Annotated in this window: 115 protein-coding genes, 1 other RNA gene, 2 pseudogenes, 1 riboswitch and 3 other annotated features (2 of these 122 only partly in view); of the genes and pseudogenes, 8 read left to right on the top strand and 110 right to left on the bottom strand. The window is 32.3% G+C overall.

All coding sequences use genetic code 11. From position 1 onward, the window contains the following. From hrcA to lepA, 3 genes are all read right to left on the bottom strand, one after another. Nucleotides 1-655 carry the 5' portion of a heat-inducible transcriptional repressor HrcA gene (hrcA, locus tag ACY191_RS08500; RefSeq protein WP_042738551.1) on the bottom strand. It extends 326 nt beyond the left edge of the window, so the window shows 655 of its 981 coding nt (coding positions 1-655); its start codon is at nucleotides 653-655; its stop codon lies beyond the left edge, outside the window. An 89-nt stretch (nucleotides 656-744) separates the two neighbouring features. Then, nucleotides 745-1869, bottom strand: coding sequence for a radical SAM family heme chaperone HemW (hemW, locus tag ACY191_RS08495; protein WP_042738550.1), 1125 nt, complete (start codon nucleotides 1867-1869; stop codon nucleotides 745-747). 96 nt (nucleotides 1870-1965) lie between these two features. Next, complete coding sequence (gene lepA / locus ACY191_RS08490; protein WP_042738549.1) at nucleotides 1966-3789, bottom strand: translation elongation factor 4; 1824 nt, start codon at nucleotides 3787-3789, stop codon at nucleotides 1966-1968. 323 nt (nucleotides 3790-4112) lie between these two features. On the opposite strand from lepA, the gene rpsT reads away from it, so the two are divergent. Then, complete coding sequence (gene rpsT / locus ACY191_RS08485; protein WP_042738548.1) at nucleotides 4113-4364, top strand: 30S ribosomal protein S20; 252 nt, start codon at nucleotides 4113-4115, stop codon at nucleotides 4362-4364. A 91-nt stretch (nucleotides 4365-4455) separates the two neighbouring features. Here rpsT and holA read toward each other — a convergent pair whose 3' ends face one another. The 34 genes from holA to sal(D) all read right to left on the bottom strand — a co-directional run bounded on the left by holA (nucleotide 4456) and on the right by sal(D) (nucleotide 37861). Further along, nucleotides 4456-5430, bottom strand: a complete 975-nt coding sequence (holA, locus tag ACY191_RS08480) for a DNA polymerase III subunit delta (protein WP_042738547.1) — start codon at nucleotides 5428-5430, stop codon at nucleotides 4456-4458. 72 nt (nucleotides 5431-5502) lie between these two features. Beyond that, complete coding sequence (locus ACY191_RS08475) at nucleotides 5503-7512, bottom strand: DNA internalization-related competence protein ComEC/Rec2 (protein ID WP_232165201.1); 2010 nt, start codon at nucleotides 7510-7512, stop codon at nucleotides 5503-5505. Nucleotides 7513-7720: 208 nt separating this feature from the next. Continuing rightward, complete coding sequence (locus tag ACY191_RS08470) at nucleotides 7721-8185, bottom strand: ComE operon protein 2 (RefSeq protein ID WP_042738545.1); 465 nt, start codon at nucleotides 8183-8185, stop codon at nucleotides 7721-7723. Between the two features lie 65 nt (nucleotides 8186-8250). Further along, entirely contained in the window at nucleotides 8251-8931 is a 681-nt protein-coding gene (locus ACY191_RS08465; RefSeq protein ID WP_229367247.1) for a helix-hairpin-helix domain-containing protein, read from the bottom strand. Nucleotides 8932-8979: 48 nt separating this feature from the next. Then, nucleotides 8980-9699, bottom strand: coding sequence for a class I SAM-dependent DNA methyltransferase (locus ACY191_RS08460; RefSeq protein WP_229367248.1), 720 nt, complete (start codon nucleotides 9697-9699; stop codon nucleotides 8980-8982). A 2-nt stretch (nucleotides 9700-9701) separates the two neighbouring features. After that, the gene (gene rsfS, locus ACY191_RS08455; protein WP_042738542.1) at nucleotides 9702-10055 is read right to left on the bottom strand and encodes a ribosome silencing factor; all 354 of its coding nucleotides are present in this window, start codon (nucleotides 10053-10055) and stop codon (nucleotides 9702-9704) included. Further along, nucleotides 10056-10640, bottom strand: a complete 585-nt coding sequence (yqeK, locus tag ACY191_RS08450) for a bis(5'-nucleosyl)-tetraphosphatase (symmetrical) YqeK (RefSeq protein ID WP_229367249.1) — start codon at nucleotides 10638-10640, stop codon at nucleotides 10056-10058. Next, complete coding sequence (gene nadD, locus ACY191_RS08445) at nucleotides 10630-11202, bottom strand: nicotinate (nicotinamide) nucleotide adenylyltransferase (protein WP_107512985.1); 573 nt, start codon at nucleotides 11200-11202, stop codon at nucleotides 10630-10632. Before nadD ends, yqeK begins: the two co-directional genes overlap by 11 nt. Continuing rightward, a complete protein-coding gene (gene yhbY / locus ACY191_RS08440) occupies nucleotides 11202-11492 on the bottom strand; it encodes a ribosome assembly RNA-binding protein YhbY (protein WP_042738539.1) in 291 nt (96 codons plus the stop codon). Before yhbY ends, nadD begins: the two co-directional genes overlap by 1 nt. Before the next feature lie 13 nt (nucleotides 11493-11505). After that, entirely contained in the window at nucleotides 11506-12306 is an 801-nt protein-coding gene (aroE, locus tag ACY191_RS08435; RefSeq protein WP_042738538.1) for a shikimate dehydrogenase, read from the bottom strand. A gap of 11 nt (nucleotides 12307-12317) precedes the next feature. Then, complete coding sequence (gene yqeH / locus ACY191_RS08430) at nucleotides 12318-13424, bottom strand: ribosome biogenesis GTPase YqeH (protein WP_042738537.1); 1107 nt, start codon at nucleotides 13422-13424, stop codon at nucleotides 12318-12320. Then, nucleotides 13425-13952: a YqeG family HAD IIIA-type phosphatase gene (locus ACY191_RS08425; RefSeq protein WP_042738536.1), complete on the bottom strand. Its 528-nt coding sequence runs from the start codon at nucleotides 13950-13952 to the stop codon at nucleotides 13425-13427. A gap of 15 nt (nucleotides 13953-13967) precedes the next feature. Further along, the gene (gene mtnN, locus ACY191_RS08420) at nucleotides 13968-14654 is read right to left on the bottom strand and encodes a 5'-methylthioadenosine/S-adenosylhomocysteine nucleosidase (protein ID WP_042738535.1); all 687 of its coding nucleotides are present in this window, start codon (nucleotides 14652-14654) and stop codon (nucleotides 13968-13970) included. 285 nt (nucleotides 14655-14939) lie between these two features. Beyond that, entirely contained in the window at nucleotides 14940-15104 is a 165-nt protein-coding gene (locus tag ACY191_RS08415) for a hypothetical protein (RefSeq protein WP_157946391.1), read from the bottom strand. Nucleotides 15105-15403: 299 nt separating this feature from the next. Then, nucleotides 15404-16636 (bottom strand): NRAMP family divalent metal transporter, encoded by a 1233-nt coding sequence (locus ACY191_RS08410; protein ID WP_229367250.1) that lies wholly within the window; start codon nucleotides 16634-16636, stop codon nucleotides 15404-15406. A 5-nt stretch (nucleotides 16637-16641) separates the two neighbouring features. After that, nucleotides 16642-17400 (bottom strand): 5-oxoprolinase subunit PxpA, encoded by a 759-nt coding sequence (gene pxpA, locus ACY191_RS08405; RefSeq protein ID WP_042738533.1) that lies wholly within the window; start codon nucleotides 17398-17400, stop codon nucleotides 16642-16644. Then, a complete protein-coding gene (locus tag ACY191_RS08400; RefSeq protein ID WP_229367251.1) occupies nucleotides 17400-18758 on the bottom strand; it encodes an acetyl-CoA carboxylase biotin carboxylase subunit in 1359 nt (452 codons plus the stop codon). Before ACY191_RS08400 ends, pxpA begins: the two co-directional genes overlap by 1 nt. A 22-nt stretch (nucleotides 18759-18780) precedes the next feature. Continuing rightward, the gene (locus tag ACY191_RS08395; RefSeq protein WP_042738531.1) at nucleotides 18781-19224 is read right to left on the bottom strand and encodes an acetyl-CoA carboxylase biotin carboxyl carrier protein; all 444 of its coding nucleotides are present in this window, start codon (nucleotides 19222-19224) and stop codon (nucleotides 18781-18783) included. A 2-nt stretch (nucleotides 19225-19226) separates the two neighbouring features. After that, entirely contained in the window at nucleotides 19227-20231 is a 1005-nt protein-coding gene (locus ACY191_RS08390) for a 5-oxoprolinase subunit C family protein (RefSeq protein ID WP_229367252.1), read from the bottom strand. Further along, nucleotides 20221-20955, bottom strand: a complete 735-nt coding sequence (pxpB, locus tag ACY191_RS08385; RefSeq protein WP_107528070.1) for a 5-oxoprolinase subunit PxpB — start codon at nucleotides 20953-20955, stop codon at nucleotides 20221-20223. The genes ACY191_RS08390 and pxpB overlap by 11 nt, the downstream gene beginning before the upstream one ends. 1095 nt (nucleotides 20956-22050) lie before the next feature. After that, nucleotides 22051-22527, bottom strand: coding sequence for a transcription elongation factor GreA (gene greA, locus ACY191_RS08380; RefSeq protein ID WP_042738529.1), 477 nt, complete (start codon nucleotides 22525-22527; stop codon nucleotides 22051-22053). 27 nt (nucleotides 22528-22554) lie between these two features. Beyond that, complete coding sequence (gene udk, locus ACY191_RS08375; RefSeq protein ID WP_042738528.1) at nucleotides 22555-23178, bottom strand: uridine kinase; 624 nt, start codon at nucleotides 23176-23178, stop codon at nucleotides 22555-22557. Further along, nucleotides 23178-24449, bottom strand: coding sequence for a peptidase U32 family protein (locus ACY191_RS08370; RefSeq protein ID WP_042738527.1), 1272 nt, complete (start codon nucleotides 24447-24449; stop codon nucleotides 23178-23180). Before ACY191_RS08370 ends, udk begins: the two co-directional genes overlap by 1 nt. Nucleotides 24450-24462: 13 nt before the next feature. Then, complete coding sequence (locus ACY191_RS08365) at nucleotides 24463-25386, bottom strand: peptidase U32 family protein (RefSeq protein ID WP_107580188.1); 924 nt, start codon at nucleotides 25384-25386, stop codon at nucleotides 24463-24465. Beyond that, nucleotides 25383-26024, bottom strand: a complete 642-nt coding sequence (locus ACY191_RS08360; RefSeq protein ID WP_229367253.1) for an O-methyltransferase — start codon at nucleotides 26022-26024, stop codon at nucleotides 25383-25385. The genes ACY191_RS08365 and ACY191_RS08360 overlap by 4 nt, the downstream gene beginning before the upstream one ends. 585 nt (nucleotides 26025-26609) lie before the next feature. Then, entirely contained in the window at nucleotides 26610-26939 is a 330-nt protein-coding gene (locus tag ACY191_RS08355; protein WP_042738524.1) for a DUF1292 domain-containing protein, read from the bottom strand. Nucleotides 26940-26956: 17 nt separating this feature from the next. Further along, nucleotides 26957-27385 (bottom strand): Holliday junction resolvase RuvX, encoded by a 429-nt coding sequence (ruvX, locus tag ACY191_RS08350; RefSeq protein WP_042738523.1) that lies wholly within the window; start codon nucleotides 27383-27385, stop codon nucleotides 26957-26959. A gap of 3 nt (nucleotides 27386-27388) precedes the next feature. Then, nucleotides 27389-27649: an IreB family regulatory phosphoprotein gene (locus ACY191_RS08345; RefSeq protein ID WP_107527555.1), complete on the bottom strand. Its 261-nt coding sequence runs from the start codon at nucleotides 27647-27649 to the stop codon at nucleotides 27389-27391. Nucleotides 27650-27721: 72 nt separating this feature from the next. Continuing rightward, the gene (gene alaS / locus ACY191_RS08340; protein ID WP_229367254.1) at nucleotides 27722-30352 is read right to left on the bottom strand and encodes an alanine--tRNA ligase; all 2631 of its coding nucleotides are present in this window, start codon (nucleotides 30350-30352) and stop codon (nucleotides 27722-27724) included. A gap of 361 nt (nucleotides 30353-30713) precedes the next feature. Then, nucleotides 30714-33104 carry an SF1B family DNA helicase RecD2 gene (gene recD2 / locus ACY191_RS08335; protein WP_229367255.1) on the bottom strand — a complete coding sequence of 797 codons (2391 nt, stop codon included), beginning with the start codon at nucleotides 33102-33104 and terminating at the stop codon, nucleotides 30714-30716. Between the two features lie 2 nt (nucleotides 33105-33106). Further along, entirely contained in the window at nucleotides 33107-33772 is a 666-nt protein-coding gene (locus tag ACY191_RS08330; protein WP_042738519.1) for a tetratricopeptide repeat protein, read from the bottom strand. A gap of 138 nt (nucleotides 33773-33910) precedes the next feature. Continuing rightward, complete coding sequence (gene mnmA, locus ACY191_RS08325) at nucleotides 33911-35023, bottom strand: tRNA 2-thiouridine(34) synthase MnmA (protein ID WP_042738518.1); 1113 nt, start codon at nucleotides 35021-35023, stop codon at nucleotides 33911-33913. Further along, nucleotides 35024-36166: a cysteine desulfurase family protein gene (locus tag ACY191_RS08320; protein WP_107511914.1), complete on the bottom strand. Its 1143-nt coding sequence runs from the start codon at nucleotides 36164-36166 to the stop codon at nucleotides 35024-35026. A 60-nt stretch (nucleotides 36167-36226) separates the two neighbouring features. Further along, on the bottom strand, nucleotides 36227-37861 hold the full coding sequence (sal(D), locus tag ACY191_RS08315) for an ABC-F type ribosomal protection protein Sal(D) (RefSeq protein ID WP_229367256.1): 1635 nt from the start codon (nucleotides 37859-37861) through the stop codon (nucleotides 36227-36229). A gap of 283 nt (nucleotides 37862-38144) precedes the next feature. Between sal(D) and ACY191_RS08310 the strand changes: the two genes are divergently transcribed. Further along, the gene (locus tag ACY191_RS08310; protein WP_042738516.1) at nucleotides 38145-39158 is read left to right on the top strand and encodes an LLM class flavin-dependent oxidoreductase; all 1014 of its coding nucleotides are present in this window, start codon (nucleotides 38145-38147) and stop codon (nucleotides 39156-39158) included. A gap of 137 nt (nucleotides 39159-39295) precedes the next feature. Here the strand turns inward: ACY191_RS08310 and ACY191_RS08305 are convergent, their stop codons facing one another. From ACY191_RS08305 to cymR, 3 genes are all read right to left on the bottom strand, one after another. After that, complete coding sequence (locus ACY191_RS08305) at nucleotides 39296-39454, bottom strand: hypothetical protein (RefSeq protein ID WP_162846333.1); 159 nt, start codon at nucleotides 39452-39454, stop codon at nucleotides 39296-39298. Nucleotides 39455-39497: 43 nt separating this feature from the next. Next, nucleotides 39498-39680, bottom strand: coding sequence for a CsbD family protein (locus tag ACY191_RS08300; protein ID WP_042738515.1), 183 nt, complete (start codon nucleotides 39678-39680; stop codon nucleotides 39498-39500). Nucleotides 39681-39853: 173 nt separating this feature from the next. Then, entirely contained in the window at nucleotides 39854-40273 is a 420-nt protein-coding gene (gene cymR / locus ACY191_RS08295) for a cysteine metabolism transcriptional regulator CymR (protein WP_042738514.1), read from the bottom strand. 86 nt (nucleotides 40274-40359) lie between these two features. Here cymR and ACY191_RS08290 point away from each other — a divergent pair, with 86 nt between their 5' ends. After that, the gene (locus ACY191_RS08290) at nucleotides 40360-41643 is read left to right on the top strand and encodes a replication-associated recombination protein A (RefSeq protein WP_042738513.1); all 1284 of its coding nucleotides are present in this window, start codon (nucleotides 40360-40362) and stop codon (nucleotides 41641-41643) included. Between the two features lie 86 nt (nucleotides 41644-41729). Here the strand turns inward: ACY191_RS08290 and ACY191_RS08285 are convergent, their stop codons facing one another. The 24 genes from ACY191_RS08285 to ACY191_RS08170 form a co-directional block, all read right to left on the bottom strand. After that, entirely contained in the window at nucleotides 41730-42503 is a 774-nt protein-coding gene (locus ACY191_RS08285; protein ID WP_042738512.1) for a tRNA threonylcarbamoyladenosine dehydratase, read from the bottom strand. A gap of 155 nt (nucleotides 42504-42658) precedes the next feature. Further along, nucleotides 42659-42849, bottom strand: a non-coding RNA gene (ssrS, locus tag ACY191_RS08280) — 6S RNA. A 71-nt stretch (nucleotides 42850-42920) separates the two neighbouring features. Continuing rightward, nucleotides 42921-44687 (bottom strand): aspartate--tRNA ligase, encoded by a 1767-nt coding sequence (gene aspS / locus ACY191_RS08275; protein ID WP_229367257.1) that lies wholly within the window; start codon nucleotides 44685-44687, stop codon nucleotides 42921-42923. A 12-nt stretch (nucleotides 44688-44699) separates the two neighbouring features. Further along, nucleotides 44700-45962 (bottom strand): histidine--tRNA ligase, encoded by a 1263-nt coding sequence (gene hisS, locus ACY191_RS08270; protein ID WP_042738510.1) that lies wholly within the window; start codon nucleotides 45960-45962, stop codon nucleotides 44700-44702. Nucleotides 45963-46297: 335 nt separating this feature from the next. After that, entirely contained in the window at nucleotides 46298-47173 is an 876-nt protein-coding gene (locus ACY191_RS08265; RefSeq protein ID WP_229367258.1) for an N-acetylmuramoyl-L-alanine amidase, read from the bottom strand. Continuing rightward, nucleotides 47170-47622 carry a D-aminoacyl-tRNA deacylase gene (gene dtd / locus ACY191_RS08260; RefSeq protein ID WP_042738508.1) on the bottom strand — a complete coding sequence of 151 codons (453 nt, stop codon included), beginning with the start codon at nucleotides 47620-47622 and terminating at the stop codon, nucleotides 47170-47172. Before dtd ends, ACY191_RS08265 begins: the two co-directional genes overlap by 4 nt. Nucleotides 47623-47635: 13 nt before the next feature. Then, nucleotides 47636-49825 (bottom strand): RelA/SpoT family protein, encoded by a 2190-nt coding sequence (locus ACY191_RS08255; protein ID WP_042738507.1) that lies wholly within the window; start codon nucleotides 49823-49825, stop codon nucleotides 47636-47638. A gap of 346 nt (nucleotides 49826-50171) precedes the next feature. Further along, complete coding sequence (locus tag ACY191_RS08250; protein WP_042738506.1) at nucleotides 50172-50690, bottom strand: adenine phosphoribosyltransferase; 519 nt, start codon at nucleotides 50688-50690, stop codon at nucleotides 50172-50174. Nucleotides 50691-50702: 12 nt separating this feature from the next. Beyond that, a complete protein-coding gene (recJ, locus tag ACY191_RS08245; RefSeq protein ID WP_229367259.1) occupies nucleotides 50703-52982 on the bottom strand; it encodes a single-stranded-DNA-specific exonuclease RecJ in 2280 nt (759 codons plus the stop codon). Nucleotides 52983-53456: 474 nt separating this feature from the next. Next, nucleotides 53457-55733, bottom strand: coding sequence for a protein translocase subunit SecDF (secDF, locus tag ACY191_RS08240; RefSeq protein ID WP_229367260.1), 2277 nt, complete (start codon nucleotides 55731-55733; stop codon nucleotides 53457-53459). A gap of 284 nt (nucleotides 55734-56017) precedes the next feature. Beyond that, nucleotides 56018-56278, bottom strand: a complete 261-nt coding sequence (gene yajC / locus ACY191_RS08235; protein ID WP_042738503.1) for a preprotein translocase subunit YajC — start codon at nucleotides 56276-56278, stop codon at nucleotides 56018-56020. A gap of 16 nt (nucleotides 56279-56294) precedes the next feature. Further along, nucleotides 56295-57434: a tRNA guanosine(34) transglycosylase Tgt gene (gene tgt, locus ACY191_RS08230; protein WP_229367261.1), complete on the bottom strand. Its 1140-nt coding sequence runs from the start codon at nucleotides 57432-57434 to the stop codon at nucleotides 56295-56297. A gap of 21 nt (nucleotides 57435-57455) precedes the next feature. Then, nucleotides 57456-58481: a tRNA preQ1(34) S-adenosylmethionine ribosyltransferase-isomerase QueA gene (gene queA / locus ACY191_RS08225; RefSeq protein ID WP_042738501.1), complete on the bottom strand. Its 1026-nt coding sequence runs from the start codon at nucleotides 58479-58481 to the stop codon at nucleotides 57456-57458. A gap of 1 nt (nucleotide 58482) precedes the next feature. After that, nucleotides 58483-59484: a Holliday junction branch migration DNA helicase RuvB gene (gene ruvB / locus ACY191_RS08220; protein WP_042738500.1), complete on the bottom strand. Its 1002-nt coding sequence runs from the start codon at nucleotides 59482-59484 to the stop codon at nucleotides 58483-58485. A 33-nt stretch (nucleotides 59485-59517) separates the two neighbouring features. Further along, nucleotides 59518-60120, bottom strand: coding sequence for a Holliday junction branch migration protein RuvA (gene ruvA, locus ACY191_RS08215; RefSeq protein WP_042738499.1), 603 nt, complete (start codon nucleotides 60118-60120; stop codon nucleotides 59518-59520). Nucleotides 60121-60132: 12 nt separating this feature from the next. Further along, nucleotides 60133-60588, bottom strand: a complete 456-nt coding sequence (locus ACY191_RS08210) for an ACT domain-containing protein (protein WP_042738498.1) — start codon at nucleotides 60586-60588, stop codon at nucleotides 60133-60135. An 11-nt stretch (nucleotides 60589-60599) separates the two neighbouring features. After that, nucleotides 60600-61892: a GTPase ObgE gene (gene obgE, locus ACY191_RS08205; RefSeq protein ID WP_042738497.1), complete on the bottom strand. Its 1293-nt coding sequence runs from the start codon at nucleotides 61890-61892 to the stop codon at nucleotides 60600-60602. Nucleotides 61893-62022: 130 nt separating this feature from the next. After that, nucleotides 62023-62307, bottom strand: a complete 285-nt coding sequence (rpmA, locus tag ACY191_RS08200) for a 50S ribosomal protein L27 (protein WP_042738496.1) — start codon at nucleotides 62305-62307, stop codon at nucleotides 62023-62025. 11 nt (nucleotides 62308-62318) lie between these two features. Next, complete coding sequence (locus ACY191_RS08195) at nucleotides 62319-62639, bottom strand: ribosomal-processing cysteine protease Prp (RefSeq protein ID WP_042738495.1); 321 nt, start codon at nucleotides 62637-62639, stop codon at nucleotides 62319-62321. A 2-nt stretch (nucleotides 62640-62641) separates the two neighbouring features. After that, nucleotides 62642-62950, bottom strand: coding sequence for a 50S ribosomal protein L21 (rplU, locus tag ACY191_RS08190; protein WP_042738494.1), 309 nt, complete (start codon nucleotides 62948-62950; stop codon nucleotides 62642-62644). A gap of 12 nt (nucleotides 62951-62962) precedes the next feature. Next, nucleotides 62963-63036 (bottom strand) — a sequence feature (ribosomal protein L21 leader region). Nucleotides 63037-63071: 35 nt separating this feature from the next. Next, nucleotides 63072-63590: a rod shape-determining protein MreD gene (mreD, locus tag ACY191_RS08185; RefSeq protein WP_229367263.1), complete on the bottom strand. Its 519-nt coding sequence runs from the start codon at nucleotides 63588-63590 to the stop codon at nucleotides 63072-63074. Continuing rightward, the gene (gene mreC, locus ACY191_RS08180) at nucleotides 63590-64432 is read right to left on the bottom strand and encodes a rod shape-determining protein MreC (RefSeq protein WP_229367264.1); all 843 of its coding nucleotides are present in this window, start codon (nucleotides 64430-64432) and stop codon (nucleotides 63590-63592) included. Before mreC ends, mreD begins: the two co-directional genes overlap by 1 nt. Nucleotides 64433-64713: 281 nt before the next feature. Next, nucleotides 64714-64866, bottom strand: a complete 153-nt coding sequence (locus ACY191_RS08175; RefSeq protein ID WP_107527229.1) for a hypothetical protein — start codon at nucleotides 64864-64866, stop codon at nucleotides 64714-64716. Between the two features lie 69 nt (nucleotides 64867-64935). Continuing rightward, nucleotides 64936-65397: a DUF4930 family protein gene (locus ACY191_RS08170; protein WP_042738491.1), complete on the bottom strand. Its 462-nt coding sequence runs from the start codon at nucleotides 65395-65397 to the stop codon at nucleotides 64936-64938. A 150-nt stretch (nucleotides 65398-65547) separates the two neighbouring features. On the opposite strand from ACY191_RS08170, the gene ACY191_RS08165 reads away from it, so the two are divergent. Further along, on the top strand, nucleotides 65548-65727 hold the full coding sequence (locus ACY191_RS08165; protein ID WP_082039180.1) for a hypothetical protein: 180 nt from the start codon (nucleotides 65548-65550) through the stop codon (nucleotides 65725-65727). Nucleotides 65728-65933: 206 nt separating this feature from the next. Here the strand turns inward: ACY191_RS08165 and ACY191_RS08160 are convergent, their stop codons facing one another. Continuing rightward, entirely contained in the window at nucleotides 65934-66215 is a 282-nt protein-coding gene (locus ACY191_RS08160; protein ID WP_229367265.1) for a hypothetical protein, read from the bottom strand. A 204-nt stretch (nucleotides 66216-66419) separates the two neighbouring features. Then, nucleotides 66420-67097, bottom strand: a complete 678-nt coding sequence (gene radC, locus ACY191_RS08155; RefSeq protein WP_042738489.1) for a RadC family protein — start codon at nucleotides 67095-67097, stop codon at nucleotides 66420-66422. Between the two features lie 464 nt (nucleotides 67098-67561). Between radC and ACY191_RS08150 the strand changes: the two genes are divergently transcribed. Continuing rightward, entirely contained in the window at nucleotides 67562-68011 is a 450-nt protein-coding gene (locus tag ACY191_RS08150) for a 2-thiouracil desulfurase family protein (RefSeq protein WP_107513446.1), read from the top strand. 430 nt (nucleotides 68012-68441) lie between these two features. Here ACY191_RS08150 and ACY191_RS08145 read toward each other — a convergent pair. From ACY191_RS08145 to ACY191_RS08100, 10 genes and pseudogenes are all read right to left on the bottom strand, one after another. Further along, nucleotides 68442-68702, bottom strand: a pseudogene (locus tag ACY191_RS08145) (VOC family protein); the annotation flags it as partial. Between the two features lie 79 nt (nucleotides 68703-68781). Next, nucleotides 68782-68970 (bottom strand): hypothetical protein, encoded by a 189-nt coding sequence (locus tag ACY191_RS08140; RefSeq protein WP_229367266.1) that lies wholly within the window; start codon nucleotides 68968-68970, stop codon nucleotides 68782-68784. Nucleotides 68971-68985: 15 nt separating this feature from the next. Beyond that, a complete protein-coding gene (locus tag ACY191_RS08135; RefSeq protein ID WP_229367267.1) occupies nucleotides 68986-69498 on the bottom strand; it encodes a hypothetical protein in 513 nt (170 codons plus the stop codon). 80 nt (nucleotides 69499-69578) lie between these two features. Further along, a complete protein-coding gene (locus tag ACY191_RS08130; RefSeq protein WP_232165198.1) occupies nucleotides 69579-69830 on the bottom strand; it encodes a hypothetical protein in 252 nt (83 codons plus the stop codon). Between the two features lie 608 nt (nucleotides 69831-70438). Beyond that, nucleotides 70439-70666, bottom strand: coding sequence for a DUF2089 domain-containing protein (locus ACY191_RS08125; protein ID WP_229367270.1), 228 nt, complete (start codon nucleotides 70664-70666; stop codon nucleotides 70439-70441). A gap of 278 nt (nucleotides 70667-70944) precedes the next feature. After that, a complete protein-coding gene (locus ACY191_RS08120; RefSeq protein WP_229367271.1) occupies nucleotides 70945-71109 on the bottom strand; it encodes a hypothetical protein in 165 nt (54 codons plus the stop codon). A gap of 601 nt (nucleotides 71110-71710) precedes the next feature. Then, nucleotides 71711-71959: a hypothetical protein gene (locus ACY191_RS08115; protein WP_229367272.1), complete on the bottom strand. Its 249-nt coding sequence runs from the start codon at nucleotides 71957-71959 to the stop codon at nucleotides 71711-71713. Nucleotides 71960-73141: 1182 nt separating this feature from the next. Then, nucleotides 73142-73369, bottom strand: a pseudogene (gene elxI1 / locus ACY191_RS08110) (epilancin biosynthesis-related protein ElxI1); the annotation flags it as partial. A 5-nt stretch (nucleotides 73370-73374) separates the two neighbouring features. After that, the gene (locus ACY191_RS08105; protein WP_042738486.1) at nucleotides 73375-73596 is read right to left on the bottom strand and encodes a VraH family peptide resistance protein; all 222 of its coding nucleotides are present in this window, start codon (nucleotides 73594-73596) and stop codon (nucleotides 73375-73377) included. Nucleotides 73597-74002: 406 nt separating this feature from the next. Beyond that, on the bottom strand, nucleotides 74003-74512 hold the full coding sequence (locus ACY191_RS08100; RefSeq protein ID WP_229367273.1) for a MepB family protein: 510 nt from the start codon (nucleotides 74510-74512) through the stop codon (nucleotides 74003-74005). A gap of 314 nt (nucleotides 74513-74826) precedes the next feature. On the opposite strand from ACY191_RS08100, the gene ACY191_RS08095 reads away from it, so the two are divergent. After that, nucleotides 74827-75306, top strand: coding sequence for a GNAT family N-acetyltransferase (locus ACY191_RS08095; RefSeq protein WP_042738484.1), 480 nt, complete (start codon nucleotides 74827-74829; stop codon nucleotides 75304-75306). A gap of 40 nt (nucleotides 75307-75346) precedes the next feature. Here the strand turns inward: ACY191_RS08095 and ACY191_RS08090 are convergent, their stop codons facing one another. The 9 genes from ACY191_RS08090 to ACY191_RS08050 form a co-directional block, all read right to left on the bottom strand. Then, nucleotides 75347-76045 (bottom strand): prepilin peptidase, encoded by a 699-nt coding sequence (locus tag ACY191_RS08090; RefSeq protein WP_415843829.1) that lies wholly within the window; start codon nucleotides 76043-76045, stop codon nucleotides 75347-75349. 123 nt (nucleotides 76046-76168) lie between these two features. Then, on the bottom strand, nucleotides 76169-76525 hold the full coding sequence (locus ACY191_RS08085; protein WP_042738483.1) for an MmcQ/YjbR family DNA-binding protein: 357 nt from the start codon (nucleotides 76523-76525) through the stop codon (nucleotides 76169-76171). A 29-nt stretch (nucleotides 76526-76554) separates the two neighbouring features. After that, nucleotides 76555-77040: a DinB family protein gene (locus ACY191_RS08080; RefSeq protein ID WP_042738482.1), complete on the bottom strand. Its 486-nt coding sequence runs from the start codon at nucleotides 77038-77040 to the stop codon at nucleotides 76555-76557. 87 nt (nucleotides 77041-77127) lie between these two features. After that, nucleotides 77128-77538 carry a GNAT family N-acetyltransferase gene (locus tag ACY191_RS08075; protein ID WP_042738481.1) on the bottom strand — a complete coding sequence of 137 codons (411 nt, stop codon included), beginning with the start codon at nucleotides 77536-77538 and terminating at the stop codon, nucleotides 77128-77130. Between the two features lie 14 nt (nucleotides 77539-77552). Beyond that, nucleotides 77553-77693, bottom strand: coding sequence for a hypothetical protein (locus ACY191_RS08070; protein ID WP_158001719.1), 141 nt, complete (start codon nucleotides 77691-77693; stop codon nucleotides 77553-77555). A gap of 769 nt (nucleotides 77694-78462) precedes the next feature. Then, nucleotides 78463-78969, bottom strand: coding sequence for a GNAT family N-acetyltransferase (locus tag ACY191_RS08065; protein ID WP_042738480.1), 507 nt, complete (start codon nucleotides 78967-78969; stop codon nucleotides 78463-78465). Nucleotides 78970-79048: 79 nt separating this feature from the next. After that, entirely contained in the window at nucleotides 79049-80011 is a 963-nt protein-coding gene (locus ACY191_RS08060) for an XcbB/CpsF family capsular polysaccharide biosynthesis protein (protein WP_042738479.1), read from the bottom strand. A gap of 6 nt (nucleotides 80012-80017) precedes the next feature. After that, entirely contained in the window at nucleotides 80018-82360 is a 2343-nt protein-coding gene (locus tag ACY191_RS08055) for a CDP-glycerol glycerophosphotransferase family protein (RefSeq protein WP_042738478.1), read from the bottom strand. Between the two features lie 400 nt (nucleotides 82361-82760). After that, on the bottom strand, nucleotides 82761-83741 hold the full coding sequence (locus ACY191_RS08050; RefSeq protein WP_042738477.1) for a ketoacyl-ACP synthase III: 981 nt from the start codon (nucleotides 83739-83741) through the stop codon (nucleotides 82761-82763). 174 nt (nucleotides 83742-83915) lie between these two features. Here ACY191_RS08050 and ACY191_RS08045 point away from each other — a divergent pair, with 174 nt between their 5' ends. Further along, the gene (locus tag ACY191_RS08045; RefSeq protein WP_042738476.1) at nucleotides 83916-84734 is read left to right on the top strand and encodes an alpha/beta fold hydrolase; all 819 of its coding nucleotides are present in this window, start codon (nucleotides 83916-83918) and stop codon (nucleotides 84732-84734) included. A 594-nt stretch (nucleotides 84735-85328) separates the two neighbouring features. Here ACY191_RS08045 and ACY191_RS08040 read toward each other — a convergent pair. Further along, nucleotides 85329-86519 carry a bifunctional folylpolyglutamate synthase/dihydrofolate synthase gene (locus ACY191_RS08040; RefSeq protein ID WP_371664061.1) on the bottom strand — a complete coding sequence of 397 codons (1191 nt, stop codon included), beginning with the start codon at nucleotides 86517-86519 and terminating at the stop codon, nucleotides 85329-85331. 83 nt (nucleotides 86520-86602) lie between these two features. Next, nucleotides 86603-89233: a valine--tRNA ligase gene (locus tag ACY191_RS08035; protein WP_042738474.1), complete on the bottom strand. Its 2631-nt coding sequence runs from the start codon at nucleotides 89231-89233 to the stop codon at nucleotides 86603-86605. A gap of 42 nt (nucleotides 89234-89275) precedes the next feature. After that, nucleotides 89276-89516: a binding site (T-box leader), on the bottom strand. A gap of 59 nt (nucleotides 89517-89575) precedes the next feature. Between ACY191_RS08035 and ACY191_RS08030 the strand changes: the two genes are divergently transcribed. Next, entirely contained in the window at nucleotides 89576-90136 is a 561-nt protein-coding gene (locus ACY191_RS08030; protein ID WP_042738473.1) for a DNA-3-methyladenine glycosylase I, read from the top strand. Between the two features lie 130 nt (nucleotides 90137-90266). Here the strand turns inward: ACY191_RS08030 and ACY191_RS08025 are convergent, their stop codons facing one another. The 23 genes from ACY191_RS08025 to coaE all read right to left on the bottom strand — a co-directional run. Continuing rightward, nucleotides 90267-91661, bottom strand: coding sequence for an MFS transporter (locus ACY191_RS08025; RefSeq protein WP_042738472.1), 1395 nt, complete (start codon nucleotides 91659-91661; stop codon nucleotides 90267-90269). Between the two features lie 351 nt (nucleotides 91662-92012). Then, complete coding sequence (locus ACY191_RS08020) at nucleotides 92013-93089, bottom strand: AbrB family transcriptional regulator (protein ID WP_042738471.1); 1077 nt, start codon at nucleotides 93087-93089, stop codon at nucleotides 92013-92015. A 90-nt stretch (nucleotides 93090-93179) separates the two neighbouring features. Further along, nucleotides 93180-94463 carry a glutamate-1-semialdehyde 2,1-aminomutase gene (gene hemL / locus ACY191_RS08015; protein ID WP_042738470.1) on the bottom strand — a complete coding sequence of 428 codons (1284 nt, stop codon included), beginning with the start codon at nucleotides 94461-94463 and terminating at the stop codon, nucleotides 93180-93182. 13 nt (nucleotides 94464-94476) lie between these two features. Continuing rightward, nucleotides 94477-95454: a porphobilinogen synthase gene (gene hemB / locus ACY191_RS08010; RefSeq protein ID WP_463269999.1), complete on the bottom strand. Its 978-nt coding sequence runs from the start codon at nucleotides 95452-95454 to the stop codon at nucleotides 94477-94479. Continuing rightward, nucleotides 95444-96130, bottom strand: a complete 687-nt coding sequence (locus ACY191_RS08005; protein ID WP_042738468.1) for a uroporphyrinogen-III synthase — start codon at nucleotides 96128-96130, stop codon at nucleotides 95444-95446. The genes hemB and ACY191_RS08005 overlap by 11 nt, the downstream gene beginning before the upstream one ends. 19 nt (nucleotides 96131-96149) lie before the next feature. Further along, complete coding sequence (gene hemC / locus ACY191_RS08000) at nucleotides 96150-97076, bottom strand: hydroxymethylbilane synthase (RefSeq protein ID WP_042738467.1); 927 nt, start codon at nucleotides 97074-97076, stop codon at nucleotides 96150-96152. Between the two features lie 65 nt (nucleotides 97077-97141). Then, a complete protein-coding gene (locus ACY191_RS07995) occupies nucleotides 97142-97963 on the bottom strand; it encodes a cytochrome C assembly family protein (protein ID WP_042738466.1) in 822 nt (273 codons plus the stop codon). Nucleotides 97964-97984: 21 nt separating this feature from the next. Next, complete coding sequence (gene hemA, locus ACY191_RS07990) at nucleotides 97985-99316, bottom strand: glutamyl-tRNA reductase (protein WP_042738465.1); 1332 nt, start codon at nucleotides 99314-99316, stop codon at nucleotides 97985-97987. 171 nt (nucleotides 99317-99487) lie between these two features. Then, a complete protein-coding gene (gene yihA / locus ACY191_RS07985) occupies nucleotides 99488-100075 on the bottom strand; it encodes a ribosome biogenesis GTP-binding protein YihA/YsxC (protein ID WP_042738464.1) in 588 nt (195 codons plus the stop codon). Between the two features lie 210 nt (nucleotides 100076-100285). After that, nucleotides 100286-101548, bottom strand: a complete 1263-nt coding sequence (gene clpX / locus ACY191_RS07980) for an ATP-dependent Clp protease ATP-binding subunit ClpX (RefSeq protein ID WP_042738463.1) — start codon at nucleotides 101546-101548, stop codon at nucleotides 100286-100288. A 184-nt stretch (nucleotides 101549-101732) separates the two neighbouring features. After that, nucleotides 101733-103043: a trigger factor gene (gene tig / locus ACY191_RS07975; protein ID WP_229367274.1), complete on the bottom strand. Its 1311-nt coding sequence runs from the start codon at nucleotides 103041-103043 to the stop codon at nucleotides 101733-101735. Nucleotides 103044-103219: 176 nt separating this feature from the next. After that, the gene (locus ACY191_RS07970; protein ID WP_042738461.1) at nucleotides 103220-104143 is read right to left on the bottom strand and encodes a hypothetical protein; all 924 of its coding nucleotides are present in this window, start codon (nucleotides 104141-104143) and stop codon (nucleotides 103220-103222) included. A 12-nt stretch (nucleotides 104144-104155) separates the two neighbouring features. Next, nucleotides 104156-104767 (bottom strand): NUDIX domain-containing protein, encoded by a 612-nt coding sequence (locus ACY191_RS07965; protein ID WP_042738460.1) that lies wholly within the window; start codon nucleotides 104765-104767, stop codon nucleotides 104156-104158. Between the two features lie 156 nt (nucleotides 104768-104923). Then, nucleotides 104924-105280, bottom strand: a complete 357-nt coding sequence (rplT, locus tag ACY191_RS07960) for a 50S ribosomal protein L20 (protein ID WP_042738459.1) — start codon at nucleotides 105278-105280, stop codon at nucleotides 104924-104926. Nucleotides 105281-105340: 60 nt separating this feature from the next. After that, complete coding sequence (gene rpmI / locus ACY191_RS07955) at nucleotides 105341-105541, bottom strand: 50S ribosomal protein L35 (RefSeq protein ID WP_042738458.1); 201 nt, start codon at nucleotides 105539-105541, stop codon at nucleotides 105341-105343. Between the two features lie 27 nt (nucleotides 105542-105568). Then, nucleotides 105569-106096, bottom strand: a complete 528-nt coding sequence (gene infC, locus ACY191_RS07950; protein ID WP_042739018.1) for a translation initiation factor IF-3 — start codon at nucleotides 106094-106096, stop codon at nucleotides 105569-105571. A 23-nt stretch (nucleotides 106097-106119) separates the two neighbouring features. Then, nucleotides 106120-106247: a sequence feature (ribosomal protein L20 leader region), on the bottom strand. Nucleotides 106248-106309: 62 nt separating this feature from the next. Continuing rightward, on the bottom strand, nucleotides 106310-107797 hold the full coding sequence (locus ACY191_RS07945) for an amino acid permease (RefSeq protein WP_042738457.1): 1488 nt from the start codon (nucleotides 107795-107797) through the stop codon (nucleotides 106310-106312). A 209-nt stretch (nucleotides 107798-108006) separates the two neighbouring features. Beyond that, nucleotides 108007-108178: riboswitch (Lysine riboswitch) on the bottom strand. A 62-nt stretch (nucleotides 108179-108240) separates the two neighbouring features. Next, nucleotides 108241-110178 carry a threonine--tRNA ligase gene (gene thrS, locus ACY191_RS07940; protein ID WP_463269998.1) on the bottom strand — a complete coding sequence of 646 codons (1938 nt, stop codon included), beginning with the start codon at nucleotides 110176-110178 and terminating at the stop codon, nucleotides 108241-108243. Between the two features lie 344 nt (nucleotides 110179-110522). Beyond that, nucleotides 110523-111446: a primosomal protein DnaI gene (gene dnaI, locus ACY191_RS07935; RefSeq protein WP_042738455.1), complete on the bottom strand. Its 924-nt coding sequence runs from the start codon at nucleotides 111444-111446 to the stop codon at nucleotides 110523-110525. 3 nt (nucleotides 111447-111449) lie between these two features. Next, on the bottom strand, nucleotides 111450-112847 hold the full coding sequence (locus ACY191_RS07930) for a replication initiation and membrane attachment family protein (protein WP_229367275.1): 1398 nt from the start codon (nucleotides 112845-112847) through the stop codon (nucleotides 111450-111452). After that, the gene (gene nrdR / locus ACY191_RS07925) at nucleotides 112848-113318 is read right to left on the bottom strand and encodes a transcriptional regulator NrdR (protein ID WP_042738453.1); all 471 of its coding nucleotides are present in this window, start codon (nucleotides 113316-113318) and stop codon (nucleotides 112848-112850) included. It lies immediately after the preceding gene. A 423-nt stretch (nucleotides 113319-113741) separates the two neighbouring features. Beyond that, nucleotides 113742-114770, bottom strand: coding sequence for a type I glyceraldehyde-3-phosphate dehydrogenase (gap, locus tag ACY191_RS07920; RefSeq protein ID WP_229367276.1), 1029 nt, complete (start codon nucleotides 114768-114770; stop codon nucleotides 113742-113744). Between the two features lie 452 nt (nucleotides 114771-115222). Then, nucleotides 115223-115343 carry the end of a dephospho-CoA kinase gene (gene coaE, locus ACY191_RS07915; protein WP_229367277.1) on the bottom strand. The gene runs 500 nt beyond the window's last position, so 121 of the gene's 621 nt are visible here — the last part of the coding sequence; its start codon lies beyond the right edge, outside the window; it ends in the stop codon at nucleotides 115223-115225.

Below are 115343 nucleotides of genomic sequence, written 5' to 3'. Positions count from 1 at the left end.
CTATTGTATTTAGCATATCCTTAATAAATTCTTTTTCTAGCGTTGTCTTAACAAAACTATTTAATTCATTTTCAAATTCAGTCTTGTTCCATTCTTGATACTTCTCACTCACAAAATTAGAAATTTTAGTTAACTCATCATTTGTTAATGGAACTTGAGATGCTAAATGTAGATGTTCAACATGGCCTGATGTAAACACAACAACCATAATAATCAAATAGTCATTGGCACGAATCAAGTGAATATTATTAATAATATCTTTTTTATGATTTGGACGCATTACCAACGTTGTATATTGTGATGCAACTGACAATTCATCTGCAAATGCGCTTAACGCTGATGAAATATCATAATGATTGCTAACTAATAATTCGTTTAAACGTTGGATTTTTGTTTGTTGTTGATGAGATGTTTGTTGCAATAATTGATTCACATAATACCTTATCCCAACCTCAGATGGTGAACGACCAGACGAACTGTGCGTCTTTTCTATTAACTGTAAGTCTTCTAGATATTTCATCTCATTTCTAATCGTAGCAGGACTTACATTTAACTTGTGTCGTTCTATCAAAGTCTTTGAACCAATTGGATGTCCTAAATCAACATAATCTTCAACAATTGCATTAAGAATGCTTAATTGTCTATCACTAATCATGCTTTCACCTCATTAGCACTCTTTTGTTTCAAGTGCTAATTATAATTTATCAAATTGGTCAAAGTAAGTCAATGTTAAAGCATTATTTTTTATACATTTAATAAAAAAGACTCAAAAACGGTATTGCCAATGACCTTACCTCGCTCTGTCATGGCTATATATCCATCCTTTTCAAATAGTAAATCTTTTGAAATTAAATCTTTAATCGTTTGACCATAGACTTGTTCTATAGGTTGGTCAAATTTTTCATTAAATCTTTGTTTGCTAACACCTTTATTCATTCTTAAACCTAAAAACATTTCCTCTTCCATCTGTTCAGTTTGAGTTGGAAAAGTAGAATCTAATAAAGGACGCTCATTATTTTCTATTTTTTTTATATAATGATTCACAGGATTCACATTGTTATAGCGTTCGCCATTGACATAACCACTTGCCCCTGCACCAAATCCATAGTATCCCTCGTTTTTCCAATAAACTTTATTGTGTTCAGATTCATGATTACGTTTCCCAAAGTTAGAAATCTCATATTGATGCATCTCTGATTTCGACATTCTTTCTAATAGATACTCATACATTTCTTCGCCTATATCTTCATTAGGAACCTGTAATTGACCTTTTCGATACATGTTATAAAACTGGGTTTTCGGCTCTAAAATCAATCCATAACTAGAAATATGATCAATATCCATAGCAAGTGCACGTTCTAAGCTATCTTTAAAATCTTCTAAAGTTTGCTTTGGTAGATGATACATTAAATCTAAACTTATTGATTCAATACCAACTGACCTTGCATTTTCTACAGATTGATAGATATCCTCTGTCTTATGAGTACGACCTAAAATGTCTAGCAGTTCTGGCTTGAACGTTTGAACCCCCATCGACAACCTATTAACGCCGTAATCTTTTAGCAATTGCACCTTTTCTAAAGTTAGTTCATCCGGATTTGCTTCAAAGCTAAATTCCCCTTTTATTGTAAAAATAGAAGTTATTGCTTTTAACAGTCTATCTAATTGTTGCATATTTAGTGCCGTTGGCGTTCCACCACCAACAAAAACAGTTTCTAATTCCCGCACTTCACTGTTTTCCATTTCTTTGATTAAACAATCAATATACGTATCAACGGGTTGATTTTGAATATAATACTTATTGAAATCACAATATGTACATATTCTCACACAAAAAGGAATGTGAATATATGCACTTTTAACGTCCATAACGCGCTCACCTTCTTTCATTTATCAAGCTTATGTGAAGAACACAAAAAACTGGGGCATAAATCGTCTGGATTTAAGGCCCCAATCTATCTATTATTAATCTTCGTCCATCTTCAGAACAGCTAAAAATGCGTCTTGAGGTATTTCTACGTTACCTACTGCTTTCATTTTTGCTTTACCGGCTTTTTGCTTTTCTAATAATTTTCTCTTACGACTGATGTCGCCGCCGTAACATTTTGAGAGTACATTTTTACCCATTGATTTAATATTAGTTCTTGCAACAATTTTTTGACCTACTGCAGCTTGAACAGGAACTTCAAACTGTTGTCGTGGAATTAGTGTTTTTAATTTTTCAACTAATGCCTTACCTCTTTCATAGGCAAAGTCTTTGTGAACAATAAAGCTTAAAGCATCAACTTTATCACCGTTTAATAAAATATCCATTTTCACTAAATTACTCTCTTTGTTATCAATAAATTCATAATCAAAAGAAGCATACCCTTTTGTATTAGATTTAAGTTGGTCAAAGAAATCAAAAACCACTTCAGATAATGGTATTTCATAAATAATATTCACACGAATATCATCCATATATTCCATATTTACAAATTGTCCTCGTTTACGTTGGCATAATTCCATAACAGCACCAACATAATCATTTGGAACCATCATTGTAGCTCTAACAAATGGTTCATAAATTTTATCTATTTTATCTCTTTCAGGCATATGCGCAGGATTATCAACTGCCACCTCTTCACCAGATTTCATTATACATTGATAAATAACAGATGGTGCTGTCGCAATTAACTCAATTCCAAATTCACGTTCTATTCGTTCTTGGATAATTTCCATGTGTAACATACCTAAAAATCCTGTTCGATAACCAAAACCTAATGCTTGTGAAGATTCAGGTTCGAATTCTAATGAAGCATCATTAAGCTGTAATTTTTCTAAAGCTTCACGTAAATCATTGTAATCTTTGTTATCGATAGGGAATAGTCCGCAGAATACCATTGGATTCATTTTCTTATAACCTTGTAAGGCATTAGCGGCTGGTCTTTCTGCATGTGTAATCGTATCACCTACACGAGAATCGTCTACATTTTTAATGCTTGCAATAATATAACCAACATCTCCAACTGTCAATTCTTCAACCGGCAGTTGTTTAGGTGTATTAATACCTACTTCTGTTACTTCAAACTCTTTACCAGTAGCCATCATCTTAATGCGGTCACCAGCTTTTACAACACCCTCCATAACTCGGATAGAAGATATCACGCCTCTATATGGGTCATATTCCGAATCAAAAATCAATGCTTTCAACGGCGCTTCAGGGTCACCTTCAGGCGGTGGAATGACCTCGACAATTTTTTCTAAAATATCCTCAATGCCAATATTTGATTTTGCACTTGCTAGTACGACTTCATCTTTATCAATACCAATGACATCTTCTAATTCTTGTTTAACTCTTTCAGGCTCAGCTGCAGGCAAATCAATTTTATTGATTACAGGTAGTAATTCCAAATCATTATCTAATGCTAAATACACGTTAGCAAGTGTTTGAGCTTCGATACCTTGTGCCGAATCAACTACTAAAATAGCCCCTTCACAAGCAGCTAATGACCTTGACACTTCATATGTGAAATCGACGTGTCCTGGTGTGTCAATCAGATGAAAGGTATAAGTTTCGCCATCTTTAGCCTCATACTTTAACCTAACTGCATTTAATTTTATTGTGATTCCACGTTCTCTTTCTAAATCCATTGAATCAAGCAATTGATCTTGCATTTCTCTTGTTTCAACCGATTTAGTATTTTCTAAAATCCTATCAGCTAACGTAGATTTACCATGGTCGATATGTGCGATAATAGAAAAGTTTCTTATATTTTTACGTCTATCTAAACGTTCTTGTTTATCCATGTATTATCCTTCTCACTTTCATAATTCTAGCCCGTAAATATGTATGACATTCTTTGATATAATAACGTTTTTAGCTTACAATTGCAAACTTCATATAGGTATAGAGCTTATTCTTTAATTTGTAGTACGTCTTGCGTCACTTACTTATAGCATATATTATATGACTTACAAAGTATATATTTGTAGCTAACTTATTTATAAACAGGGATTTTATGCACTTTGCTAAATAAATGATTGCAGAAACTGCGTCATTTTGATAAAATATTTCTTGTTGTAATCAAATTAAATTTGATAGCGAAGATCACTTTTAGGAGGTGACACACATGCCAAACATTAAATCTGCAATTAAACGTGTTAAAACAACTCACACTGCTGAGGAGCGTAACATTTCTCAAAAAAATGAAATGCGTACAGCAGTTAAGAGAGCTAAATCAGCTACAGAAGCTAACGCTGATAACAAAGCTGACTTAGTAAGTTTCGCTTTGAAAAAAGTAGATAAAGCTGCACAAAGCAACTTAATCCACAAAAACAAAGCTGCTCGTATCAAATCATCATTAATGACAGCTGGTAAATAATAAAAAGTTCAAGCCTCGGCTTGAACTTTTTTTATATTCTATTTTAAACAAGATTATTTTCGTATTTAAATGATTACTGATTTAATCGTCACTACAAAGATAAGATAAATAATTCTAATATTAGTTGTTTATCCATATAAGATGACTTTAATTTGTAATCTGTTTCAGCACAACTATCCATAATATTTAATAAACTTTCAAGCTGATAATGTCTAGCTTGATTCAATGCAAGTTTCACTCTATATGGATGCACAGATATCGTTTTAGCAATTTGCTGTCCACTATAGCCTTTTTGACTTAAAATCTTACTTTGGTAAAACAACCTATAATTGCTAGTAATTAATGCTAACAATTTTATTGGTTCTTCTTTCATAGCGATTAAATCTTTTACTAATTGTATCGCTTTGGCTTTATTATTCTTCTGGATATATTCAGTTAATAAAAATACATTTTGTTCCAAACTTCTATTTACTATTTGATCTACATCTTGTTTATTAATTGTCGGCCTATCTTCTAAAAACAGCACTAATTTTCCAATTTCTTGTTTAACAATATTAAATTGAATACCTGTTAGCTCGATAAATAAATCTAAAGCATCTTGCTTTATGTCTTTATAATTTTCATGCAATTCATTTTTTATCCATTGCTTAATTTCATCTTCTGACATTTGCTCTATCTTTTTTATTTGTGCACTTTTCTTTAACGTTTTCACTAATTTTTTTCGTTCATCTAATTTCCCTTGATATACCTCAAAAATGATTAATGTTTCACCGTCATATTTTTCAATAAATTCGATTAATTGCTCAATATTCGGACTCATATCTTTAGGTGGTTTTTCACCAGTAAAAACGTAAGCATTTTGTACAAGAACTACTTTTTTATCTGAAAAGAAAGGCATTGTTAATGATTCTTCAATAATGGCTGATAAATCAGTCTCATATAAGTTGAATTTCACGAAATTAAAATCATCTTTAGGTTGCTGTAAATACTGGTCAATTAACTCGGCAGATTTCTTTTCTATTAATTCTGATACTTCACCATATATCGTTACGATATTTTCACTCATTTATAGCTTCCTTTCTTATCCATTACACATTTCAATATTATATCATGTCAATTTTCTACTAACTAGTGATATTTATTTGATTACATCAGTATAAATTTTCAATTCATCATGTAACGTTATTGTGACATTACCTGATTCACTGGTCTGAAATAAATTTGTATGTATGGCATTCAATCTATCAACCACCTCTTTGTTAGGTAAATGATACATATTATTTTTACCTGCTGAAATCAAGCTCACTTTAGGATGTATCTTGTCAATAAAAGCAGCGGTCGAACTTGTCTTACTTCCATGATGACCTATCTTCAAAATATCGACATTTGAAATATTATAGTTTTGCAAAAATATACTTTCGTTATTTGACGTTGCATCACCCATTAGCAATATACTATGTCCATTAACGCGTATGTAAGTAATAATTGAGTGCTCATTTAAATCAACTGAATTTTCTATAATTGTATCTATCAGATTAATAGATACATCTCCAAAAAATAATTGTGGGTGTTGACGAAAATCTAAAAGCTGAATTTTATACTGATGACATTGCATTTCCAACTTCGAGAGCTGCTGACGCGTAAAACTTTTTTTATCTATAATTATATGCTTTATTTTAATTGTCTCTATCAAATAAGGTAACTCGCCCATATGGTCTAAATGTGGGTGTGTAATAATAACATAATCCAATTGTGATATTCCTCTTTTTTTAAATATTGGAAGTACTTTATATTTTGATATTTGATAATTATATTCTGAATGAGCTTGATTAATATTCCCCCCTGTATCAATTAATATATTTTTATTCTTAGATGTTTCAAAAAGGATCGCATCACCTTGACCAACATCTAACATAGTTAATTGGTCTGTTTTTTGGAATGGAATAGTCGATAATATAAAACAAAGTAAAGATAGTGTAATGATAATATATTTAAACCGTTTATTGACCAACAGGATTATAGTCATCAAAACTAGTATAATAACTATTAATTTAGTAATTTCATTTAAATCAGCTACATACCATTTGAATCGATTTAACTTATAAAATATGTCTAACATAACATCATGGACTATTACTATTGCATTGAATACAGTGGATATAAAATTAAATTGGAAAGGCAAATGAAGTGTTATAAATATGAGTATTATAGAGGGAAAGAAAATAAAACTATAGAAAGGAACAAAAATTAAGTTCGAAATTAAACCAATCCATTGAATTTGGTTAAAGTTAAATATACTGATGATCATTCCACCAAGTTGAGCAATGGTGGTCAAGGTGAATAGTGAAGTTAAAAAAGATAATTTTTTTAAAAGAGGGAGTGAAAATAAAATTAAAAATGAGATAAAAAATGAAAACTGAAAGCCAATATTATAAATATAAGAAGGATTGACCGTTGATAATAAGATAAAAGCAAGCCCTAATATGTCCATTGAGTTGTCAATAACACGCTTAGGAAGGCTAATTACAATGATTGCTGTCAGTATTGCTCTCGTCGCACTTGGAATAAAATTTGTATAAAATAAATAGCCAGTCAAGACAACAATCAATGTAACTTTAATTAATATTATTGGTATTTTCAATCGATTTAACATAAAACTTATGACAAATATCAAAATAGCAATATGTGTACCACTAACAGCAGATAAATGATAAATACCAGTTTCTTTCAATTTCTCTAAATAATGTTCATTAATAATGGTAGTATCACCAGCAATTAATGCTAAAATACGATCTGTATTTTTAAAGTGTAATGTAGATAACCTCTGTTCTAAAAATAATTTATGGTTATCTAGCAAACTGGTCACAACATTGTTCTTTGAAGTATAACAACTTGCTAAGTCGATTTTTTTAATAAGCATATGCGCTTTATTATTAAAGTGATGCTTGAATGGCTTTATTTCTGCATTAATACGACAAGTCTTGTTCACAATGCTATTTGATTTTATCGGATTTATTTCACTGTTATTAAAATATGAAAATTTAAATTCTTTGTTGTCATAGCGTAACTTACCAGTCACTTTTTTATTATCAAGTGACAAATGTCCAAGAAAAGTGACTTGGTCATGTTCTAGTTTTTTATTGGACATTTGGTAATGTTCGGCTTTGCTATGTACATAATGATTGTAAAATAAAATAAAGCTAGCAAATGGTATCAATATAAGTATAACTATTTTAAAAATGCTGAACTTCTTATTAATAGCAATAAACAATAAAATTAAAAATAGAAATACCGAGATCAACTTAACATGTAGCCATAATACGCCAACTAAATACGCTATAGCATAATATATCAAATTATGATTTATTGACTAAATATTGAGCTACATGATGCTGATTAAACGGAATTTTTTTATAAATAATACCAGATTGATCTAATAGCTTTAATGCATATTCATGGTTGTGATAGTCTTCCGCATAGTAAATAGTCTTAATTCCTGCTTGGATTATTGATTTTGTGCAATTCAAACAAGGGAAATGAGTAACATATATTGTTGCATCTTCAGTAGAAACGCCCTGCTTCGCACATTGAAGTAAAGCGTTCATTTCTGCATGTATTGTTCTAATACAATGTCCGTCTTGAATAAGACAACCTTCATCTATACAATGTACTTCTCCTGACACTGATCCATTATACCCACCTGCTATTATACGATTATCCTTTACAATTGTTGCCCCAACCGATAAACGTTCACATGTTGACCTTAAAGCTAACAAATGACTTTGTGCCATAAAATATTCTTCCCATTTTATGCGATCCATGATGTTTCCTCCAATGTCGATTTTATTATAGATTTATTTCTATTATGACAGATTTCAACAAAAATCTATACGATAAAATATTCTCGTAACTTTTCAAATGTTTTTACGCCAATCCCATTTACTTTCTTTAAATCTTCAACTGTAGTAAATGCACCATTTTCATTTCTATACTCAATAATAGCCTTAGCTTTACTTGAACCGATTCCAGGGACGTTTTGTAATTCAGATTCCGTAGCAAGATTTAAGTTAATCTTTGTATTGTCAGTTTTTGTTGACTTTTTTACATTATTTTCATTTAGTGATTTCGATAAATTAGGTTGTGAGACTTCACCTTTTTTGGGAATATAAATCAACTTTTGATCTACTAATTTTTCTGAAAGGTTAATTTGACTTAAATCAGCATCACGTTGAACACCTGCTTTTTCTAATAGTTGCTTAACCCGATCCGTGCTTTTCATTTCATATAAATCCGGTCTTTTAACAGCACCCTTTAAATCTACAAAAACAGTCGTAGTTTGTTTAGCATCAGTTGATTTGTCTTTATTTGAACTTTTAGTTTGATTGCTATGAAGATTATTTGTTGCAAAATGTTCAATGTTATCTCCTTTATGTTGAACAATATCTTGTTGATTATTAAAGTTACTCAATAATAAAAATATAATGATTACGCACAATACACAAATACAAATTAAGAAATAGCGGTATTTTAATACAAACGATTTAATGTTTTCTATTATTGGTAGCATAAAAAATCACTCCTCAATACATTACACGTATCAAGGAGTGTTTTTACTTTATTTTTTTACAATAAAAAACAAGCGGTGCCCGTTTTCATCATCTTTATTATTTATATCAAAGTCTACAAATGTTTTTATCTTAGTAAATCCAGTTTGCTTTAGCATATCAATGTATTCATTTTTAGAATAGGTTCTTTGATAATGTGATTCATTAAAGCGTTCGTATTGTCCATTCTCTTTTTTAATAAAGAATGACATATCATGCCATACGCTATGTTTTTCCTCACCTTGTACAGCTTCCCATCCTAAATAAATATCTTCTGACTCATCAATGTAACTCTGATTATTAAAAAGTGTATCCATTTTGTGAGTCGTATGAACATCAAACATTAACACGCCATCAGCCATTAAATGCTTATTCACATGTTGAAATGTAGCAATAACATCATCTTGGTCTTGTAAATAATTTAATGAATCACAAAAAATAGTAATCACGTCAAATTGTCTGTTGAAATCAAAATCTGTCATATCTCCTTCAAGCCAATTCACATGTGTTGATTTTTGTGAAGCCATCGCTAACATATCAACGCTTAAATCCATGCCCGTGACATCATTATAAGTTGATAATAGTGATGTAAAACTGCCTGTTCCACAACCAATATCTAATATAGATGCGTTATCTTTAGCATGCGTTTGAACAATATCTAACCATGCATCATAGGGTTGATCTAATGTAAGTTGATCATAGAACAAACTCATTTCTTCATATTGAACCATAATTAATAAACAGCCTGTCCATATGTTTCTAACGGTGCATCTTGATATAATTTCTCAATATTGTAATAGTCTCTTTCATCTTTATGGAATACATGGATTACAACATCAGCTAAATCAATTAGAATCCATCTCGCTTCATTAAAACCTTCCATACGTTTCACTTCGATGTCTGCCTCGTTTGCCGCTTCTTTGACAGCACGTGCAATTGATTGAACTTGTCGTTCATTATTACCATGGCATATTACAAAGTAATCTGTCATATCACTAATACCTTGCATTTTTAACGAAATTATATCTTCTGCTTTTTTACTCTCTGTTGCTTCGACAGCAATGTTTAATAATTGATCTGAATTCATTTAATCATCCTTTACTCTTTCGTCACTATAATTGTAATAATTCAAGCATGCAATCGTCGCGTCAAATACATTGATATCTTTACCAATCAAATACATAACAGTGCGCTTAGATATTTCATATATTGTTTTATCTAAGCTACCTTGATTGTATGCTAAATCACGAATTTCTTCAACGCCTGGGGTCTTACGTCCAGGTTCAATGTAATCTGCAACAAAAACAAGCTTTTCCGTTTTTGTCATTTGTGCTCTACCCGTCGTATGATATTCAATCGCACTTAATACTTCATCATCGTATACACCATATTTTTCCTTCATAATAACAGCGCATACTGGTCCGTGTAAAATTTCCGAACCGTAGCTTAATAATTTACTATCTAGATTATGTTTTGTAACAATTTGATACATTTCACCTAAATCATCATATTTTGAATAATCATGTAAAATACCTGCTAATTCTGCTTTACCTTTATCTCCGTCATATATATCCGCTAGTTTCACAGCAGTTTCTGCAACTCTCAGTGAATGCTCAAATCGCTTTTGCGGCAATTTTTCCTTTACAATGTCTATTGCTTGATCAATTTTCATATAACCCTTCCTCTCGTATATAATGTTCTACACTTGAGGGTACAAGTACTTGAATATTGTTCTTGCGTTTCACATTCTCCCTAATTAATGTTGAACTTATATCTATGCGTGGAATATTAATTGCTACCATACCATCTTCAACATCCTGTGTTGATTGGCCTCTATTAACAATTACAAAAGTGATTTTGGCTTTTAGTTCATCAATCCTATACCATTTATCAAGTTGATCATACTGATCCGTGCCTATTACAAAATATAATTTTGCTGTTGGATATCGTTCCAACATTTGCAAAATCGTATCGAATGTATAGCTTTGACCTTTACGTTCTATTTCATCTAAACATATTTCACCGAAACCGAGTTCATCGATTGTACGCTTAATCATTTCAACTCGAAATTTCGCATCTAAATATTCATCTTGTACTTTTAATGGCGACATATAACTTGGTAAAAATATAAATTTATCTGGCTTTATCGCATGATTAACTTCGCTAGCTACAACCATGTGAGCTATATGAATCGGGTTAAATTGCCCACCGTAGATTACAATAGATTTTGTCATTATGGTAATTGAATTTGTTTATTGTCCGTTGATTCTTTGTATAATACAATCATTGACCCGATTACTTGTACAATTTCACTTTTAGTTGCATCACTTAAACTCTGCGCCAAATCATTTTTATCTTCAAAATTATTTTGTAACACATGTATTTTAATCAATTCTCTATTTTCAAGTGTATCCTTTATTTGCGTTACCATATTGTCACTAATTCCAGATTTTCCTATTTGGAAAGTTGGATCCACATTATGAGCTTTACTTCTTAAAAATCTTTTTTGTTTACCTGTTAACATTGTAAATTCTCCTCTATAACCTTTTTAATACTGCTTCTTTCATAACTTTAATATTAGGCATTTTTCCTGTCCAAATCTTGAAACTTTCAGCACCTTGGTAAACAAACATATCTAAACCATTATGGATTGGATTGCCATTTTCTTCTGCTTTTTCTAATATCGGTGTTTTAAATGGAATATAAACAATATCACTTACTAATGTGTGTTCTGCTAAATTATCAAGATTTATTGGAATTTCTTTGTTACTTTTCATACCCGCTGGGGTCGTATTTATAATAATGTCAAATTCAGATAATGCAGATTCCGCATCAGTCAGTGAAATTTTATTTATATCTAAATTCCAATTATCAAATCGAGACATCGTTCTATTAGCAACCGTTAGTTTTGGTTGAACATATTTAGTTAGTTCATTTGCAATTCCTTTACTCGCACCACCAGCACCAAGCATTAATATATAAGCATGCTCTAAATCGGGATACACTTGCTTTAATCCAGTTACATACCCAATTCCATCAGTGTTATAACCAATCCATTTATCATTCACTATTTTGACTGTATTAACTGCACCTACAGTTTCAGATTGACTATCAATTTCATCAAGATATGGAATGATATTTTCTTTATGTGGAATTGTAACATTAAATGCTTCTATACCCTTTTCAGTTATTATTTCTTTAATTAAATGAAATTTTTCTTGGGGTATATCAATTGCTTCATAAGATGCATCTTCATCATGTAGTGCTTCAAAATTCGCATTATGCATAGCAGGTGATAATGAATGATCTATTGGATTTCCGATAACCGCGTATTTCATAATTTACCCCCTTACATAATTGAATTTCTTAAAATAACATCAACATTCTTAGGTACACGGACAATAACCTTTGCACCTTTATCAATTGTGATAAAGCCAAGTCCAGAAATCATCACATCACGCTTTTCTTTACCCGTTTCGAGACGTACAGCTTTAATATTTTGTAAATCAAACTGCTTTGGATCATTCGGCGGTGCTAATAATGAACCAATTTGATTTTTCCATAGCTCATTTGCTTTTTCAGTCTTGGTTCTGTGTATATTTAACTCATTTGAAAAATAACAAACTAACGGACGTTTGCCACCACTTACATAGTCAATACGTGCTAAACCACCAAAGAATAACGTTTGATCTTCATTTAGTTGATAAACACGCTGCTTAATTTCATTTTTCGGCATAATCGTTTTAAGCTCTTTGTCACTCACAAAGTGTGTCATTTGATGCGCTTGAATAATACCAGGTGTATCAAACATGAACGATGTTTCATCTAATGGAATATCTATCATATCTAAAGTTGTACCAGGGAAACGTGATGTTGTTACGACATCTTTTTCTCCTACACTACGTTCAATTAATTTATTAATCAAAGTTGATTTCCCAACATTTGTCGTTCCAACGATATAAACGTCATCATTTTTACGAACACTATTGATTGATTCTAACAATTCTTCAATTCCTTCATTCTTCATCGCTGAAATAAGGACAACATCATCAGCTTCCAAGCCGTATTTTCTTGCGGTTTTTTTCAACCATTCTTTAACACGACGCTTATTAATTTGCTTTGGTAATAAATCTAATTTATTAGCTGCTAAAATAATCTTCTTATTGCCTACGATTCTTTTCAAAGCATTGATAAATGATCCTTCAAAGTCAAATACATCTACCACATTGACAATTATGCCATTTTTATCAGCTAAACCATTTAATAAATTTAAAAAGTCCTCACTGTCTAAACCCACGTCTTGTACTTCATTGTAATTTTTCAATCTAAAGCAACGTTTACATATAACATCCTCGCGAAATAGATTATGTTCTGGTACATATCCAGGTGCGTCAGGATCTTCTGATTGTAATGGTGCACCACAACCGATACATTTTAATAATTCAGTCTCAGTCAATCAATTTTCCTCCCATGTGATATAGCCTTTTTTTCTAAAATGTTGTAATAAACGACGTTCGACAAGTCTGTTGAATTTAGTAATAAAACCATCTGTATGTTTTACCGGAACTACCATAATAGTAAATAATCCTCGACGATTTCCTCCAAAGACATCAGTCATCATTTGATCTCCAATAACAACAATTTCAGCAGGATCAAGTTGCATTGATTGTGCCGCTTGGTTAAAAGCACGACCTCTAGGTTTTCTAGCTTTAAAGATATAATCAACTTCTAATGATTTTGAAAAGCTTGCTACTCTACGTTCGTTATTATTTGATACTATTGTAATCGTCATACCAGCTTCATTAACATCTTTAAACCATTTTTTAACTGCATCTGTTGGTTCAGCTTCATCCCAACCAACGAGTGTGTTATCTAAATCAGTAATGATACCTTTCATACCTGAGTCAGCAAGTTTTTGTATATCTATTTGGAATATTGATTGTACATATTCATTTGGCATAAAATATTTTTTTATCATACCCATTTTCTTTTCACCTTTTTATATAGATTTAATTAAACGTTCGACAATTTCACTTGATGAAATTGCTGCTTTTTCTAAAAATGCATCAAAAGTAATACCTGCATCTCCATCAGCTAAATCAGAAATCGCTCGCGTGATAATAAATGGTAAATTAAACTGGTAACATGTTTGTGCTATTGCAGTCGCTTCCATTTCTGCAGCCAATGCATCTTTAAAGTTCTCCTTAATAGTCGCACGTTGTTCAAATGTACCAATAAAACTATCACCACTGACAATAAGTCCAATCTTAGCAGTTAATTGCTGTTCTTTAATAGCCTCAGTTGCCTTCTGTAATAAATTACTATCACTATCGAAACTTGCTGGCATTTGTGGAATTTGTCCCAATTCATATCCAAATGCTCTAGCATCTGCATCATGATACATTACACGATCACTTACAACGACATCTCCAACATTTAACGCTTTGTCTAATGCACCTGCAGAACCAGTATTAATGATTAAATCGGGTTTAAACTGTTCGATTAATAACGTTGTAGAAATCGCAACATTAACTTTACCAATTCCACTTTGCGTTAAAACGATATCTTTACCTTCTAATTGTCCTTTATAAAAAATAACATGCGCTATTTTTATTTCTTCTAATGCATTAATTTTATTTTTTAAGATTGCTACTTCCTCTTCCATAGCACCTATGATACCTATCATTATAATTCACCTCATCTTAAAATCCTAGCCTTTGCTATTCTACCATATTTATATTCATAGCTCGATCTTAGATACAATATTTCCGCTGATTTCATGCAATTTCAGTCACATTCATCTCCATACAGTATTAATATAATCGAATTTATTTTTTACAGTAAAAAACAGATAAAAACAATTTTTTATCTGCCTCGAAAAATTTATTAATTTAAAAAGTATAGACCATCTTTGCAAACTGGTCAAATATTCATTCAAATTACATTACTTAACATTAAAAGTTCCCTAACATTAGTAGTATCTTCGAGGAAACTCATAAGACATTCTCGGTGTTTCATATACACTGTGCCATGTCATTCGTAATAATGGCATCACACTTGCCATTGCCATACAAACTAATGATATGAGTACAATACCAATAATAAGTACAATTACAAAATCTATAATTCTTTCCATCTCAAACATCCCTTACTATTGAAAACATAGCTATAAAATATAATACATTCTATTTTAGCAATACATTTTATAATATACTACATTAAATAAAATAGTTAAATGTTTGAGCTAATTATAAATGTAATTAAACAGTCGATTTTTTGCACAATCTAAATATTCAATAATAAAAAAACTGTCAACATAGGTTTTATGTCGACAGTCTATAAGTTCTAAATTTAAATCTTATTTCAAAATAATAGTATCACGAGTGTATCACGGGGACATTTTTGAACAACATTAACTATTGCATTATAGAAATCTTAAGATCCCCATAATTCTGTTAAACCTTGCAGTGAGAACACCCCTGTTACAATCGTAACAACGACTGCAATAATACCAAATACGAGCATCCATGTCGGGTGTTTATAGTCACCAACGATAGATTTACGTTTACTTGCGATAAGGATTGTTCCTAATGTTATTGGTAAGATTAAACCATTTAACGCACCTGCTACAATTAATAATGTAACGGGCTTACCTAAGAACAAGAATACGAGTGTAGATACAACAATAAACGTGATAACAATAATATTTGTTTTATTATTTATAGATTTGTGTAAAGTTTTCAAGAATGTTGCACTTGTATAAGCAGAGCCAATCACTGATGACATAGCGGCAGCAAATAATACAATACCGAATATGTTTCTACCAATCGGACCTAACACATGTTCAAATACTGATGCTGGTGGGTTCTCAGAGTTTAAAGTTACACCTGTTACCACAACACCTAATACCGCTAAGAATAATAGTGTTCTTAATACACCAGTTGTTAAAATCCCTGCTACTGCAGCTTTATTAACAAACGGCAAAAATGATTTTCCTTCTACACCTGAATCTAAGATTCTGTGTGCACCAGCAAAGGTAATGTATCCACCTACAGTACCACCAACTAAGGTAATAATTGGTAACACTAATGCAAGTGGTTGCTCTGGCATTACCATATGTGTTGCTGCTTCTAAATATGGTGGGTTTGCTTTAAACATAACAAACGCTACTACAGCAATCATTAATACACCTAAGAACATTGTTACAACATCCATTATTTTTTGTCCACTTTTACTAATGAAAATCGCAATTGATAGTACTGCTGTGATTGCCGCACCAATTTTAACGTCTATTCCAAAAATTGCATTTAATCCTAAACCAGCTCCAGCAATATTCCCAATATTAAAGGCAAGTCCTCCAATACCAATTAATATTGAAATGAAAGTGCCAAGGCCTCCTAAAATTTCGTTGGCAACTTCTTGACCACGTTTTCCAGTAACAACTAATATTCTCCAAATATTAATTTGAGCACCAATATCAATTAGTATTGATAATAAAATGGCGAATGCAAAACTTGCAGTGAATTGTGCTGTAAAAACTGCAGTTTGAGTTAAGAAAGCGGGCCCTATTGCAGATGTCGCCATTAAAAATACGGATCCTAACAGTAACCTTTTATGATTTTTTGTGAAACTTTCCTCTGTTGCTTTCGGCTTTAATTTATCTCCCATTTTGTTTATCCCCCTATTTTGGTAATAGAAATACCTTCTTTCGTTAAACGCTCTCTGATTTGAGATACGAATTCCAATGCATGTGCGCCATCCCCATGGACACAAATTGTATCTGCTTGTATGTCTATTTCATTTTTGTTCTTTGTAATTACTTTTTGCTCAGTTACCATTCTCAATACTTGATTGATAGCCTCTTCAGTATCTGTTATCAATGCGTCATTATCTTTCCTACTTACTAACTGACCATCATCTTCATAACGTCTGTCAGCAAATACTTCAGAAGCCGTTTTCAATCCAACTGCTTGTGCTTCTGAAATCAATAAAGTATTGGACAAACCTACATAAATCAATGTTTTATCAAAGTCATACACTGCTTGGGCAATCGCATTAGCAATTTCTTTGTTTCTAGCACCCATCTGATATAATGCGCCATGTGGTTTAACATGATTTAATTGCACATCATGAATTTTACAGAACCCATTTAATGCACCAAGTTGATACACTACGACGTCATAAACTTCATCTGGTGTTAAATCCATATTTCTTCTGCCAAAGCCTTGTAAGTCAGGTAAACCTGGATGAGCACCTATACCAATATGATTTGCTTTAGCTAGTTTAATCGTTTCATTCATTACGTGTTGATCACCTGCATGAAATCCACAAGCGATGTTAGCAGAAGTAATTAACGGTATAATATCTGTATCTCCACCGAATGAGTAATTACCAAATGCCTCTCCTAAATCACAATTTAAGTCGATTTGCATTATGATTCCCCCTTGATAATTTGATGTCTATCTAAGAATTTTATATCAACATCTCTTGCATCACCTTCAGCATATAACGGATATGAAAGTACTCCATATAAAAAGTCAGCTGTAGTTGTAAATCCATCAATAACCATTTCATCTAATGTTACTTTCAATTTATGAATTGCTAAGTCACGATTGTCAGCCTTTACAATTACCTTCGCGACCAATGAATCATAATTTGGTGACACAGTATAGCCTGGGTATAACAGACTATCTACTCTTACGTTAAACCCTTGTGGTAAATGTAATGCATTTACTTTACCTGGTGAAGGTTGGAATTGCTTTTCTGGGTTCTCTGCATTAATACGCGCTTCAATAACGTGCCCATCAAATTGCACTTCAGACTGATTAAATGGCAACTCATTATGTTGCATCAGGTAAAGTTGTGCTTGCAACAAGTCTCTATTTGCACGCATTTCTGTAACGGTATGTTCTACTTGAATACGTGCGTTCATTTCAATGAAATAATAACTATCTTCGGTCACTAAAAATTCTATTGTTCCCGCACTACGATAGTTTGATGCTTTGGCAACTTTTACTGCATCATTACAGATTGCAGTTCTTTTTTCTTCAGTTAATGCTGCACAAGGCGATTCTTCAATTAACTTTTGATTTTTTCGCTGAACAGAACAATCGCGTTCTCCTAGATGTATATAGTTAAATTGACCATCACCTAGCACTTGTACTTCAACATGTTTCGCAACAGGTATAAATGCCTCTACATAGATACGATCGTCATCAAAGTATTTTTTTCCTTCACTTTTAGCTTCTTTAAACAGTTTTGGTAGTTCAGGTGCTTCTTTTACTATGCGAATACCTTTACCACCACCACCACTCGCTGCCTTAAGCACAAGTGGATAACCAATTTCTTCAGCTATATGTTTTACTTCTTCAACAGTTTTCACATCATCTGTTGAACCAGGAATGATAGGTACTCCAGCTTGATCAACGGTTTGTCTTGCGGTGATTTTATCACCCATTAATTCCATTGTTTTATATGTTGGTCCGATAAAATAGATATCATTTTCTTCAACTTTTTTAGCGAAAGACGGACTTTCTGATAAAAATCCATAACCTGGATGAATTGCATTTGCGCCGGTTATTTCTGCAGCGCTAATAATTCGATCTTGATTTAAATAACTATCTAACGGATTTGCTTCTCCAATACAAATTGCTTGATCAGCTAAGCTGACATGTAGACTGGATTCATCCCCTTTGGCATAAATAGCAACTGTCTCGATTCCTAATTCTCTACATGCACGGATGATGCGTACAGCAATTTCACCTCTGTTTGCAATTAAACAACGATACAATGCAAACGCCCCTTTCAGAAATTTATTTTACTTTGATAATGGCTTGATCATATTCGACATTAGTTCCGTGTGATACTAGAATTTCATCAACCACACCTTCTACATCGCTAGTCACTTCATTTAGGACTTTCATTGCTTCAATATAACCAATTGTATCGCCTTTCTTGATTTTATCTCCTACATTGACTAAAGGATTTGTAAGTTCCTTTTCATCTTGTAAGAAAAATGTACCGACCATCGGTGCTTTCACATAGTCAACGCTTTCATCTGATGCTGCTTGCTGTTGATTTGTACTTTGTTGTGAATCTGAATTCTGCGGTTGAGTGGCCGCATTTCCCACACTTTGATTAATCTGATTGTCTGTAAAATCAAATTCAATTTCTTGCTCATAATCTTTATATTTAAATTTCTTCATGTCATTATCTTTAACAAGTTTTATTAATTGCTCTATTTTTTCAAAATTCATCATTATTCCCCTTTTAATAAATTTTTAATTCTTGAAGCTGTAGGTCTTAATTGCTTCAAATCATATATTGGTTTTTGCTCTATGTTTGTTAACTCTTGAAGAAATTTATGTTCTTTCTCTTTTAATTGTTCAGTTGCTTGTTCAACAGATATCCATTCAAATTGAATTTCAGATCCAGGTTGTTTTTGTGCAAGAACTTGTAAATCCATGGCACAAACTGTTGCAATTTTTGTATATCCACCTACTGTTTGTTTATCATTAAGTAAAATAATTGGATTACCATCATTTGGCACTTGGATACTTCCCAGTGCTACAGGTTCAGAAATAATATCGGCCGACGCTATTGGTGGAATACTATCACCTTGTAGTCTATAACCCATACGATCTGATTGCTCTGATATTTTAAATACAGATGATGTAAGCGCATTTATTGATGTTTCTGAAAATGCATCGATCTGAGGCCCTTCAACGATATGGATAATCTGTTGGTCGAATATCTCTTCATTGTAATTTGCACTTAGACCAATGCGCGTTGTATAATTCTTCACTTTTTCTGTTGTTAATACGTCATCTTTTTTTAACGTTCTACCTTGATAACCACCAATTTGACTTCTTGTGTGTGTCGAATAGCTACCTGCGATTTTAGGTAATTGTAATGGATTAGCAAAATTTAAATAGCCTCGAGCACCTTTCGTTACTTGACCGATTTCTAAAACATCACCTTTTTTCACGTTAATGACTGTATTCTGATCAATATTGTCGCTATTTAAGGTAACGTTAAAACGGGCTCCCGTCATAACAATAGCATTATCTGCTAAAAATTCTATGGTAGGTCCAATTACTGTATATTCAATTGCTGGTCCTTCATGGTTCAATAACGCTTGACCTAATCGAAGTGCATTATCATCTAATGCACCCGCAGACGAAAATCCTTGATCCTGATAACCTACTCGACCTTTATCTTGGATGGTACTAAATAATCCTGGTTTTAATATTTTAATGCTCATAATCAAACTTCACCCACTTTTCAATATTAAAATCATCTTGTGTTTGTTCCTGTTCAATTTGTTGATAAGTGTCTTTATCAATTGAATAAAATTGAATCGAATCTCCTGCTTCGTACAAACACATCGGTTCACGATTAATATCAAATACATTGATAGGTGTTCGACCAATAATTTGCCAACCTCCAGGTGATTGCTTCGGATATAATCCAGTCTGATTATTTGCGATACCTACCGAACCAGCTTCTATCTTTGTCCTTGGCTCTTTGCGTCTAGGTGTATGCAAATTAGCATCTAAGCCTCCTAAAAATGGGAACCCTGGCATGAAACCTAGCATATAAATTAAATATTTATTGCTGCTATGTATTTTGACAACCTCTTCTGTTGTTAAATCATTGTAAGTTGCAACTTCTTCAATATCCTGACCATATTCCCCTCCATATAGTACAGGTAAATGAATCGTCTTATTTCTTAATTGTTTCTCATTTATTGAACTTATATCCAATTGTTCCAAATCCAAGTCATTTAATACTTCGTTCAACGTTGAAATATTAGTATCAACATATAACATAATTGCTCTATAAGAAGGTATTATCTCAGTTATCGACTGAAGTTGTTTATCCTTAATATATTGAGACACATGTTGTACCTTTGCGAACGTTTTAGGATCAATTTGATTTTCAAAGTAAATCATAATTGTTTGCTCGTTAATTAATTTAAATTCCAAAAACATTCTCCCCTTTATGTTATTAACAATTCGTTTTTGTAAAATATTTAATTGTACGCTTAACATTTTAATTATATCATCAATTTAAGTTATATGTTTAATTACAAAAAATTATAATTGTTAATAACCTATCCTAATCATATAACTTAAACCTGTAATAATCTTTACTTTTAGAAAATTTAGAAAATAAAGTTTATTATTAGTAATAATTTACCAAATCGCACAGCTGTCGTATAGATATTTCTTGCTAAAGTGTAAAATCCCACCTTAAACAACCTATTCATATTTGCTAAAATTCAATTTTGTAATTTATAGCACTTTAGTCATATGAGAATACTTCAATATGTAACTATAAATATAATTATTATTTAGTCATGTCATCATGCTCAATTGAGTTCACTTTAAAAGGATTAATTGTTCTATAAACAGGAGTTTGTTTTTGTGCTAACCATTAACATTCGAATGCGATCAGTTAAAGCACTTTCGATTTTGCATCTAGAGAAAATCGCTTGGATTTATATATATGTAAAAGGGATGATTTTTAACATCATTTTAGGATAATAAGAAGAAACACCATAGGAATAGTTCACTTCGTCGACTTCACTGTCTGAAATAATTTCTACTAAATGCTCTTTACAATGTGTGCGCTATCGTTTTTAATGATAAGCCTTTCTGTTTCCATAGGTGAGTGAATTGAGACATATTCTAATTTTTATACATAAGACACCTCGTCAATTTAGTTTAGTGGAATGTATTTAATTATAAGTATATGTCTTACTTTTTTAGTAATAACATATTAGAACTTCATATTGTTTGCGAATGACTGTGAGCGTAGTATACGTGTCGAGACCAATTTCGATCGAGTACCTTGGTAAGTGAGCAATAAAATTACAGATTATTGAAATAAATAATAAGCCCATCAAAGATTTTAGACCTTTGATGGGCTTAATGCTACGTATTTAAGTTCCAGATTCATTATAAACATGTTAGAGTCGTTCTTGTTCTGAAACTATATGTTATACAATCAAATAGTGACCGGTTATGCTCATACTTTTATCAACATGAGTAATAGTTTAGACAGTATTTTGATTATAATTATTTGATATTGACAATCTTAACGTTAATTTCTCCACCATTTGGTAATGGTACACGTACTTCGTCTTCTAATTTTTTACCAATTAAACTTTTAGCCATTGGTGATTCATTAGAGATTTTACCTTTAAATGCATCTGCCTCTGCAGATCCAACGATTTGATAACTTTCTTCTTCATCACCTGGTAATTCAATAAATGTAACTGTTTTACCAAGTTGTACTTGATTATTGTCACCAGTATCTTCGATGATTAACGCATTTCTTAACATATGTTCAACACGTTGGATATCTTGTTCGATAAAACCTTGCTCGTCTTTCGCAGCATCATACTCAGAGTTCTCAGATAAATCACCGAAAGAACGCGCTACTTTAATTTTTTCAACGACTTCAGGACGTTTTACTGTTTTTAATTCTTCAAGTTCACGTTCTAATTTCTCAAATCCTTCTTGAGTCATTGGATATTGTTTTTGATTTTCCATAGTGTCATCTTCCTTTACATATACATACTATTGTTTACTTACTAATGTTTGAATCTTTGTTGTCATTATATCGATAGCTACTTTATTACTTCCACCTTCTGGAATAATAATATCTGCATATCTCTTTGTCGGTTCAATAAATTGATTATGCATTGGTCGAACCACATTTAAATATTGATTAATTACAGACTCCATCGTACGACCTCTTTCTTCTGTATCACGTAAAAGTCTTCTTAAAATACGTAAGTCTGCATCTGTATCGACATAAATCTTAACATCCATTAAGTCTCTTAATGTTTTATTTTCCAATGCAAAGATACCTTCTACGATAATAACATCTTTTGGCTCAAATGCAATCGTTTCATCGCTTCTCGTATGATTTGTGTAATCATACGTAGGTACTTCAATTTGTTTACCATTACGCAAGTCATTTAAATTTTCGATTAGCAAATCGTTATCGAAAGCAAATGGATGGTCGTAATTTGTTTCCAAACGTTCTTCAAATGTTAAATGCGATTGGTCTTTATAGTAATAGTCTTGCGCTAATAATGCAACACTATGACCTTCTAAATTTTTCATAATTTCATTTGTTACAGATGTTTTACCTGAACCTGAGCCACCAGCAATACCAATAATTGTCGTACTTTTCATTATCCAATTTCCTTTCTCATCATGTTGTTCGGATAAATTGGATGATCTACTTTAATTTGCACGATTTGCAATGGATGACGTGCAGCATCAAGTTCATTACCCTCTTCATCGTATATCTTATCAACAACTTGTCTAAATGTTTCGATTTCTGGACCAAAGAATTCAATTTCTTGGCCCGGTTTAAAATTATTGCGTTGTTGAACCGTAGCAATATGTGTTGTTTCATCATAATCTAATACTAAACCACAAAAATCAAATGGCGATTTCTTTGAACCTTGCTCACCAAACATTTGTTCTTCAAAGCCAGGTGTCCCTTCAATAAAGGCTGAAGCAGTGTCTCTATTGGCACATTTATCTAATTCAATTAACCATTCAGGTTTAATTTTAAAGTTTTGTGGATCTGCGGCATATGCGTCAATAACCTTTCTATATACTGACACAACTGTCGCAATATAATGAATTGATTTCATTCTACCTTCAATTTTTAAAGAGTCAACACCAATATCCATCATATTAGGTATAGATTCAATTAACTTTAAATCTTTAGGACTCATAGCAAATGGTGTAACTTCACCCTCACCGTCATAGTAAAGATCTAATTCTCCATCTTCATCAACCTCTAACAAGTCATAATCCCAACGACAACTTTGACAACAACCACCACGGTTAGAATCACGTGCTGTCATATGGTTACTTAATGTACAACGACCTGAATAAGCTATACACATTGCACCATGTATAAATGACTCAATTTCAATGTCAACTTTATCTTTCATTTCTTGCATTTCCATGGCACCTGTTTCACGAGCCAACACAACACGGTCCAATCCTTCTTCTTTCCAAAATTCAACCGCTTTATAGTTCGAAAGTGATTGTTGTGTCGATAAATGAATTTCTAATTTTGGAGCAACGCGTTTACACGTTTCAATAATTAATGGATCTGCCACGATAATACCAGTTGCGCCTGTTTTTTCAAGTGCTCTGAGGTATTCATCTAACCCCTCAATATTTTCATCATGTGCAATGATATTGGTCGTAACATAGATTTTTGCTCCATAACGATTCGCGAATTCAACACCCTCTTTGATTTCTTCCATCGTAAAGTTATCAGCATTTGATCTCAAGCCATATTCTTGTCCACCAAGAAACACCGCATCCGCACCATAATGAACCGCAATTTTTAATTTTTCTAAATTTCCAGCCGGGGCAAGAAGTTCAGGCTTTTTTATTTTAGGTAGTTGTTGTGCATTTTCTTTTTCTAAAACTTTCATTCTTAAGCCCTCCTTAGTAAACCGTTTGTTTAAATAAGAATCCTTCGTCAAATGGACGATGTTCCGGTTGAATTGCCTCAATAGGATCAACTAGCATAAACTTCTCATCTTCATATGCTTCAGGATCTTCATGATATAAATCGATTGCTTCTCTATATTGTTCAGTACACACGTTAATATATGCTTCAGTTTGTAAAACACCATCAATTTTCAACGAGTCAATTCCTGCTTCTAACAGTGAATCTAATTCTTCAATCAAGCAAATATCATTTGGCGACATAATATGTGTACCATTGTAATCTTCATATACAGGATATTTGTTATCTCGTTCTTCATCATATAATAAGAGTTCATTCGCCTCTTTATTTCTCTGAATTTTCATTTGACGCTCTTGAAATGTATAATAATTGCCTAATAACATACGTTTAGATTGGAACATGCACGTCATACCATGAACTTGTACTTCAACCTCAACGTTAGTATTTGCTTTAATATTTAAAATTTCTTCTAAGCTTAATTCTCTCGCAAGCTGTGCACGTTTAGCACCCTTTTGTCCCCAATAATTACATTGGAAATGGTTCGTTACAAGTGCTTCTGCGTCCCAGTTTAGCGGAATCGGATTCTGTTGCGCTTTAACATACATAACTACTGCTGGATCACCAAAGATAATTCTATCAACTTGAATTTCATGTAAAAATGCTATGTATGATTCTAATGCGTTTAAGTGGTAATTGTGAAAGATACCATTTACTGCGGCATATGCTTTTTTTCCATGTTTATGGATTAACTTTACAGCTTCTTCCATATCTGTTCTATTAAATTCACCTGCAAGTCTTAATCCAAATTTCTGTTCACCAATAACAAAGGCATCTGCACCCTTATCAATTAGCGTACTTATATGTGCTACAGATTTTGGAGTAACTAATAATTCAGTCATTTTGAAGCTCCTTTAATTGATATTGCTAAACCATCATCGATATTTAAAAAGTTTGTAGTGTAATTTTCATTATTCATCAACCATTCATTGTAAGACTGGACTTTCTTAACCATTTGACGTACATTGCGATTTCTAACTATGTCAATATCTGCAACGAAACCATGATATAACACATTATCTGTTATAACCATACCGCCTTCTTTTAGTAATGGTGTATAAAGTTCGAAGAATTTTTGTGATTGTGCTTTAGCTGCATCGATAAAAATCATATCGTAAACTCTATCATTTACCTGTTCAAATTGTTCCAATGCATTACCCACAATTTGTCTTATTTGCGTATTAAAACCAAATGTCGTTCTGTTGTTCTTTGCTTGTGACAACATAGCTTCATCTCGTTCTATTGTTGTAACATGAATATCAGATGAGACTGATGCAAATTGCATTGAGCTATAACCAATTGCTGTGCCAATTTCCAATATCTGTTGTGGTTGATGTATTCTAATTAATTGTTTGATCATATCTAATGTTAAACGATCAACGATTGGAACATTATTCTGTTCAGCATAAGATCTTAATGATTCTATTCTTGAATCAGTTTGTTTGTGTAATTCTAATAAATACAACTGATTTTTATCCATTGTAATAACTTCCTTTATGGCAAAATGATTCCCTTTAATTCTCAATAAAATAAATCAGTCCTCTAAACTGACTGATTACTTTAAGATATCAAAATTAACATGTTTGTTTTTAATAACAATTAAACTGATTTCATCATTTAATATTCAATTACAATCATGCATATATCATTTCCCACTTAAATTTAACTTTATATATTTTACCATAAAGTAACGAATATTATAAGTGTAAATTGTTTGAATGACTGTTGATTAACTGACTTTTAATAGATTATTTGTGTTACCACTTTGAGTTAATGCAAACCTTGTTTTTCATCTTGCGTTTTAAAGTTCTTGAAAAATAAAGAATTAAACTATATTAGCTATATTTTGACATAACATAACCGCCTTAATCTAAATGCTTCCCACCCAATGTTACACTTAACAACCAGTTATAGGAAAATGTATAACACATTATGTTTCTACAATTAAAAAGCGAGTCAACCCAATTAAGGATTGACTCGCTTGCTTTCGAGAGTAGGAAGATGATTTCCAATCTCATACTAATTTAATTATCATCGTTCAGACTAAAATAAATCAGATTATCATTTAGTGTTCATGATCGTGGTCATGATCATCCATTTCTGTATTGACGATTTCTTCAATCATATCCCATTCTTCATCTGTTTCTACTGGTAAGAATTTACCACCGTCACCATTTTCATCAGCTTCATTAATCATTGGGATTAATTCTACTAAATCATCGTCATCAGATTCTGCGCCTTCTTCTGCAAGAATCACATACTCTTTCTTAAATTCTGGATGATAGAATTCTAAAACTTTACGGTATAAGACTTCATTACCTTCTTCATCGTATAAAGTTAATAATTCCTCTTCGTTGTTAATTTGTAATTCTGCATCATGATTATGTTCTGTCATTGTATAACGCTCCTTTATTATTGAATAGAATCTAAATAACCTTGCAAGATGAATACTGCTGCCATTTTGTCTATTACTTTTTTTCTTTTCTGTCTTGAAACATCTGCCTCTAGTAAAGAACGTTCAGCGGCCATCGTACTCAATCGTTCATCCCACATAATAATCTCTAATGATGGCAATGCTTCTTGTAGTTGCTCCTTGTATTGTAACGAAGCCTCGCCTCGAAATCCAATAGAATTATTCATATTCTTTGGCAATCCAATTACAACAGAGCCTACTTTTTCTTTTTCTATTATTTTCACTAATGCTGCTATACCTAAATCGCCATTTGCTTCATCTATTTGGAGTGTATCTAACCCTTGGGCTGTCCAACCCATTAAATCACTTATTGCTATACCAACAGTTTTACTTCCTACATCTAATCCTATTATTTTATGCTTTAGCATTGCTTACTTATCATTCTCAGTTAAATAATTTGAAACTAATTCTTCCATAATATCATCACGATCTATACGACGGATTTGATTTCTAGCTTCATTGTGACGCGGAATATAGGCAGGATCTCCAGATAAGAGATAACCTACAATTTGATTTACAGGATTATAGTTTTTTTCTTCTAACGTTTTGTAGACATTTTGCAATACTGTTTTGACATCTTCTTTAGGAATTTCATCATAATTGAATTTCATTGTTTTATCAAAGTTTTCCATTGTTAAACACTCCTTAAATCGCGCAAATAATTTCTATACTTTAGTTACATTCTACATGACAATGGTTTTAAGTTATAGTGATTTAATATAATTTTTAATGAAACGTAATGATTCTGTGATGTTTTCAGGTTCAGTTCCGCCACCTTGAGCCATATCTGGACGACCGCCACCTTTACCACCAACTTGTGGAGCCATATTCTTAATAATATCACCAGCTTTGATTTTTCCTGTAAGTTCTTTAGGTACAGTGGCGATAAGAGAAACCTTTCCATCAACGTTACTAATTAAGATAATTACTGTATCTTGTAACTTCGATTTGAAATCATCCATCGTTTCACGAATAGCTTTTGCATTTGCAACTTCAACTTCTGTAGCTAATACCTTAAGTCCATTAATTTCTTCAACTTGATCTGTGATATCACCCATTTTTAGTGACGTAATTTCTTTATTACGTTGTTCTAATTGCTTCGTTAGTTCTTTTTCGTCTACTTGCATTTGCTGCACTTTATCAACCACTTGATCGTCAGATTTCACTTTTACAAGATCTTTAACAGCATTGAATTTTTCTTGAACTGCTTCTAAATATTGGAACGCACCTTTACCAGTCAACGCTTCAATACGTCTAACTCCAGCACCAGTACCTGACTCACTAACAATTTTAAACAACCCAATTTCTGATGTATTGTTAACATGTGTTCCTCCACATAATTCGATAGAATACGGTGACATATCGACTACACGAACAACGTCTCCATATTTTTCTCCGAATAAAGCCATTGCACCCATTGCTTTTGCATCTGAAATTGACATTTCTTTAATGTTTACATTGATGCTATTCCAAATTTCTTCGTTAACTCGACGTTCAACTTCAGCAATTTCATTATCATTCATTGGTCCAAAATGTGAAAAGTCAAAGCGTAGTCGATCACTTTCTACTAATGAACCTGCTTGGTTAACATGATCTCCCAATACTTCTTTCAAAGCAGCATGTAATAAATGCGTTGCGCTATGGTTTTTCTCAATAGCTAAACGTGCTTTTTGATTTACTTTAGCTTCTACAGTACTACCTTTTGTAACTTGACCAAATTGAACTTCACCTTTGTGGAGATTTTGACCATTTGGCGTTTTTGTTACTTCGTTTACAGCTATTTCAAAGTGTTCGTTACCAACTGTACCTTTATCAGCAACTTGACCACCACTTACCGCATAAAACGGTGTTTCCTCTAAAATAAAGTGAATGCTTTGACCTGCTTCTACAGATTCAACTAATGCACCGTCAAATAGTATATCAGTTATTGTTGTAGCTTGCTCCATTACATCATAACCGACAAAGTTACTTTGTGTTGTAATATTTTTCAATACTTCACTTTGTACTTGCATAGATTGCGTATTTTGACGTGCTTGTCTTGCTCTATCTCTTTGTTGTTGCATTTCTGCATCAAATGTTTCCATATCTACTGACAATTGTTCTTGTAGTGCAATTTCTTCAGTTAGTTCAATAGGGAAACCATAAGTATCATATAATTTAAATGCATCTTTACCGCTTATCTGATGGTTGCCTTCTTTTGCATTTGCAACTAAATTATTTAAAATTGCTAAACCTTCTTCTAATGTTTCATGGAAACGCTCTTCCTCAGATTTAATTACACGTTTAATAAAATCAGCTTTTTCAAGAACATTTGGATAATACGGTTCCATAATTTCAGCCACAATATCCACTAAACGATACATGAATGGTTCATTGATATTTAAAGTTTGACTGAATCTCACTGCACGACGTAATAGACGTCGTAATACATATCCACGACCTTCATTTGCTGGCAAAGCACCATCTGCAATGGCAAAGGCAATCGTTCTAATATGGTCAGCGATAACTTTAAATGCTACATCGTTGGCTTCAACTTCTAAATATTTTTTTCCTGAAATCTGTTCAACTTCATTAATAATTGGCATAAATAAATCTGTTTCATAATTCGTGCGAACATTTTGAGCTATTGATGCCATACGTTCTAATCCCATACCCGTATCAATATTTTTATTTGGTAACGGCGTATATGAGTGATCTTTGTTATGATTGAACTCACTAAATACTAAATTCCATACTTCAAGATAACGCTCATTTTCTCCACCTGGATACATTTCCTCTGCTGGGTCATTAGCACCAAATTGCTCTCCTCTATCATAAAAAATCTCAGTATTAGGACCTGAAGGACCTTCACCAATATCCCAGAAATTTCCTTCAATACGAATGATTCGACTTTCCTCTAAACCAATCTCTTCATTCCAAATTTCATAAGCTTCCGTATCTTCAGGATGAATCGTGACATATAGTTTTTCTGGCTCCATTGCCATCCATTTATCACTTGTTAAAAATTCCCAAGCAAATGTAATTGCTTCACGTTTAAAGTAGTCCCCAATTGAAAAATTACCAAGCATTTCAAAGAATGTATGGTGTCTTGCAGTGAAACCTACATTTTCAATATCATTTGTTCGAATTGCTTTTTGAGAATTTACAATCCTTGGTTTTTTAGGTGTTTCACGGCCATCGAAATATTTTTTTAAAGTCGCTACTCCTGAATTAATCCATAATAGCGAATCATCATCAATTGGTACTAAAGGTGCTGATGGTTCAACCATATGTCCTTTTTCAACAAAATAATCTATAAAACTTTGTCTAATTTCACTTGCTTTTAGATTTTTCATCCTTAAATATCCTCCATCTCATCTCATGTTCTGCACAATTCCAGTAATACTATAAATCAGCAAATAAAAAACGCCCATCCTCATAAAAGGGACGAACGTTTCGCGGTACCACCCTAGTTATAAGTAATTAGTAAATTAATAATATTTAGTCATGTTATCAATCGGACTACATGGCATCACATCATCAAAATCCACCAATTCTCACTTATCACTCAATTAGTTCTTATGTTTACTGACATAAAGTAGCGTTCAATTATGTTAACTGTACTTCTCAGCGACCAGTACATCTCTATAGGGTTTAACATAATTTACTCATCTTTATGCAACGTTAGTTATATTGTATTTATTTTCCGCCTTATTGTCAATCTTCTATAAAATCATAAGGCGAAATTTGGCCCATATTAATCATTGGGTCAATTTTAAACATTGTTGTTTCAGTTAAAACCGTATCGGCATCTACATATTCATTTATTTGTTGTGCTTCTGTATCCGCTTCTTCATTATTGAAATAATCCTTTAAAAATGAACAAAGTTGAGTCAAACGCACTTGTCCATGTGTGTTCAATCCTATTTCAAAGGCTTGTGGATCTCCTAAAAATACAAGAGACTGTTTAGCTCTCGTTAATCCAGTATATAATATAGGCTTTTGTAACATTCTAAAGTATTGTTTGACCATAGGCATAATGACGATTGGAAATTCAGACCCTTGTGACTTATGAATAGAAGTACAATAAGCATGTGTTAACTCCATTAAATCTTGTCTTGAAAATGTAATTTCATTTCCTTCAAAATCAACGACTAAGACGTCTTTATTCAAGGCATTTTCCTTTGCCCAAAATATACCTACAACAACACCAATATCACCATTAAAAATATTATCGCTAGGTCTATTCACAAGTTGCAATACTTTATCTCCTTTACGAAATATCACATCACCAAATTCTATTTCTCTAGAATCTTTTTGTTTAGGATTAAGTATAGATTGCAACACTGTATTGAGCTTTTTAATACCGGCTGACCCTTTATACATAGGCGCTAATACTTGAATATCACTCATGTCATAGCCTTTCTTCACTGCACTGCCCACAACCTTTTCGACTACAGTGGGAATTTGTTCAGTACTACAATTAATAAAGTTACGATCGTGATAACGTTGGCTTATATCAATAGGTTCGTTTAATTTCATACGATGTGCTAATTCAATGATACTTGAACCATCTTGCTGGCGATAAACTTCAGTTAAATTCACACGTGGCACCACTTTTGAGTCAATTAAATCCTTAAATACTTGTCCTGGTCCTACTGATGGCAATTGGTCTTCATCGCCTACGAGTACAATTTGTGCATCTATTGGTACAGCATTCATAAATTGGTGAAATAGCCACGTATCAACCATTGACATTTCATCTATAATGATTAATTTGGCTGATATCTCGTTATCCAAGATATCTTCAGGTTGGGTATCTTGATTCCAACCTATCAAACGATGAATCGTCATAGCTTCAAGTCCTGTTGCATCTGCTAGACGTTTCGATGCCCTTCCAGTTGGCGCACCTAATACAACTGGATAATCATCATTTTTATAGTCGTCATAATCTAGAGATAACCCATGTATTTCAGCATATAATTCTACAATACCTTTAATTACTGTAGTCTTACCTGTACCTGGACCACCTGTTAACAGCATTACCTTTGAATTAATTGCAGTTTGTAACGCTTCTCGTTGTGACTCAGCATAATTAACATCATTTCTCGTTTCAATTTCACCTATCTCTAACAATAGATCTGACTGTTCAATTTCCTTTAATTTGTTAGTATAAGTAAAATTACGATACAAGTTTTGGACACTTTTTAATTCAGAATAATACAAACTTGGTATTGCAACTTCAGTGTCTTGACGTATTAACTTATCTGCATCTACAAGTTGTTGCATGACTTCTTCTAATTGTTCGTGGTTAATTATTTCTTGTGGTTGATTCGACAACATGTCACTGGTCATATCTAACACAGTTTGTGTTGGCAAGTATGTATGTCCTTGTTTGATACATTCTTCCTCTAGAACATAAAGCACACCAGCTTTCAATCGTTCAGGATCATTGAATTGTATTCCAACGTTTCTTGCTAAAGTATCCGCCTTATTAAAACCTATTCCTTTAACATCGTAAACGAGTTGATAAGGTTTTTGTTCAACTATCGTCAATGTTTCACCAAGATAAGCTTGATAAATAGACATCGCTAATTTGGGACCAAAGCCTAAATCATGTAGCCTGATAATGATTTGCTCTGTTTCCTGATTACTCGCAATTTGTTCAGCTATTTGCTTTTGTTTCTTTTTTGGTAAACCAGGCACATTTTCTAGAATAGTTGGATCATTCAATATATCATTGATTGCATTTTCGCCTAGTTTATTAACAATACTTTGCGCTGTCTTTTTTCCGATACCTTTAAATAAATCACTCGACAAGTAACTAATTATCGCTTCTTTCGTTTGTGGTAATTCCTTTTCAAATGTTTCTGCTTTTAATTGCTTACCATACTTTGCGTGCGTCACTATTTGACCTTTAAAGGTATATACGTCTCCTTCAGCAATATCTGGAAAGAACCCTACAATTGTAGGCATCGAATCAAAATTTTCATTTGTTTCAATCGTATCGACCTTTAAGACGGTGTAGAAATTTTCTTTATTTTGAAAAAGTATAGCATCTACTGTGCCTTTAATCATTGATTGATTAAATAATGTAGGGTCCTCCATAATTACTCCTCCTCTGCAATAGCTTTAAATGTCTTTATTGCATGTTGACTCATTAAATGTTCTGGATTTACGGCAACTGCTTGTTCAAAATAAGCAATAGCCTTTGATGTATCTTCCGTTTGCATATATGTCGCCAAACCTAAATTGTATAACGCATCCGTATGTGTAGGTTCTACAGAAACAACATGCTCTAATTGTTTGATTGCAGCATCAAACATTTCTAAATGGCACAACACTAACCCATACTGAAATTGAACCTCAACATCTTGACGTTCATCTAATTCTGCAGCTGTCATTAAGAATGGCATTGCTTCTTTAAAAGCTTCTAAATGATTGAAAGACATGCCAATCATATAATTTGTATCTACCTTATCGATGTTATATTTTAACGCTTGCTGATAAAGCTTGATTGCTTCTTTAAATCTACTTTCATTGTAGTATACATTACCTAAATTGTAGTAGATAGCTCCATTTTCAGGATCAATTGTAATCGCCTTTTGGAAGAATTTTTCTGCTTTTTCAACTTCCCCTGCTTCAGCAATTAATATGCCTGCGTTAATATAATTTTCAACTTGTTGTGGATCTTGCTCAATATTGTTAAATAACGCAGCTAAGGCCTCTTCAATTTTTCCTTCTTTAATTAATTCATAAATTTGTTCTTGCTCCATTGTAACCCTCATTTCTGAGATTTTATTATAACATTGCGGCATCATAAATATATTTACATTGCCAAAAAGAAATCGCTAGAAACTATCTTCTACATAGTATACTAGCGATATTAAATCATTGCCAATCTATTTGATATATTAAACTACATAACTTAACTGACCTGATTCTTTAAATACATCATCAATAGTAGCGCCGCCTAAACATACATCACCATCATAAAAGACAACGGCTTGTCCAGGTGTAATGGCTCTTACTGGTTCATCAAAGGTCACACGAATAGCATTTTCACTTTCTTTTCTTACAAAGACCTGTGTATCCTTTTGACGATATCTGAATTTTGCAGTACAAGCAAATCCTTTTTCTAAATCAACCGCATTGATAAATGATGCATCTGAAGCAATAAGATAATCACTGTATAATGCATCATGATGGAATCCTTGTTCAACATATAAAATATTGTCGTCTAAATTTTTGCCCACAACAAACCATGGATCTCCATCTCCACCAATACCTAAGCCATGACGTTGACCAATCGTATAATACATTAATCCAGCATGCATACCAACCTTTTCACCTGATAGCGTACGCATTTCGCCAGCTTGTGCAGGTAAATATTGCGATAAAAATTCTTTGAAATTACGTTCACCAATAAAACAAATTCCAGTAGAATCTTTTTTCTTAGCTGTTGCAAGCCCCGCTTCTTCAGCAATTTTACGTACTTCTTTTTTATCAATATCTCCAATAGGGAACATGACATGTGACAATTGTTCTTGAGATAATTGATTTAAGAAGTAAGTTTGATCTTTGTTGTTATCAACACCGCGAAGCATTTCTACATGTCCATCTTCGTGACGGCGAATTCTAGCATAATGACCTGTAGCTACATAATCGGCACCTAATTTCAATGCATGTTCTAAAAATGCTTTGAATTTGATTTCTTTATTACACATAACATCTGGATTGGGTGTACGTCCTTTTTTATATTCATCTAAAAAGTATGTGAATACTTTATCCCAATATTCCTGTTCAAAATTCACCGCGTAATACGGTATACCAATTTGATTACATACAGCTATAACATCATTATAATCTTCTGTAGCAGTACAATAACCATTTTCGTCTGTATCGTCCCAATTCTTCATAAAAATGCCGATGACATCATAACCTTGTTCTTTTAATATGTGAGCAGTAACGGAACTATCCACGCCACCTGACATGCCGACTACAACTCGTGTATCTTTATTTGACAACTAAATTTCCTCCTTGAATTTATGGTATATTTTATGGATTTCTGTAGCTATATATTTAACTTCTTGCTCTGTAGTTAATTCATTAAAACTAAATCTCACTGAATGTTTCGCTCGTTCATCTGTATCAAACATCGCTACTAGTACATGCGATGGCGTAGTAGTTCCAGCAGTACATGCGGAACCAGAAGATACATATATATTCGATAAATCTAATAATGTAAGTAATGTTTCTACATCAATAAAAGGGAAGTATAAATTAACAATATGACCTGTCGAGTCAGTCATTGATCCATTAAATTCAAATGGTATTGACCGCTCTTGCAATGATACTAAAAATAAGTTTTTCAAATTCAACAAATGCACATTATTTGTATCACGTTGTGTATCAGCTAATGTTAAGGCCTCTGAAAAACCTACAATCTGTGGTAAATTTTCTGTACCAGCACGTCTTTTCGCTTCTTGGTCACCGCCTAATTGTGTATATTGAATTGGTGTGTTTTCTTTTAGTAATAATGCACCCACACCCTTTGGACCACCGAATTTATGTGCTGTAATACTCATAGCCGCAATATCAAACTCATTAAACTTGATATCTAGATGACCAATTGCTTGAACTGTATCAACATGGAGGAGTGCATTAGACTCTGCAACAATTGCATCAATATCATACATTGGTTGAACAGTACCCACTTCATTATTTACAAACATTATAGAAACGAGAATAGTTGATGGCGTCAATGCTTCCTTTAATTGATCTAATTGTACTATTCCCTCTTTATTCACATCTAGATATGTTACATCAAATCCCTCGTGCTCAAGTTGTTCAAATACATGGAGTACAGAATGGTGTTCAATTTTTGTCGTAATAATATGATTCCCTTGCTCACGTAACTGATATGCAATACCCTTTATAGCAGTATTATTAGATTCTGTTGCACCACTTGTAAATATAACTTCACTCGGTTTAGCGCCAAGTATCTTGGCTACATTTCTACGTGATTCATCTAAATATTTTCGTGCATCTCGTCCCAAACTATGAATAGATGAAGGATTTCCATAATGACCTGTATAAATATCCATCATTTTATCGATTACTTCCTGCTTTACAGGGGTTGTTGCAGCGTAGTCTGCATATACTTCCATGTTTGACACTCCTTAAATTTTTATCAATGTTCCAATGATAGCACCATCTAATTAAATTTTCTAGTTGTCTGTTTCAAAATGTCCGAATTCATCTATCGACTTATAATCATCTAATAATTTTAATGTATCATCCACCATATTGGGTGAATGCTTCTCTGATAATGTTAAATTCATTAACCTTTTATCTTTAATTGTCCAATGTGTCGCTGTAATTTGAGATTTCAAGTATTCATCATGCGTCACAATCATTACTTGTCCTGCAAATTGCTTTAGCATCTGTAATATTAAATCTTGCGTAGCAATATCGAAGTAATTGGTTGGTTCGTCGAGAATTAATAAATGTGGATTTGAGAAATATAATAATACAAACTGTAATCTACTTTTCTCTCCCATAGATAATTGAGAAATTGGAAGGTTTATTTTTTGGTTATCAAATCCAAATGACGCTAATATCGTTTGTGCTTGACTACGTTCCATACCCTCCATGTTTAATAACATTGTTAATGCTGTGCTGTCATAATTTAAATTGTCATTTTTTTGGTCAAAATAAGCTATTTTTAGAGAAGGCGTTATATAAATATCACCCTCATCTGGTATTATTGACTGCTTGATAATTGAGATTAATAATGATTTTCCACTACCATTCGGGCCAGTAAGTATAATATTTTCATTATCTTTAATTTCGAAATTTGCATTTTGATAAATATTCTTACCATCAATAGTGATGCTAAAATCATATAATTGCATTAAATATTTTTTATTTAGCGCATCTTGATTCTCAAAATGGAAGTGACGATCATCCGACTTAGGCTGTTGGACTTTAATCTTTTCAAGTTTTTGATTGATTTGTGATTCTTTAACCTTTGCCTTTTGAGCTAATTTACTCAAACGCTTTTGCTCTAACGGATTACGAACACTTGCAGATTGATTCGCAGTTTTATGCCAATTTTTAACTCTTTCTACGGTTGCTTCCAAAGCTTTTATTTCTTTTTGCTTTTTCTCGTATACCTTTTTTTGAGTTTCTCTTTCAACATCTATAATGGATTTATATTGACTATAATTACCAGTAAATTTTCTTGTAGCTTGTGGTGTAATTTCAATAATGTGCGTTGCAGTTTCGTCGATAAATCCTCTATGATGTGACACGTATAATATACTTTGCTTTGCTTGCTTTATATAATCCACGACAATATGAATCATTTGTTTATCTAAATGATTTGTTGGTTCATCCAACAATATTAAATTTTTTTCTGAAATCATTGCTCGAACTAATGCTACTTTGGTTTGTTGTCCGCCGCTTAACTGCCCCATTTGTTTATCTAAATCTGACTCTTCTAAATTTAATTGCTTTGCTTGTAAAATGATTTGTTCTTCTATTTCATATCCATTAAGTTCTATATAGTCACCAATTTTTTCATAATCAGTTTGCATAGCAAGTTTAATATCTAATAATTCTGGATACCACGACATAATATAATTTATTGCCGTTTCATTTTTATACTTCGATAATTCTTGATCCATCAAATACGTTGAATCATTATATTTATTGTAAATTGCATTGAGTAATGTTGATTTACCTACCCCGTTATCACCAACAATTGCTATATGTTCACCTGGTTCAACACTTAAATTAACCTCTTCTATTAATGTCTTGCCGAACCTTTCAAATGGCTTTTCTGTAAAATAAAAAGACATACCAATTCCCCACTTTCATGGATATGACATGTCAACAGTAAAATTACATTACTTATTCTGTTATTAATAATAACGAGCCTGTTTAAGACATAGACATATCCCATAATTTTATATTTGCTTTAGTTTCTAATTTGTTTATCTTATGAGTTTTATCCATTGTCCTAATTTAAGCCACCTAACGTTTTAATTTGGATATAGTATAACAGTGAGCAATATTTTACGCAAGTTTTAAAACGACTGTTATACTTCTTTATATTAGAAACACCGAGGAGGAAATAATAAAATGAAAGATGTAAGACTCTCTGCACTAAACTTAGTGCCTATTCGTGAAGGTCAAGATGACAAAGATGCTATTAAAGATATGGTTAAACTAGCGCAAAACCTTGAAGCATTAGATTATGATCGATACTGGATAGCTGAGCACCATAATGCTCCTAATTTAGTGAGCTCAGCAACTGCATTATTAATACAACACACTTTAGAACATACATCTAAGATAAGAGTTGGTTCTGGAGGTATCATGCTACCAAACCATGCGCCATTAATCGTAGCTGAACAATTTGGTACTATGGAAACAGTTTTTCCCAACCGTGTTGATTTAGGATTGGGACGTGCACCTGGTACTGATATGATGACAGCAAGTGCATTAAGAAGAGATCAACACAATGGCGTTTACGAATTTCCAGATGAGGTAGAACAGTTAGCCACTTATTTCGGACCAAGTAACCAACAGTCATATGTCCGTGCATACCCAGCAGTGAATAAAAATGTTCCTCTTTATATTTTAGGTTCTTCTACTGATTCTGCACATTTAGCTGCAAGAAAAGGATTACCCTATGTATTTGCAGGACATTTTGCCCCTCAACAAATGAAAGAAGCAATGTCAATTTATAAAGAATTATTCGAACCATCAGAAGTATTGCAAGAACCTTATATGATTGTTTGTTTAAATGCAATAGTTGCAGATACAGATGAACAAGCATACTACCTTGCTTCCACTCAAGCACAAGTAATGGTTAGTATTACTAGAGGTAAAATGCAACCTGTACAACCACCAACTGATGATTTGAAAGGATTATTAACACCAAGAGAATTTGAAATGGCACAACAAAGATTAAATCAATCCTTAATTGGTTCTGAAGAGACAGTAAAGCAAAAATTAGAAGCATTTATTGAGGTTTATGGAGAAATAGATGAACTAATGGCAATAAGTTATGTATACGATCAAAATGCGCAATTAGAGTCATACAAAAAACTTAAAAATATCATCGACACGCATTTCACTGATAATAAATAAGAACTATGACCAACTAGCACATTGCTAAAAATATAATGTGCTGGTTTATTTATTAACTTGTATAAACTAAGCTATATAAGGCAAAAAAACTGTCGACAAAACAATATTGTCGACAGTTTTAAAATATAATAGCTATTTTATTTTTCGTTGTCTTTATCTTTATTATCATCACTGCCACCAGTGAATTTGTCAATTTGTTCAGACGCTTGTTTCGCCTTTTCATTATCTGAATCCTTTAATTTGTCAGAAACTGTTTTTGCAGCTTCTTTCGCTTTATCTAAGAAATTCTCAGCCATGGTAATGTTCCCCTTTCGGATTTAAACTAAAGTTATATAAATTTTATTTTTTAAATTTATCAATAGCTTCGTTTGCTTTTTGTTTTGCATTTTCAACGACTTCTTTGGCTTTGCCAGATTTTTTGTCGTCTTTTCCTTCATTTTCTAAATCTTTATTGTCAGTAACATTACCGACAGTTTCTTTTACATTGCCTTTGGCTTGTTCAATCTTGCTTTCATCAGCCATTTAAAAAACCTCCTTAGCGATGTATATGTTTGTTATATACCACTTTTAAAATTTAATTAAACATAATAATTAAATCTTTAAAGACGCTAAATAATTTATAAGGCTGAATTTATAGAAACCATCTACTTTATAATCGATTAAAAGACAACAATGTTATCAAATCATTATATTAATTAAATATAGAACATATATCCATCTAAATTATTTGTCTCTTTATAATCAGCTAAATATTTTAGTGTTGTATTATCTAATACTTCTCTTACTGCATCTCTCATACGAATCCAAAGTTGTTTTTGTGCTGGTGGTTCAGATTCAATACTTTCTACAAATGTAATTGGCCCTTCTAATAAACGAATAATATCGCCCGCTGTAATTTCTTCGGCTGATACTCTAAGTTGGTAACCACCCTTAGCACCACGAACACTTCGAATTAATCCAGCGTTTCTCAATGGACCCACCAATTGTTCAAGATACAAATCACTTAAATTATTCTCTTCCGCGATAGATTTTAAAGAAACACACCCTTGGCCTTGCTTTTTAGCTAAGGATATCATTAGTGTTAATCCATATCTTCCTTTTGTTGAAATTTTCATTATATAACCTCACTTAATTCGAATACTATATATTAACATTCTATCATTTTTTACGTTAATATAGAATTAGAAAGGTGTGAAAGATTGTGACAAACGAACCCCTCGCTTCAAGAATGAGACCTAATAATATTGATGAAATAATTTCTCAACAACATTTAGTTGGTCCAAAAGGCATTATTAGAAGGATGGTTGAAACAAAACGATTATCTTCTATGATATTTTATGGTCCACCTGGAATCGGCAAAACAAGTATCGCTAAAGCCATTTCAGGAAGTACACAATTTAAATTTAGACAGCTTAATGCTGTTACAAATACTAAAAAAGATATGCAACTTATTGTGGAAGAAGCAAAAATGTCAGGTCAAGTGATTCTGTTATTAGACGAAATTCATAGATTAGACAAAGCGAAACAAGATTTTTTATTGCCACATTTAGAAAATGGAAAGATTGTGCTCATTGGCGCCACAACTTCAAATCCATATCATGCCATCAATCCTGCCATTCGTTCGAGAGCACAAATTTTTGAATTATATCCATTAAATGACGATGATATTAAACTTTCATTAACACGTGCACTAGAAGATAGTGAACGTGGTTTAGCACAATATCATCCAGTAGTAGATTCAGAGGCAATGACTTATTTTTCTACACAAAGTCAAGGTGATGTAAGAAGTGCACTTAACGCGCTAGAATTGGCAGTATTAAGTTCTGAGGTTAGCGAAAATAAGCAACGCATTATTACATTACAAGATGCTAAGGATTGTTTACAAAAAGGTGCATTTGTTAGTGATAAAGATGGAGATATGCACTATGATGTGATGAGCGCCTTTCAAAAATCAATTCGCGGAAGTGATGTGAATGCTGCTTTACATTATTTAGCTAGATTGATTGAAGCTGGAGACTTACCAACAATAGTTCGAAGATTACTAGTTATTGCTTATGAAGATATTGGGTTGGCATCACCAAGTGCAGGTCAACGTACTTTAGCTGCCATTGAATCAGCAGAAAGACTAGGCTTTCCAGAAGCACGCATTCCCTTAAGCCAAGCTGTTATTGAACTCTGTCTCTCTCCAAAATCTAACTCTGGCATAACAGCCATTGATGCGGCATTATCTGATATTCGCAAAGGCAAAATAGGACAAATACCTGACCATTTAAAGGATGGTCACTACGCCGGTGCAAAAGAATTAGGCCGAGCTATTGGCTATAAATACCCACATAGTTATGAAAACGGATTTGTACCTCAACAGTATTTGCCAAGCAAATTAAAGCATAGTATCTATTATCAACCTAAAACTACTTCTAAAACCGAGCAACAATTTAAAACAATATACGACAATATTTTAGACTCTCAACAAAAACTAAAATAACATGTTTATAAAAATAACAGCAGACAAGAACAATCTAATCCACTTTGTTCTAATCTGCTGTATTTTTTAACTGTACATAAATTATACTATTGCTTTCTATCTTTAATTCGCGTAACTGATATATCTTTTAAAATATCATTGACAACGTAGCTTGCACATATCAACCCTACGACACTAGGGACGAAGGCGTTAGAAGATGGTGGCATTTGTCCCTTTCTAGTAGGAGCATTCGCATCACCAACAGTTTCCTTGACGTCTTCTCTAATAACGATAGGACTTTCATCGGAGAAAACTACTGGTATCCCCTTTTTAATACCAGCTTTTTTCAATTTTTGTCTGATAATTTTTGCCATTGGATCCATGTGTGTTTTTGAAATGTCAGCAATTTGGAAACGCGTCGGATCAGTTTTATTGGCAGCTCCCATGCTTGAAATTACTTTGATGCCTCTTGCTAAACATTCTTTCATTAAGTGAACTTTATAAATAATTGTATCACTTGCATCAACAAAATAATCGATATCATAATTATTAAATAAATCTTCATATGTTTCCTCAGTATAGAACATGTGAAGTGGCGTGACTTTACATTCTGGATTAATTAATTTGATACGCTCTTCCATTAACGTCACTTTACTTTGACCAATTGTAGATGTTAAAGCATGTAGTTGACGATTTACATTGGTAATATCCACATCATCTTTATCAATTAATATAATATGACCTATATTTGTTCTTGCTAAGGCTTCAGCTGCAAATGAACCAACGCCACCTACACCTAATACTACGACCGTTTTATCCTTTAATAAATCTAGGCCTTCTTGTCCATAGGCCAATTCATTACGTGAAAATTGATGTTTCATTGTCATACTCCTCATTAAAAATTTAACTTTTACTTCACTTTTATTATATCATGCTACCACTTTTTTCAATTTACAAAAATAGTAACATCCCAATTTATAATTTAGATTAATATTAAAATACAAAAAAATACGCAAGACCGAAGTCTTGCGTACCGATAGAGTCCGTCTGTGCCGTAGTTGTAAAGTGCTTGATCATTCGGCCTGTTCTAAACAGGTGGGTGCCCTGTTTCTTGTGTTGCAAGTCCTCCTTTAGAGGCGTGTGCGCTGCAAGAAAACCTATTGGGCTCCCTGATCAAAGAGTGTTAGGCCCAAATAAAAAGCAAACATACGAACACTACAGATGACTATCTTATGGACATATCATACCACATAATTCGAAATAAGCAAGAATAAAGACTTTTATAAATAACTTATTAATTAATGGCGGATACGTAGTGATAATTCTTCAAGTTGATTATCAGATACTTCACTTGGAGCATCTGTTAATAAACATGATGCGGATGCTGTTTTAGGGAATGCAATTGTGTCACGTAAATTTGTACGACCTGTTAATAACATAACTAATCGGTCTAAACCAAGCGCGATTCCGCCATGTGGTGGTGCTCCGTAATTAAATGCATCAATTAAGAATCCAAATTGTTCTCTAGCTTGTTCTGGTGTGAATCCTAGTACTTCAAACATTTTTTCTTGTAATTCACCATTGTGAATTCTGATTGAACCACCACCTAATTCATATCCATTTAAGACAATGTCATAAGCATTGGCTTGTGCATTTTCTGGTTCAGTATCTAATTTTGCAATGTCTTCTTGTTTCGGTGCAGTAAATGGATGGTGTGCTGCTGCATAACGCTTAGTATCTTCATCATATTCTAATAATGGCCAATCTGTTACCCATAAGAAGTTTAATTTAGTTTCATCGATTAATTCTAATTCTTTTGCTAGTTTAAGTCTTAAAGCACCTAAACTTTGCGCTACTACACTTGGTTTATCAGCAACAAATAATACTAAATCTCCTGCTTCAGCTTCAGTTAATTCTTGTAATTTTGCAACATGATCTTGTTCAAAGAATTTAGCAATCGGTCCGTTCAAGCCGTCTTCAACAACTTTAACCCATGCCAATCCTTTAGCACCATAAATTCCAACAAATTCAGTTAATGCGTCAATATCTTTTCTTGTATAATGGTCAGAGGCACCTTTAGCCACTATTGCTTTAACTTGACCATTGTTGTTAACTGTATCTTTAAATACTTTGAAATCCATGATTTCGCCTAATTCTGATACATTGATTAACTCCATATCAAAACGCGTGTCTGGTTTATCCGAACCGTAACGTTCCATTGCTTCATGATAAGTCATTCTAGGGAATGGTCGTGGAACTTCAATGTTTTTAACATCCTTTACGACATTCTGTAACATTTCTTCGCCCATATCCATTACGTCTTCTTGATCTACGAAACTCATTTCAATATCAACTTGTGTAAATTCAGGTTGTCTATCTGCACGTAAATCCTCATCACGGAAACATTTAACGATTTGATAGTATTTATCAAATCCACTAATCATTAACAATTGTTTAAATATTTGTGGTGATTGCGGTAAAGCATAAAATTCACCTTCGTGTACACGTGAAGGTACTAAATAGTCACGCGCACCTTCTGGCGTAGATTTTGTTAAGACTGGTGTTTCAATATCATAAAATCCTGCCTGATCTAAATATTGTCTAATTGAACGTGTTGTTTGGTGACGCATTTTAAATGTTTGAGCTAATTCTTGTCTTCTTAAATCTAAATATCTATATTTTAAACGGATATTTTCATCAACATTTTGATTTTCCTCATTTAAAGCAAATGGAGGTGTTTCTGATTTGTTTATAATTTGAATATCAGATACTTGTACCTCAACTTGTCCAGTTGCAATTTTAGGGTTTACTGTTTCAGGATCACGTTTTTTAACTACCCCTCTTACTTCAACAATGTACTCAGATCTTACAGTTTCCGCTACATGTAATGCTTCTTCTGAAAAATCCGGATTGAATACAATTTGTACATATCCTTCTCTATCACGTAAGTCTACGAATATTAATCCACCTAAGTCTCTACGGTTGTGTACCCAACCTTTAAGTACTACTTCTTCTTCTAAATGCGCTTCAGTTATCAGTCCGCAATATGTTGTACGCTTAGTCATTTCATCTTCTCCTTATTTTTTGAAATAATTAACAATTTCAGATAATGTAATTTCTTCAGATTCACCTGTTTGCATATTCTTTACATTAATTTTGTCGTTTTCTAATTCTTGGTCTCCAACCACAATAGTATAATTTGCATTCAAACGATCCGCTTGTTTCATTTGACCTTTAATTTTTCTACTTAAATAATCTTTATCAGCACGGACACCTTGCTTACGTAAATCATTTAATAATTTAACCGCATATCGATCAGCTTGTTCACCCATAGTTACAATAAACAAATCGAAGTCTTTGTCTACGTCTAATTCAATGCCTTCTTCTTCAAGTGCCATTAATAAACGCTCAATACTCAAGGCAAATCCAATGCCAGTTTGATTCGGACCATCTAACAATTCAAGCAATCCATTATAACGTCCACCACCACATAACGTAGTTATTGCTCCGTCAAAATTTGGATTATCTATCATCAACTCAAATGCTGTATGCGTATAATAATCAAGACCTCTAACAAGATTTGGATCTTCAACGTAAGGAATTTCTAAGTCATCTAAATGTTGTTTCACTTCAGCAAAGTAATTTTTTGATGTTTCATTTAAATATTCAGTAATTCTTGGCGCTGATTTGACCGCTTCTTTATCTCTATCTACCTTACAATCCAAAATTCTCATAGGATTTGTATGCAATCTAGATTGACAATCACTACAGAAAGTGTCGATGACTGGCTCAAAGTGTTTAACTAAAGCTTCATTGTATTCTTTACGTGAATCGATATCACCAATACTATTGATGACTAATTTTAAATGTTTTAAACCAAATGATTCATAAATGTGCATCACCATTGCCAACACTTCAGCATCCATTGCAGGATTTTCAGCACCAATTGCTTCAACCCCGAATTGTGTGAATTGGCGATAACGTCCCTTTTGCTTTCTTTCATAACGGAACATTGGCCCATTGTAATATAACTTTACAGGTTGGTTTGGCAATCCTTGCATTTTATTTTCAATGTATGAACGTACCACGGCGGCAGTACCTTCTGGTCTAAGTGTCATACTTCTATCACCTTTATCAATAAAGGTATACATTTCCTTTTGAACGACATCTGTAGAACCACCGACACCGCGTGCAAATAATTCTGTACTTTCAAAAATTGGTGTTCTAATTTCTTGATAATTGTAAAATTCCATCAATTCATCCAATTTAGTTTCAATGTAACGCCATTTTTTTGTTTCTTCTGGCAGTATATCTTGAGTACCTCTAGGTATATTTATCATAGAATCTCTCCTTTTTAACAATAAAAAAGTCCCTTGCATGACATTATAGTCATACAAGGGACGATGTTCTCCGTGTTGCCACCCTAATTGGCCATAAATTTCTTATGACCCACTTTAAAACGAAATAACGTTCGTTACACGACTTTATAAAATAAAGCACCTCTTCTTGTGTTATATTACTAAGTTACTCAGCATAATCTTTCAGCCTCGAATTATGTCTCTACACATTTGTTAAAATGCTACCTCTTTCATTTAGTAATTTCAAGAATCATAACGGTTTTAATATAGAATTCATATTCAATAATAACGACTTTATTATCAATATGCAACCTTTTTTATTGAGAGAAATAAGATTTCAGTCCATCTACGACTGCTTTTTCCACAATATGACGATGAAGTTGATCTTGAATCATATCTTCGTCTGTTGGGTTGCTGATATAGCCTAATTCTAGTAATACGGCAGGTACATTGGTTTGTCTCAATACTTGGAAATTCTCTTGTCTTGCACCTTTATTAGTTAATAAAGCTCTCTTCTGCAAGCTTGCACTGATTGTTTCTGCTAAAGCTTCTTGGTTATCTTTGTACCAATATACGGTACTACCATTAGCCTTTGATGATTTTAAAGAATCATTATGTATGCTTATATATGCGTCACCTTTAATATTTCTATCGTCAAGACTTACATAAACATCGGATTCACGTGTCATATTTACTACTGCGCCTTCCTTTTCTAACAAGGCCTTTAATTCCTTTGCAGTTTTTAAAGTATACACTTTTTCCTTACTATGCTTTTTTGTATTACTTGAAGCTCCCTGATCACTACCGCCGTGACCAGGGTCAAGTACTATTGTTTTATCTTTTAAAGGTTTAGCATTCGGATTGGCATCTGCTTGAATATCTAAATTCGTATGCCAACCTGCTACCCAACCTTTCTCTTTACCATTACTGGATTCTACCTGAATCCACTTACCTGACTTATTAATTTTATGGAAGTTTTGTCCTTTGTAAATTGGATCAATCACTGGATAAATTGCGCTCGGTCCAGTTCTTAATTCCGCATCTTCTGTAACATAAATTGTACTGCTATCTTCACTATTATGATTTAAGAAAGAAATGATCATAAAAATAAAGATAATAAATGCTACTACGACAATTAGTGTGGGAATGTTTCTGAGATTATTATTTTCTAACCAAGTATTGAATTTTTTCATATGATTTTGCCATCCTGACTTTCATATATAATTGTTACAGGGCCATCATTGGCAATATTAACGAGCATGTCTGTACCAAATTCTCCCGTCAATACATTGACTCCATAAGAACGCAATGCGTCATTAAACTTTTCATAAAATTCATTTGCTTGTTCTGGTGGCATAGAACGTGAGAATCCTGGTCTATTTCCCTTTCTCACATCTGCATATAATGTAAATTGAGAAATAGATAAGATCTCACCTTCTATTTGCTGAATATTGAGATTCAGCTTACCTTGCTCATCTTCAAACAGTCTTGCATTAACGATTTTTTTAGCTAATGCTTCAATATCCGCTTCTGTGGATTCACTACCAATACCAACTAATAAACAATAACCTTGTTTAATCTGATTATCTATTGTTCCATTAGAAACTGAAGCTTCTTTTACTCTTTGAACCACTATTTTCATGTATGTTGCACCTCTAATTCCAAACTCTTGTAACCGTGTAAACATCACCAAGTTGTTTTATTTTTTCAACTACTTGATATACTTCGTTCACATTTTTAACCATAACACTAATATTAATTACGGCATTTTTATCTACATCTGAACGTCCAGAAACTTTAACTAAATTACTCTGCGTTGAATTTACAGCTTGTAATACTTCGTTTAAAAGCCCGTTGCGATCATATGCAGAAACTTCTAAATCTACTTGATATCTTTGTGTAGAATCCTTTGAACGTACCCATTCAACATGAATAAGACGATCATGTTCATTTTTTATATTCGGGCAATCTGTTCTATGTACTTTGATACCGTGTCCTTTAGTGATATAACCCACAATATCATCTCCAGGTATTGGATTACAACATTTTGACAGTTTGATCAAGACATTTTCGATACCTTCAACATATACACCACTATCAGTAGTTATATCATCCTTTATTGGAACTGACTTTGTGATTTCTTGTGCTTCATTTAAAGCTTTTTGCTTTTCTAATATTCTTTGCTTTTCTGTCAATTTGTTGACAATTTGCAATGCAGTTACGCCACCGAATCCTACGGCTGCAAATAAGTCCTCTTCATTAGCAAAGTTATATTTATCATTAACAATTTCGATATTGTCATCAGTCAACACATCATCTACTCTAAATCCATGATCTTTGATTTCAGCCTCAATCATAAATTTACCTTTTTCAATATTTGATGAACGGTCTTGTTTTTTAAAGAAGCTTCGAATTTTACTTTTGGCACTAGATGACTTAACAATCTTCAACCAGTCACGACTTGGACCATATGAATGTTTACTCGTACGTATTTCAACAATATCACCGGTTTGTAAGACATAATCAATTGGTTCAATTTTTCCGTTAACTTTCGCACCTATCATCTTGTTTCCAACTTCACTATGAATTGCATAAGCAAAATCAATTGGCACCGCACCATAAGGCAACTCAATAACATCACTTTCAGGCGTAAAGGCATAAACTTTATCGCTTTGCAAATCAAATTTCAACGTTTCCATAAACTCTTCAGCATCAGAAGTTGTATTATCAGTCTCAGCTAATTCCTTTAACCAATTTAATTTTTTATTAAAGCTTTGTGTCTTTTCATTAACCTTTTTACCTTCTTTATAAGCCCAATGTGCTGCAACCCCGTGTTCTGCAATTTCATGCATTTCAAATGTACGAATTTGAATTTCTAATGGGTCTCCATTTGGACCAACTACCGTCGTATGTAACGATTGATACATATTTTGTTTTGGCATGGCAATATAATCCTTGAATCTGCCTGGCATGGGTTTCCATAATGTATGTACTAAACCTAAAATGGCATAACAATCATTGATAGAATTAACAATCACTCTTATTGCCAATAAATCAAAGATTTGATCAAATTGCTTTTTCTGTTTAACCATTTTTCGATATATGCTATAAATATGCTTTGGTCTACCACTGATATCACCTTGTATATTCATAGATGACATATCTTGTTGAATGTTTTCAATGGCATTTTGAATGTATTCTTCACGCTCACTACGTTTCTTTTTCATGAGGTTAACGATTCTAAAATATTGCACACTATCAATATATCTTAAAGATGTATCTTCTAATTCCCATTTAATCGTATTGATACCTAAACGATGCGCTAAAGGTGCATAAATTTCTAAAGTTTCTTTAGAAATTCTGATTTGTTTTTCTCTTTTCATTGCCTTTAGTGTTCTCATATTATGTAATCTGTCGGCTAATTTTACTAAAATAACACGAACATCTTTTGCAATAGCGATAAACAGTTTTCTATGGTTTTCAGCCTGTTGTTCTTCTTTTGAACGATATTTTACTTTTTTTAACTTGGTTACACCCTCAACGATAACCGCAATTTCCTCATTAAACATACCTTTTACATCATCAAATGTATATGGCGTATCTTCAATTACGTCATGTAAAAAACCTGCAACAATCGTAGGTCCGTCTAAATGCATTTCTGTTAAGATACCAGCCACTTGAATGGGATGCATAATATAGGGTAGTCCATTTTTACGAAATTGACCTTCATGTGCCTCATAAGCAAGATGATAACTCTTTAATACATACTGATAGTCTTCCTTTGAAAGATATGATTTTGCTTTGGATAATACCTCGTCAGCACTATATGGATATTCATTATTCACATTAGACACCCCCACACGTTTGATTATTTTTTAAATTAACGTCAATTTATTTATCATTGTGAGCTATTAATAGCAACTGTTTAATTCAATCGTATTTTAACTCATTTTATACAAAATTCGAATAATAGTTATATGATACTACATGTTTTAAAATAAATAAATGAGTTCCCACTACTAATAATAAAATGTATTAAAAATTTAACTCGATTACAATTACTGTGTAACAAGAACACAAAAAATTCTGTCAAATTCTAATAAATGACTTAGGTTTTAATGCAATAAAATAAAAGCCAAATGACTACACTTACAAACTTAAATGTCTTCATCTGACTTTTATTTAAATGATTTAGTCTTCGTATGAAATTAAGCTCATTACATCGTAATCCTTAATTTTTTCAATACCATTTAAATATTTTAATTCGATGATAAATGCAATACCTACTACGATACCACCTAATTGTTCAACAAGTTTAATCGCTGCTTCAATTGTGCCACCAGTTGCCAATAAATCATCTGTTATTAAGACACGCTGTCCTGGTTTAATCGCATCTTTATGCATCGTTAAAATATTCGAACCATATTCTAAATCGTATTCATAACGTATAACTTCTCTTGGTAATTTGCCTTCTTTACGTACAGGAGCAAATCCAATCCCCATCGAATATGCTACTGGACATCCAATAATAAATCCACGAGCTTCTGGACCGACTACCACATCAACATTGCGTTCTTTCGCATAGTTTACGATTTGATCGGTAGCATAACCATATGCCTCACCATTATCCATAATCGTTGTAATATCTTTAAAGTCTACACCTGGTTTTGGCCAATCCTTAACCTCAGAGACATATTGTTTTAAATCCATACATAGTTCCTCCTAATTATCTTTCAATTCTGCCTTAATCCACTGTTTAAGATTACTAAAATCTTCATAAAGCATGAGTTTTTCAACTGCTATTCTATCGAGTCTACCTTGATAATATTTACTTGATTCAATTTCCCTTTTAGTTGAAGTTTGATTCATAGATATTATACCATTTTCATCTTTTATAAAGTCCAAGTCCATAAAAACTTTCAAGATAAACTTGAGCATTGTTGGCTCAACATTTAGAAACTGACATAGATGCATGCCATCTTTTGCTAAATTAATTTGCCCTTTCGATGCAATTGCTTTGAAGCAATTTTTAAAAGTTTCCATTTTAGGCATACCTTCAAAGTATACCGAACGCTCATGATTTAACACAAGATAAATTTGTGAAACATTGATACTTTTTAGTGTATTTTTTAAATGATTTATTGATTTCGGCAAATCTCTTAAGACATATTTATTATAATCTTGTTCTATCGTTTCACCATAAACATAATAGTTGTCAGCAACTTTGTCACTTGATTGATGGACTAAATATGCAATATCTGCTTCATCACCTTGAAATTGATTCACTTTGCTTTTACTTCTATAATCTAAAATTTGCAAACTATTATTAGCCAAATCTTGAATCATAAATTGTGGTGATTGAAAGCCATTCCATTCATTAATTTGCAATGTTCCAATCACATTAATTGGTTGCCCGTCACCAAGCTCTTGAACTAAATGGCCATTTTGCCAAAATATAGCTTGTAATTTCTCTTCACCCATTGTCAATTTCAAATGTTTCTTATCTTGCCCAATCGCTTTTGCTTGTTGCACTATTACATCTTCTAATTCAAAACACGGACTGGTAAAATCCGAACCAAACGGTCTCAACCTTTGTATATCTTGAATGTTTTTCAATGTAATTTCAGATTCCTCAATAGTTGTATCTACATGCTTTCGTGGCTCTAATGATGTCGTTTGCTCAATTTCTGCCATAGAGGCATTAAGAGCTTGACGTAATGGTTCTACATTCTCGATTGCTAACGTCATTCCAGCAGCCATATGGTGTCCACCAAATTTATCAATTAACGATGCATGCTCAGTCAAAATTTCAAACATTGATACTTGTTCAATACTTCTTGCAGATCCTTTAGCATGTTGTTGTGCCTCATCAATATTTAGAATTAAAGTTGGCAATGCATAGGTTTCCACTATTTTTGAAGCAACAATACCTAGTACACCTTCATGCCAATCAGCTTGTGCTAATACTAAGAATTTATTGCCATTTTGCACTTGTTCTTCGGCAACCTGTAATGCTTCTTCTGTAATTTGCGCTACGATATCCTTTCGCTCCTGATTGAAAAATTCAACCTGATCAGCATAAAATTCAGCTTCTTCTTCATTATCACACATTAATAATTCTGCAGCTAAAGTTGCATCTTCCAATCTTCCTACAGCATTCAACCTAGGGCCAATAATAAATCCAATCGTTTCTTCATTAATTTCATCGTTATAGTCAGCTTGCTTTAAAAGCGCCTTAATAGCAGGTGGACAATGATTAATTAATACATTTAAACCTTGTTTAACTAGAGTTCTATTTTCATCGGTTAATGAAACTAAATCTGCGATCGTACCAATTGCCACTAATCCTAAAAATGACACTGGAGGTTGTTCAAGTAATGATTGAGTTAATTTATACGCTACACCCGCGCCACATAAATACTTAAATGGATAGTCAAAATCAGGATGCATTGGATGCACAATTGCAAAAGCGTTAGGTAGTGTTTCACCTATTTCATGGTGATCTGTTACAATCACATCAACACCTAATTCCTGTATCATTTCAATTTCTTTATGCCCTTGGATACCATTATCTACAGTAATAATTAATGATACACCTTCGTCGTATGCATTTTTAAAGGCCATCTCATTAGGACCGTAACCTTCTGTAAAGCGATTAGGTATATACCAACCTACATGGGCACCTAACTCTCTTAATGCCGTAACTAAAATGGTCGTCGATGTTACACCGTCCGCATCATAGTCCCCATATACAAGTATTTTTTGATTTTGATCGATAGCTAAATTGATACGTTCAACTGCTTTTTGCATATCGCTCATCGCCATCGGATTATGTAGCACACCATCATCACTTAAAAGTGATTCTATCGTATTAGCATCTGTAAGGCCTTTACTTTCTAATATCTTTTTTACAATTGGAGTTAGTTTATATTTTGATGCTATATCATCCGTAATCTTTGATTCGGGATGTTTAATATCCCAAGCATACTTCGATTTAATCATAAGATTATCCCTCATTTCCACAAGCAATTATACAAAAGAAATAACAAAATAAAAAGTACTTACATTTAATGAAGCTTGTCAATTATAAAATCATTAAAGAAAAGCCTATAGGAGATAAATCTTAGATAATTCACTTGTTAATATATTTAACAGTTTTTAACACTTATTATATTTATAGAACTTCATTTTGAAGACAAACTATAGAAATGCCAGCTCAACAATAGACCATTGAATGACATTATTGAGATATGCACTTTATTTACACACTTCGTAAAAGTTCTGATTTCACATATTAATATTAGGTAAAATTCAACGACTGCATTTTATGTAACATACAATTTCACTTAGTGATAAAAAAACTCCCTTCATAGTCAACATTTGTCAGTGTCAACTATGAAGGGAGTATATCGTATTCAAATAAGATTCTTCATTTCAAGCTTAAAAATCTATATTCAAAAACTTTGACTTATTCTTTTATACTAAGATTTTTTCATCATTAGATTTCTTTTCTTTATATACAACTAATTTATGATTATCTGTTTTCTTAAGTTGTCGTTTCTTCATAATGCCCCATAACGGTACTGCAATAAATACAGATGAGAATACACCCATAATCAAACCAACAAGTAACGCTAATGAGAAGTTGAAGATGCTTGGTGCTCCAAATAATAATAATGCAACCACTACAATAACTACTGTTAATACAGTGTTGATTGAGCGAGTCATCGTCTGTCTAATCGATCTATTTACAATATCATCAATCTGCGATGTTTTTGTGATTACTTTTATTTTGTGTAAGTTCTCACGTACCCTGTCAAACGTAACAATAGTGTCGTTTATAGAATAACCAACGATTGTCAACACTGCAGCAATGAATGTGATATCAACTTCGAGACGGAATAAACTAAATACTGCGACTATCATAAACGCATCATGTAACAATGCTAAGATTGAAGATAGTCCCATTCTCCATTCAAATCGGAATGAAATATAAATAATTATACCAATAGAAGCGTATAGCAATGCTAACATTGCATTTTTAGCCAACTCTTGACCGATAACCGGTGAAACCGTATTTACAGTTGGGTCATGACCATAGTTACTGTGTATGATGTTTTTAATTTTTGAAACATCTTCCTTAGATAAGTCTTTCTTATATTGGACAGTAGCATTTTTACCATTTTCTCCCAATGAAACTTGATCAGGTTTGAAATCTTTAGCTGCCAGTGTCTTTTCAATTTTCGTGTCTGATACTTTATGATCAGATTCAAAGTCAACACGTGTACCACTTGTGAAATCAATTCCTAGATTTAATCGGAAGATAAATAGAATGATTGCCCCAACCATTAATATTAATATACTTAATGATATTAATGGTTTGGCTAATTTAACAAAGTCTATTTTTTCATAAGGTGTTTTTAAGTCATGGACATCTTTACTGTCGTTAATATCATATCTTTCTTTCCTTTTAACACCAAATAACCAATAAGATTTCTTAAAGAAGTTAGATGATACTAATAATGATAAGAGTGCTCTAGATAGGAACACAGCTGTTACAAAGATCATTAGTATACCCAATAGCAACATTGTTGCGAAACCTTTAACTGAACTTTCACCAAAGAAGAATAACACTGCCGCTGCAATTACTGTCGTTAGCTGAGCATCGACAATTGTAAGGAATGAGCTTTTATTCGCTCGTTTATAAGCCTGTTTAAGCGTCCTTCCTATCTTCAACTCATCTTTTATCCGTTCATACATAATGATATTAGCATCGACTGCCATACCTACACCTAAAACTAATGCCGCTAAACCTGGTAGTGTTAACACACCAGAAATAAAGTTAAACGCAACAAGCGTTAAATAGATATAAGCAGTTAATGCGATAACCGCTACTAGACCAGGCAAACGATAGAAGCCTAACATAAATAGATAAATAATACCGACACCAACAAATGCTGCAAGTACAGTTTTATCTAGTGCATCTTGGCCGAATTGGGCACCAACAGAATTAGAATAAATTTCTTTTAAATCAACAGGTAAAGAACCTGCATTAAGTAATTCTGAAATCTGTTTTGCTTTTTCTACACCTTTTTCGCCGTTAAAACCACCAGAAATTTCTACACTATCTGAGTTGATAGGTTTATCGACTGATGCTGCAGAAACGTATTTAGGATCTTTTTTATCTTTTTCCTTATGATACGTATCGCCTTTTTGATGATCTAACCATACGACCATTACATTTTCATCTTTTTTAGAAATTTCTTCTGTTACTTTTCTAAATTTATCACTATCTTTTAATTTGAAAGTAACTGCAGGTTGGTTCGTATTTTGTTTAAATTCTTGCTTAGCAGAACCTTGTTGAATATCTTTACCTGTTAATTTAACATTGTCGTCAGCATCACGAATCGTTAAATTAGCTTGTGATGATAAGATATCTCTTGCTTGTGATTGATTCTTAATTCCAGCAAGTTGAACACGAATTCTGTTCTTATCTTCGACCTGTATTTTAGGTTCTGAAACCCCGAGAACATTGACACGGTTCTCTAGTGTCTTAGCGGTTGCTTTTACCGCTTTATCGTCTATCTTGTCACCTTTTTGCAAAGGATCAACTTGATATAAGACTTCAAAACCACCTTGGAGGTCTAAACCAAGGTTGACATCTTTAACTACATTCTTATATGTAAGTCCCATTCCTGCAAAAAGAAGGACTACAAGTAATAAGAATGCAACTATTCTACTACCTTTTTTCACTTAAACACCTCATTGTTAGCTTATGTTATAAGAATACTTGATTAAAACGTTTGTTTGCAAGTCTTATAAAGCTTTGAAATCTAACTGTATGACCTTATATATCTTAACATATTACAACCATAGGAAAAACCAACTCAACTATTTGTAAATTAAAAAACATATTGTAAGCGTTTATATAACAAACCTTTTACATCTTTATCTATTTCCATACCCTCTTACGAAACGATTAGCTATAAATCATAAAAAAAGAACCGATGTCAGGCATCGGTTCTAAACAATCCAAATTATGATGGATCCACTTGTTTAATTGCTGGTTTCTCTAAAGTAATTTCAGTACCATTACTATTTAATGATAGTACTACTGTAGTTTCATCTACACTACGTACAGTCCCTTTAATACCGCCAATTGTTGTTACGTGTTGACCAGTTGTTACTTGACTAATCATTTCACGATGCTCTTTGGCTTTCTTTTGTTGTGGTCTGATTAAGAAGAACCACATTAATACTAATAATAAAATTGGTAATATCAATGAAGTAAATTGCATAGTTTATTGCTCCTCTTTAAAAGTTTTTTGGGTTCTCTACATTAAGCCCATACTGCTCAAAAAATTCTTCTTTAAAATCAAGAAGACGATCTTCACGAATAGCTTGTCGTATATTTTCCATTAATTTAAGCAGAAAATGTAAATTATGATAAGTAGTAAGACGGATACCAAAAGTTTCTTCTGCTTTGATTAAGTGTCTTATGTAAGCTCTACTATAATTCTTACATGTATAGCAGTCGCAATTCTCATCAAGTGGTCGCAAATCATCTGCGTATTTAGCATTTTTGATAATTAATCGGCCTTCGGATGTCATACATGTTCCATTTCGTGCAATACGTGTAGGTAACACACAATCAAACATATCCATACCACGAATACTACATTCAATTAATGCATCCGGAGATCCTACTCCCATTAAATAACGCGGTTTATCTTTAGGCATGAATTGTTCTGTATGCTCAACCATATCATACATAACAGGTTTCGGTTCACCAACTGATAAACCACCGATTGCATATCCAGGGAAATTCAAAGCAACTAATTCCTCAGCACTTTGTTGTCTTAAATCCTTGTATTCCCCACCTTGAATAATACCAAATAAAGCTTGATCCTCAGGTCTCTTATGTGCCTTTAAACATCTCTCAGCCCATCTTGTTGTTCGTTCAATTGAATCCTTTACATATTGGTATTCAGCTGGCATTGGTGGACATTCATCAAAAGCCATCATAATATCTGAACCTAAATCATTTTGAATTTCCATCGACTTCTCTGGACTTAAGAATAACTTAGAACCATTAGTATGATGACGAAACTCAACGCCCTTTTCAGTAATATTTCTTAAATTACTCAAACTAAACACCTGGAAACCACCAGAATCAGTCAGTATCGGACCATCCCAGTTCATGAACTGATGCAAGCCCCCACTCTTTCTGATGATATCATTTCCTGGTTGTAACCACAAATGATATGTGTTTCCTAAGATGATTTTAGCTTCCATTTGCTTTAACTCTTCAGGGCTCATTGTTTTTACCGTTGCTTTTGTTCCTACTGGCATAAACATTGGTGTTTCAAAAGAGCCATGCGGTGTGTGAACAATACCCAATCTCGCACCAGATTGCTTACAAGTCTTAATATGTTCATAAGTAACTGCTGGCATAATAATCTCCTCTCAATTCCCTTAAATAATTAACATTGCGTCTCCAAAACTAAAGAATCTATATTCTAACTCAACTGCTTTTTGATATGCATTAATAATATAATCACGTGAACTAAAAGCAGATACTAACATCACTAGCGTTGATTTAGGCAAATGGAAGTTAGTAATTAATCCATCAATTGCCTTATATTCAAAACCAGGATAAATAAAAATATCTGTCCAACCACTTTGCGCAACAAACGATTCGTTGGACTGCATGATTGTTTCCAATGTTCTAGTTGACGTTGTTCCAACTGAAATAATACGTTTACCTTGTGCTCTTGTAGCATTCAACAAGTCTGCAGTTTCTTGATTAATTTGATAATATTCACTATGCATTTCGTGATCATCTATATTATCCACACTAACAGGTCTAAACGTTCCAAGACCTACATGTAGTGTAACAAAGGCAATGTTAACACCTTTATCTCTGATTTGTTGTAATAAGTCATCCGTAAAATGTAATCCTGCTGTTGGTGCGGCTGCAGACCCTGATTCTTTGGCATAAACTGTTTGATAACGCTCCTGATCATCTAAACGTTCTTTGATATATGGCGGTAGAGGCATTTCACCAAGTTCATCTAGACGTTCTTGCAATATACCTTCATAATGCAATCGCATTATACGTCCACCCTGGTCAAGCTCTTCCATACACTCTGCAACAATTTTCCCGTCACCAAAGGATAGCTTATTTCCTACTTTAATTCTTTTTGCAGGTTTCAATAATACTTCCCAATCATTGCCTTCTATTTGTGTCAGCATAAGCATTTCAACTTTGGCTCCAGTATCTTCTTTCAAACCAAATAACCTTGCTGGCATTACACGTGTGTCATTTAAGACTAACGTGTCTCCTTCATTTAGGTATTCAATCACATTTTTAAATTGTCTATGTTCAATGTCTCCAGAATCTTTACCCAACACTAAAAGTCTGCTCTCATCTCTATTTTTCAATGGTGTTTGAGCAATTAGTGACTCAGGTAAATGGTAATCAAACGCTTCAATATCCAACTTAGTCCCTCTTTTCATTCTTTCCAAAATGTTCATATGCATATGCCGTTGCTTTACGACCTCTAGGTGTTCTTTCAATAAAGCCCTTTTGAATTAAAAACGGCTCATAAACATCTTCAATCGTAACTCGTTCTTCACCTATTGATACAGCAATCGTATCCAATCCAACCGGACCTCCACTATACTGTTGTAAAATACAATTCATCATTTTATGGTCAATATAATCTAATCCTTGATCATCAACTTGCAATAACTCAAGCGAATGCTTCGTTGTATCAATATGAATAATCTCATCATTATTCACTTGCTGGAAATCACGAACTCGTTTTAACAATCTATTTGCAACACGCGGTGTACCTCTACTACGCTTTGCCAATTCAATTGCACTTTCTTCATCAATGGAAGTTCCAAGTACTTCAGCAGTTCGAATAATAATTTCCTTTAATTCAGTTTCTTTATAATATTCTAATCTTAAATGTACGCCAAATCTATCTCTTAAGGGTGCAGATAAGCTACCTGCTCTTGTTGTAGCTCCAATTAATGTAAATGGTGGTAAGTCAATACGAATGCTTCTTGCTTCTTCACCTTTACCGATTACGATATCTAAAAAGAAATCCTCCATTGCAGGATATAATACTTCTTCAACAACACTGCTCAATCTATGTATTTCATCAATAAATAAAACATCGCCAGGTTGTAATCCTGATAATATTGCAGCTAAATCGCCAGGGCGCTCGATTGAAGGTCCCGAAACTGTTCTAATATTTACATCCATTTCATTTGCAATAATATGAGATAAAGTTGTTTTTCCTAAACCAGGGGGACCAAATAACAATACGTGATCTAATGGTTCCTGACGTAGTTTTGCCGCCTTGATAAACACCTCTAAATTCGACTTTATCGCTGATTGGCCTATATACTGCCTTAGTTTAGTCGGTCTTAAAGAATATTCAAATGACGTTTCATCTTCATGCATTGATTGATCTACCATTCTTTCATCCACATTTATCCCCCCTCTAAATTTATAAATTCAAATCTAGGAAACTAATAACTGTAAACCACGTTTGACTGCTTCATCCACTGATTCAAATGTATCTTTATTTAAAGCTTTCTCAACTTTAGTTAATTCACGCTTAGAATAACCAAGTGCCTCAAGTGCTAGTAAAGCTTCCTTTATAACTTGTGAAGCACTATCGTCTTCTACACCTAAGTCTAATTGTTGTCGTTCATCAATATCGTTAATTTGCACTTTACCTTTTAAGTCTAAAACAATCTGACGTGCAGTTTTCTTACCAATTCCTGGGAATTTAGTTAAATATGCATCATTTTCATTTTCGATAGCAATTTTAACCTCATTTGGAGAACTACTGGCAAGAATCGCCAATGCAGATTTAGGTCCAATACCTGTTACTTTGATTAGACTTAAGAACATATCCTTTTCTTCTTGATTCATAAATCCATACAATAATTGTGCATCTTCTCTAACTATTAAAGAAGTGTGGATAATGACTTCTTGTTCTAAATATTTTTGAAAACGATATGAATTAGGTGTTTGAATTTCATAACCGATGCCCGCCGTTTCTAACACAACATGAGTTGGGTGCAATTCTGATAATATACCTTTAATATATGCGTACACATTTACACTTCCTTATATGGTCATACTAATTAAATCCACTTTAGAAACTTGATCAACTTTATTCAATGCCTGAATAACATCATCTACTTCTAAATTTGTACCTTTTGCATCTAATGAGAGCGTAATGGTTGCTCTACCTTCCATTGGAATACTCTGGTGTATTGTTAGCACCGACAAACTCAATTGAGAAATCGTATTCAATACACCCGCAAGCATCCCCACAATATCATTTACATATAATATCAAAGTAAACTCACGCGTTTCTTCCATTTTTTCATCAATTGGAAAAATAGTATCTCGATATTTGTAAAAAGCACTTCTAGATAAATCGAATTTCTTAACTGCTTCGAAAATGGACATAGAAGGATCATTCTTTAAAAGATCTTTAATTTTAAGAGTTTTCACGACCGATTCTGGTAGCACATCTTCCCTAATTAAATAAAACTTTTTATAATCTTTTTCGTCCATTTCAAGCACTCCTATTCAATAAATTCAAATTCTCCACCAAGAATTCTTACGATATCGCCATTTTTACAACCACGCGCTCTTAATGCATCATCGATTCCCATAGACCTCATTTGACGTGCGAATCGTCGTACTGCAGGATCACTGTTGAAATCAGTCATCTTGAACATACGTTCAATTGCTTTACCACTTACAACATATGCCGCATCATCATCTCTAGTAATTGTGAACTTATCTTGACTTGGTGTATGTTTGTATAATACCCGGTTAACACCTAAATCTTCGTCTTCTTTATTGAAATCGACATCTTTCACTTCTTCTAGTTTATCTGCGATAGCATATAATAAATGATCTATATTCTCTCTTGTAAATGTTGAAATTGCAATGATTTCCACACTGTCATCATCGACTTGTTCTTTAAACAATTGTAAATTATCTTCAGCATCCGGCATATCCATTTTATTTGCCACAACAATTTGAGGTCTATCTTCCAAACGTTGTTCATATGCTTTCAGCTCGTCATTAATGACCTTGTAGTCTTCGAAAGGATCACGCCCTTCTGAACCACTCATATCAATCATATGGACAATTACTTTTGTACGTTCAACGTGTTTTAAAAATTGATGACCTAAGCCTACACCTTCAGCCGCACCTTCAATTAAACCTGGTAAGTCTGCTAATACAAAGCTTCTTTGGTCCTTTGTAGAAACTACACCTAAATTAGGTTTAATCGTTGTGAAATGATACGCACCAATTTTCGGTTTTGCTTTAGACACAATAGATAATAATGTAGATTTACCAACACTTGGGAATCCAACTAAACCGACATCTGCTAATAATTTCAACTCTAGCGTTACTTCGATCTCTTCACCTGGTTCACCATTTTCACTAAAGTCCGGTGCTGGGTTTCTTGGAGAAGCAAAACGTGAATTACCACGTCCACCGCGGCCACCTTTAGCCACAACAGCTTGTTGACCATCTTCTACCAAATCCGCTAATACTTCTTCAGTTTCAACACTTTTAACAATTGTACCTGGTGGAACCTTTAATACTAAATGCTCAGCATTTTTACCATGCATGTTACTACTTTGGCCACCTTCGCCACGTTTAGCTTTAAAATGCGTTTGATATCTAAAATCTAATAAAGTTCTTAAACCTTCATCTACCTCAAATATTATTGAAGCACCATCACCGCCGTCACCGCCTGCTGGTCCACCAAACGGAACATATTTCTCTCTACGGTATGCAGTTATACCGTTACCACCATCACCTGCTTTAAGTGATATCTTAACCTGATCGACAAACATGATTTCACCTCTTTTTCATTCATTTTATTTTTTTAATTCTTATATATTATAGCATTATCTCAAAAAACTAGAAATAAAGACAAAAAATAAACACCAGAAGTAATCACTTCTGGTGTTAACGTTGACAAAATTACTCAGCTGCTGCGTATACAGAAACTTGTTTTTTGTCGCGACCTTTGCGTTCGAATTTAACAACGCCGTCGATTTTAGCGAATAATGTATCGTCGCCACCACGACCTACATTTTCACCAGGGTAGATTTTAGTACCACGTTGACGGAATAAGATTGAACCGCCAGTAACGTATTGACCGTCAGCACGTTTAGCACCTAAACGTTTTGATTCAGAGTCACGTCCGTTTTTTGTAGAACTTACCCCTTTTTTAGATGCGAAGAATTGTAAGTTTAATTTTAACATTTGGTTGCACCTCACTTATAATTTAGTCTAATGTTTTCTTTATATTCCTCTTCAATTGTTTGTAAAGATACTAACATTGCTTGAAGAATTAATTGCGCTTGTTCATTATTGGTATCGACACTTCTAATATGAAAATGCCCGCCATCGTCATTATAATTGATATCTGGTTTCTCAGATGTCAATCCCATAATAGCATTCACACTACCAAATAGCACTGCAGATGCTCCGGCACAAACAATATCATGACCATAGTCACCATGATCAGCATGACCATCCATAACTACGTCAGTAACTTGACCTGCATCATTCAGTGTAACATCAACTGAAATCATTATTATGCGTTGATTTTGTTGATTGTTAATTTAGTGTAAGGTTGACGATGACCTTTTTTACGTTTAGAGTCTTTACGACGTTTGTAAGTGAATACAGTGATTTTCTTACCACGACCGTGTTTTTCAACTGTAGCAGTAACAGTAGCACCTTCAACTGTTGGCGCACCAACTTTAACTGCGTCTCCACCTACGAATAAGACTTTATCAAAAGTAAATGAATCTCCTTCATTTGCTTCTAATTTCTCAACGAAGATTTCTTGACCTTCTTCAACTTTAACTTGTTTTCCACCTGTTTCAATAATAGCAAACATACTTTGCACCTCCTATAATTTAAGTCACGCCAAAGACAGGTGACAATCTTGTACTTGAACCTGAATCTGAGCGGTTGTATGTAGCTATAAACTACTCAACTACTGCATTTTAGCATCACAACTATTTACTGTCAATCTTGATTTGAACTTTTCTCAAAAATTTTGTGATTAATGGAAATACAATTAATAATAATAAAAAGTTTAATAATAATGTTGGTAAAATTCTAAATAATAAAAAATCCACTAAATTAAAATGTATCAATCCTAAAGTTGCATATATGATAGCGACATAAATTTCAAGCACTAGTATTGAAGCCCAAGTAGCTATAAATAACATGACTTTGTCTCGATAAAATGATCTAAAGAAAAAATCCATCAACACAACGAGTAATATATAACCAAATAAATACAAGCCATAGAAACTTCCAAAATAAATATCCGTAATCAAACCGAGTACAGCACCTAATATCATAGCAACATTAAAACTTCTGTATACACAGATGATTAATATATACATCAATGTAAGATGTGGAACAAAAATAATATCCTTTTGTCCAATTTGCATCGGAATTACTAATCCGATTACAGTATCGATGTAAAATAGCACAATACCAATTAGAAAGTAATACAGTGAACGCATTAATTACCACCGCTTTCATTATCTGGTATTGTGGAAGGATTTCTCTTAGCAACGTATACATGATTTAAATCAGTCAAATTTGCTGCAGTTTTCACTTTGACCTCTTTAGATAAACCATATTCGTCTTTTTGAACTTTTTCCACTTCACCTATGTAAATACCGCTAGGAAGCTGATCAGCTAATCCACTTGTAACTACTTTATCTCCTTTTTTAACACTATCTTTATTATCGATATCCGTAATCACAAGTTCGTCTGTTTTTTCATCATAATTGTCTATGAGTCCAAATACATTTTTACCTTTATGTTGGATATTAACAGACAATCGGTTAGATCGTGTGTTCGTGGATATCAAATCAACCTGAGATGAAAATTGATTTACTTTAGAGATGCGCCCTACTAAACCTTCAGAAGTTAATACAGCCATGTTCTTTTCTATTCCATCTTTCGAACCTTGATTAATAACTAAGGTATTCATCCATTGATCTGGATTCCTAGATAAAACGGTGCTTGAAATAGGATCAAATTTAGAAATATCATCAATATCTAATTCCTTTTTGTATTTCTTATTCTCCCCTTCAAGCCTTTCGTTCTCCGCTTCCAATTTCTTAATTTTACTACTTTGCTCCTCGGAACTATCGCCAGAGAACAAATTCCCAATAGATCCTGTTACAAATTGAACAGGGTAACTTACTACTCTTTGCCCAAATGAGACCGAATCACCTACATATTGTTCTACAGGTGATTGCGATTGAGAGCGCAAAGATACGCCAATCAAGGCTATAAACACTATGATTGCACATAAAATAACAATCGCTTTGTTATTTTTAAAGAACTTTGACAACCTAAACACCTCTATTAACCTACTATTTTATGTTCTGATATCATTTTATATTACAAATAGCCTGAAATAAAGCGCGAACCCTAATATTGTAGAATAAAAATTTATTCCAGTTTCTATTAAACAATAAATAACATTTCAAACAACAATATCTATTAAATAGTGCCCTGAAATATTCAATATAAAACATGACTAAATTCAATAGACTTGTAATAAGACTCCCTTTAATTTTAAGCATAAAAAATACGCCTCTAACCATAGAGACGTATCAATTTATTTTGAAATTATGCTTTATCATCAGAATCTTCAGTTTCAGCTGATGCTTTTTCTTCTTTTTCATCTTCTTTATACAGTGTTTCCTCTTTACGCCAACGTGCAAACAAGTTTTGTGCTTTCGCTTGTTCGTCTGCTTTCTTTTCTTTAGATTGTTCACTCATAATTTATACACCAACCTTTAACTATTTTCATAATAAGGCTAACGCATTTCATGACAGAATTCAAACGTGTTACTCGAAACTTGACGGTGGACGTAACTCAATATGTTGTCCAAGTTTATTTAAATCTTGTTGCATCTCGATTTCTGTTTTATAAACTCTTATACTATCAGAGCCAAATTTATAAATAATAAATTGGTCACCACGTTGACCAGCTAAATATTTATCATTATATCCCATTCTGCCAATACCAGATACAGACATAAACTCCTTCTTATTAATCCAATTAAACATATTTTTAGTTTGACTAAGCGGCACGTTATTTAATAAATCATTTTCCTCTAACGTATACCTTTGCCCACCATTTAATTGACCTTCAGGTGGTGCATTTTCACTCATAGGAGGTCTATTATTATGGACAGGATTCCATTCTTGATCCTTTAAAAAAGGGGCATATTTCAATGCGAAAAACACAATTATAATTATTGCAATGACAGCTATAATATTTTTTATCAGACTAAATATAAACCGCATGAACCATCCTCCTACTTCAACATTTACATTATAAATCCATCTAACACCTTTAAACATCAGTCTATAGGTGTATTTAAAACTTTACTATAGACCGATGCAACACGCATATATTATGTAGTACAATAAGTTACAAAGGGAGTGAATATATCTATGAGTCTTATTTCAATTATTTTATTAGCGCTCTTAGTAATTCTACTATTTAGAGTTGGATTATCCTTACTAAGATTTATCATATATGTCGGTATCATCATCTTATGTATATACTTAGGCTATCAAGGTATCCTTTGGTTGATGGATAACTTTAATATGTATTTTAATTTCATAAAATAAAATTTTAGCGCTTAGTTTGACAATGGTCAATTAAGCGCTATTTTTCTTTGAAATTGTTGTTATGTGTTTAGTGAAAAAGAAATACTAACAAAATTAGTCTTAATATCATCTTGAACTTCATGCTAAACACTGAAACATGTGTGCTACTAATGCCATTACTATAGATATACTGTTTACAAAAGGTTTATATACAGCTATATTTAACACTATTTATTAATACTATTTGACAATATTTGATATGCTGCATAACTCCCACATAAGAGTAATGCCCATACAATGGCAACTATAATAGAACTACCGAGTGCCAACCATATATTAACACCAGATTGTTGTATAATCTGATATATCAATGTAACGATTAAATTACCTATGACAGCTAATATAATAGCTACACCCGTCTTTTTCCAAGTAATTTGTTGCTTATTTTTAGTTAATTGCATTACATAAATCATCGGTAACAATAAACCTATGATTAAAATTATCCCCATATTTGCAATCCTCCTCACAATTCAATTTAAGTATACCTTAATCTTTAATAACGAGAAAGATTTATCATATATACGTACATTTGAATAACAGTAAATAAAATTACATATGAAACAACCTCTTAATAAAACTTCAAATCACAAGCGAGGAACGATTAAAATTGTACAATACGCATCAAAAATAAAAATACTCAAATTAAAAATCAATTACTCAAAGTAACCCGCTTCCACCATACTTAAATAACAATGATCACCAATAATTAAATGGTCTAATACATCGATACCAATAATATCACCACACTCACGCAAACGCTCAGTCGTAATTAAGTCCTCACGAGATGGTGTGACATCCCCCGAAGGATGGTTATGCAATAATATGATTGCATTAGCGGCAATCTTAACTGCCTCAGAAAATACTTCCCGTGGATGAACTATTGATGAATTTAAGGTACCAATAAAAATCACCTGTTGCTTAAATACGATATTTTTAGAATCTAGAAACAGTACTACAAATTGCTCTTGCTTTAAATGTTCCATTTTCGCCATCATATAATTTGCAACATCCTTAGGTGAATTAATTTGAATCTTCTCTTCCACACTACCCGAATGCATACGTTCTCCCAATTCGAACGCCGCTTTTAATATCAGCGATTTATAAATACCCATTCCTTTGACTTTCTTCAAATCATTTATAGATAATGACTTTAATTCCTTTAAATTACTGACCGATTTCAATAATTCATTGGCAATATCAAGACTAGACGCACCCTTTCTTCCTGTATTAATCAATATGGCCAGTAACTCTGCATGAGATAAGTAAGCAGCCCCCGCACTTAACATGCGTTCTCTAGGCTTTTGTGTAGTAGCTAATTCATTAAGTTTCAAATAATTAGACCTCCATTAGGAAAAATAGATGATATATAGAAGTGATGTGTAAACAAACTAGATATTATAAAAAGCTTAAATTTGATTATAGATGTACGATCTTTCTATGAGGAATATTATAAATTTGAAGAAATTAAAGGAGATGAAAATCAAATGCCTAACAGCGCGCGATTATAAAATAAATACATTGTGAAATTTTATTGCTGTATAAACTAATTATAACAAGTGCACAACAAATTTAAGAGAAAAATATCACTTTTAAACTTTTAACACAGTGGTAAAAGTGATTATTTTAAATTCAGATAACTATTAATTTAAAATTTCATGTATTAAAAATATGAATAACGCTATTCTATTTATGCAAAACATTGATTTAAAATTATATACTATATGTTTATAGAATCTATACTATAATGGTTAATATAAAAGCGTTTTAAAAAACAAACACCTAGGAGGTTAAACGGATGATATTAATTAGTGCATGTTTAATAGGTCAAAACGTCCGATATGATGAAACAAACAAACTTGACACCAAATTAAAGGAACTCACAGATAGAGGTTTAGCAAAGGCAATTTGCCCTGAAATTTTAGGTGGATTGACAATTCCAAGAAATCCTGCAGAAATCAGAGGAGGAGATGGTTTTGACGTTTTAGAAAATAAAGCTGAAATCATTGATATACAAGGTAATAATGTTACAAATGACTATTTGAATGGGGCTATGATAGCTTTAGATATTTGCCAAAAAATGGATTGTAAAACATTGATTTTAAAATCAGATAGTCCAACTTGTAGTTCACAAAACATTTATTCTGGGAACTTTAATAATACAAAAAAGCAAGGTGTCGGAGTATTTGCTGCTTTATTAATAAAAAACGGTATAAAAGTCTATGACGAAAAAAATTACATTCTCTAATAAATTACTTAATTCAAGATCGAAATCCTCGCTTAAACTTATAGATAGCCTTTTTTATATCTAAAATTTTACGATACTAATCACTAAATATATGTAACAGTCGTTTTATATTAAGTTCAAAATAGCTAATTACGAATTCTATGAATTTCTAATGATCAAACTTTAATGAATTAGTTTGAATTTTTTACGTGTATTCCAAAATACAAGTAAAGAGGTTAATAGTATAAATAAAATAAAACATGAATCTAAATAGTCTTGTTACATTTGCATATATCCAATATAAGCTAATATAATCACTAAAATTATTTGTACACCAGATATAACCCACTTCAACACTAGTACCCTTATTAAATTTTAATCATCTAGAAAAGCATATTTTCAACCAAAGAATTCAAACTTATGAATTTGATAAAGCATCGACTTTATCATTTTATACATAAAACTTCAAATAAGGTTTAACCTCTTTGTAATATTGCAATCTATCTTCTAAATTCCCAGTATGTAACTCTAGTTTATGCCCATCTAAATCAGTAAAGTATAAAGATTTCTTATCCCTAAAATCCCTATCTCTTCCTTTAAGGATATTAACATTATTTTCTTTTAACCAACTATACCAACAATCAAATTCATTATCCGATATTGTAAAAGCTATATGTGTATAGGAATATTCAATTTCATCTCTCGGAATGTTCGTTTAGTCTAATCAATCACCTATAAAATAGGAGTAATTTTAAAAGCACGCACATTATTATAAATGTACGTGCTAATCTTTATGAATCTTCAGTTTTAATATTATTATACATAATTGAAGCAATACCTAGACCAAATAATATTAATGTAAATATATAAATTGAGTAATTATTAGTATCAATAATAACCCTAAATATAATCAAGTGTATGACTGCCGCAATAAAATATACTGGTATAAAACCTTTAGACCAAAATATTGAGTTCTTCATAATTCAGACCTCTTTTCACGATTTGAAACAAGATGTTGCAGCACCTGTTGCAGCACCTGAAACTCCACCAATAATAGCTCCAGCAGCAGTACCGATAACAGGGACACTTGTACCAATACCTGCTCCTGCTAGGCCACCGCCACCTGCGCCACCAGCTGTACCTAATGTACATTTAGCCCAACCTTCATTTTGTACTTTGTTATGTACTTCGATATCATATCCATTGTCAGCTTTTTTGTAAACCAAATATACAGCATTTCCATCTCTGTCTTTTGTATTTCTAGGTAGTTTCTCAGTTTTTCCATTTTTGACAGTTAGAACTAAATTACTTTCTTTATCTTTACTAACACTAACACCCTTACCTAAATCCATATGTAATGTGCTTTCATTTTTTTGACTTAGATTTAAAGCATAATTATTCTCTTCTGCATTAGCATTATGAAATGCTGTAATATATCCAAGTAATAATACACTTATTATTGCGATAACTAAATCTTTACCTTTAACATCTTTGACAGTATTTATCATGTTGTCCTCCTCATATTCCAAACAATATAATATCAGAAAATATGATATATTTATATACTTTATTTAATTTTTTATATAAATTATTGTAAAATTATTTCGTTTGAATATTTACACAGAAAAATATATATTTTACCCATATTTTTTTTAAAAAGGAAATCATTTTCACATAGGTTATTCTTTATATAATCATTTCCATCACTGATCCTATATTCCTCAATCATCAATTGAGGAGTATTCATTCTTCTGGATGTATTAACTGATGCAGTACAAATTATACCTAAATACAATAAATCTGGAGCTGTTGTAATCTCAAGCTTTTCCGCTTCTTTCAACAAAAACTTCACACAATCTACACCTTGTATTTGTATTTTCAAAGTATTACCTGTCTTTCCTATTAACTTTAAGTTTTCTTAGCGTACAACAAAGTTCTTTAGATAGATTAATGGTTTATCTATACCATTACACCACATATCTTTATTAAGCCCTAATTTATTTAAAACTTCGACATCTAAATAATTCTCCCATTGAAAATCGACCTCGTACTCAACATTAGAAAAATCTATATCAACTAACTCCGCTTCGATAACATTCATCTAATAAAAGTATCAAGGCCTTTTTCAAAATACTCACCCTTATATTATTAATTTAAATCTTTTCGTTTCATTTTTTCTAATTCATTTTCAGATTTTTTCTCATTTGCTTTTTGCGCTTCTAATCATTGACCTAATAAAAATAATAAGGCTATTACAGTTAATATCAGTGTAGGTATGAGTCCTAATTTAATTATCCCTGTATTATACATATAGATGCCTACAATGATTAAAACTATAGGCAATATCAATCCTATTATTTTATTCCCTGTTCTAGACAAGAAATATTGTAAATCTAAAATAGCTGCATAAATTAACACTGGTAAAAAACTCATTATAAATTCAAAAGTTCATTCTCCTTTTTCATTTTTATGTAATTTCAATAGGTGTTTAGCATCATCTAAATCTAATTTATCTTCAACAGCTAACTTCCGAATAAAGTTAACAATTGAATCTACATCATTTTCTTGAGTTGTCTCGACTTTTTTTATAACTATATTAAGTCTATTTCTAACAGTTGGATAAGACACCTCATAAAAAGAAGCTAATCCTTTTAAAGAGCTTGGAATATAATACAAAATTCTTGATACACTCCAAACCTTCATTTTCTAAGTTGTTTAACCATTTTGGTTGATTACACGATCCACTAATCACCACTCCTCATATATAAAACAGCACATTTTTAAACATTATGTATTTACATTTTGTGTAATTTAAAAATTCAAATGCATAAAAAAAGACTTAATCGACGTGATTAAGCCTTCCAATATTTGATAATACAACATATTTCATTAACTCAGTTTAAATAATTTTATTAATACAATACGGTTCACAAAAGTTGAAAATAGTCCCACTCTTATTTAACGTTTCTCAACTTTCTTTTTTTATCCATATCAACAGTTGTTCCTATTAAAGATCCAACCACAACTGAAATTGCAATACCAGTAATTAATCCGTGTGAGTAACAAAAACCTAACGATAAAATCAACATATATGGGATCCAACTAATATACTTTACCATCTAACCCCTCCCTTATGCATAAGTAAAGTTATTTTGCATTCTTTGATTGCAATTTATAGTAACTGAGTACACCAGATATTAATATAAATAAAAATATCTTCATTTGATTCATTCCTTAAAATCATTTATGATTATTTGCTTTAATTGAAAAATATTATATAAAAGCCAAATACACCACAACATAAAACAATATATATCAATGTATCAGCGCATTTATAATTATAAAAACACTGACGATGAGCATCATTATCTGTATAGAAATAATGACGAAGTGGTCTTGATAATTATTCGTAACTTTTCCGTGTTCCACTTTAGGTAACAAACATAATATGTAAACTATGACTGCGATGATTATACAAAATATTGCTGCTATTTGTTTTGGTAGCGTGTATGAAATACTACCATCACTCTTCTTTTGCATAACGATATCATTTGGCAAAAAGAAGAGCATAACTATCCAAATAAGCGCATGCGTTAATACAATCATTGATGCAACTTTTTCTTCTAATAATCTGTATTTTAAATTGATGTTAATTCTCCTGTCATTTAAGAAACTTTAAACTACATATGTACCAAATCTAAGTATTACTATACTATATAATTAATTCTTGTTACTTGGATAATTGTATCCAAATGCAAAGGATAAGATAATTAAAATAAGCCCTAAAATAATTAGACCATTTAATTCCTTATTCACAAAAATATTAATTAAACCTAAATCTCCTAAGTTGTTCCATATCCTATTATGATCTACATCAACACCGATATAATTTAAAATTAGTACTACTAGAATCACACAAAGTAGCACTGTTAACCCCACTTTAAGTCCACTTAATACACGTTTATTCAAGATTAAAACCCCTTGTAGAATACCTCATTGATGAAATTAAATTCAAAGCAATATGAATTAAGCAAATTAACTTCCTACAATATAAAAAGCAAAGATATTATGATTCTTCATATTCATATAAGGAAGTAAGTCTTTCACTTGGTCTTATTTTTATAATTTTCAGATATTTCACTTCAAAAAGCCATTTCCAATTCCAAATCAATATGTATATTCTATTTTATATTACTTAAGAGTGAATAATTAATTTCTTTTGTTTGGAAAGTCAGAAAATGTGCTGTTTTGTCGGCTTTTAGCCTTTTTAATTATAATTGGATAAAATATGATTAAAAGTACAATTAATATTTTGGGTGACATACAAATACCTCCTGTATTTTCGTAAACAAATGCAATATGTTAATAACCTAAATTAATTATATAATAAATATATGTTATTTACAATTAATTTTTAAAATTTATAAATAGACTCTTTATTTATTCATAACATTTTTAAGTGCGACAATTAATATTTTTTAATGCTCACAAATTATTTTAATAATCGTAACCCACCATTTACTCCCATTTTTAATGAAAGTGATGCTATTTCAGTATCATCTATAGTTTCATTTGTCTCAAGCCAATAATAAATCATACCCAAATTTCTAGAAACAACATATTCAACGATAAATTCTAAATGTTCATGTTTCCCTTCTCCAAGGTAGGAGCTTTTATCTAATACCTGATTAATTTATCTTGGACACGGACATACACAAGGAATAGAACATTTAATACGAATGCAAAAAATTAATGATCTGATTATTAGCAGTCTCGAATAGGTAAAAAAAATAGGTTATTAGTATCAAATTATATTTATGACATATTGTTCGTGAAAATAAGTATAAACACTGAAATAGGCAATTACTAAGATTTATTCATCTAGTAGTTGCCTATCTTTGTAATATCCTTATTTATTGTTAAACATTACCAAACTATAATTAATGTCAAAATACATAATTAATTTTACATATGATTTCATTATTTTTTAGCTACTCAATTAATAACCCTAAATTTTTACTGAGGTTTCGCTTTTTGTGCATGTCTTGCTGCTTTTACTGCCTCTGGTGTTGTTCGATTTTCTTTAGCTTCTTGTTTTGTTTTTTCATCTCCACAGATTACATGATCTAGTTTATTTTTGAGTGCTTCATAACTATTCTCATGTTTCTCTTTTTGCTTATCTTTTATCATTTCAGAAGGAATAGCAAATATGAACATTAAGATAAATAGAATTAGTGCTAAATATGGTATATTCTCTAAGAAATACCATCGTAAATGCCAATCAAACATCAAATTTGCCCAATGAATCGCATATTTAGAAAAGAGTAAAGCCACACAAAGCCACGCCATTCCATCCAATAATTTTGTTAATTGTGTCAATTTTTTCAGTCCTTTTTATCTTTTTGTTGATTCATTGTTTCAATCTCATCAGTAATATCGTTTTCATCATCTAAAAATAGCAATAAATAAACAATAATACCAATTGGCACACCCAAAATTGGTGTCAGAAAAGTACAAGCCAATACAATAAATAGCAATAGAAAAATTAAATCTGTTATATCCCATTTCTTATTTAACAATTTTTCTTTAATATCAATTATGGTCATATATATCACCTATTCTTTTAATAAAAATATGTATGGTTTTACAAATAATTTTATTAAGTAAAAGTGTTATCTCAATTAAAAAAATTTGCACTTATCACAAAATATAATATTTAATCTGTTAATCAGTTTCACAATTTAATTATAAAATAGATTAATAAGTTTTCCAATATAATAAGACATAAAAAAGCTGTAAGCCTGAGTAACTTACAGCTTTTAAACATAAATTTTTTCATTAATCATAAAACGGTATGGATAAAATTATGAATACAGATATGTTTATAAATAGAATGTCTGAGAATTAACGCAAGTAAGTTTCCCATACTTACTTACATTATTTATTTTATATTAAATATCAGAAAATTTAAATAATAGTTTTTTCAGAATATAAGTAATATTACAAAATGGCTTAACTTTCCTTGCTACCGAAGTATAAATAATTCACTTTACCTTTATCTATGCTATGTGTTAAGTCAATAAAATATGGAGATTGCCATTTTTGTGTTTTCGTTGCTGAAGTATTTAAATTTTCTTCCCATGAAGGATAAACTCGAAATGCCATTTTACCTTTGGCTTTATTGGTACACAACACATTGTGTTTTTCCAATACTGCTTTCGGAAATACAAATTGGCCTTTATACTGCTCATCTAATATATTTACGATTAGCAAGTCTTTAAATTCCTCATAATGATATGGCACATTAATATTTTCTTGATCTTTTTTCCATAAAGCTAGAAAATAGCCCCTCTTTTTGGGTGTTTTCTTTGCTAAGCGACTTTTGATAGATATTTTATTTATAGATAAATTTATTGCTTCATATTCTTTATTCCAATATTCTTCATTTATTTCCTGTACATTGAATGATGAAATAGCTCTGTCGATTTCTTTAAATAGTACAATGCTATTTAGTTCACTCACGATAACACCTCATTTCATTATTTATTTACATATACTCATTTTACTTTATCATTCATTTTACTTCACACAAGTATTATATTCGCTTCCAAAATTTACAATTTATTCTCCAACATTAAAATATTGAAATAGTCCATTGTATTTATATACATTTATAGTTATAATTAGTATATTTTAAAAATCATGTCTATCATAGACAACTGATGCTTTAGTATTTAAATTATCTGAATTTTCCCTCTATTTATAAAGTATACAATTTATTCTCCATCATTATTAGCTTGAATACCATTTTTCATTTTACTTAAGGAGCGATTTTTATGCAGTTAATCAAATATAACAATAACTATTTATCAATTATTCGAAACTTTCAATTACAACAAGATCATATTCACTTCCCAAAGTCACCTTTATATCATATAGAGAAGGCAAAAACGAATAACAATCTGCACTGTATCATGGCTTTCAATCAAAATAAACAACTTGTTTCATTCTTTGTTTTACAATATGAAAGTGAATATGCTCAACACTTTACTACTGAAAATCATTCAACGATTTTTTTTAGAGCATTTTCCACTGACAAGCGCTATTTAAGACAAGGGTATGCAAAATCATGCTTAAAGTCTTTAAATATGTATATAAAAAGGAATTATCCAAATATGCATCATATTGCATTGGTTGTGAATGAATGTAATGATGTTTCCTATAAACTTTATAAATCATTAGGATTTAAAGATACAGGTGTAGTAATTACTAAGCACAGAGTTAAGCAAAGACTTTTGCAAAAATGTCTGGATTAAAGCATTATAATCAATCGAACAATTAAACAATATTTGAGTATTAAAATATAGAGGAAATCTTGAAAAATGAAGGAACTAAGTTAGCAGTAATAAAACCAAGTAAAATATAAGGAATCAAGGGCACTTTATTGATCTTACGTCGTTGAAGCATCATCAATATCAACGTTAGCATACCTGCTATTATAAAAGTTAACTGTAATGTTAGAAAAAACACTTGAAATGGCAGTATAAATGATAGCAGAGAAAATATTAAGATGTCTCCATAACCTATTGCTTGTTTAAAAATAAAGAATAAACAATGTAAAATAGTAGATATAATCAAAAAGTTTATGAAATGCCCTTCACAAAGAAAAATGGCACAAATGATATATATTACAACTACATGTAATGGTATAGCGTAATTGTCGTAATCACAAATCGACAAAACTAATAGAAAAATGAAATTTAATAAATAAGTAGTTAAAGTGATTGGCAAATTAGAGGAAGTAAGTAGAATGCATGGCGACAGAGATAGTAACTCTCCAATGATATATGTTAAACTCAATCGATGTTTGCAGCACCGCGACTTACCTCTTAATAAAATATAACTTATTATCGGAATTAAACAGTAAAAATCTAATACTTTATTACAATAATCGCAACGGGATCTTGATTTGAAATATTTAAATGACAGCGAGTCTATATGGCACAGTTGATATAAAAAACTAAATAATATTGGACAAAGTATGAATTGATACAACAAGCTATTACCCCCTACTTTGAATATAGCATGTTGTCCTTCTTGGGTTAAGAAAATTCTCAGTTATTGAATATATCATCAAAACATATAGAAATATTTAATATTTTTATAATTACTCAACCATTAACAAGTTAAATCGAAACTATCGTCAATCCAATTAGCAATTTCATCTATTGAAGCTATTTCACTTAAGTTAATTGATACCCAATTTGACTTATCCATGTGATAGGCTTTATAAACTCCTTTTTTGCGTCTCAGTGAACCAATAAATGCTTGCTCAACTTTTATATTTAATATATCTATCTTATTATCCACACTTAATCCGATTTTATCCGCTGTAACATCCATAATTAATACAAACCATTTATTATTACTATTATGTCTACACACTGCATAATTTTTATATCTGTTCCATGGATAATCAGGATCGATTTGATATTTAGTTGCAATATAATCTAAAACTTCTATTCTCTTAACCATAATAAACCTTCTTTCTTTACTAGTTAACCCTATCTAATATTTAGAATATCCGTACTTTCCACTTCATATCCTAACAAACGTAACATGGACACAATTTGTCCTTTATGATGAAACTCATGTGTTACTGAATGTACAAATAATTGATATGCCGAATTTTCATGGTATGTGTCATCTTGTTTCCAAGGTACTTGTTTCATAACTATTTCTGATAAGTCGTGATGACTAAAATTTAATATTTGATCTACATAAGTATCAGCTTGCTCAAAATAACTGAGAATATCATCAAAATTCAAATCATTAATTTGCTGCAATGAAAATAATGGCGTATCTGTGTTTCGAAGGATAAAAGAACCTAACCATGCATGATAACAACCTGCTATATGAACTAATGTGTGTTTAATGCTTTTTAATCCAATATTAAATTCCTTATTTAACTCATCAACAGTCAATTGAGAACATTGATTTAATATTATATCTCGAGTTATTTTTACCCATGCATAAACTTGTTCATTCATCATTTAACCTCCAAATTGTTTAAATGTAACTATAAAAATTAAAGACCTTCAATAAGTGTGTTATTGATGGTCTGACTTATGAAATATTTAAATTGTATTTAATTTCATGAAACCCAAACAATTATTCTGCGACACTTCAAATAATCCTGATTTTTCATAAAATTTTCTTTTGGTTTGTTCATTATCCGTTAATAATACAATTTGTCTTATATGTTGAAAGCTATTCAATACCTGATTCAATAACTCACTACCAATACCATGGCGTTGATATGCAGGTAACACAATTAAATCTTGGATATATACAATTGAAATGTCATCTGTAATCACACGTACCAATCCTATTAATTGTTCATTATCTTTAACTGTTATAAAGAAACTTGATTGATTCAGTAATGTTGTTAATGTAAATTCATCTGTTAAATAATTAAACCAACCTACAGAATGATATAATTCCTTTAATTCTTTTTCGGTCGGAACTTTATTTTGTTCATAATACATTAAATCACCCTAACCTATGTTTCTTTGGTAAATTTTTTACTGATCATTGCGCCTAAAACTATCCCTATTATCGTTCCAATGGGGAACCCAAGAAATAGTGTCATTCCTAAAGCTAATACAACCATCCATGTAATCGAACCTATAACTTTCTTCATCTTCAAAACTCCTATTATTGTAATCTCTAATGTTAGATGTCATTGTAATTGCTATCAATTCGTAAATATCAACTTGAGTTAACGATTAACCAAGTCATAACTTTCACTAGAAAATATATGTAGAAAACAGCAAAAATAATAGTAATTAAAAAGTGTAGAATAGTTTTCAATACTTTAATTAAAATTGTCAAAATAAAGGCTATTATGATTATTGATGTTACGCTCATTATTTCACTCCCTAGCGCACTATTCTCTGTTGTTTTAATTATTTTAGTTATTATTACTTATCATTTTCTGCCTTTAAAATAATTAATGCTTATTTAAGCTACTATTTGCTATCAATCGAAAGTATCATAAATCATACTAGAGTTGAATATTGTTTTAACTTTTATAAATTAATGAAGAATGATATTAACTAGCTACTGAATAGTCCATAGCATATCTAAAATATACATCATTTAATGATTTAAATATTTAATAATAATGATATTTACAATCAGTATAATTATCGTAATTATTAAACATAATACAGGAAATAAGTTTGCCCAACTATAGCTATTCAAGCTAATACCTTCTTTTCTTTATGTCGTTGAACATCATCAACAACTTTTTTATTGATAATTTATAATATTACTAAAGTTTAATAACCAAGCATCCTATAATACTATTCATTCTATTACAGTTATTTTAATAACTTTATATTAATATTGTATATCATTATTAAATATATCGCTACAAACTTTATGGATTTTGTTATAAAATGCTATATTCATCTATCTCTAAAATAAAAAATATCATCTTTGGCTATATAACCATCATATTTTTTATCATTGATAAATCCTAATTTTTCAGCTAATTTTATTGATTTATGATTGTGTTTATCTGTTCTAATGAGCATTGTTAAATCTTTTGAAACTATACTATATATCCATTCAATAATTGATTGCATTGCTTCATAAGCATATCCGTAACCCGTTGATTCGGGATGTAGTCGATAATATAAATTGAGTACTTTACTTTGATCTAAATGGATATTTTTAATACCTCCACTACCAATCAATTCATTTGAAGCTTTATCTAAAAATAAAAAGTAGCCGTATCCAAAATTGTTCCAATCTGCTAACCAGTACTCTATCATTAACTTAGTATCATTAATTGTATTATGTTTACCGGCTGGAGTATATAATGTACTGGAAATATTGGAATGGATTTCAAATAGTTCTTGCGTATACTGAAATGATGGTTTTACAATGAGTAATCTATCAGTTTCTAACATTTTAACACCTCTTACTTGTTGCTTAAATTACAACTAAACTAAAGCGCCTCAGTCATTATCACTGCGGCGCTCATTTTTATTATTTTATCAATGTTTCTCCAGAAAAAAGCATATTTAAAATTGTCATTTGTTCTGGAACGGTATTTCTTGATACCTCGGGGTGAGCTGTAATATGTGTGTCTTTCTTATTAATTAACTGTAGATTATCACCCTTTATTTCTTGAGCTTTTGCAAAGTTAAATACTACATTCTCTGAACTGATTACATATTTACTTTGATTACTCCCCTTGGCCAAATATTGATTTATTTTATTACTCAAATCTTCTTCTCTAATATGTTTTAAAAAATGTTCATCAGACACGTTATACTCTTCTGTACTAATAATCGGATCAACTGCTAAACACTTTAAATCTAGTCTTGCACCATAATTCAATGCACCCGTACCACCTTTTGAAGCCCCATATAATACAGTGTTTTCATCTGAAATATCTAGTTCCTTCTGTACTTGACGAATTGCACTGACTATATCATCTTCAAATGTGTCATTATTAACAGTATTGATATAATGCGAGCCATGAGATGCATTTAAATCCATGATACGCATGGTATTTATATTTTTCATTAAATTTCGTTCAATACCATCAAAGAATTTAGGAAACATACGTTTTGGTATTAATGAACTATCGTAATTCTGTGCGTTTGGCATGCATGTAAATAATACTAATAATTTCTCGGATTCGAATTTGTTACATTTTCTACCTTGAGGCGCATCTAATGTATAGAAAATATCATGATGCCTAATCAAATCTTTGCGCTGAAATAGTGCTTCAACGTGTGTACGCTTATAAAACTTTGAAACAGTATGTTCATGAAAATACAAAATATAATCTTGTTTAAGTAATTCAATATATTTTCCATATATTTCAGCTGAAGTTCTTGCTTTTTGTATATAATTTTCAGCATCACCTGTGTCTATCATAATACGCTTTTGATTCTTAAATGGTATCTTATCATTTAAATTGAAAATTTTATTTTCTATCATGATGATTTACCCACTTTTTTCAATATTATCCGTGAAGATATATTTTAATATATTTTCCGAACTGTTAGACTTATCATTTTTCATTAATCGACTAATCATTTGACTATAATCAATAGCACCTACACGAGTTAACTGAGTTGCTAATTTCGTTTCATTTAATGCCGCTTCAGGAAAACGGCCTACTTCATTAATATCAAAATAAAACCCAACATCTTGCTTATACTGTGAATTATCTTCTTGTAATAAGAAAATGGGTTTATTTAAATGTGCATAATCAAAAATTGTCGATGAATAATCAGTAATCATGGCAGCACATAAAATATATAACTCTTGGATATCTACAAACTCATTGTAAAAACAATGTATCCTTGCATCTAATGCATTATATTTATTTCTTAATCGCGCTTCATTCGGATGAAGTTTGACAATAATTTTATAATTTTTTGGTAGTTGATTTAATAATTCAATTAAATCAATTTGCGTTAGACTCTCTCTCTCGCCTTGTCTCCAAGTAGGACAATATAAGATATATTTTATATTTTTATCATTTGTAAATAAATATTTGCGTTGAATTCGTAGCCATTCCATCTCCGTATTGTGATTAATCAAGTATTCGTTGCGTGGAGACCCTAATTCTAATACTGTTAAATTTTCATTTTTCTCTAATTTAAAGGCAGATTTTAATAATAATGTGTTTAAATTCGAGGCAGTAATTAAATAGTCCCATTTTTTCATACGTGGAATGAATTTGTTAAGTTGCAATTGTTTTTCTTTCTTATCTCCTAAGTCGTTAACCATTTTCTTTAATGGAAATCCATGCCAAGTTTGTATAAAAACTTGATTTTTATGTTTATAAACTTTGTCTAAGGAATTTCCATTCATAAAGACATATTTACATGATCGGAAAATTTTTTTATAAATTGTACTACCGAACCGAATCGGAATGAGACCTGCATTTCTAACTTCAATATCTACTAAAGAATTAACTGAACTAACATAGATTTTTTTATTTTTGTATTGCTCTTTAATTTTTAAAGCTAAAAATTTAGGATCACCACTAAAGTTATTACCATGGAATGATTCAATGAACACTTTGTTACTATCTGGTTCAATACCTTCCATTAACTTGCGTTCTAAGCGTTCTTTTCTAAAGTTATACATTTTTTTCATTCTATTAAAGAAGATATTATTATTTAATAATAATTTAAACATCGCTGTTTTCTTTAATTGTTCATACAAATCACGCTTTCGATCTAACTTTTGTATTTTATTGACATGAGTTCTTTTTTTCTTAAATTTATAAATTGGTAATTTATGTTCTTTTGCCTGTTTAACCTTCATTTTGCTAATTTTTTTCAAGTAATCATCTGCGTAATTTTCATTAGTAAAATCAAGTTTCAAGTTTTCTATATCTTCATTTCGTTGCTCTTTCGTATACTTACCATCTAACACAGCTATTAACTTTTCACTATCTTTTTGAAAATGTTTGGTTAAAAATGATATACCATGATATTTTTCATATATTTCTTTTAATACGTTATCATTACCTGCATATATCAAGGCTTGGTTACCAATTCCAATTGTTTCCAATATAGAGTACCCTAATGTTTCATAAGGAGATGTTGAAACATATACATAATTTAGGGGTTCCTTTTCATTAATATGCACATTATCTTGTAAGTTATAGTATGCTACTAAATTTTTATATAAATTCTCAGATGGTCCGTACCCAACAATATATAATTGAATGTCTGTCTTATATGTATTTTTCTTAATATAATTAATTAGTTTTATAACATACGAAATATCTTTAATACCATCTTCAAAACGAGACTTAATCAACAAATTGCGCTTGGTATTCGCAGGCTTACAATTTATATCAATATGTTGTGCATTTACATATTTATTAAATACTGCATCATAATTATATTTTTCTTGAAACTTTTTCTTTATTGATTCAGTGCTCACTCTGATACAATCTATTGAATCTAATGCCAAATCAATTTCGTCGTTTATGTATTCAAGTGGGCCATGTATCTCGCCTACAATTTTAATTTCTTTATTATGTTGTTTTATAATTCGTGAATATTTAAATAAATCTTCACGCGTAATGATTAAAACGTCCCCTGTCGATAATTTAGCTTCATATTGACTACTAAATATTGTGAAATTTGCTGAACTTATATCTTCATGAATAATCAGTCTTGTTATATCACTATCTTCAAATGGTTGACTGTTAAAGTACTGTACTATATGTCCTTTTTCTAAAAAGGTTTTGATTAAGTTTATATTACTTCTCGATGTGCCACCTTTAGAGAAAATATTGTATCCGAGTATGTTTATCCGCATCTGTTAAAAACTCCCCTTTAAAATTTACAATTTCTCAAGTTATAACTAATTCCCCAATTATCAATTATTATCATCGACTAATTATATAATACTATATAATATTTATTTAATCTATATAAATAAACAAAGTATAAATTTAGGTTGCCATAATTAGTTTTTATATATTTTATTTCCTAATTTATAAAAAATAAACGACATTTTTAAAATTAGTTTACATTTTTGTAAATTATATTTTAAAGAACGAAACAATTTGTTTTTATACATATACAAGAAATTCTTAAGAAAGCATATAATAGCATTTAAAAAAGAGATAATTGGTCCAACAACAGCCAATTATCTCTCCTCATATTATAAGATATCGTTTTATGTTAATGAATAAGCTAGCTAAATTTATTATTTGTTAAAGTGTCCATTTTATTAATGTTGAAGCGTAAGACAAACCTCCACCAAAACCAACTAATAAGAGTAAATCATCTTTTTTAATTTTCTCTTGTTTTACAGCTAAATCAATAGCTAAGGGTATGGTTGCTGAAGAAGTGTTACCAAAATATTGTAAACTCATTAAGGCCTTATCTAATGGTATATTGGCACGATTACAAATCGATTCAATCATACGTGCATTTGCACTATGTGGCACAAACCAATTTAACTGATTAATATTGTAATTGGCCTGCATCATAGTTTGTTCAATTATGTTAGGTATATTACCTACAGCCCATTTATATACACCACGACCATTTTGTACAATGTATTCTGGATTATCCAACGACTCATTAAACATTTCTTGTGATAAATCAGAGCAATATAGATTCAATGCTTTATCTCCATCGGAACCTGATTTACTAGTTATAAAGCTTGATGTTTCACTATCAAACTCAACTAGAAATGCACCTGCGCCATCTCCAAATAAAATACAAGTACTTCTATCACTATAATCTGTAACTTTAGATAATGACTCTGCACCAATGACTAGTACCTTTTTATTTTGTTCAGATGTGATCATACCATTTGCTAAGTTTAATGCATATGTAAATCCTGCACATGCCGCATTAATATCAATCGCACCACAATTTTTTAGACCTAATTTACTTTGAACATATGAAGCAACACTAGGTGTTTTATAATCTGGTGTCATCGTTGCATTAATTATTAAATCAACATCAGAAAGGTCTACATTATAACGTTGTTGTAGATCAAGCACTGCCTTATAACTTAAATCACTCGTGTATTCATCATCAGCTGTTATACGACGTTCAATAATACCAGTCCTTTGTTGTATCCATTCATCTGTAGTTTCAACTATTTTTTCAAAATCTGAGTTAGTCAACACCTTTTCAGGCACATAAGCACCTTGTGCCGTTATTTTTGCCATAGACTTCATATTTGCACCTACCTATATATTTTAAGTATCTCTTATTGTATAGATATTTCTTTTTAATTCAAATTTAATGATGTTATATTTTGAATTTTCAAAATATTAAAACCTATTTTGTTTTGCAAATTATTTCTAAGTGCTATAATGCTTAATAATCAACTACTTTAAAGGGGGACTTTGATGAAAATTAAAATAAACGATATATCATTAAACTATAAAATATATGGCGAAGGTCGACCTTTATTATTCATTCATGGTAATGCACTTAACATTGATAGTATGGATAAGATTTATGAACCATTATTACAGGACAGTCAACAATTTCAAAGAATCTACCTAGATTTGCCTGGTATGGGCGAATCCCCATCCACACCTAATATTACAAATTCTGATGAAATGTTAGCGTACATAATGAAGTTTATTGATGCTTTAAATTTAACTGAGCCTTTAGCATTAATCGGTCATTCTTATGGTGGTTATTTAAGTATTGGCTTAGCACATAAATTACAGGAAAAAGTTGCGGGATTATATTTAACGTGTCCAGTAGTCTATGCAGAAGATAAACAAAGACGCATACCAGAAGGAAAGCAGATCATTGATCAACATTTTGATTTACCAGAAGAAAGTGATTATTTAGCTGACTACCTCGATACGACTACAAGAATCAATCAAAAAACGTGGGATTATTATATAAATACGATAGTGCCTGGATATCAAAGCGCTGACGAACCGTTTATGGATAATATTAGAAGAGACAATGATAAATATTACAAATTTAGCTTTGAAGATGACATAAATATTGCCAACAATACTGTTATCACTTTATTACTAGGTAAATATGATAATGTCGTTGGTTATCAAGATCAAGTAGATTTCTTTACGTCATTTCCTAAATCAAGTTATACCGTCTTTAGTGATGCGGGACACAATTTCTTTATAGACCTATATGATTTTAACAAATTGTTTATAGATAATTTCTTACAAAGATTAACAGAATGAAAGATATTATACAAAGATGCAACGACATAGTCTATTTCAAATTTAACAACAATAACATATACATGATTCCTAGAAAAAAGCACTCAGATAGTTGTTTTCAATTTATCTGAGTGCTTTATATATATTTTGAATTATTCGCTCACTACCTTAGAGTATTTCTCTATCTCGGTCATCGACTGTTAGTGCTACATTAAGCATCTCGTCAAAATACTTCCAAATAATTATGTTTCACAATAAAATTATTTTTAAAAAAATAGTCAGCATTTTGAACTAAGTATATTTCAAAACCTAATTTAAACAAAAGCTTTGGCTTTATACAGTGATTTGCGTTTGATTTAAATATCGACTCGAGCTATAAACAAAGTCAAAAATTAAACTGCCATTATTTTCATAATATTTAATATATGAAAAGTAATAGTGCAACAAACTAGTCATAATTTTAAAAATGAAAAAGACAATTCCTATATTATTTAAAATAGAAATTGCCATTTTTCAAATATCCAAAAACGTTATGTTCTGGACTCTAGTTATTTAGTTATTTGTTTTGAACAAATTTTAGTCTTTAAACTAGCATTTCGCTTTAAATACTTAAAATTAAAATGTCACTTTTGCTTTAACTTCACTTATAAAGTAAAGGCTACCTGTAATCAACAGGCCTTCCCCTTCATAATTTTCAATAAAGCGTACACAATCATCAACTAATACTTTATCATCTACCTTAATTTCATCAAAAATTGTTTGTTTGTCTAACGCTTTGTGAAAGTCAAAGTCCGTAACATAAAAAGTATCTGTGATTTCTTTCAATTGATCAACCATAGAAGTGATTGGCTTACCTTTAGTTGCGGCAAACAATACATCGAGTTTATCTCTATGATAATAATTTCTAATCGTTTCAATCAATGCTTCAATGCTTTCATTGTTATGTGCGCCATCAACAATCATCAATGGTGATTCTTTAACCTGTTCTATTCTACCTGTCCAAGTTACAGATTCTATACCATCGATCATTTTGTTAAAGTCTAAATCAACAATACCCGCTTCATTTAATTCAATTAAAGCAGTAATGGCAAGTGCAGCATTTTCCTTTTGATGTTCACCTAACATATTAAGCATCAATGTTTCAAGTTCATAGTCTTTATAACGGTAAGTAAATTCTTCGTCTTCTGAAATAATACTTATATCTCTTTCGAATTCAATACCGTCAGCACTTTGCTGTTCAACCAATTCACGAATAATATGCAATGCGTCTTCATTCTTAACGGCATAAATAACAGGTGTTTCAGGTTTAACAATTGCACCTTTATCTCTTGCAATATCTGCATATGTGTCACCCAAAATGTCCGTGTGGTCCAAGCCGATACTCGTTAAAATTGATAATATTGGTTTAAATACATTTGTTGAATCATTTTTTATTCCAAGCCCTGCTTCTATTACTACGAAATCGACGGGATGTAGTTCGCCAAAGTATAAAAACATCATCGTAGTAATGATTTCGAATTCAGTGGCCGTTCCTAAATCCGTCTCAACTTCTAATAATTCACTAACAGGTTTAACCCTTTGAACAAGTTCAACAATTTCGTCATCGCTGATTGGAACACCATTCAAACTAATTCTTTCATTGAACGTTTCAATAAATGGTGAAGTAAAGGTTCCAACTTCATATCCATTATCAACTAACGCTGATCTTAAATAAGCCACTGTAGAACCTTTACCATTTGTCCCACCAACATGAATACCATTTATATTAAATTGTGGATTGTTCAGTCGTTCTAGCATCCATTCCATACGTTTAACGCCTGGTTTGATACCAAATTTAGTTCGTTCATGTATCCAATATAAGCTGTCAAGGTAATTCATGTTTAGGACTCCTATGATTTTAATTGTTTAATTCGTAACTTAACACCATCATATTTTTCTTGATAAGTTGTTTGTTTATTTCGTTCTTCATTGATTACTTTCTCAGGTGCTTTGTTTACGAAATTTTCATTTGCCAATTTGTTATTTACACGATCTAATTCTTTTTGCCATTTATCTAGCTCTTTTTCTAAACGAGCAATTTCTTTATCCATATCAATGAGTCCTTCTAACGGCAATACAACTTCACCAGCTGTTGTAATCGATGTAATTGCCTTTTCAGGTATTTCAATTGAAGTTTCAATCGTTAGTTCGCTTGGATGGCAGAATCTGTCGATATAATTAGAGTTATTGACTAATGTTTCCTTTGTGTTTTCATTTTTTGCTTGAATAAAGATTGGAATAGCCTTTGATAACGGTGTATCTACTTCTAATCTAGATTGTCTTACAGATTTGATAATTTCAACAAGTTGTTGCATTGTTTCTTTACTGTCGTCAAAAATAAGTGATTCGTCAACTGTTGGCCATGCTGCATTGACAATTGTTTCACCATGATGTGGTAAGTTTTGCCAAATTTGTTCAGTAACAAATGGCATAAATGGATGTAGCATTCTCATTGTATTATCTAATACATAAGTTAATACTGATCTTGTCACTTGTTTTTGAGTTTCATCTTCACCGTTCATTGGTATTTTACTCATTTCAATATACCAATCACAGAATTCATCCCAAATAAAGTTATACAATGCACGCCCAACTTCACCAAATTCATATTTTTCACTAAGTTCTGTAACATTGGCAATTGTTTCGTTTAAGCGTGTTAAGATCCATTTATCTGCTAATGATAAATTGCCTGAAAGATCAACATCATCAACATTAAATGATTCACCTATATTCATGATACTAAATCTTGCTGCATTCCAAATTTTATTGATGAAATTCCAAACTGATTCAACCTTTTCCGTAGAATAACGTAAATCATGACCAGGTGATGAGCCTGTCGCTAAGAAATATCTCAAGCTATCAGCACCATATTCATCAATAACATCCATTGGATCGACGCCATTACCTAATGATTTACTCATCTTACGGCCGTCTTCAGCACGTACCAAGCCATGTAATAATACATCATTAAATGGTCTCTCACCTGTAAATTCTAAGCCTTGGAATATCATACGTGCGACCCAGAAGAAGATAATATCATACCCAGTAACCAATGCATTGGTTGGGAAGTAACGTTTGAAATCGTCAGCATCAACGTCTGGCCAACCTAAAGTTGAAAATGGCCATAAAGCACTTGAGAACCATGTATCTAATACATCAGCATCTTGTGTCCATTCTTCTGGATTGTCAGGAGCTTCTTCACCTACGTAAATTTCACCTGTTTCATTATGATACCATGCTGGAATTTGATGTCCCCACCATAATTGTCTAGAGATCGTCCAGTCTCTGATTTCTTCCATCCAACGGTTAAAAGTTTTTTCAAAACGTGCTGGTACAAAATCAATTCTATTATCAGTATCTTGATTATTTAATGCTTGCTCAGCTAAAGGTTTCATTTTTACAAACCATTGCGTTGATAGATAAGGTTCAACAACTGCACCAGAACGCTCAGAGTGACCTACTGAATGTTCATGCTCTTCAATTTTAATTACTAAGCCTTCTGCTTCCAAATCTTTAACTAATTGTTCACGACATTCAAAACGATCCATGCCTTCATATTTTCCAGCTTTATCGTTCATTTTACCAGATTCATCCATAACAATTATGCGTTCAAGATCATGTCGGTTACCTATCTCGAAGTCGTTTGGATCGTGTGCAGGCGTTACTTTCATTGCGCCACTACCAAAATCAATATCAACATATTCATCAGCTAATATTGGTAATTCTTTACCTATAATTGGTAGGATGACCTTTTTACCGATAACATCTTTATATCTATCATCATTCGGGTTTACAACAATTGCTGTATCACCAAGCATTGTTTCTGGTCTTGTTGTAGCAATTTCAATGTATCCTTCACCATCGGAATATGGATATTTAAAGTGATAGAATTTGCCTTGTACATCTTCGTGGATTACTTCGATGTCAGATAACGCAGTACGTGCAACTGGATCCCAATTGATAATATATTCGCCACGATAAATTAAGCCTTTATTGTACATATCAACGAATACTTTTTTAACAGCTTTACTTAAACCTTCATCTAAAGTGAATCTTTCTCTACTATAGTCTAAACCTAATCCTAATTTAGACCACTGGTTACGGATAAAGCTTGCGTATTCTTCTTTCCATTCCCAAGCTTTTTCAAGGAATTTTTCTCTACCTAAATCATGTCTAGATAAACCTTGTTCATTTAACTTCGCTTCAACTTTAGCTTGTGTTGCAATACCTGCGTGGTCCATTCCTGGTAGATACAGTGTATCGTAACCTTGCATGCGTTTCATACGTGTGATGATATCTTGTAATGTCGTATCCCATGCATGTCCTAAATGCAATTTACCCGTTACATTTGGTGGTGGAATAACGATTGTATATGTTTCCTTTGAATTATCTTCTGCAGCTTTAAAATATCCATTGTTTACCCATTGGTCATATCGTCCTGACTCAACTTCGCTCGGATTATATTTTGGTTTCATTTCCATTTGATAAAATCCTCCTTAAAATAAAAAATATCCGCCCTAATAATATAGGACGGATATTCCGTGGTACCACCTAAATTCATGAATCAAGTTATACTTAATCCATGCACTCATTATATGATTAACGCTCAAACACGCTTTAACCTAATCTACAAACGACAAACGCCGTATTTCAGTAAAAGTTCAATGTGGGCTACCTTCAATAAGTTAAACTATACACTTTCAGCTTACCGTGTACTCTCTGTCAAATCTAACTCTATTTACTCTTCCCAAAAGACAATATTTATTTCCTTAATTATAGTATAATGGATAGAGCAATAAGTCAATGCACTAGGGGGAAAATTTATGAATGAATGCGCTTTTGGCACAAAGGATCCAATTTACATACAATATCATGATGAAGTATGGGGACAACCGCTATACGATAGTCATGCATTATTCAAATTGTTAGCACTTGAATCTCAACATGCCGGTTTATCATGGCTAACTATTTTAAAGAAAAAAGAAGCATATGAAGCTGCTTTTCATAACTTTGATCCAGTAATCGTATCAAAGATGACATCTAAAGATATAGATAACCTTATGGACTTTCCAAATATCGTTCACCATCGTAAAAAATTAGAAGCTATTGTTGAGCAAGCTAAGGGTTTTTTGAAAATAGAAAATGAATTTGGTAATTTCAGTGATTTCTTATGGTCATATGTGGATCATCAACCTATTGATTTTAACTACAAACACAGTTCTGATCGTATTACTGTAGACGATAGAGCAAGACAATTATCTAAGGATTTAAAGCGTTATGGCTTTAAGTTTTTAGGACCAGTCACTGTATTTTCATTTCTTGAAGCTGCGGGTTTGTATAATGCACATCTACAATCATGCCCTAATAACCCTAAATATCTATAATCAATTTAGCTATTAAACAAGATACGTAACAACCGTTTCTACAATATAATAAGTATACAATAAAGAGCAGACCCGAAATAAAATTTCAGGTCTGCTCTACTTAATTCTTGATAAACATTAACTATATTGATTATTTAACTTCTGATTTCCACCATAGTGAATCTTTTGGATTTTCTACGGCCATTTCAAATTCTTTCTCTGTAGCAACTGTTGGATAAGAACCTTTTAATGATTGTTTTGATGTATCTTTAAATAAGAACAATACAACCAATAAACCAATAATACTTACTGCTAATAAGTAAAACGCAGGTGCTAAGTTATTATTTGTAACATGTACTAACCAAGAAGCAACTAATGGTGTTGTTCCACCAAATATTGAAACGGCGATATTAAACGTCCATGATAATGTTCTATATCTCACATTTGTAAAGAATAATGTTGGCAATGTTCCTGGCATTGTTCCTTCATATACGGATAAGACAATTCCAATCATTAATAAACCAATAAATAAGAAACCTAAATTTCCGCCATTTAAAAATTGGAACGAAATGATAGAGAAGACAATACCTAAAATTAAACCAACGCTGATAATTTTCTTGTTACCACTCTTATCGCCTAAGCGACCAAACATAATAGCAAATGGTAACATAATAATTAGTACAACTGCTGTAATCGGTGTACTGATTGTATCTTTTATGCCGACAATTTCATCTAAGTATGAAGGCATATATCCTAGTAACATATAGTTTGTAATATTGAAGAAAGCAACAAATACTACACATAATAAAATGTCACGTTTATTTTCTTTAATGATTTGTAAGAAACCAGGTTCATCTTCTTGATGATTTGCTAAGTCATTTTCAAATATTGGCGATTCTTCTAAGTGTGATCTTAAGTATAAACCGAATAAACCAATTGGAATACTTACGAAAAATGGGATACGCCAACCCCAAGATTGCATACTTTCAGATGGAATCAACCAAAACATAATAGTGATTAATACCGAAGCAAAAATGTAACCAGATAAAGTACCTAATTCTAATCCACTTCCCAATCTAATACGTTTGTTATCAGGTGACGATTCTGCAATATAAACCATTGCACCTGCATATTCTCCACCTACTGAAAAACCTTGCATTATACGAGCTAATAATAAAATAATTGGTGCCCATATTCCAATTTGATCATATGTAGGTAAAATACCAATGATAAATGTAGAAATCGCCATTAAAATGATGGTCGATGTTAGTACAACTTTTCGTCCATATTTGTCCCCAATTTTCCCAAATACAATGCCACCGACAGGACGTAATAAGAACGCTATCGCAAAAGTGGCAAATGTAAATATAAGTTTAATTTCATCATTTTCAACTTGACTGAAAAAGTTTTTACTTATAATTACGGCTAAATATGAATATAAAGCAAAATCAAACCACTCCATAGCATTACCGATACCAGTCGCAAATACACTTTTCTTTGCCTGATTTATGTCTACGGTGTTAATTTTATGCTTGTTAAACTTCATGACATATACACTCCTTTTATTTACAAGAAGTCATTTTAGCATGTATCAACTAAACGTCAACAGTTGATTTTACAATAAAAATCAATGCGTAAGCGGTTACTTACAGTGAGGCGTGTTGTTAGAAACGTTTAAAAATTTTTTAACAGTCAGAAAAGTCGGAATATTATATCGGTAAAAAATAACATATCATGAGTATATTTACACCCAGATTAATAGTGTATCCTGTTTTTAATGTAATCAACTTATATAATACAAAATGTATTTTTTTCTATAAAATGTCATGAAACAATCACAATTAAAAACAAACTCCTAATAACAAAATGAATGGTTATTAGGAGTTATTATTATTAATTAATTTTTAGTACGTGAATGTGCTCTATATTGCAGATAATACTTCAATAAAGGTGCAATTAAAAATAATATAAAGAATATTCTAAAGATATGATAACTAGATATCATGGCTACATCGGCTCCAGTCTCTATAGCTACTAACACAATTTGACTCATTCCACCTGGTGCAGCACCTAGGAACAACTCATTTATAGAATGATCTGACACTAGCGAGATAATATAAACCATTACGAATGCTAATAGGATAAGCATTACATTTTGAAAAGCGATAGCTACTGCTATACGACCTTTCATTTGATTTAATAAATTAGCAATTTGAACACCAATTCTAATCATATAAATAACTTGCGCAGCAGCAATGATGTAATTATCTAATGTAAATGTTATTCCAGTCATCATGTTCCAAATAATTAATACTACAATTGGGGCAAGTAACTGTCTAGTTGGAAAGTTGATTTTACCCATTAAGTAATAAACAACAGCAATAGCTACAATTAATAAAGCTATATTAGGTAAGTTTAATGCTTCTGTTAATTTCTGACTAGCAGTAGAAACAGCACCTGCATGTCCACCACTGTCTCTAAAAAAATAAGAAATAAATGGGACCAATACAACGACAAATATAATACGTGACGTTTGTGTTAAACTAACAACCATGATATTTGCTTTTTTATCTTCTTCTGCCATGACTAGCATTTGACTTAATGCACCAGGTATTACACTTAAAATGGCTGTCTCGGTATTAACTTTCGCAATTTTCTTAAAGAAATATGCAATTATTAATGCTAAGACTAATAACATAATGGTAATTAAAACAATTGTTAACCAATCGTCTTTAATATCATAAATTACTTTCTTAGTAAATGTGCTTCCAATTTGTACCCCTAATAGAATGAGTCCAATTTGACTAAGCCAAAATGGCCATTTGATATCTAAATGAAAGAACCTGATACAGATTACACTTGCTATAATCGGGCCAAACATAAACGGTAGTAAAATGTGTGCTGAATGCAATAGCAAACTGAGTATAATGGCTAAACCCAAAACAATTAAATTGTTTCTTAAATGTTTATTCATGACTTCACAACTTTCGTTATTTTCTTTGTCATTTCAAGCAATAAAAAATGCCCGTTCAACGCTTCTGTTGTCCGGGCACATTGTTGAAAATTATACAATTCTGCTTAATGCAGTATCAAATGCTTTAATTGTTTGTTCAATATCTTCTTTGGTGTGTGCAGTTGAAAGGAATGTACCTTCAAATTGTGATGGAGGTAGAAATACGCCTTCATTAGCCATTTCTCTATACATTTGGCTAAACAATTCTAAATCACTACTATTTGCTTCGTCAAAGTTAGTCACTGGCCCCGGGTTTAAGAAATACCCTATCATTGAACCAGCACGATTAACTGTGATAGGTACATTATGTTTACTGAATACTTCTTTTAAACCTGTTTCCAGTATATCTCCTAGTTCATTGAAGTAATCATATGATTCTGGTGTAAGTTGACTTAATGTCTCATAGCCACTTGTCATCGCTAATGGATTACCTGAAAGCGTACCAGCTTGATAAATATCACCAAGTGGCGCAATTTGATCCATTATTTCTGCTTTACCACCGAATGCACCAACTGGCAATCCGCCACCTATTACTTTACCAAGACAAGTTAGGTCCGGAGTAACATTAAAGTAACCTTGTGCACAGTTATATCCAACTCTAAAGCCTGTCATGACTTCGTCAAAAATCAATAAAGAACCATATTCAGTCGTGATATCTCTTAATCCTTGTAAGAAACCTTCTACTGGTGGTACAACACCCATATTTCCAGCAACAGGTTCCACAATCACGCCTGCAATATCGTCACCAAACTCTTCAAAAGCCACTTTAATTGCATCTAAATCATTATAAGGTACAGTTATTGTATTCTTTGCAATACCTTCAGGTACACCAGGTGAATCAGGTAAACCTAAGGTCGCCACACCTGAACCAGCTTTGATTAATAAAGAATCACTGTGCCCATGATAACAGCCTATAAATTTAACAATTTTATTTCGTCCAGTATATCCACGTGCTAAACGTAAAGTATCTAATGTTGCTTCTGTGCCTGATGACACCATTCTTACCTTTTCAATAGAAGGAACACGTTCGATAACGAGCTCAGCTAGTTTGTTCTCTTGTAATGTTGAAGCACCAAAACTAGTACCTTTATCTACCACTTGATGAATACTATCAATCACTTGTTTATTTTGGTGACCTAGAATAAGCGGTCCCCAACTTAAGACATAATCTATATATTCATTTCCATCAATATCATAAATTTTTGATCCTTTACCATGATCCATAAATATTGCTGGTGTATCTACTGATTTGAAAGCTCTAACTGGACTATTGACACCACCTGGCATCAATGTTTCAGCTTTTTGCATCGCCTGTTCAGAATTCGTATACCTCATTAATTTATCCTCCTTATTGTTCGTCTAGATAACGACAAATATCTTTTGAGAAGTAAGTGACAATCATATCTGCACCTGCACGTTTCATAGAAATCATTTGTTCCATAACGACAGCCTTTTCATCTATCCAACCGTTTAATGCAGCAGCTTTCGTCATACTATATTCACCACTTACATTGTAAGCTACTACTGGAATATTCGTTGTATTTCTAACGTCTCTTATAATATCTAAAAAGCTTAATGCCGGTTTGACAATCATCATATCAGCACCTTCAGCTAAATCACTCTCAAGCTCTCGCATAGCCTCTCTTCGGTTCGCTGGGTCCATTTGATATGTCTTACGATCTCCGAATTGTGGTGTTGATTCCGCAGCATCTCTAAATGGTCCAAAGAAACTTGATGCATATTTAATACCATAACTCATGATTGGTACATTTTGATAACCAGCAGCATCTAATCCTTCACAAATCGCAGCAACAAATCCATCCATCATATTACTTGGTGCAATAATATCTGCGCCCGCTTCAACTTGAGAAATTGCTGTCTTCACTAATAATGGTAATGATTTATCATTATCCACATCTTTTGTCTGTTCATTGATTACACCACAGTGACCATGATCTGTATACTCACATAGACATGTATCAGCTACTACAAGTAAATCACTATATAATGATTTAGCCTTGCGTGTTGCTTCTTGGACAATTCCGTTATGGTCATATGCACCTGTACCTACATGGTCCTTTTCATTGGGTACACCAAAGAACATAATGGCTCTAATACCTAATTCATATGCTTCTTTAATTTCTTCTTCTACTAAATTTAAGCTCAATTGATATACACCAGGCATTGAGACGATTTCTTCCTTAACGTTATCTCTTTCTACTACAAATATCGGATATATTAAATCCTCTTTATGAACGTGTGTTTCACGAACGATATCTCTCATTGACTTACTACTACGTAATCTTCTGTGTCTATCAAATTGCATTATCTTTCCAACTTTCTAAGATTTTATTTACTAGTGAATCTAGTGTTTGTATATTGGCTTTTGTAGCTTGAATATCAAATTTATTAATTGTTGCTAATGTTTGATCTCCAATTACATAATAATGATTAAAGTCGATATCACCGGCTTGATTAAAGAAAAATTCTACTGCTGATGAGCTCGCAAATGTAATTGCATCAACTGCATTATTTGATAAAAGCTGTATAACATTATTTATATTTTCAGTATGTGGAATAGGCTGATATAAGTCAATTTTCTGAACTGAAAATGATTGATCTTCTAATGCATATTGTAAGTATGGCCTAGCAGCTTGGCTAGAAGGAATTAATATTTTACTATGTTTTTCACCTTGGAAGTCTTGAATAAAACCTTCTTGTGAATAATCTTTAGGGCAATAATCAACTTGAATCCCTTTAGATTGGCAATATTCTGCAGTCTTTTTACCAATTACTGCAACATGGCTAACGTGTGTTTGTGTAAAATATGGTAAAAAGTACTCCACTGCTTTTTTAGACGAAAAAATAAGCCAGTCATAGTTAACTTCTAGTAATTCAGTATCAAAGGATAATGGCGCTACATCAATTAATGGTTTGTGTAGTATACATACATCCTCTCTCTTAAATTTACTAGTTTGTGTCATAACTATAACTGGTCTCATTGATTTCACCTCAAACGATTTATTCAGATTCGTTTAATGTCTTAATTATTTCATATGCACCTTGTGCATTCAATACATCTGTTACCTTTTCACCTAATTCTACAGGATTTGTACCTTGTTCTGTATGTTGATAACGTGTCTTACCATCTGGTGACATAATTAATCCTGTGAATTCAATCAAACCATCAGAACCTTTAGTAGCATAACCACCAATTGGCACTTGGCAACTTCCATTCATTCCTGCTAAGAATGTACGCTCTGCAGTAACACAATCTGCAACATCTGCATTGTGTACTTGTTGTAATAAATCAAGTAACTCTTGATCATCTGATCGACATTCAATACCTAATGCACCTTGGCCTATTGCGGGAATCAAAGTATCTTCGTCTAGATAAGAAGTTACAATATCATCTGACCAACCCATACGTTTAAGTCCTGCTGCTGCTAAAATAATGGCGTCATAATCTTCTGTTTCTAATTTCTTAAGACGTGTGTCGATATTTCCACGTATCCATTTTATTTGTAAATTAGGATGCTTAGCTAGAATTTGCGCACCTCTTCTTAATGAGCTCGTTCCTACAATACTATTATCAGGTAACTCATCTAATGGAACATGATTTTTTGCTATATAGGCATCGTATGGATTTTCACGGTCTGGAATACACCCCAATGTTAAGCCCTCAGGAATAACACTTGGAACGTCCTTAAGTGAATGAATTGCCATATCTATTGAATGATCGAATAATTCATTTTGAATTTCCTTAACGAATAAACCTTTACCGCCAACCTTCGATAATTGTTTATCGATAATTCGGTCACCTTTAGTAACGATTTCTTTGATTTCAATTTCTAAATTTTCATCAATGGCCTTTAATTTATCTATAAATTGTTGGCTTTGTGTTAAAGCAAGTTTACTCCTACGAGAACCAACGACTAGTTTACGCATGATGTGCCTCCTTGTGTCAATGACTGTATGTCATTAAATCATGAATAGCTTATATAATTCGATATTTAATGTATACTTGAAAAATGTGAAGCAAAAAATAAATTAATCATACTTAGACAGAATAATATTGCATTAAAGTAAATGAGTTTAATTGACTCTATCTTTTTTCTTACCCTAAAAAGTAAATAAACACCATATAATAAGGTTATAATCGTAGATAAAAATACCTTTGGATCAATTAATATCTTTACACCTAGCGTGTTAAAGCCCCATTGTGCACCTAAAATGATACTTAAAATAATAAGCGAAAATCCTATTAATGTACTATAAAAAACAACTTGTTCTAAAGTTGCTACACTCGCTATTCTAAAATACTTTTGGTTAAAACGCTTTTGCTTTAAATTTTTATATTGAATGAAATATAAAATACAATTTACAAAAGCAAAGGCAAAAAGTGCATAACTCATCGTTGCCAATGCAATGTGCACGACTAACAGTTCATTAATCACAGTCGTTTGACCAATTGAACTTTGATAGTGCATAGGTTGGAACGTATTTACTGCAATAAATACAAATCCTATTAAATTAAATAAGAAAATCGATATATTAATTTGCTTTATCACACTGATGACAATAGATATAGAAATGATTAACCAAGCAAGTGCAAATAACACATCAAAAATATTATTTAACGGGACATGTTGGGTTGCGTTTATATAAAAAGATAAAGAGATTGTCTGTAATACCCAAACAATCCCCAAAGTAACGAACCCCACTTTACTTACGATGTAATGTTTCTTAACAAAGTCGATAAAATAACAAGCAATACTGATTAAATAAAATACTAATATAAGTTCATTTAACCTAATAAATAAAGTTTCTTGCATATCATCACCATTTGAATATGCTTATTCAAAACTTAGAATTTGACTATTAGTCACTTCACTCTTTTTCTTACGTGGTTCGTAACCAGCCTCAGCTTCTATGTCAAAAATGTTTTGAAACAGCTCTAATTTTTCGTTGCCTTTTCTATCACTACTCAATTCTTTAGCTTGTTTAATTGGATCCTTTAACATTTGATTGATGATGCTTTTTGTATGCTTCGAGATGACTTTACGTTCTCTCTCTGAAAGACCTGGTAACTTTCTATCTATACTTTCCATGGTTTCAGCTTGAATATTCATTGCTTTCTCACGTAAAGCTCTAATAACTGGTACAACACCTAACATATTAACCCATTCATTATGAGCAGCTATTTCAGATGGTATACGTTGCATTATCTCGTTAGCTGCATCTTGACGTTCTCTTAAATTAGCATCTACTAATCCTTTCAAATCATCAACATCATAATTAAAGATACTTTGAATGGCATCTATGTTTGGCTCAATGTCTCTTGGTACTGCGATATCGATAAGTACTAAAGAGTCAGTTTTTCGTTCATTCGCAATAGACTGTATCATTTCATTTGTGATGATATAATTCTCAGAGCTAGTAGAACTAATAACGATATCAACTTTAGCTAAAAGTTTTGGTAATGATGACATTGGTTCAAAGTTTACATTATGTTTCGTTGCAAGATCTTGTGCTTTACTTAGTGTTCTATTCACAATCGTAATATCAGTAACTCCTGAACCAATTAAATTTAGAAGTGATAACTCACTCATTTCCCCTGCACCAATGATTAAAGCTTGCTTATTGTTGATTTTGCCAAATACTTTCTTACTAAGTTCAACTGCTGCATAAGAAACACTTACTGCATTATCTGCTATATCAGTTTCGTTATGTGCTTTTTTCGCAAAAGTAATAGCTTGTTTAAAAAGATGATTAAAAATCGTACCTGTTGTTTCTTCATCTTGGGCAATAAAGAATGCATCTCTTATTTGTCCTAGAATTTGAGTCTCACCAAGTACAATAGAATCTAGACCAGAAGTGACATGCAATAAATGATTTACTGCTTCGTCCCCCACGTTTACTTCTGTCATTTCCTTTATTTCTTCGACATCAAATCCAAATGATCGTGCTAAAAAGCGTTGAATATAGTAACGACCCGTATGAATTTGATCTACGACTGCATATACTTCTGTACGATTACATGTTGATAAAATAACATTCTCTAAAATAGATTTTGTCTCAAATAAATCAACATTGGCTGAACGTATGGCATCATCTTTGAAAGCAACTTTTTCTCTAAGTGCTACATCTGCTGTACGATGATTAATGCTTACCGCAATTAAATGCATTTATAACGCCCTCCATACATATTACAATAACTAAATTATAACACAATTATTGCTGTAGTTAAGCATGTTGCTTAACTAAATTAGAAGAATTATAATTTACATTCAAATTGTTGTCATAATTTAGTCGAAATTAGACAATTTCGTATCTAAATTGATTACAGTTTTAAATGATTATAAATAACGTGCTATCTTATCCCAAATTTGTTGTTGCTTATTATTTTTCACAGATGAATAACTAATTATATCGTCTTCTGGTTCCATTTCTAACTTTTGCTGTATATTTGCTAAATGTTTTTGTACTTTACCCTTTGGAATTTTATCTTCCTTTGTCGCAACGATTAATGTCGGTAATTCATAATATTTAAGATAATTATACATTAAGATATCATCTTCAGTTGGGTTATGTCTTAAATCAACAAGTTGTATGACCAACTTTAAAGATTCTCTTTCTGAAATATAGCGTTCAATCATTTTACCAAATGATTCACGTTGTTTCTTGCTCACTTTGGCATAACCGTATCCTGGTACATCGACGAATACAAGTTGATTATCGATATTATAAAAATTTAAAGTTTGAGTTTTTCCAGGTTGTTGGGAGGTACGTGCCATATTTTTTCTACCTATCATACTGTTAATAAATGTAGATTTACCAACGTTAGATCTTCCACTTAACGCCACTTCTGTAAGACCCGTTTCTGGATATTGTTCAGGTTTTACTGCGCTGATTAATAATTCTATTTCATTAGGATTTATCTTCATTTTTGTCGACCCTCTTTTCTACTAATTTGACTGTTCTATTATATTACAGTTTTGCTTATATGAATACGACTATTTACTGGCCTTGTAATTTGTAGCTTAAAAATAATTTTAAATTTGCAACACGATATATACAAATGACTTTCAAATCAATAAAACAAAAAAAGTCCTAAGTTGATATGATAACAACTTAGGACTTTACATAAACACTATTTAAGCTGATGTTTGTTCTTTATTAATAAGATTACCATCTTTATCATATAGCTCAGGTTCTTTTTCTTCAGTGATTGTTTCATCAGTGATTACAACCTTAGCAACGCCTTCAGATGAAGGTACATCATACATAATATCAATTAATGCTTCTTCGATAATAGAACGTAAACCACGAGCACCAGTCTTACGTTCAATTGCTTTCTTACTGATTGCTGCTAGAGCTGCTTCAGTAAATTCTAACTCAACATCATCTAATTCTAACATCTTCGTATATTGTTTAACTAATGCATTCTTAGGTTGCGTTAAAATATTATTTAACGCATCTACATCTAATGTTTCTAAGTTAGCCACAATTGGCACACGACCAATAAATTCTGGTATTAGACCATATGATTGTAAGTCTTCTGGTCTAATTTGTTCTAAAATTGCATCTTCATCGTATTTAGATGCCTCACTACTTGAGAAACCAATGACCTTTTCGCCTAATCTACGTTTGATTACTTCATCGATTCCATCAAAAGCGCCACCAAGTACGAATAAAATATTCGTCGTATCAATTTGAATCAATTCTTGGTTAGGATGTTTACGTCCACCTTGTGGCGGAACGCTAGCAGTTGTTCCTTCCAAGATTTTAAGCAATGCTTGTTGTACACCTTCACCAGAAACATCTCTAGTAATAGATGTGTTTTCTGATTTTCTAGCTATTTTATCAATTTCATCGACATAAATAATACCTTTTTCAGCTTTATCTACATCAAAGTCCGCTGCTTGTATTAATCGTAGTAAGATGTTCTCTACATCGTCACCAACATAACCTGCTTCAGTCAGACTTGTAGCATCTGCAATAGCAAATGGTACATTTAAAGTTTTAGCTAACGTTTGTGCTAATAACGTTTTACCACTACCAGTAGGTCCAATTAATGCAACGTTACTCTTTTGTAATTCAACTTCATCATCTTTCGGACCTAACTGTTGAATACGTTTGTAATGATTATATACTGCAACTGCTAATGATTTCTTAGCCTTTTCTTGACCAATAACATAATCGTTTAATTGATCCATAATTTCTTTAGGTGTTGGCAATTCAGTTAAACCTTCTGGTTCAGCTTGAGCTAATTCTTCTTCTACAATTTCAGAACATAGCTCGATACATTCATTACATATATATACGCCACTTCCTGCGACTAATTTTTTCACTTGATCTTGATCTTTACCACAGAAAGAGCATTTTAAATTCTCTTCACCTTCATTGAATTTAAACATTCTATTTACACCCCTATTCCCTAAAGACTATACTAAATAGTATTTTAATATGCAACTTATACAATTCCAAGTTTTTTGCATAAAGTACTGTAGCAGATACATTAATGAATGCATCTGCTACTGGATTACTATATTAAACAACTAACATATAATTCACAAAACAATTTGCTTAGTTTATATTTAGTTATGCTTCAGTGTCATCTTTAGATGGTTCTACTAACTTTGCTTCATCAACTAATAAATCGATAACTTTTTGGATACGCACGTCATTCTTAACGATGTCTGTGCTACCAAGTGTTTGTTTAATATCTTCTACTGAGATATTAAATTGTTCACTCATTTTTTCTAATTCTTTATCGATGTCAGCATCAGTTACTTCAACCTCTTCTGCATCAGCGATTGCTGTTAATGTTAAGTTTGTCTTAACGCGCTCTTCAGCATCGTCTTTCATTTGTTCTCTTAATTGTGATTCATCTTGACCAGAGATTTGGAAGTATGTTTCAAGATTTAAACCTTGTTGTTGCATACGTTGACCAAATTCTTGAACCATGCGATCTAATTCTGTATTAATCATCGCTTCTGGAATATCGATTGTTGCATTGTTTGAAGCTTTGTTAATCGCTTCTTCTTTTTGAGCATTTTCTGCTTCAGTTGCTTTTTGTTCAGCTAAACGTTTACGTAAATTTTCTTTGTACTCGTCAACTGTGTTCGCTTCAGCATCTAACTCATTAGCAATTTCATCAGTCAATTCTGGAACATCTTTAAATTTAATTTCATTTACTTTAGTTTTGAATGTAGCTTCTTTACCAGCTAATTCTTCAGCGTGATATTCTTCTGGGAAAGTAACGTTTACATCTTTCTCTTCACCAGCTTTAACACCTACTAATTGTTCTTCGAATCCTGGGATAAATGAACCTGAACCGATTTCTAAATCGTAACCGTCAGCTTGTCCACCTTCGAATTGTTCACCGTCAACATAACCATCAAAGTCGATGTTTACTGTATCGCCTTCTTCAACAGCACCATCTTCTTTAACGACCATTTCAGCTAAGTGGCCTAATTGGTGATCGATAGACTCTTGAACTTCTTCGTCTGTTAATTCAGAACTTTGTTTTTCGATTTCTAATCCTTTGTAGTCACCTAATTGTACTTCAGGCTCAACTACTACAGTAGCTTCGAAAGTCATGTCTTTACCTTTTTCAATTGAAGTAACATTGATTTCAGGTTGATCAACTGGTTTAATGCCAGTTTCATCAATTGCTTCACCGTAAGCTTCTGGTAATAAGATATCAACTGCATCTTGATATAATGCTTCTACGCCAAAGCGTTGTTCAAAGATTGGACGTGGTACTTTACCTTTACGGAAACCAGGTACATTAATTTGTTTAACTACTTTTTTAAAAGCCTTATCAATTGCATTGTCTACTTTTTCTGCTGGAACTGTAACGGATAATACACCTTCGTTACCTTCCTTTTTTTCCCAAGTTGCTGTCATGTATAAAAACCTCCATGATTATCCTATTTTATTTTTTCAACTCCATTATTATAGCATACGTCAATGTTCTACACAAACACGGAACATACAAAACAATTGGCATGTTGAAATTTTAATTAATTCGATTTTTTAATACTACCATATTTACTTACCCAAATTACACAAACTTAATTAAATTATTCCTGTATATCGATGGATACAAGTAATTTGGTAACTTCGTTTGATTCATCTATTTCCTCTAGCCCCAACATCGATTTGAAATAGTTTACATATGCTTCTATCCAAACTGCTAGTGGTGCAAACTCAAGAATATCAAGTGGGTATAATAAAATCGCATGATTATTCATTAAGTGATGTGCTTCATCTGTTATTTGTGCAGCGTCATCTTCTAAACGATTGAGCACTTCTGGTATAACTTGTATCTTTATGTCTGTATGGTCCAGTCCTGCTAAATCTTTAGGAATCGGTAATAAATCAAACCCGTACTTCTTAATTTGTACTGGCTCACTGTAACTTGCAAAACGTAAATATTCAAGCATAATGCTTATCACATTAGGTGCTAACGGTAACGCTTCTATAAGATTTGCCACCGTTTTTTTATAATTATATTGATTATGATCTATTAAAGTTAACACTGTATTGACCTGTTCTCTCACAGACAATACGTCAAATTGTTGTAGTTGTTGTGACGCACGTTCATTATGTTGTTCTAGTTGACTGAGAGCATATTCCTTTAAAGGGTACAACTCCATACGTGTTCTATGATCATTGACCTCATCAATAATTTGGTCAATGACTTCGACCACTTCAAAATATTGTCCTAAACCACTTAAACTTTTAATATAATAGACCATTAATTCATCGTACTTTGTTATGCCTTGCTTTAATAAAATGATAGCCTCTTCACGTAATTCTAAATAATGTTTCATTTGATATAGCATGGAACATTTCAATAATGCCAAAGCGTCATCAAGTTCAAATTGTCTTTCATAATCCTCAAACAATTCATACGCATGATCGAAATGACCATTGTGTAAAGATTCTTTGATGTCTCGTGTTAACTTTTTTTGTGATTGCGGAAAAGGGATAATATCAGACATAGCCATACACCTCTACTTTAATGCTTGTAATATTAAAGCACTCCATGTTTCAAAATCATCATAATTGTCAATTTTTGCTTGATCCATCCACTTTATTCTTAAAGTATCGGTCTCTTTTGCCTCAACATCACTACTATTGACATTAATTTTAAACACAACGCCCATATGTACTTCTCCAACTTCATTAGTATCATCATTAATAAAGCCAATGTAGGCTAAGTTTTGAGATTTTTGAGCAGATAATCCAACTTCTTCTTCTAGTTCTCTTTGTGCGTTAACTCTTAACACTTCATTAATTGAGTCTGCACCTTTAACATCATTCATATGGCCACCAACACCAATCGATGATTGTCCGTGTAATCTAGCTTCACCGCCACCTGACAAACGTTCGTAAACTAAAATTTCATCACGCTCATTTTCCAAAATACAATATGAAATGAGTTGTTTATATGTAGGGTCCTCCTCCATATCTCCGCGACGTTTCACTTCATATTTAGTCAAAGTATCAAATATTTCTTGACCTTTCACTGAATTTTTATCCAAGAAACCATTAAATTTATTTTTTTCTTCATTAAATAATGTAGATCTTGGTACTACTGTTATCATTTCATCAAACTTAGACATAATTTACTCCTTTGAATCTGACTTTACAGCCATTTTATCAAATGATAACGCTATATATCAAAATGTTTATTAAACACAACATATATGTACCATCTTTTAAGTATAAATATAAAATAAAGAGATGTACAAAGGTGTACATCTCTTTATTTTGAAATATTATTTTAAAGCTTCTTTAGCTTTAGCTACTAATTCACCGAAAGCTTTTTCATCTGAAATAGCAATTTCAGAAAGCATTTTACGGTTAACATCGATTTCAGCTTTTTTCAAACCATTCATTAATCTTGAATAGCTCATGTCATGTTGACGTGCAGCCGCATTGATACGAGTAATCCATAATTTACGGAAATCACGTTTTCTTTGACGACGGTCACGGAATGAATATTGACCTGATTTCATTACTTGTTGTTTTGCTACTTTATATAATGTGCGTTTTGCACCGAAGTAACCTTTAGCTAATTTAATCGTCTTTTTACGACGAGCTCTTGTTACTGTTCCACCTTTAACTCGTGGCATAATAAATTCCTCCTCTAAATATCTTCGTACTTAATATGTTCTTCTGACTTTTTGCGTCAATTATTTTTTATAAGATAATAATTGTTTTACACGTTTCATGTCTGATTTGTGTACTAATGAAGCTTTACGTAATTTACGTTTTTGCTTAGTAGATTTGTTTGCGAATAAGTGAGATGTGAAAGCTCTTGAACGTTTTAATTTACCTGAACCAGTTCTTTTAACACGTTTAGCTGCTCCACGGTGTGTTTTCATTTTAGGCATGATTCATTTCCTCCTGTAATATCTTTATTATTTTTCGTTTAATGGGCTAAGCGTAATAAACATTTGACGCCCGTCCATTTTTGGTCTTTGTTCAACTGTTGCGATATCTTTACATTCATCTGCAAATTTCTCTAAAACACGTTGACCAATTTCTTTGTGCGTAATCGCACGACCTCTGAAACGAATTGAAACTTTACATTTATCGCCTTTAGATAAAAATTTGCGACCATTTTTCAATTTTGTTTGGAAATCATGTTCCTCAATTGTTGGACTCAAACGAATTTCTTTAAGATTAATTGTTTTTTGTTTCTTCTTCATTTCTTTTTCTTTTTTCTGTTGTTCGAATTTATACTTACCGTAATCCATAATTCTAGCAACAGGTGGTTTAGCGTTTGGAGCCATTAAGACTACATCTAAACCAACACGATCAGCCATTTCAAGGGCTTCGTTTTTCGTTTTAACGCCAATTTGTTCTCCATCTTGGCCAATTAAACGTAATTCTTTTGCGCGAATCTTTTCGTTAACTTGAGTTTGATCTTTTGCTATGGTTGACACCTCCAAGATTTTTACGAAATTATCCCAAGCAAAAAGAGCGAGTACATAACATACCCGCTCTTCTCTACACATGACAATCCATGTATATATAGACCTGCCAACTGCAATTAGCGTCGCTACAGGTGAGAAGCGGGAGCTTCTTCTTGGTTCGTTTCGTATTCAACGTTACCTATCATATCAACATTAATTGGCTAAGTCAACAGTTTTATTAAATTATTTTATTTCATCCATTTTTACATCTTGACGCAAGTCAACTTGTTCTAAAGGAATCTTCTTCGTTTTATAGCGTAATTTATGATAGATAAAGAACACTAAGAATACTGGTATTCCCATATAAGTAATGACAAAGCGATTTAAATCAAAGTCACCTGTTTTGATGAAATCAACGTCTTGACCAATGATAACAATCACACATAATATACCGGCAAAAATAGGTCCAAATGGGAATAGTTTAGCAGTATATTTAAGCTTAGATTTATCATAATTTTGCTTGTTAAATGCCTTTCTAAATCTATAGTGGCTTATCGCAATACCTACCCATGCAATAAAACCGGTCATACCACTAGCTGCAACGATATATTGATAAGCATCTCCACTTACATGTTGTAATAAGAAAATACCGATTACAATTAATGCAGTTACGAATAATGAAATATACGGTACACCGTATTTGTTAGTTTTACCAAAAATTGGAAAGGCTAGTTTATCTTTACTCATTGAATATAACATACGTGTTGATGCATACATTCCAGAATTACCTGCAGATAATACTGAGGTAAGGATGACAGCATTCATAAATGACGCTGCAAATGCTAAACCAGCATTTTTAAAGACTAATGTAAATGGTGATGTAGCTACACTATCATCTCCACCCATTAACGCAGAGCTATCATATGGAATTAACATACCGATAACAAATATCGCTAAGATGTAAAATAATAATATTCTCCAGAATACTTGTTTTATCGCTTTAGGTACTGCACGCTCTGGATTTTCAGATTCACCTGCAGTAATACCAATCAATTCTGTTCCTTGGAATGAGAATCCGGCAACTAAGAATACACCTAATATAGATAATAAGCTTCCACCAATACCATCACCTAAGATTGGTCCATTTCCTTTTGTAAATGTATCAAAGCCAACAAATTCGCCACCCATGATACCTACAATCGTTAACAATCCAATCGCAATAAAGATAATAACTGTTACGACTTTAATCAAAGCAAACCAATATTCACTTTCTCCATAAACTCGAACTGATAAAGCATTTAAACCAAAGATAATTATTAAGAATAAACAACTCCACAACCACGCTGGAATGCCTGCTAAAGGACTCCAATATTGTATAACTTGTGCAGCTATTGTAACATCTGCCGCTACTGTTATTACCCAGTTAAACCAATAGTTCCATCCTAATGCAAATCCTAATGAAGGATCTACAAATCTTGTTGCATATGTACTAAATGAACCAGATACCGGTAAATAAGTAGCCATTTCACCTAGTGATGTCATTAAGAAGAATACCATTGCACCGATTATAGCGTAGGCGAGCAATGCACCTAGAGCTCCAGCGTCATGGATTGCACCACCTGAAGTCATAAATAACCCAGTTCCGATACAACCTCCAATTGCTATCATTGAAATATGACGGTCTTTAAGTCCCCTTTGTATACCATCATTCTGATTATTTTGTTTTGCCATAGAAGCTTCCTTTCTTTGTAAACTTAGAGGTTAACTTTCTATATGTTTTAGCCAGTGTCTTTATAGTTTGTCTCATACTGACAGCTTATGATTATCCACATCAGTAGTCACTATAATTTTGCTCTTTCCCGAAGCATATGCTTTATAGTTTTACGCCTAAAAAAAGGTTGCATACCTAATAGATATGCAACCAATTTAATAATAGCATGTATATAGGTAGCACATCACATATGTGACAGTTCAGTCTCTTTCGATAACTGACCCAACAAACAGTATAAATGGATAAAGTCTGTTTCGGCGATTTTACCTTTCAACATTCGTCATATGACCCATTCGACATCAAAATGCTTACTTATTAAAAACGCAACCTCTAACTCAAATTTTATGAATTTTATTTATTTCACTAACTTGTAATATACATTATTTTGTAAAGACTTTCAAGACTATCTTTGTTTTTTCAAACGAATCTCATCTACAAGATTCCAAATGAATTCATCTTTTTCAAGTGTTTCTTGATCTTGAGAACCATATTTCCTTACATTTACTTCATTGTTTTCAACTTCTTTATCACCAACAACAAGTTGATAAGGAATTTTTTGCATTTGAGCTTCTCTTATTTTATAGCCCATTTTTTCATTACGATCATCAATGTCTACACGTACGCCTTGTGATTTCAACTCATCTTGAATATGACGTGCATAATCATAATGTAAATCAACATTAACTGGAATAATAGCTACTTGTTTAGGTGCTAACCAAGTAGGATATGCACCCTTAGTTTCTTCAGTCAAGAATGCAACAAATCGTTCCATTGTTGACACTACGCCTCGGTGTATAACTACTGGGCGATGTTGTTCACCATCATTTCCGATATATGTTAAATCGAATTTTTGAGGTAATAAGAAATCGAGTTGTGCAGTAGATAATGTTTCTTCTTTACCCATTGCAGTTTGAACTTGAACGTCTAATTTCGGACCATAGAACGCCGCTTCACCGATTGCTTCTTCATAATCCAATTCTAATTCATCAGACGCTTCTTTTAACATGCTTTCAGCTTTGTTCCACATATCATCATCATCGAAGTATTTTTCTTTATCTTCAGGATCGCGGTAACTTAATCGGAATGAATAATTTTCAAAACCAAAATCATTATAAACATCAATTATAAGATTAACAACGCGTTTGAATTCTTCTTTAATTTGATCTGGACGTACGAAAATATGCGCATCATTTAAAGTCATACCACGAACACGTTGCAATCCTGATACTGCCCCACTTGCTTCATAACGATGCATTGTACCTAACTCTGCAATACGAATTGGCAACTCACGGTATGAATGTGGTTTATTCGCATAGATCATCATATGATGCGGGCAGTTCATAGGGCGTAGTACCATTTCTTCATTTTCGTCTAATTTCATTGTTGGGAACATATCATCTTGATAGTGATCCCAGTGACCAGATGTTTTATATAAATCAACATTTGCCATAACTGGTGTATACACGTGATCATATCCCATGCTCACCTCTTTATCGACAATATAACGTTCGATTTCACGGCGAATTGTAGCACCGTTAGGCAACCATAAAGGTAGACCCGCACCAACAAGTTGGTTATTAGAGAATAATTCTAACTCCTTACCAATTTTACGGTGATCACGTTCTTTTCTTTCTTCAAGCATTTGTAAATGTGCTTTTAAATCCTTTTTGTCAAAGAACGCAGTACCATAAATACGTTGTAGCATTTTATTATTGCTATCACCACGCCAATATGCACCAGCTGTAGATAATAGTTTAAACTCTTTTATTTTCGCAGTAGTTGGAACATGTACACCTCGACAAAGATCTGTAAATTCACCTTGAGAGTATAATGTTACATTTTCATCTTCAGGTATTGCATCAATCAATTCTTGTTTATAAGGGTCATCACTAAAGAATGCTTTTGCTTCATTTCTAGTTACCACTTTACGTTCTATTGGATAATTTTCATTGACTATTTGTTTCATTGTCTTTTCAATTTTTTCAAAGTCATCAGATGATATACTTTCTTCCATATCGAAGTCATAGTAGAATCCACCCTCAATCACTGGACCTACACCAAAGCAAACATCTCCATACAGACGTTTTAAAGCTTGTGCCATTAAATGTGCTGTCGAATGACGTAACACTTCTAATGCTTCTTCACTACCTGGTGTTACGATTTCAATTTCCCCATCAGTTTCAATTGGACGTGTTAAATCAATCAATTGTCCATTTAATTTACCTGCAACAGCTTTTTTACGTAAACCAGGGCTAATAGATTGTGCTATATCTTCAGTTGTTGTGCCTTTATCAAACACCTTCGAATTGCCATCTGGAAATGTTATATTAATTTGCTCCATAATTACCCTCCTATTTTTCATATGTACTATCATCAATAATGAACTGTCAAACACACTACTAAAAAAACAAAAAGACCCCATCCCAAAAGGGACGAGGTCATCGTGGTACCACCCTAAAATAAGACATCGTCTAACTTAAAGTTAACTTTGCCTACTCTACTTAAGATAACGGTCTTGAGCCGGATGTGATTTAGCACACCATTTACAAAGTAGTAATGAACAAGTATACTTACCAAAATCTCATCTCACTTGGCTCTCTGTAAAGTATTCACTGGTCCATCATGTCTTTGACAATTTCATATTGATTTAGATTTATCTATATTATACAACAATTATTCAATATTTCAATCGTTCCTATAATTTTTTCCTTCAAGATAGTATGGTGTAGCCAATGCTTTAATACGCTCTAATATTCTAGCCGCCTTAGTTTGCTCTGTACCATCACGGGTCACAGAAAGATGATGTTCCAATTCTTTGAAGCTCAGGTTAGATGTGAAGAATGTAGGTAGTTCTTGTACCATACGATAATGTAACAATGGGCCAATCACTTCATCACGTGCCCACGGCGTAATTTCCTCAGCACCGATATCATCTAATATTAAGATATTCGCTTCTCTTACACGTGATAACTTAGTTTCAAATGAACCATCTTTAAATCCACCCTTTAATGTTCGAATGAATTCTGGTAAGTATACGATAGTTGAAGGAATTTTTTTAGTCTTTAACTGATTGGCGATTGCTCCCATTATAAATGACTTGCCTGTACCAAATGGCCCATATAAATAAAGTCCTTTAACACCCGTCTCTTTATTGGTGATTTGTTCACACACTTTATTTACCGCCATAGCTACGTCCAATCTATCACGTTTATCCATATAAATATCTTCTAATTTAGCATTTAAAGTATCGCGTTGCATATGGTGCGAAGTAATTAGATGGGAGTTGAATCGTTCTTCATCATGCTTTATTTTACATGGACATGGCAAATATTTAATTTTTATATGTCCATGTTCAATATATAACTCTGGTACATGCCCCTTTACAAAGTTCGGACATTGTTCAAATGCATGGCCATCATAATGTTTTTGTTGATCTTTATATTCTTGCAAAATATTTAAATCTTCATCAATCATAGCATTAGTTAGATTCTTCTGATTTGACTCTAAAAAAGCTTTTACATCAGGATCATTTATTACATCTTTTTTAATTTTAGCAATGCGCTTTGATAAATCATTAGAGTCGCCCATTATATTACTAAAAGACTTCATAGCTTATTCCTCCTTCCATTGTTGTTTCAAATGTTTAAGAAAGGCTTCTCTATCAGCCTTTAATTTTTCATCTTCTTCTGGTTCATTGTTTGCAGTTGCAGGATGATCATCCTGATCCTTAGCTTCTAATAACCATTTTGGCGTCATTTCTCTTGACGCTAATTGACGTTGTTTATACTTTGGAGCATGATTACGTGGTTCAGATTGTGCCTTATTCACTTTCATCGCTTGTTGATATGCTTGCTCTGCAGTCTTAATTCCTTTTTTCTTCCAATTGGACGCTATTTCTAAAATGTAAGTCTTTGGCAACTTCATATCTTCTTTTAACATAACATATTGAAGTAATACATTAATGACACCGAATGATAGTTTTTCTCGTTCAATTAAATCTTCAATCATAAACTTTTGTTGTGCAGTTGGTTCAGATTCTGACCAAGAAGCTAACATGTCAATCGGACTAGTTTCTTCTAGTTGCTGTAACCATTGTTGTTGTTTACTTTCCGTTGATGCACTTTGTTGAGTTGGTTCACTTTGTTGAGTTGGTGCAGATTTTGAAACTGCGTCACCCTTTTTATTTAATTTAGGTAACTGTTGTTCATGTTCAATTAAATAATAAGTTCGAGCATGCTTTCTTAACTCTTCAAAAGAAAGTTCTTGGGCACTAGTAATCGATTTCAAGATAATGCGTTTCATCGATTCTGGTGTCAAACCATATAAAGTAGCTAACTGTGTGATTAACTGTTTTGCATCTTTATTGATAATCTTTTTACTAATAAAATGTGTCTGCAATAGGTCATATAATGTCTCAAAATCAAACTTTACATCTGAAAGCTCGATGCCATTATAATGTTGGTCGTTCGGAATTTTACTCGTATCCACTTTAACTTGATGATTAGGTACTTTAAATACATCTGTAAATGTTCGCGTGACCTCTTGATAGTGTTGCATTGCTACAGTATGTTCTGCTTCGAAATACTGCTTTAATTGATGGTAACGCTGCTTACTGACTTCACTGTAAAGATAGACTGACAACATTGGATCATTAAAAAATTGTTTAGCAGATGGTGGTTGCACCAATTGATAGACAAATGAAGAAAGTTGTTCATCATGCTTTACAAAGGATTTCATTAGCCCAATACCTTCTAGCAAATCCATTTGTTTTCGAAATTCTAGCAAATTAATCTTTAATTCACTCATAATAATATAATGTGTAGCAATTGTGTCGGCTGACTGCTCAACAAATTGGTTTAAATAATGGTATAAACCAATTGCCTCAGGACCTATAAGTGGTGTAAATAATCTATTTAGTATTTGCAAATGTCTGTGATTGATTTCAAAATTACGAATGACATTAAAGTTATCATGCGGTCGCAATCCATAATCATTTGCCTGTAATCCCATCTAAGAATCACTCCGTTTATTCTCTGCTAAAATACCTTGCATCGATTCTAATAATTGATCGACATCTTTAAACTCTTTATAGACAGACGCAAATCTCACATAAGATACTTGATCCACGTGCATCAATAAGTTCATTACATACTCCCCAATTTCTCGCGAAGAAATTTCAGCTTGACCTGCATCACGCAATTGCCATTCAACATTATTTGTAATTTCCTCTAACTGTTCATATCGTACAGGTCTTTTCTCACATGATCGCACAAGTCCGTTTAAGATTTTCTCACGTAAAAATTGTTCCCTTGTTCCGTCTTTTTTCACGACGATTAATGGTCTCTTCTCTATATGTTCAAAAGTTGTAAAACGTGTCCCACACTTTTCACATTCTCTTCTTCTACGAATCGCATTAACTTCATCAGCATGTCTAGAGTCGACGACACGTGATTGCGTCGAATTACATTTCGGGCATTTCATCGTCTTATCACCCTCTCAATTTGATTAATTTTCATTATACTATAAATATGAGTCCCACAAAAGAATGGCAACACTTCAACTGAAATCACTTTACTTTTAGTTGTTTTATTATATTAAAATTTATAATTTACACCCATTTTCTTGGTTCCTAATAAAAATGCGCCATATAATATTAAAAAAACGTAATGATTTCGACCATCTCATTTGGCAAGTCATTTTATCACAATACGATTCAAACGTTAATATATTATTGTTGCAATTCAACATGGTGTTATCATTTTCCTGATCGAGGTATACTAAATACGCTTAAATAGTAACAACTTCACATAATTAAGAAAACGCCAATCTCTATTTTTAACAATAGAAATCGACGTTTTAACTCATTAGAGATAGTTTACTCTACATTGATTATTATATTTTATATTAAGAATTAACCACGGCAGATGTCTGATTTGCAATTAACGAACCAATTTGTGCCGCTACTTCTACAACTCTATTAGAATAACCCCATTCATTATCATACCAAGCGATTACTTTAACCTTTTTATCACCCATTACCATCGTACTTTGTGTATCAATGATAGCAGAATGTGGATTTGTATTATAATCCATAGATACTAATGGTGCATCTTCTGTATCAATCACACCACCTAATGTATGTGCTTTGAATGCTTCGTTAACTTCTTCAACTGTAACAGATTTCTCTAAATCTACAACTAAATCTACTAAAGATACATTTTTTGTAGGTACTCTTAAGGCCATACCATGTAATTTACCTTCTAATTCTGGCAACACTTCTTTTAATGCTTTCGCAGCACCTGTAGAAGTTGGTATGATACTCTCATTGCAAGATCTTGCACGTCTCAAATCTTTATGAGGGTTATCAATATTGTTCTGATCGTTTGTAATCGCATGTACTGTTGTCATCAAGCCATTTTCGATACCAAACTGATCATTTAATACCTTTGCAACTGGACCAATACAATTTGTAGTACATGAAGCATTACTAAAGATATCATATGCATCGATATCCAATTGATCATCGTTAACGCCTTTAACTATCATTTGTACGTCTCCACCTTTAGATGGTCCTGTTAATAATACCTTTTTAGCCCCAGCTTTAATATGTGCATCTGCTTTGTCGCCATGATTAAATTTACCAGTAGCCTCTATTACGATATCTATGTTCATTGATTTCCAAGGTAAATTTTCTGGATTTCTATCTGAAACTAATGTTATTTCATGATTACCAACTTTGATACCATTTTCAACTGGTTCCACAGTTAAATCATATGCACCATGTGTAGTATCGTAATTAATCAAGTGAGCAATTGTTTCCGGAGGGTAACTTGCATTAATTGCAACCACATTTAAGTCCTTGTTTTTTAATGCGATTCTTAATACCATTCTTCCGATTCTGCCCATACCGTTAATTGCAATATTTGTAGCCATTAAAAAGCACCCCTCATCTTTGTGTTATACTTTATGGAAATAGTATAACATAAAACTTTGAATAAGAAAGCGTTTTCTTTTAGAAATTTCAATTTTTTATTTATGCTGTAATATAAAGCTTTTATTATCCCGAAATGCTGTAATAATTAGGCTATTAATGCAAAATATATCTTGATTTATGAGACTAAATGATAAAAAACGTCAATTCCTATTTAATGTACTTATGCCATAGGAATTGACGTTATTTTTATTTGTATCAATGTGTTACTCTCATTATTTAGCATATATTGTTAAAAGCGTTACAACTTAGCTACGTTTCAAAACGTTAAATTTCGAAGCTAACGCCTTAATAAATCAGTGTTTTTATCTTCGTTAAACTTGCTAAAGAGATTAACTTAAGCACCTATAGTTAATAACAATTACATACATGCTATTTAATATGACTAAAGTAATTACTGTCCATCTTCTATTTCATTATCAATATAACCCTCTTCAATCAATAATGTTTCGACATTTTGCTTTAATTCAAGTTTGGTATCTCTATTATCAATTACATGATCTGCCATTCGACGC

This window comes from Staphylococcus sp. TCBT05, from assembly GCF_055179755.1.
The sequence above is the reverse complement of the archived record's forward strand: the minus strand, read 5'-3'. Positions and strand labels throughout refer to the sequence as shown.

Coding starts and splice junctions, on each gene's coding strand:
- hemW (WP_042738550.1), bottom strand. CDS start 1,869: ATGGACGTTAAAAGTGCATATATTCACATTCCTTTTTGTGTGAGAATA.
- ACY191_RS07965 (WP_042738460.1), bottom strand. CDS start 104,767: ATGTCTAAGTTTGATGAAATGATAACAGTAGTACCAAGATCTACATTA.
- ACY191_RS08210 (WP_042738498.1), bottom strand. CDS start 60,588: ATGGACGAAAAAGATTATAAAAAGTTTTATTTAATTAGGGAAGATGTG.
- thrS (WP_463269998.1), bottom strand. CDS start 110,178: ATGGAGCAAATTAATATAACATTTCCAGATGGCAATTCGAAGGTGTTT.
- ACY191_RS08035 (WP_042738474.1), bottom strand. CDS start 89,233: ATGGAAATGAAACCAAAATATAATCCGAGCGAAGTTGAGTCAGGACGA.
- ACY191_RS08045 (WP_042738476.1), top strand. CDS start 83,916: ATGAAAATTAAAATAAACGATATATCATTAAACTATAAAATATATGGC.
- ACY191_RS08170 (WP_042738491.1), bottom strand. CDS start 65,397: ATGCGGTTTATATTTAGTCTGATAAAAAATATTATAGCTGTCATTGCA.
- udk (WP_042738528.1), bottom strand. CDS start 23,178: ATGAAAAGTACGACAATTATTGGTATTGCTGGTGGCTCAGGTTCAGGT.
- rpmA (WP_042738496.1), bottom strand. CDS start 62,307: ATGTTAAAATTAAACTTACAATTCTTCGCATCTAAAAAAGGGGTAAGT.
- ACY191_RS08160 (WP_229367265.1), bottom strand. CDS start 66,215: ATGGGGATAATTTTAATCATAGGTTTATTGTTACCGATGATTTATGTA.
- aspS (WP_229367257.1), bottom strand. CDS start 44,687: ATGACTAAGCGTACAACATATTGCGGACTGATAACTGAAGCGCATTTA.
- yhbY (WP_042738539.1), bottom strand. CDS start 11,492: ATGTTAACAGGTAAACAAAAAAGATTTTTAAGAAGTAAAGCTCATAAT.
- obgE (WP_042738497.1), bottom strand. CDS start 61,892: ATGTTTGTCGATCAGGTTAAGATATCACTTAAAGCAGGTGATGGTGGT.
- ruvX (WP_042738523.1), bottom strand. CDS start 27,385: ATGCTAAAGCATAAAATAATAGGATTAGATGTAGGAAGTAAAACTGTT.
- ACY191_RS08095 (WP_042738484.1), top strand. CDS start 74,827: ATGCAGTTAATCAAATATAACAATAACTATTTATCAATTATTCGAAAC.
- ACY191_RS08150 (WP_107513446.1), top strand. CDS start 67,562: ATGATATTAATTAGTGCATGTTTAATAGGTCAAAACGTCCGATATGAT.
- ACY191_RS08345 (WP_107527555.1), bottom strand. CDS start 27,649: ATGGAAAACTTTGATAAAACAATGAAATTCAATTATGATGAAATTCCT.
- yajC (WP_042738503.1), bottom strand. CDS start 56,278: ATGCAATTTACTTCATTGATATTACCAATTTTATTATTAGTATTAATG.
- recJ (WP_229367259.1), bottom strand. CDS start 52,982: ATGATTAAATCGAAGTATGCTTGGGATATTAAACATCCCGAATCAAAG.
- dtd (WP_042738508.1), bottom strand. CDS start 47,622: ATGAAAATAGTGGTTCAAAGAGTAAAAGAAGCTTCAGTTTCTAATGGA.
- ACY191_RS08140 (WP_229367266.1), bottom strand. CDS start 68,970: ATGAAGAACTCAATATTTTGGTCTAAAGGTTTTATACCAGTATATTTT.
- pxpA (WP_042738533.1), bottom strand. CDS start 17,400: ATGCAAATCGACTTAAATTGTGATTTAGGAGAGGCATTTGGTAATTAC.
- ACY191_RS08305 (WP_162846333.1), bottom strand. CDS start 39,454: ATGGCTGAGAATTTCTTAGATAAAGCGAAAGAAGCTGCAAAAACAGTT.
- gap (WP_229367276.1), bottom strand. CDS start 114,770: ATGGCTACAAATATTGCAATTAACGGTATGGGCAGAATCGGAAGAATG.
- ACY191_RS08425 (WP_042738536.1), bottom strand. CDS start 13,952: ATGGGTATGATAAAAAAATATTTTATGCCAAATGAATATGTACAATCA.
- ACY191_RS08040 (WP_371664061.1), bottom strand. CDS start 86,519: ATGGAATGGATGCTAGAACGACTGAACAATCCACAATTTAATATAAAT.
- hemL (WP_042738470.1), bottom strand. CDS start 94,463: ATGAGGTATACGAATTCTGAACAGGCGATGCAAAAAGCTGAAACATTG.
- mtnN (WP_042738535.1), bottom strand. CDS start 14,654: ATGATAGGTATCATAGGTGCTATGGAAGAGGAAGTAGCAATCTTAAAA.
- ACY191_RS08060 (WP_042738479.1), bottom strand. CDS start 80,011: ATGATAGAAAATAAAATTTTCAATTTAAATGATAAGATACCATTTAAG.
- greA (WP_042738529.1), bottom strand. CDS start 22,527: ATGGAAAATCAAAAACAATATCCAATGACTCAAGAAGGATTTGAGAAA.
- ACY191_RS07945 (WP_042738457.1), bottom strand. CDS start 107,797: ATGGCAAAACAAAATAATCAGAATGATGGTATACAAAGGGGACTTAAA.
- ACY191_RS08055 (WP_042738478.1), bottom strand. CDS start 82,360: ATGCGGATAAACATACTCGGATACAATATTTTCTCTAAAGGTGGCACA.
- ACY191_RS08300 (WP_042738515.1), bottom strand. CDS start 39,680: ATGGCTGATGAAAGCAAGATTGAACAAGCCAAAGGCAATGTAAAAGAA.
- ACY191_RS08265 (WP_229367258.1), bottom strand. CDS start 47,173: ATGAAAAAATTCAATACTTGGTTAGAAAATAATAATCTCAGAAACATT.
- ACY191_RS08465 (WP_229367247.1), bottom strand. CDS start 8,931: ATGCTACCAATAATAGAAAACATTAAATCGTTTGTATTAAAATACCGC.
- hemB (WP_463269999.1), bottom strand. CDS start 95,454: ATGCAATTTGATAGACACAGAAGATTACGTAGTAGTAAGTCAATGAGA.
- ACY191_RS08370 (WP_042738527.1), bottom strand. CDS start 24,449: ATGAAAGTTTTAGAAAAAGAAAATGCACAACAACTACCTAAAATAAAA.
- ACY191_RS08285 (WP_042738512.1), bottom strand. CDS start 42,503: ATGAAACATCAATTTTCACGTAATGAATTGGCCTATGGACAAGAAGGC.
- alaS (WP_229367254.1), bottom strand. CDS start 30,352: ATGAAAAATCTAAAAGCAAGTGAAATTAGACAAAGTTTTATAGATTAT.
- yihA (WP_042738464.1), bottom strand. CDS start 100,075: ATGAAGATAAATCCTAATGAAATAGAATTATTAATCAGCGCAGTAAAA.
- ACY191_RS08475 (WP_232165201.1), bottom strand. CDS start 7,512: ATGTCCAATAAAAAACTAGAACATGACCAAGTCACTTTTCTTGGACAT.
- rpsT (WP_042738548.1), top strand. CDS start 4,113: ATGCCAAACATTAAATCTGCAATTAAACGTGTTAAAACAACTCACACT.
- aroE (WP_042738538.1), bottom strand. CDS start 12,306: ATGAAATACGCGGTTATCGGAAATCCAATAGATCATTCATTATCACCT.
- rpmI (WP_042738458.1), bottom strand. CDS start 105,541: ATGCCTAAAATGAAAACACACCGTGGAGCAGCTAAACGTGTTAAAAGA.
- rsfS (WP_042738542.1), bottom strand. CDS start 10,055: ATGAATTCAGATCAATTATTAAACATTGCTGTCGAAGCAACAGAGAGT.
- ACY191_RS08105 (WP_042738486.1), bottom strand. CDS start 73,596: ATGACCATAATTGATATTAAAGAAAAATTGTTAAATAAGAAATGGGAT.
- cymR (WP_042738514.1), bottom strand. CDS start 40,273: ATGAAAATTTCAACAAAAGGAAGATATGGATTAACACTAATGATATCC.
- clpX (WP_042738463.1), bottom strand. CDS start 101,548: ATGTTTAAATTCAATGAAGGTGAAGAGAATTTAAAATGCTCTTTCTGT.
- ACY191_RS08070 (WP_158001719.1), bottom strand. CDS start 77,693: ATGAAGAAAGTTATAGGTTCGATTACATGGATGGTTGTATTAGCTTTA.
- ACY191_RS08470 (WP_042738545.1), bottom strand. CDS start 8,185: ATGGATCGCATAAAATGGGAAGAATATTTTATGGCACAAAGTCATTTG.
- ACY191_RS08250 (WP_042738506.1), bottom strand. CDS start 50,690: ATGGATTTAAAACAATATGTCTCTGAGGTTAAGGATTGGCCAAAACCA.
- ACY191_RS08415 (WP_157946391.1), bottom strand. CDS start 15,104: ATGGAAAGAATTATAGATTTTGTAATTGTACTTATTATTGGTATTGTA.
- hemC (WP_042738467.1), bottom strand. CDS start 97,076: ATGCGTAAACTAGTCGTTGGTTCTCGTAGGAGTAAACTTGCTTTAACA.
- recD2 (WP_229367255.1), bottom strand. CDS start 33,104: ATGGAGGACCCTACATTATTTAATCAATCAATGATTAAAGGCACAGTA.
- ACY191_RS08050 (WP_042738477.1), bottom strand. CDS start 83,741: ATGAAGTCTATGGCAAAAATAACGGCACAAGGTGCTTATGTGCCTGAA.
- ACY191_RS08330 (WP_042738519.1), bottom strand. CDS start 33,772: ATGGAGCAAGAACAAATTTATGAATTAATTAAAGAAGGAAAAATTGAA.
- ACY191_RS08025 (WP_042738472.1), bottom strand. CDS start 91,661: ATGAAGTTTAACAAGCATAAAATTAACACCGTAGACATAAATCAGGCA.
- ACY191_RS08005 (WP_042738468.1), bottom strand. CDS start 96,130: ATGAGACCAGTTATAGTTATGACACAAACTAGTAAATTTAAGAGAGAG.
- hisS (WP_042738510.1), bottom strand. CDS start 45,962: ATGATAAATATACCTAGAGGTACTCAAGATATACTGCCAGAAGAAACA.
- ACY191_RS08310 (WP_042738516.1), top strand. CDS start 38,145: ATGAAAGATGTAAGACTCTCTGCACTAAACTTAGTGCCTATTCGTGAA.
- ACY191_RS08175 (WP_107527229.1), bottom strand. CDS start 64,866: ATGAGTGAACAATCTAAAGAAAAGAAAGCAGACGAACAAGCGAAAGCA.
- ACY191_RS08165 (WP_082039180.1), top strand. CDS start 65,548: ATGAGTCTTATTTCAATTATTTTATTAGCGCTCTTAGTAATTCTACTA.
- rplT (WP_042738459.1), bottom strand. CDS start 105,280: ATGCCACGAGTTAAAGGTGGAACAGTAACAAGAGCTCGTCGTAAAAAG.
- lepA (WP_042738549.1), bottom strand. CDS start 3,789: ATGGATAAACAAGAACGTTTAGATAGACGTAAAAATATAAGAAACTTT.
- tig (WP_229367274.1), bottom strand. CDS start 103,043: ATGACAGCAACTTGGGAAAAAAAGGAAGGTAACGAAGGTGTATTATCC.
- ACY191_RS08195 (WP_042738495.1), bottom strand. CDS start 62,639: ATGATTTCAGTTGATGTTACACTGAATGATGCAGGTCAAGTTACTGAC.
- rplU (WP_042738494.1), bottom strand. CDS start 62,950: ATGTTTGCTATTATTGAAACAGGTGGAAAACAAGTTAAAGTTGAAGAA.
- ACY191_RS08030 (WP_042738473.1), top strand. CDS start 89,576: ATGAATGAATGCGCTTTTGGCACAAAGGATCCAATTTACATACAATAT.
- ACY191_RS08460 (WP_229367248.1), bottom strand. CDS start 9,699: ATGGTTCAATATGAAGAAATGAGTTTGTTCTATGATCAACTTACATTA.
- ACY191_RS08120 (WP_229367271.1), bottom strand. CDS start 71,109: ATGGTAAAGTATATTAGTTGGATCCCATATATGTTGATTTTATCGTTA.
- ACY191_RS07930 (WP_229367275.1), bottom strand. CDS start 112,847: ATGGGATTACAGGCAAATGATTATGGATTGCGACCGCATGATAACTTT.
- ACY191_RS08085 (WP_042738483.1), bottom strand. CDS start 76,525: ATGGTTAAGAGAATAGAAGTTTTAGATTATATTGCAACTAAATATCAA.
- tgt (WP_229367261.1), bottom strand. CDS start 57,434: ATGCCAGCAGTTACTTATGAACATATTAAGACTTGTAAGCAATCTGGT.
- nrdR (WP_042738453.1), bottom strand. CDS start 113,318: ATGAAATGCCCGAAATGTAATTCGACGCAATCACGTGTCGTCGACTCT.
- dnaI (WP_042738455.1), bottom strand. CDS start 111,446: ATGAAGTCTTTTAGTAATATAATGGGCGACTCTAATGATTTATCAAAG.
- hemA (WP_042738465.1), bottom strand. CDS start 99,316: ATGCATTTAATTGCGGTAAGCATTAATCATCGTACAGCAGATGTAGCA.
- nadD (WP_107512985.1), bottom strand. CDS start 11,202: ATGACAAAATCTATTGTAATCTACGGTGGGCAATTTAACCCGATTCAT.
- ACY191_RS08080 (WP_042738482.1), bottom strand. CDS start 77,040: ATGAATGAACAAGTTTATGCATGGGTAAAAATAACTCGAGATATAATA.
- holA (WP_042738547.1), bottom strand. CDS start 5,430: ATGAGTGAAAATATCGTAACGATATATGGTGAAGTATCAGAATTAATA.
- ACY191_RS08395 (WP_042738531.1), bottom strand. CDS start 19,224: ATGAATTTTGAAAAAATAGAGCAATTAATAAAACTTGTTAAAGATAAT.
- ACY191_RS08320 (WP_107511914.1), bottom strand. CDS start 36,166: ATGGAAGTATATGCAGACTACGCTGCAACAACCCCTGTAAAGCAGGAA.
- ACY191_RS07970 (WP_042738461.1), bottom strand. CDS start 104,143: ATGTCTGATATTATCCCTTTTCCGCAATCACAAAAAAAGTTAACACGA.
- ACY191_RS08075 (WP_042738481.1), bottom strand. CDS start 77,538: ATGTATTATGAACAAAATAAAGTTCCGACCGAAAAAGAATTAAAGGAA.
- ACY191_RS07995 (WP_042738466.1), bottom strand. CDS start 97,963: ATGCAAGAAACTTTATTTATTAGGTTAAATGAACTTATATTAGTATTT.
- ACY191_RS08390 (WP_229367252.1), bottom strand. CDS start 20,231: ATGAGCATTAAAATATTAAAACCAGGATTATTTAGTACCATCCAAGAT.
- ACY191_RS08365 (WP_107580188.1), bottom strand. CDS start 25,386: ATGACTGAATTATTAGTTACTCCAAAATCTGTAGCACATATAAGTACG.
- ACY191_RS08410 (WP_229367250.1), bottom strand. CDS start 16,636: ATGGGAGATAAATTAAAGCCGAAAGCAACAGAGGAAAGTTTCACAAAA.
- ACY191_RS08065 (WP_042738480.1), bottom strand. CDS start 78,969: ATGTTAGAAACTGATAGATTACTCATTGTAAAACCATCATTTCAGTAT.
- ACY191_RS08135 (WP_229367267.1), bottom strand. CDS start 69,498: ATGATAAATACTGTCAAAGATGTTAAAGGTAAAGATTTAGTTATCGCA.
- ACY191_RS08355 (WP_042738524.1), bottom strand. CDS start 26,939: ATGACAGAACATAATCATGATGCAGAATTACAAATTAACAACGAAGAG.
- ACY191_RS08020 (WP_042738471.1), bottom strand. CDS start 93,089: ATGAATAAACATTTAAGAAACAATTTAATTGTTTTGGGTTTAGCCATT.
- ACY191_RS08360 (WP_229367253.1), bottom strand. CDS start 26,024: ATGGATAAAAATCAGTTGTATTTATTAGAATTACACAAACAAACTGAT.
- yqeK (WP_229367249.1), bottom strand. CDS start 10,640: ATGAAAATTGATCAAGCAATAGACATTGTAAAGGAAAAATTGCCGCAA.
- mreD (WP_229367263.1), bottom strand. CDS start 63,590: ATGCGTTCACTGTATTACTTTCTAATTGGTATTGTGCTATTTTACATC.